The organism is Pseudomonas sp. PS01298 (assembly GCF_029959745.1).
GTDB classification, from domain to species: Bacteria; Pseudomonadota; Gammaproteobacteria; order Pseudomonadales; family Pseudomonadaceae; genus Aquipseudomonas; species Aquipseudomonas aylmerensis.
This window is the reverse complement of the sequence record NZ_JASCPP010000008.1, coordinates 1-107,758: the sequence shown is the minus strand read 5'-3', so window position 1 is coordinate 107,758 and position 107,758 is coordinate 1. Positions and strand designations below refer to the sequence as shown.

Below are 107,758 nucleotides of genomic sequence, written 5' to 3'. Positions count from 1 at the left end.
GCATTGGAACCACCTGATCCCATCCCGAACTCAGCAGTGAAACGATGCATCGCCGATGGTAGTGTGGGGTTTCCCCATGTGAGAGTAGGTCATCGTCAAGATTAAATTCCAGAACCCCTGTTTGCTAACGCAAACAGGGGTTTTGTTTTGGGCGGTCGAAAAGCACGTCCGGTAGAGGACACCGCGTTCCCCGGTCACGAATAGACGTCCTGCTCTGAAGGTCTTGCTGAGGCTTGATCCCACGCTTTCATGACAAAAATCGCTATCGGCATGCCGTTCGGGGAAATCGATGCAAAGTGTTTCTGCATTTTTGGTATGGTGCAGCACATTTTCACAAGGACTGATCTTTATCCGCAGGATGCGGCGTCGACCTTCTTCAACGAGATGCTGTAGAAATGCCTGAACCAATACCCATCAAGGATCACGAAAAAGAAAACCGCCTGGTCAACAAGCGCCTGCTCGCCTGCGCGCTGCTGGTGATCGGCATCACCTGTGCGCTGGTGGGCCGCATGTATTTCCTGCAGGTGGTGCAGTACGACTATCACTCGACGATTTCCGAGAATAATCGGGTCCACGTCCTGCCGATAACGCCGACTCGTGGGTTGATCTACGACCGGAATGGCGTGGTGCTCGCCGACAATCGTCCCAGCTACAACCTGACCATCACCCGGGAGCGCACCGCAGACCTCAAGGGTGAGCTGGACGCCATCGTCAACCTGCTGCACCTGCCTGCTGAAGACCGTGCGGTGTTCGACAAGGCCTTGAAGCAGGCACGCCATCCTTTCGTCCCGGTGACATTGTTTTACGAGCTGACCGAAGAGCAGATCGCGGTCCTGGCCGTGAACGAGTTTCGCTTGCCTGGCGTCGACGTAGAGCCGCAGTTTGTCCGGCACTACCCGCTGGGTGCGCACTTTGCGCACTCCATCGGCTATGTCGGGCGCATCAACGAGAAAGAGTCCAAGGCCCTCGACTCGGTGGAGTACCGCGGTACACAGTCCATCGGCAAGACCGGCATCGAGCGTTTCTACGAGTCCGAACTGCACGGCCACGTCGGTTACGAAGAGGTCGAGACCAACGCCCAGGGGCGTGTGCTGCGCGTGCTCAAGCACACCGACCCGATCCCTGGCAAAAATATTGTGCTCAGCCTCGACGTCCACCTTCAGGAAGCCGCCGAGGAAGCCTTGGGCGATCGCCGTGGCTCGGTGGTCGCACTCGACCCGCAAACCGGCGAAGTCCTGGCCATGGTCAGCAAGCCGAGTTTCGACCCGAACCTGTTTGTCACCGGCATCAGCTTCAAGGAATATGCCGCGCTGCACGATTCCATCGACCGGCCGCTGTTCAACCGCGTCCTGCGCGGGCTCTATGCGCCGGGTTCGACGATCAAGCCTGAGGTGGCCATTGCCGGGCTCGACAGCGGTGTGGTGACCGCCCAGACCCGCGTGTTCGACCCGGGTTACTACCAGCTCCCCGATTTTGATCACAAATACCGCAACTGGAACCACAGCGGTGACGGCTGGGTCGACATGGACGCCGCCATCATGCGTTCCAACGACACCTACTTTTACGACCTGGCCCACAAGCTCGGCATCGACCGCCTGCACGACTACCTGGCGGAGTTCGGCCTGGGCCAGAAAGTCTCCCTGGACATGTTCGAAGAGTCAGCCGGGCTGATGCCATCCCAGGCCTGGAAACGTGCGACCCGTCGCCAGCCATGGTTCCCAGGCGAAACCGTGATCCTCGGTATCGGCCAGGGCTATATGCAGGTCACGCCATTGCAATTGGCCCAGGCGACAGCGTTGATCGCCAACAAGGGCGTGTGGAATCGCCCGCACCTGGCCAAGACCATCAACGGCGTGCCGCCCGTAGACGAGAACCCGATGCCGAATGTGGTCCTCAAGGACCCGCGTGACTGGGAGCAGGTGAACCATGGCATGCAGTTGGTGATGCATGACCCGCGCGGCATCGCTCGGGCCGCCGCGCAAGGTGCGCAATACCGCATCGCCGGCAAGAGTGGTACTGCGCAAGTGGTCGCGATCAAACAGGGTGAGCGCTACAACCGCGACAAGACTCTGGAGCGGCATCGCGACAACGCCTTGTTCGTCGGCTTTGCCCCGGCCGAGCATCCGAAAATCGTGATCTCGGTCATGATCGAAAACGGCGAAGCCGGTGGCCGGGTGGCAGGCCCGGTGGTGCGGCAGATCATGGACGCCTGGCTGCTCGACCAGGAAGGTCACCTCAAGCCGCAGTATGCGACCCCGGCTAAAGCACCGGGTGACCCGCACGTCTGAGTCACACCTGCCACTCGTCCCACTGGTCTACGCCCGTGTAGGCCAGCCAGGGCACGTCATGCGCCGTCCAGATGTGCGCGGTGGGCCGCACGCCCGGATCATCATCCAGCGTCGCCACCCGCACAATCACATGCGGCTGGTGCCCACGCTCGGCCATCAGGTGTGAGCCGCAGCGCGAGCAGAAATGCCTGAGCTTGCCCGGCGAAGACTCGAATGACGACAACAGACCCTCGCCTTGCGTCCAGCGAAAATGCTCACGCATCACCCCGGCTGTCGCCACAAACGCGGCCGCGTGCACCTTGCGGCAGCTGTCGCAGTGGCAGTGGCTGATGGGCATGTCCAGGCGCTCCACCTGGTAGCGGACGGCCTTGCAGAAGCAACTTCCATTCAACGCGTCAGTCATAACGTAATGTCGGGTCAAGGATGGGGTCATCATCATCGCGCACAACCCAAGGTTGCGCATTGTTCGATGTCGCCTACTGTCAATGGAGGAGGTGACTTATGCACGTATTAGATCGCATAGAACGAAAAGTCCTGCTTAACGTTTCACGCAAACACGTCTGGGAAGCACTCACCGATGCCGAGCAATTCGGCAACTGGTTCGGAATTGCCCTGAAGGGCAAAACCTTTGCAGCGGGGGAAACCATCAAGGCGCCGATCACTTATCCGGGGTACGAGCATGTGATCTGGAATGCCAAAATCGAACGTATCCTGCCGCAGACACTGTTCTCTTTCTGGTGGCACCCCTTTGCGGTGGAGGAGGGTGTCGACTACGACCAGGAAACCCCGACACTGGTGGAGTTCACGATCGAGGATCGCGCGCCGGGCATTTTGCTGCGGGTCGTCGAATCCGGTTTCGATAAAGTGCCCGAAGCCCGTCGGCAGAAAGCCTTCAAGATGAACTCCCGGGGCTGGGACGAGCAGATGAACAACATCGAAAACTATTTGACCCAGGCCCGCCAGGCCTGACCCCAACGGGCATCATCACTGATGCCCGCGTTGATAACTGTCAGCCTTCGTGAGCGGTGGTGATTTCCAGTGTGTCGGTAAACGTCACCAGCACACTCTGACCGACCTTGAGGTCCTTGAGGCCCGCACGAATTTCCGGTTTCTCGACATTCAACACTTTGCTCGCACCGGCCGGGTTTTCCAGGGTGACCTGGTTTTTCTTCAAGTCGATGTGCGTGATCTTCAGTTGCACCTGTACCTGACGGAACGCTGCGCCACCTGGGTTGGGATTATCGGCGGTGGCGCGGATCACACCGGTTTTTTCGCTGGCATCCGGTGCACTTTTGTCCACGTCGGTGTCCAGCACGGCGGCGACCGAGTGCGTGGTCAGCACTTTGACCTGGTCGCCGACCTTGAGATTACCCAGGTCCTTGGCGGCGTCGGTAAGTTGCACATGCACCTCGCCACCGTCGGCGCCTTGCAGCACCACCTGATGCTTGGCGGCATCCACGGCCAGCACTTTGGTGGTGACTTCGTCGGCTTCCAGGGTCTTGGACAGCGGGATATCGGCAGCGAAGGCGGTGAGGTTGCCGGCGGCCAGCAGTGTGACCAGGGCGATGGCGTGGCGAAGAGGGCGCGTTACTTTCATTTAGGGCACTTCCATGTAAGAGGAACTCCTGAGTCTAGTGGAGGGGCGCAGATACACAAATGCGCTGCAGGTTGGGTGTTTTAACGATTGCAATGTGCCAGAGTCTGCGCAGATAATGAGATGAATTATCATTAACGTCTGGCAGTGTTGCGTGTCCACACCTACTGATCCCAAGGCCCTTTTAGCCGCGCTCTACGACGATAACCATCGCTGGTTGCGTGCGTGGTTGTATCGCCAGTTGAAGTGCCCCCAGGATGCCGCAGACCTGACCCAGGACACCTTCATCCGCGTGCTCGATGCGCGCCAGCTCACCCAACTTGAGGAGCCGCGGGCGTTTTTGAGCACGGTTGCACGCCGACTGTTGTTCAGTTTCTGGCGGCGCAAGCGCCTGGAACAAAGCTACCTCGACAGCCTGGCTTTACTGCCGGAGTGCTACAGCCCTTCCGAAGAAGACCTTGCATTGGTTCGCGAAGCGTTGGAAAGCATTGACCGGCTGCTCATCGGCCTGCCGGCGCGGGTACGCCAGATCTTTATCCTGAGTCGTCTCGAAGGCTTGACCCAACCTCTGATCGCGCAGCAACTGAATGTCTCCCTGGCGACTGTCGAGCGCGATTTGCGCAGGGCGTTCCTGCATTGCCTGGCGGAATCGGCGGAGCTGGCATGACGCAGCCCAAGGTGGATGCCTGTACCCGCGAGGCCGTCGATTGGCTGCTGCGCCTGGAGGCGGCCGGCGAGGACCGCGACCTGCGCCAGGCTTTCGACGCCTGGTTGCACGCCAGCCCCGAGCATGCGGCGGCCTGGCAGCGGGTGGGCAACCTGTTGCAGCAACCGATTGCCGCGCTGCACCGGGTCGAGGCGCACAGCCCTGGCCAATTGCGTGCGGCGTCCCAGGCGCTGATGACGCCCGACACCGTGTCGCGCCGCAAGGTGCTGCGTGGCGGCCTGGCGCTGGTGTTGTTTGGCGTCAGTGGCGCTGCGCTGCTCGACCGTGCCCAACCGCTCAACGGGTTGTGGGCCGACCGGCGTACCGCCACCGGCGAGCGCAGTACCTTCACGTTGGCCGACGGCAGCCGCTTGAGCCTCAACGCGCGCAGCTCGGTGGATATCCAGTTCACTGAGCAACGCCGCGTCGTGCATCTGCGTGAAGGTCAGGTGTTTGTCGATGTCGCCGCCGATGCCCGCCGGCCGTTTGTCATCACCACCGCACAGGGCGAAGTCCAGGCCCTCGGCACGCAGTTCATGGTCAGCCAGGAAGCCGCCGGCAGCCTGACCTCGGTGCAACTGCACAGTGTCAAAGTCACCACCCAGGGCGGTCACCAGCGGCGCGTGGAAGCGGGGCAGGCGGCGTGGTTCAGCGAGGAATGGGTGCGGCCGGTACCGTTGTCGGCAGCCGGGCGGGTGGATTGGCGCGACGGTCGGATCGACATTCGCGACGAGCCGCTGGGCTCGCTGATCGATGCCTTGCGCCCGTATCGCCGGGGCGTGCTGCGCATCAGCCCGCAAGCGGCGGCGCTGCGTGTGTACGGGGTGTACCCGCTGGATGACGCCGAGCAAACGCTGCAATCGCTTGCTCAGACATTCCCGTTGCGCATTCGCCGCTATGGGCCGTGGTTGACGCTGATTGACGTGCAATAAACGATTATTTTCACAGGCCGTGAGGGGATCGCACGTCTCGCGAGTCAGGGTTAGAGAACGCCAACCTGACAACGAGTATCCACCCCTATGGCACCCTTGATGATTCGTCCTTGCCTGCTGACGCTGGCCATTACGCTGGCCGTCATCGGCCAACCTGCGATGGCCCAGGACACCACCCATTATTTCGACCTGCCTGCGGCCGCGCTGGGTGACACCCTCAGCCGTTTGTCCCGCGAAAGCGGGCGCACGCTGTCGGTGACCCCGGCCTTGCTGCAAGGTCGCCGGGCTGCTGCCGTACAAGGCCAATTGACACCGGAGCAGGCCGTGCAACAGGCGCTGGCCGGCAGCGGGCTGGGCTTGATCATTACCGACAACGGCACCTGGAGCCTTTACCTGCTGCCCGAAGGCAATTCGCTGAACCTGAGCCCCACCACCGTGACCGGGTCGGCCACGGAAAATGCCTGGGGCCCGGTAGACGGTTACGTCGCCACGCGCAGTGGCACCGCGACCAAGACCGATACACCGATTCTGGAAATCCCGCAGACGGTCAACGTGGTCACGGCCGACCAGGTCGCGGTCCAGGGTGCACGCAACCTCACGCAGGCCCTGCGCTACACGCCGGGCATCGACACCAACGGCTACACCGACCGCAACACCATTGCCGATGAAGTCGCCAGCCGTGGCTTCGCGCCAACCCTGTTGTACCTCGACGGCGCCTACCTGCCGTACGCCGGCAGCCTGGGCGGCGCCCCGCAAATCGATCCGTACACCCTCGAACGTATCGAAGTGCTCAAGGGCCCGGCATCCGTGTTGTACGGGCAAAACCAGCCGGGCGGGATGATCAATATGGTTTCCAAGCGGCCGACCACCGAGGCGCGGCACCAGGTCAAGTTCGGCATCGGCAGTTATGACCGGGTCAACGGTGCGCTGGATTTCAGCGGGCCAATCGATCAGGCCAAGACCTTGAGCTATCGCCTGATTGCCCTGGCCCGTGACGGCAACGAGATGGTCGACCACGCCACCGACAGCCGCACCTTGCTCGCGCCCAGCCTCACCTGGGCGCCGACCGACGAGACGGCGCTGACGGTCTACGCGCAGCTGCAGCGCGACAAGTCCCTGGCCGACTACCAGGCGCTGCCCGCCATTGGCACGCTGTACCGCAGCGCCGAGGGCCGGCATATCGACCGCGACACCTTCCTGGGCGACTCGGACTGGAACGACTACATCCGCGACCAGTACGTGCTCGGCTTCGATTTCTCCCACGCCTTCAACGACAACCTCGAATACCACTCGACGGCGCGCTACACCGACGTCAACGACCGCTACAAAGGCTTCTACCTGAACCGGTTCGTCACGCTCCCGGATAACAGCATCGACGACACCCGCGCCACCCGCACCAAGCTCGACTGGCGCCAGCACAATTCTGCCTACACGATTGATAACAACCTGCAGTTCAAATTCGCCACCGGTGCGCTGGACCATACGCTGCTGACCGGCGTCGATTATCGCCAGTTCACCCGCAAGTACCAGGGCTACAACCTGTACGGCGCAGAAATCATCGAGCTGTATAAACCCAGCAACTACCACACCCTGGGCCAGCCGACCCTCACCACCAAGTGGGACAACACCATCAAGCAGACCGGCCTGTACGCCCAGGACCAGATCAAGCTTGACCGCTTTATCCTCACCGTCGGCCTGCGTGAAGACTGGGCCGAAGTCGAGAACCGCGACCTGCTGGCCGACAGCACGGTCAGCCAGAAAGACAAGAAACTCACCCGGCGAATCGGCTTGACCTACCTCACTGATTTCGGCCTGGCGCCCTATGTCAGTTACGCCGAGTCGTTCTTCCCCAGCATCGGCAGCCAGGCCCCACAGCGCGGGGCCTCGGCGTTCAAGCCGGTGGAGGGCGAGCAGTACGAGGCGGGGGTCAAATACCAGCCCAACGACAGCTCATTGCTGACGTTGTCGGTGTACCAGATCAAGCAGAAGAACGTGCTGACCGGCGACATTGAGTACCCGGAGTATCAGTTGCAGGAAGGCGAGGTGCGCTCGCGGGGTGTCGAGTTCGAAGGCAAGACGCGTGTTGGCCAGTTCGAGGTGATTGGCGCGGTGGCCTACCTGGACTCGTTCTACACCAAGAGCAATTATGGCGATAAAGGCAACCGCAACGAGTCCCAGGCACCGTGGACCGCCAGTACCTGGGTCGACTACCACTTCGCGAGCAATGCCCTGGCAGGCCTGACCGTCGGTGGGGGCGCTCGTTACACCGGCAAGAAATACGGTGATTCGGGCAACACCTTCAAAACCCCTTCGTTTGTGGTGTACGACACGACCATCCGCTACGACCTGGGCCGTGTCAGTCCCACGCTCAAAGGCGCGGAAGCCAGCCTGAACGTGCAGAACCTGTTTGATCGCGAGTACGTTTCGGCATGCAACTATGCCTTTGGCTGCTATTACGGGCAGGAGCGCACGGCATCGTTGGCCGTGTCCTACGACTGGTAGCCTGCAACGGATGGCAGCCGAGGCTGCCACCCGTTGACGTTTAGAAGTCCACCGTCGCCGACAACTTCGCCACGCGCGGATCGCCCTGGGTCAGGTAGCCGCCCAATGCCGACTCCCAGTACTTGGTATTGGCGACGTTCTCCACCGTGGCGCCCAGCGTCACATCCCGCTGATCGACCTTGAAGTTATAGCGCGCACCCACGTCGAACCGGTTCCAGGTCGGCAGGCTGAGGTTGTTGGCCGCGTCGGCGTACTGGCCGCCGGTGCGCAACATGCGGCCATTCACGCTCACGCCTTGCAGGCCCGGCACATCCCAATCCACCCCGGCATTGAGCTGGAACGACGGCACGCCGATAGCGCGGTTGCCGTCGTTGGTGCCGTTGGCCGTGCCGCTGACCTCGGTGTTTATCAGAGTGGCGCCGCCCAGCAGGCGCAGGCCTGGGACAGGTTCACCGAAGACATTCAGCTCCACGCCCTTGTTGACCTGGTCACCCTGGAACACATAGGTCGCGGTGCCGTCCGAATTCAGCTGGGAATAGCCCTGGGTCGGCTGCTCGATGCGATACACACCGAGTGTCGCACCGTAGGTGCCCATGTCGACTTTGACGCCGGCTTCGGTCTGTTTCGAACGCGCGGGGGCGAAGGTCTGGCCGTTGTTGGTGACCCTGGCGTTATTGGCCGCGGTCTCCGGGGCGGTCGGTCCGGATGCCAGTCCTTCAATGTGGTTGGCGTAGAACGACACGTGGTCCCACGGCTTGAACACCAGGCCATACACCGGCGTGGTGATGCCCTTGGCGTAGTTGGCGTTGCGTGAGCCGGTGCCGTATTCATAACCCTGGACCACCAGCTCCTGGCGACGCAGGCCGGCGGTGAACAGCAAGCGGTCATCCATGAAACCGAGGGTGTCCGACACCGCCGCGCTGCGCGCGAAGGTCTTGGCGGTGATGCCCGGGTCGTTCAGGTCGCTGCCGGAGGTGAAGCCACCCTTGGCTGGCGCTGTCACATCGACGGGGTTGTAGAGGTTGGTCGCTTGCGTGCCGGAGGCAAAGTCGAAGGCGTTGCGCGCCTGGGTCCAGGTGCCGGTCAGGCCGAGGTTCAGCTTGTGGCTGACGGCGCCGGTCTGGAACTTGCCATTCAGGCCGGCCATCAGGCTGGTGTTGTCTTCCTGGTGGGCGATATTGGAGCCGCTCACGGTGGCATTGCCCTGCGCGTCGATCACGGTGAGCGACGAGTAGCGGCCGATTTCGCGGGTGTGCTTGGCGCCGCCCGCGACATACGCGGTCCAGTTGTCATTGAGGTCGTACTCGCCGCGCAGCATGCCAAAGGTGTCTTCCAGGCTGGTGCTGTCCCACTTCGGCGCGTAGTTGGTGTCCGCCGAGGGCGCGTTGGGGATGCTGGTCAGGCCCGGGCCGAGAAACACCGAGTTACGCCCGCCGTTGACTTGCTGCTTCTGATACACAAAGTCTCCGGACAGGCGCAGGGCATCACCGCGATAATCCAGGCCGACCGAAAACAGCTTCGAACGCTGGCTCTCGTCGTCCACGCCGGTATCGCCTTCGCGCTGGGAAATATTCACCCGTGCGCCAAACCGATTGTCTTCGCCAAAACGCTGGCCGATGTCCAGGTGTTCGCCGATGCGGCCATCGTTGCTGATATCGGTGCTGAAGCGGCGCAGAGGCACGTCATCGGCACGCTTGGGTTGCAGGTTCACACCGCCGCCGATGCCCGAGCCACTCGGCGTCACGCCGTTGATAAAGGCGTTGGGGCCCTTGAATACTTCGACGCGTTCCAGGGCGTCGGTGGACATCAACTGGCGCGGCAGGATGCCGTACAAACCGTTGAAGGAAATATCGTCGCCGTTGAGCGGCAGGCCACGAATCACGAACGCCTGGGATTGGTTTGCAAAGCCTGACGCCTGGCGCACGGACGAGTCATTGAGCAGGACATCACCAACCGTCTCGGCCTGCTGGTCACGGATCAGTTTCTCGGTGTAGGAGGACATGCTGAACGGCACATCCATGATGTCCTGGTTGCCCAGCACACCCAACTGGCCGCCGCGTGCCACCTGGCCGCCGGCATATACCGGGGGCAGGGCGCCGGGTGATGGGGCGTCGGCGTTGATGTTGGTGGCGCCCAGTTCCAGCGTGTTGCCATCCTGACTGTGGTTCGCATCCTGCGGGGTGGCTGGGGTTGCGGCGTGAGCGGCAAGGCTCAGGGAGCAGCAAAGGGCGAGCAGGGTCGGGCGAAACGGCACGGCGAATGGGGTACGGGTGGGCATGGTCGATCCGGACGGCGAACCGTCAGTGGTGAGGAAAAGGGCAACAACGTTGCGCGTCCTCGCTGCGCGGATACGACTCCGGTGCGAATGATAGTGATTGTTATTAATGTTCTGCAACAAAATTGTGAAGCGCGTGAGCGTGCCTGCGCGGACGGCCGACCAGCGGCCCGCGCAGTGTCCTGCTGCGCGGGTTGACGGATAAATGCCATCGCCCATCGCGTTTGCCCGGATGCCGAGTAGAATCACGCCCTGAAAGCGATTCCTGAGGTGCGGTACGGTGGATTTACAGCAGGGTTTTGTCCTGACCCGGCATTGGCGCGATACCCCGGCGGGCACGGAGGTCAGTTTCTGGCTGGCCACCGACCACGGGCCACGGTGTATCCGCCTACCCGTGCAGACCTCGGTGATGTTTATCCCCGAGGCCCATCGCAAGCCGCTGGATTGGCTGCTCAAGGGCGAGCGCGATATCGAGTTGCGCCCGCTGCAGTTGTGCGACTTCCACCATCGCCCGGTGCTGGGCCTGTACACGCGCCAGCACCGCCAGGCGATGGACCTGGAAAAACGCCTGCGTGCCGCCGGGGTGGATGTCTACGAGGGCGACGTGCGCCCGCCCGAGCGCTACATGATGGAGCGCTTCATCACCGCCCCGGTGTGGTTCGGCGGCGTCGCCGATGCCGACGGCACGCTGCTTGACGCGCAGATGAAACCCGCGCCTGATTACCGCCCGCCGCTGAAGCTGGTGTCGCTGGACATCGAGACCACCGCCCAGGGCGATCTCTATTCCATCGCCCTCGAAGGCTGCGGCGAGCGCCAGGTGTACATGCTCGGCCCGCCGAATAAAACCGACGCGGTGGACTTCAAGCTCGACTACTGCGACACCCGCGCCCAACTGCTCGAGCGCCTCAACCAATGGCTCGCCCTCCATGACCCCGATGCAATCATCGGCTGGAACGTGGTGCAGTTCGACCTGCGCGTGCTCCACGAACATGCCCAGCGCCTGGGCGTGCCGCTGTTGCTCGGGCGCGGCGGCGAACCGATGGCCTGGCGCGAGCATGGCAGCCGTAACCACTACTTCGCCGCCGCGGCCGGGCGGCTGATCATCGACGGCATCGAGGCCCTGCGCTCGGCCACCTGGAGCTTCGAATCCTTCAGCCTGGAAAACGTCGCGCAGACCCTGGTGGGCGAGGGCAAGGACATCTCCACGCCGTACCAGCGCATGGACGAAATCAACCGCATGTTCGCCGAGGACAAGCCCGCCCTGGCGCGCTACAACCTCAAGGACTGTGAACTGGTCACGCGGATTTTCGCCAAGACCGAGCTGCTCACGTTCCTCCTCGAACGCGCCAGCGTCACCGGGTTGCCGGCCGACCGCAACGGCGGCTCCGTCGCCGCGTTCACCCACCTGTACATGCCGCTGATGCACCGCCAGGGCTTCGTTGCGCCGAACCTCGGCGACAAGCCGCCCGAGGCCAGCCCCGGCGGCTTTGTCATGGACTCGCGCCCCGGCCTCTACGAATCGGTGCTGGTGCTCGACTACAAAAGCCTCTACCCGTCGATCATCCGCAGTTTCCTGATCGACCCGGTGGGCCTGATCGAAGGCCTCAAGCACCCCGACGACAGCACCTCTGTGGAAGGCTTTCGTGGTGCGCGTTTCTCGCGTACCCGCCATTGCCTGCCGGCCATCGTTGCGCGGGTGTCCGAAGGCCGCGAAGAGGCCAAGCGCGAACATAACGCGCCGCTGTCCCAAGCGCTGAAGATCATCATGAACGCCTTTTACGGCGTGCTCGGCTCCAGTGGTTGCCGGTTTTTCGATACGCGGCTGGCGTCGTCCATCACGATGCGCGGCCACCAGATCATGCGCCAGACCCGCGAGCTGGTCGAAGCGCAGGGCTATGAAGTGATCTACGGCGACACCGACTCCACCTTCGTCTGGCTCGGCGGTGCGCATACCCAAGAGGACGCCAGCCGCATCGGCCACGCGCTGGTGCAGCACGTCAACGCCTGGTGGCGTGAGCACCTGCGCACGGCATACGGCCTGCAAAGCGCGCTGGAACTGCAGTACGAAACCCACTTCACCCGGTTTCTGATGCCGACCATTCGCGGCGCGGAGGAGGGCAGCAAGAAACGCTACGCCGGCCTGGTGGTGCGCAGCGACGGCAGCGAAGAGATGGTCTACAAAGGCCTGGAGACCGTGCGCAGCGACTGGTCGCCCCTGGCCCGGCAGTTCCAGCAGGAGTTGTACCAGCGCATTTTCCATCGCCAGCCCCATCAGGACTACATTCGCGACTACGTACGCCGTACCCTCAGCGGCGAATTCGATGAGCTGCTGATCTACCGCAAGCGCCTGCGCCGCCAGTTGGATGACTACGAGCGCAACGTGCCGCCGCATGTGCGTGCCGCGCGCCTGGCCGATGAATACAACGACCGCCTCGGGCGTCCGCGCCAGTACCAGCGCGGCGGCTGGATCAGCTACGTGATCAGCGTCAACGGCCCCGAACCGCTGGAGGTGCGCCAGGCGCCGATTGACTACGACCACTACGTCACCCGGCAATTGCAGCCGGTAGCCGATGCGATCCTGCCGTTCGTGAATGACGATTTCGGCACCCTGGTCGGCGGGCAAATGGGCCTGTTCTAAAACACTTGCCGAGGCACTGCGCGAGCCTGCACTCTTGGTCACTGACGACCACCCGACGGCGCAGCTCCCATGACTCACATTACCTTGACCGGCACTACAGTCGAACTCCAGCCCCTGCAACCCGAACACAAGGCCGCCTTGCTCGACGCCGCCGCCGATGGCGAGCTGTGGAACCTCAAGGTCACCAACGTGCCGGGCCCCGGCACCGTCGACCAATACATTGATACCGCGCTGGCCGGGCGTGCTGCGGGCAGCGTGATCCCGTTCACCATCGTGCGCCGCGACACCGGCCAGGTGGTCGGCAGCACGCGGTTCTGGAAGGTCGACCGGGTCAATCGCAAGCTGGAGATCGGCCACACCTGGCTGGCGCTGTCGACGCAAAAAAGCGCGATCAACACCGAAGCCAAGCTCCTGCTGCTGACCTACGCTTTCGAGGTGCTGGACTGCGTGCGGGTGCAGTTCACCACGGATGAACTCAACGAAAAATCCCGTGCTGCGATCCTGCGCCTGGGCGCCGTGCAGGAAGGCATCGTGCGCCATGAACGCATCATGCCCGACGGGCGCAAGCGCAACTCGGTGCGTTTCAGCATCATCGATTCGGAATGGCCGCAGGTGAAAGCCAACCTGCAGGCGAAGCTGCTGCGATAGGAGGAAAGGCCCATGTACACGCTCTACGGTACCGACGAGTCCGGCTCCTGCATGATCGAAATCGCCCTGGCGCGTTGCGAGGTCGAGTGGCACCGCGTGGATGCCAGTTCCTGGCAGGAAGGCCCGGGCACCGACGCCCTGGCCCGTATCAACCCGCTCAAGCAGATCCCCACGCTGGTCACCCCTGATGGCCAGGTGTTGACGGAGAGTGCGGCGATCCTGATCCACCTGGGCCTGGAATACCCCGACGCCAACCTGCTGGTGGGCAACCGTGGGCAGATCCTGCGCGGCCTGGTGTACATCGCCGCCAACTGTTATTCGGCCATTGGCATCATCGACTACCCGCAACGCTGGCTGGGCGAGGCCGAACCCGTGGTGCAGAACCAGTTGATCACCGGCACGCGGCGCTATCTGCACCAGGCCTGGGTGGTGTTTGCCGATCAGTTTGCCGACCAGTTGTTTGCGCCCGGCGGCGAGCCGAATGCGCTGGGCATCATGGCGGCGGCGGTGTCGCGCTGGGACGCGGCGCGCGAAGCGCTGGCCGCCCTGGCGCCGGGTTTTGCCCAGAGCCTTGCACAAGTGGATGCCGATCCCGTCGTGGCCCCCGTATTCGCGCGGCATTGGCCCGCGCAATGACCGCGCCGCGGCCTGTCGCCTGGCACGTCACGCGCTGGTGCGATGACCCCTTCAGCCAGGGCGCCTACAGCGCGTTGTTGCCAGGTGGCGAGCCGAGCCTGCGGCGCCTGTTGTCAACGCCGATTGATAATCGTCTGTTTCTTGCTGGCGAAGCCTTCAACCACGATCACTCGGCCATGACCCACAGCGCCTGGGACAGCGGGCTGCGCGCCGCCAATGCGGTGATCGCGACCTCGGCTCGAACGGTGATTGTCATCGGTGCCGGTTTTGCCGGCCTCGGCGCTGCCCGCGCCTTGCAGGCGCAGGGCGTGGCGGTGCGCGTACTCGAGGCGCGTAACCGCATCGGCGGGCGAGTGCACAGCGTAGCCCTCGGTGGGCAAATGGTGGATGTGGGCGCCGCCTGGTTGCAGCAGTATGCGATCAACCCGCTGGCGCGGCGTGCCGAGCAGTTGGGCCTGGAGCGGCGCCCGACGGACTTCTCGCAGCCATTGGCCGCCGCGTGGGACGGCCCGTTGCCGGACATCAACCGCGCCTATGCCCGACTCAAACAGGCCATCGACCGTCAGCAACCGTTGGCGCCGGGCGTCGACCGCTACCTGGCCACCTTGACCGCCAGCGAGCGCCGCGCGGCACGCTATGCCATCGACGCGAACTTGATCCTCGAAGCCGGTTTGCCCCTGGACCAGCTGTCGACCCAGACGCTTGACGAGGAGGGCGTCGGCCATGGCGACCAGTTTTTGCCGTACGGTTACGGGCAACTGCTGGCAGACGCTGCCAGCGGCCTGGATATCCACCTCAACCACCCTGTGCAGCACATCAGTTGGGACAAGCACGGTGTGCGCGTGGATGATCGGGATGCCGATGCCTGCATCTGCACGGTGCCGATACCGGTGCTCAAGCAATTGAGCTTTACCCCGGACTTGCCGGCGACGTATCGCCACGCCCTGGAGCTGTTCACCATGGGCCGGCTGGAAAAAGTCGTGCTGCAGTTCGATCGGCGTTGGTGGCCGGCGTCCGAGGACGGCTACCTGCGCTGGTACGACGCGCCCGCCAATTGGGGCGAGTGGCTGGATTTGACCGATGCGGTGGGCACGCCGCTGATTGCCGGGCTGATCGCCGCAGACGCCGTGGACCGCCACTATCCAGGCAAGACCGATGAGCAGATCGCGCTGGCGGCCTGCGAAAAACTCAGCGCCTGGGCTTCCGCAATCAGAAGAAACAATGACTCCTGAACCTATCCAAACCCTTGCGTAGCGGGCGTCCTGGCCTACGCTTTCTTAAAGTGGTGTAGGAATCATCCTTGAATTTGACTGTCGCAGACATGAAACTCAAGAACCCTGCATGGAATTCAAAGGAGGTGCGCATGCTCATCCGGTCGCTGACCCTGGCTACCTTGATGGCTTTTACGGGGCCGCTGTTGGCTGCTGATGATATCAACCCGCTCAAGCAGGACTTGGGCAAGTACCGGCCGCTGGTGGTGGTGGAGTTGGACTCCGGCAACGCCGCGCTGACGGACCTGAAGAAACAGCTGGAAGAGCCGGCCACCAAGCAAGCCTTTGAAGAGCGCAGCATGGTGTTCTACACCGTGAAGTTCGGCAGCATTGGGGCCGAGGGCGAGAAGTTCGCCAAGGACCCCAAGGACAACAAGAAACTCACGCCGCCTGAAACCAATGCGCTGATCCGTGCCCTCAAGCTGGGCGCCGGCAGCGGCACCAAGGTGATCCTGGTTGGCAAGGATGGCGAGAAGAAAGTCGAGAAGACCGTGCCACCGGATACCCTCGACCTGAAGGAATTCTTCAGCGCGATCGACCAGATGCCGATGGCCGAGAAAGAAATGGCCGCCCCGGCCGAGCCTGAACCCGCTGCCGCCCCGGCCGCGAAGCCAGGCGCCAAGGCGGGTAAGCCGGCCAAGCATGCCGCGCCGCAACAGCAACTGGATGATTGACCTGCGCCCAAGGCGCTGGCTGACCCAGCGCTGATCGAAGCGCTTAGGTAGGGAGGGAGCTTGCTCCCGCTCGACGGCGCAGCAGCCGCAAGCGTTTTGGCGGCGCTGCGTACCTCAGCCGGAGCAAGCTTTCTTGCCACACAGGCTTCAGGTGCGCGGTTCAGAAACTTTACGCTGCGGAAACGGAAAGTAGAAAAACCGCAAGAACGCCACGCGCTTGATCACTTCCCCGATCAACAACGGTACTCCAACCCCCACCACAAAACCGATGCAGGCCGCGACAAATGGCGGCAGGCCCAGGCGCTCCATCAGGTCAAACGTCTTGTGCTGGATCTCCCCATGGAAGATCAACAGGATCAGGGTCGACTGGCCGATATAGGTCATCACCCGCGTGATCAGCGCCGACACCATCAGCACCCGCGCCAGCGCCCAGCACACGTACACGCCAATCACCGCCAGCAGGCTGGTCCACAGCCAGTGGTCGTAGCGGCGCTGCGCCAGGTCCATGGTGTCGCCCCGATAGAGGAACACGGCGGCGAACAACACCACCGACACCAACAAGGTCAGCAGCGACCCCGCATGGGTGCGCAGCCAATTGCGCAGCAGGTAGCCGTAGATGAAACAGGCGCTGCTGATCAGGGTGATATCCAGGCTGAAGGGCAGGCCGGGCAGCACCCAGGTTTGCCCGCCCACGGTCACCGGCAGTTGCCAGAAAAACGGCAGCATCCAGATGCCCACCAGCAGCGGCACCAGGGTCAGCGCGCAACTCACCGCCAGCGGCAGGCGCTGGATCAGGCGCAACACCGCCCAACTGAACAGGATCGCCACCCAGAAATGCGGCAGGAACCACATTGCTTGCCACGGGATGGTGTCTACCGAGGCATACAGCACGCCACCGATGTCCGGTAGCAGCGGTTGGCCACGCAGCACATCGCGCACGATCACATACATCAGCATGGTGAAGAAAAACGGCTTGAGCAGGCCATCCGCCTTGCGCACGGCCATCTCCCCGAAGGGCTGCTCCGGCTTGAACAGCACCCCGGACAGAAAGAAGAACAACGGCAGCACGAACGACGCCAGGATCGGGTACATCAGGTCCGGGGACGTGGCGACAAACCAACTGTGGGCATACACGATCACCAGGATGCCGATGCCTTTGGCGATATCCATTTGAATCCAACGATGTTTCACCTGTTCATCCTCCCTCTGTGAACCGCACAGCCCCTGGCAGGAACTGGCACGCCGTCATGCCTTGCGCCACGGCTTGAGCCATAGTCCCATCCCCAGCAACACCAGGATGCCGGCCAAGGTGCTCAACCCCAGTTGCAGCCACACGCCTTCAATACGAAACAGCGCCAGCGCCGCCAACCCCATCACCAGTGCACTGAGCAGCCATTGGCGCACCCAGGGCAGGGCGTCGAGCAATGCCTGGCGCTGCATCAGCAGCAACGCGGTGCAGATCACCCCGGCCAGCGCGGCCAGCGGGATTCCGGCCAGGCCAAACACAAAGGGCAGGGCACCCAGCAGCAACACGTTGACCAGGCTCCCGAGCAACTCGCAGCGCAACGGCTGGCGCGTGTCGCCGGCGGCATAGGCGTAGCGGGCGAGCAAGGCGTTCCAGGCGCCGAATACCAACGGTACGGCGAACCAGGCCAGCAGCAGCGGCAATGGCGAATCCACCGATTGCTTGGGCAGCAGCAGCGCCACCAGGCTCGGCGCTGCCGCCACCAGGCCGACGCCGGCGGGCAGGGTCAGCACGCTGGCGGTTTCCAGGCCGCGCTTGAGCAGGGCCAGGCGCTCATCGCCCTGGCGCCGGCTCATCATGCCCAGCAGCACCTGATTGAGGCTCATCAGCGCAATCAGCGGCAGGTTCATCAGTTTGCGGGCCAGGTTGACCCAGGTCACCGCGCCTTCGCCCAACAGCGACGCCACCAGGCGCTCGATCAGGGCCAGGCCCTGGCTGGCGCCGTTGCTCAGCAACAGCGGGCCGATGCGCTGGCCCAGCTCCCGCAGCGGCGCGAAGGTCAGCTGCCAACGCCACGGCCGCCAGCCTTGGCGCCACACCGACGGCAACAACGCCAGCGGCATCAGCAAGCTGCCCGCCAGGCAGGCCAGGGCCAGCGAGTGCGGTTGAGTCGCGGTGCCGGCGAGGGCGAGGTAGGTCACGGGCGGCAGGTTGAACAGCAACGAGCCCAGCCCCGCCAGCACAAAACGCTCGCCCGCCTGCAACGGAATGCTGAACAGCGCATGCAGCATCAACCCCGGCACGCACCAGGCGACGATCTGCAAATTGCTCGCGGCGAGGGCGGTGGCGCTGGCCGCCAAGCCGGGGCCGAGCAGCTGCACCAGCCATGGCGCGAGCAGCGTCAGCAGCAGGCTGGTGACCAGCGCGATCAGCATCAACGCCGGGAACAACACGGCCAGCCAATCCAGGCGCTCACCGTCCTTGCGCTGCAGGTACAGCGGCAGCGCGGCGGCACTCAGCACGCCACCCGCCAGGGACATGCGCAGCGCTTCCGGTAAAAACAGCGCGATCAGAAACGCATCGCTGCGCTCACCCGCGCCCCACGCCGCCACCAGCAACCATTCACGCGCAAACCCCAGGCACAGGCCCAGCAGGGTCGCCAGGGTCAGCCAAACGGCCGAGCCCAGCATCAGGGACGCGCGCCATCAAGCAGCGGCTTGCGAAACACCACCGTCTTGACCTGCGGCAGGCGCGCCGGAAACAGGCGCCGCGCCTCCAGCACATTGATGCCGACCATCAACCAGAACAGCGCCACCATCACCACTGCGAAGCTGAAGTAGTGGTCAAACAAACCGCTGACCAGCGCCGACAGAATCCCACCGGTGGTGCCCAGCCACAGGGCGTTGTCCTTGGTCAGGCGAATCGGGCCTTTTTCCGGACGGGCCTCACGCCACCAGCGCACGGTCACCGCCACGAAGAACAGCATGCCGACGATGCCGATCTTGTAGATGTAGTTCAGCCACAGGTTGGAAATCCCCAGGAAATGCGTGCCCGGCACCGGCGGGTCGACCTTGAAGCCGATGCCGAACGGGTAGGCCGCCACCGCCTGCGGGAACATGCGGTATTCGTCGAAACGCACTTCGGTACTGGCGTTGTCCGAAGAGAAAATCGTTGCCAGGCGCTCCTGCAACGGCGGGTAGGCAATCACCAGCGCCACGGTCAGCGCCGCGCCGATCATCAACAGCCGCCCGGTGTACGGCACGCGCCGCGTGGCCATCCACATCAGCACCAACGCCAGGCTGACCATCGCGCCGCGGCTGCTCGCCAACAGCAAGGCGGCCGCCCCCAGGCACGCCACGCCCAGGCCGAGAGCGCGTTTCCAGCCTTGTTCGGTCATGCCGAAACAGAACGCCAACGGCAGCAGCAGCGCCATGATCCCGCCGATGGCATTCGGGTGCGTCCACGGCGAGCCCATGCGCGAGGACATCGCCTCCAGGCCGAATTTGAGCATGTCGAAGTTGGCGTAGTTGAACAGCGCCAGGATCGGCGCAATCCCGGCGCCGGAGCGGGTGCGCACAAACACCGCGATCGACAGCACCAGCATCGCCAGGGTACCCAGCAGCAGGGCGATCACCAGCGCTTCCCGGTGCTTGTGGTCCACCAGCAGTTTGGCCGCGATAAACACCCCGGACAGGTTCAGCAACCAGCGCAGCCAGTTGGCCACGCCGCTGGTGTCGGCATGGATGGTGACCTGGCCGACAATGAACGGGAACACGCTGAACAGCATCAGCCACAACAGCATCTGGTCGGTGGGGCGCCGCGCCAGGCCTGGTGTGTCGGGCAGGCGCGCGAGAAAACTGTGCCACAGGATGGCGCCCCAGGTCAGCGCCAGGATCGCTTCGCTGACGGTACTGCGGATACCGAGGTTGATCGTCGAAAACGGCATGAACGTCGCCACCAGGGCAAACAGCAACAGGCCCCAGAACGGAAAGCGCAGGATCGTCACCGCGCCCGCCAGGCCGACCACGGCGAGGAAGGCCTTGGCCGGTGAAAGCAGCAGGGCGAGGGCGCCGAACAGCAGGCCGAAGAGCACCGCGACGAGGCTTGCCAGGTTCACTCTCACTTCAGTTCCTCGATCAGTTCGGCCAGGCGTCGACGGTAGGCGTGATGGTTGAAACGCTCCGCCCATTGGCGCCGTTGCGCGGCGGATTCTTCAATAGGCTGCTGCGCCAGGCTGACCATCAACTGCACCAGCGCCGGGCCGTCGGTAGGCGAAAAACGTGGCGCCGACGGCGGGGTGATTTCATCCAGCGAGGTGCCGCTGGCCACGGCCACTGCCGTGCCAACGCTCAGGGCTTCGATCACCGGCAGGCCAAAGCCCTCGGCGTAAGAAGGTTGCCACAGGCGCGACGCCTGCCGGTACAGCGCATGCAACTCGGCATCCGACACGCCGCTCAGTGCACGAATCCCCGGCAGTGTGCGCTGGGACTCGGGCAGGTGTTCCAGGCTGCCCACCAGCACCAACTCCGGCACGCCAGGGGCCTGGCGTCGCGCCTGCTGCCAGGCATCGACCAGAAACGGCACGTTCTTGCGCAGCTCGCGCGTGCCCACCAGCAACCAGTAGCGCTCCGGCAGTTGGCGCGCCGACAGGTCCGCCGCCAGCTCGGCAAAGGCGTCGACCTGATTGGGCAGCACGCGAATCTTGCCCGCAGCCTTGGGAAACAGCCGCGCGGTTTCATCGGCGCTGTACTGCGACGGCGTCCACACGCGGTCGGCGCTGTGCACCGCGTAGGCAATCGACAGGCGATCGCTGGTCTTGTAGATCAGCGCCTTGAGGCGGTTGGCGTGGTAGTTGTCCAAGGTGATCTGGAACAGGTCATGCAACAGCACCACGCTGCGCAGGCCCTTGGGCTTGGGCGGCAACGGCAGGCCCATATTGAAGGTGCTGATGTACAGGTCGATGTGCTGCTCACGCAAGGCGCGTGGCAAAAAACCAGCCTCGAAACGCAGGCGATTCTGCGGTTGGTGCATGGCAGTCTTGGCACAGCCCCAGGCCGGGCAATGGGCCTTCAAGCGGGTTTCGTCGCCCAGCGGCGCCACGGTAAAGCGCTCAAGCTCGATGCCTGGGAAGGTGCGCAGGGCGCTTTCCAGCGCATACACCTGGCGGCTGATGCCCGATTGCGGCGACGTGCCGACGGTGCGGTAATCCAGGCCTACACGCATGCGGGCTCCTTGTGCGTGAGCGGTAAAAGGCTCGCGTACACCTGCTCCAACTGACTGGCGGCAACGCTCCAGTCATGGGCGCGGCGTACATAGGCGCGGCCGGCTTCACCCATCGGTTCGGCGGCATCGGGGAACTGCAACAGGCGCACCACCGCGTCCGCCAACGCGGTAGCGGTTTGCCCGCCGAGGTAGTCCAGGCCTTCCACCAGGTCCAGCCCCGACACGCCCTGTGCGGTACTCGCCAGCGGCAGGCCGGCGGCCAGGGCTTCCAGCACCTTGAGCTTGGAGCCGCCGCCATGGCGCAACGGTGCGAGGAACACCGAACAGCTCGATTGCAGCGCCAGCAGGTTGGGCACGAAGCCTTGCCATTCGATCCGCGGGTCCTGCCAGCGTTCACGCCAACTGGCCGGCATGCCGAAGCCGCAGACGCTCATGCGCGCCTGCGGGCAGCGCTCCCAGACCTTGGGCAGGATGTCATCCAGGGCCCACTCGATGGCGTCCACGTTCGGCGCGTATTCGTAGTTGCCAAGGAACAGCACGCGGCGTGTCGACGGGTCGGGCCGGGCGGCGGCGAAGTGGTCGCAGTCCACGCCATTGACCACCACCGGCACCGGCTTGCCGGCGATTTTTTCCAGCACCTGGGCATCGCTGTCGGTCACTGCGATTACCTGTGTGGCCTGGCGCATGACCCGGCGCTCCCAACGTGCATAGCGCCATTGATCGTAGCGAATGAACGGCAGCGCCCAACGCGGCAGACGGTCGTAGGTGGCGGCGCCGAGGGCCGATTCGACGTTGTGCTCGGTCAGCACGAACGGTTGGGATTTGCGTGCCAGCGCATCTTCGTAAGGTTGGAAAGTGTAGGTGTGCTCGATCTGCACCACATCCCAGTGCTCATCCAGCAACCTGTTGAAGGTGTCCTGCAAGGCGCCCGACAGGCCATTCACACTGGCGAGCAGCGGGTAGGGCGCAAACAGCCCGGCCAACAGGGTCGTGGCGCTGCGCAGCGGGCGGCGCGGCAGGACGATCAGTTGCTCGAGAAACGCCTCCAGCACCTGGCGGTCGGCGAGCGACACCGGGTGCTTGTCATGCAGCAGCAAGGTGATCCGGTGCCCCCGCGCGGCGAGGCTGCGCAGCAGATGGAACTGACGCGTCTTGCCGCCGCTGGTGGCGGGCCAGGGCGAGTAGGGCAGGATCCATAAAATGCGCATGGCAGGCCTCAGTCCCATAACAGGATTTGCAGGTTCGGCTTGACCGGTACGGTCAGGCCGTTGGTGCCGCTTACCGGGGTTTGCGTACCGCGCAACGGGTCGTACAGGGTGGCGCTGGCCAGGTTGGGCAAGTGCGCGTTACCGCCTTCGGCAGACCAGAAGAACCACACCTTGCGCCCATCGGCACGCGTCCAGCCAATGCTGAACAGGCCGTCGGGCAAGGCGTCGGCGACCGGCGGGTCACCCGGGGTGAGCGACGGCCCGCTGACGTCGAGGAAATACTTCAGCGCGGTGTAGACCGGCTTGGGGTTGGCGTCGATGTCCAGCAGCCCGTAGAACTGGTCGCGCACGCTGGCGCGCTGGTCGAGGTCGCTCAAGGTGAACAGGAAGATGCGGTCGTAATCCAGCGCGCTCATCAGCGCCAGGCGCCGCACCACGTAATCGGCCTGGCCCTGCTGGGTGATGATGTCCTGGGCGTCCTTGGGGCCGGGGTAGGTCGACCAGCCCCACTCGGTGCTCCACAAGGTTTGCACGCCGCCGTTGCGCAGGGCCTGGTTGAGCTGGGTGGTCTTGGCGATAAAGTCGAGGTTGGCCGGATCGTTGCCTTCGGGCAATTGGGTGTAGGGGTGATAGGACACGACGGTGTTCAGGCTGGCCACGCCCAGCGCGGCAAGGGCGTCGAACATGGTCTGGCCGTTGGGCATTTCGCTGAAGAACGCCATGCCGGCCGCCACCACCGGGGTGTTCGGGGCGACTGCGCGCAGTGCGGCGGCGCTGGCGGTGAGCAGCGTGGCGTAGCCGGCCGGGTCTGCCACCGGGCGCCAGAAGCCCAGCAGGTTCGGTTCGTTCCACACCTGCCAGGCGTTGACGCTGGGGTAACGCTGGGCCAGCAGCGCCATGCGGTTGGCGAACACGTTCGGGTCTTTGGGCGGGTACTGGTCCTGATAGGGCGCACCGGCCGGCGCGGTGGTGGCGAAGGGCGCCGAACCCACCAGGTAGAACACCGACTTGAGTTGATTGTCTTGCAGCTTGCCGACCAGTTGATCGAGGGTGGCCACCTGATACTGGTTCTGCGCCGGCTCCAACTGATCCCAATGCAGGTCCAGGCGCACCCACTCCAGGCCCAAGTCCTTGAGACGGTCGATCTGCATCTGGTATCGCTGGGGGCTGAACCACAGGAACTGTGCGTTCACGCCCAAAAAGTCCTTCCACACCACGGTCTTGTTGCCCTTGAGCACATGGTTTTCGGCATCCGCCTGGCGCCCCCACAAAACGGCGGTCAGGCCCAGCACGGCGACCACCGCAAGGCTGGCAAGGAACGTTTGTCTACGCGCCATGGCGGGCTCCTGCGATGGCTTCGGCAAACACTTCGGTGAACTTCTGCGCGGTCAGCGGCCACAGGCGTTCACGGCCGATCTCGCCGGCGCGTTCGGCCCAGTCCCTGGCCAGCGCCGGCGTGCGCGCCAGGCGCAGCAATTGTTCGGCCAGCGCCGCCACATCGCCTTCGGGGTAGATGGCGCCATTGCCACTGGCAACTTCCTCGGCAAACGCGCGTGCGTCGGAGGTGATTGCTCCGCGCCCGCAGGCGGCGGCCCAGGACAGCGCGCCACTGGTGCCGCGCTGGCGCCCGAGCAGGCCGAGTTTTTTCGATTCGCGGTAGGGCAGCACCATCACATGATGGGCCTGGATGGTCTGGGCAATTTCGTCGGCCGGCAGGTTCAGCCGCCAGTCGATGGCGTCGGTCAGGCCGAGTGCGGCGATCTGGCTGTTGAGTTGCTCCAGGTAGTTGCCGCCGGCGCCAAAGGCCATTTCCGCCGCCGTGCCGCCGGCCAGCGTCAGGCGCACATGGCCGCGCAGTTCAGGGGCCTGTGCGAAGACATCGGCCAGCGCCTGCACCAGGTCTTCGATGCCTTTGCCGCGGTAGATGAACCCGAAATACAGCAGGCGCAGGGTGTCGAGCGCGGGCAGCGGTGCCGGTGGCACGGCGAGGTTGGCGTGGTTGATCACGGCCACCTTGCCGGGCGGCAGTTGCATGCGCAGGCGCAGGCAATCGGCGCCCAGGCGAGTCAGCGTCACCAGGCGGGTTAGGCCCTTGGCGACCTGGCGTTCCTCACGCAGGGTCAATGGGTCGGCCAGTACCACGGCCGCCTGCGGCAAGGGGCTGGGCAAACGCTCCAGCAGGTTCAGCGGAAACGGCAGGCGCTCGCGGCGCCACACAATGCGCTCCGGGTCGTGCACGGTGGCGGTCAGCGGCAAGTGCGAGTAGGCCTTGCGCAACTCGCGCAGGGCCAGGAACTCACCCAGGCGCCCGCCGCCCAGCTCGGCGTGGACCAGGTCCACGGTCTGCCAGTTGAACGTCGCGACCGCGTGCTTGATCGCCTCGGAAGTGCCCGCCACCCCGGCCAACGGCGTCAGCACCGTCACCCCAAGCTGCTCCAGCGCCGTGCGAAAGTGGTTCGCGTAGTCGGCGATGCCGTTTTTTTCCGGCGGCAAGGGTGCAAGCAGGGCGATACGCATCAGAACGCTCCCCGGTACTTGGCGATGGTCTGCAGCACTTTGCTCGGCACTTCGAACTTGCGACGGTTGATGATGATGCCGTCGACCTTGCCAAACGCGGTATTGAGGATCGACAGCGCATGCTCGACCACCGGCACGGTACTTTTGCGTGCTTCCACCACCAGGCCGATCAGGTCGGCGCGGCGCAAGGTGATAAAGGCTTCGCGGTTGTCGAGCAAGGCCGAGGCGTCGAGCAGCACCACTTCGCCCGGTGCGGCGGCTTCAAGCCCGCCGACCCGTACATTGATGCCGTTCTCGCGCAACAACAGGCGCAGTTGTTCCACCACAAAGGTCACGCCTTCGCCATGCCGCGCCGACGTCAGCCCCAGGGTCAGGCCGCGTTCGGCAATGCGGTCGGGCTGCAACAGGCTGTACAGCCGGTAGATACTTGCGTTGAAGGCGTTGGCGCTTTGCGCGGTGGTGGTGTCCAGCTCCGGCAGGGTGGTCCACAGCGGCAAGCCGAACTTGCGTTCCACCAGGCCACCGTCGTGAATGCGCTGGTCGAGCAGGTAGCAGAGGTAGATCACCAGCAGGCCGACGACGATTGCAAACGGGATCGCCAACACCAGCATCAACAGGGTTTTCGGGAAGATCCGACCCGGGTTCAGGGTGGCCTCTTCGATCACCGCGATGTTGCTGATCTGGCTGTTGTCCAGCTCGCGGTCGATGCGCGATTTTTCCAGGTTGTCCACGTACAGCGCGTAGTTGCGCTCGGTGGCGCTGAGCTCACGGGACAGGCGCGCCAGCTCCGGTTCGATCTCCAGGGCCTGCTTGCGCTGGTCTTCGAGGTTGACCAGTTGCTTCTGCTGTTGAACCAGTTGGGTGCGCAGGGCCAGGTTGTTGCTCGATTCATCCAGCAGCACCCGCTGCAGGTGGATTTCCAGGGTGTTCGGCGCACGGTTCTCCGAGGCCTGCACGGTGTTGCTCTCGTTGGCGACCTGGGCCTGCATCGCTCGGATCGACGCATCCAGCGCTTTGACCGGCGGCGCGTTGTCGGTGTAGGTGCGCATCATGTCGGCGCGTTCCAGCAGCTTCTGGTTGAGCAGGCGACGCAAGTCCTGCTGCTGCGGGTTCAGTGCGATCTGGCGCACCGTGGTGACTTCCTTGGGCTGCCCCTTGAGCTGGTTGCGCGTGCTCTCGATGGCGCTGTCGGACGAGGCGATCAGGCGGGTGGTATTGAAGGTCTCGCCGCGCAGCACGTTGATGCGCTCGGACAAGTCTTCCAGGCGGTCGGTGATGCTCGCCGCGCCGATCTCGTTCAGGTGCTTGAGGATCTGCTCCTTGTAGCTCTTGATCTCGGTGGCGCTGGTATTCACCTGGCCTTCGTAGAAGGCATAGAGGCTCTTGCGCCCCAGGGCCTGGGTGCGTTCGTTGATGTAGGTCTCGACCCAGTCCTTGACCACCGCCTGGGCAATTTCCGGGTCGCCCCAGGTAAAGCTGATGTCCATCACCGTTGAGCCGGCGGCGTGGCTCACCTCAAAGCTCTTTTCCAGGCCGGCGGCAAGGCGTTCCACAGGGGTGGTTTTTTCCACCACGCCGAGGGTTTCCAGGACCACGCGCAGGCCATCGAAGACTGCGCCCACGCCTTCCTTGAGGTAATGCTTGGCGCTTTTGAAAAAGCCTTCGGGCGGCGGCGCATTGTTGATCACTTCCAGGTAGTGCTCGGCCACCGCACGCACGATCGGGCGCCCGGTGAGCAGGCGCTCCTCATCGACGATCGGGTCGCGCTGGGTGCTGGGCATCACCAGCGCCTGGCGGTTGCTGATCTCGATCGGCAGGGTCGAATCACGCCCCGGTTTGACCAGCAGGCGTGCGGTGGACTCGTACTTGGCCGGCAGCAGGAAAGCGCCGAGCAGGATAATCACCAGCGCTGCGATGGCCGCCAGCTTGAACTCGTGGCGGAAGATGAAAAACAGGCGCAGAAGATCACGAAAAGAACGGATCTCGATCATGGGATGTCGCTCCTTTAGTTATTGCCGCCGCTGGTTCTGGTGTAGTTGTAGCCAACCCCAATGGATTTGGTGAACGGGATCAGTTGGTTCAGGTAGGTATCCACGCCCTGGATGCGCTCGCCCACGTTGGATTTGGGCACGAACACCACGTCACCGCGTTGCAGCGGCACTTGTTTGCGCCCGTTGGGGCCGGTCTTGAGGTACTGGCTGAAATCCAGAAAGTAGGCGTGGTAGGCGCCTTGGGCATCTTCACGCAGCAAGGCGACCATGCTCGCGTTGCCCGAGGGGTTGACCCCGCCGGCGCCGACGATTGCCTGCTCGAGTGTGTTGGCCGTGGCGATCTGGACCGCCGTCGGGTTGTTCACCGCGCCACCGACAATCACCGAGTTGCCCGGTGCCTGGTTGATGTTCACCGTCACGCGTGGCTCGCGGTACACCGGCGCGAGGCTCTTGGTCAGGTCGGCGGCGACCTCGGCGGGGGTGCGATGCGCCACCTGGATTGGCCCCAGGAAGGGGTAGTTGATCTTGCCGTCGTTCTGCACCGTGTACAGCGTCAGCTCGTAGATGGTGCTGACGTTGAACGCCGACAGCGTCGGCATCTCGCCGGCATCGCGGACGATACGCAACTGGTCGCCGATGCGGATGCGTTCCACCGCCGGCGGCAGTTGGGCGAGTTGGTCGAGGGCGCGCTTGCCGTCCTCGACAGTCTGGTCGTCGGGCGGGACGATGCGTGCCGGTGTATTGCAGGCCGACAGGGCCAGCATGGCCAAGGCGAGCACGGCGGGTTTGATCAAGCGGGACTTCCTGTGGGTCATGCTGCTCACCTCCAATAACCGGGAAACATGCTGATGCGCCGCTTGAGGGCCAGCGGCAGGCGGCGCTCAAGATGGCCCAGGCGGTAGCCGAGCAACTTGAACGCGCTGCGCACCAGCACTTCGGGTACGCGGTGCAAGGCACCGGCTTTGCGCAAGGCCGCGAGTTCGGCCAGCACATAGCGTTTGCCTTCACCGCCGGCGTCGCCAAAGGCCTGTCTGATCCACGGTTCGCGACCGTAGAACACGCCAATGTCGAAGTAGCGATGAAACTCATCCATGAGTTTGTAATCGTGGGAGTGATGCACCAGCGCCGTGGCGGCGTAGCGCACCTTGTAGCCTTCGAGCAGCATGCGCGCCGCAACGTAGGCGTCTTCGCTGCCGATCACGTCGGCGGGAAAGCCGCCGACCGCCTGCAGCACGCTGCGCCGGTACACCGAAAACGAGTCGGAGCTGAAGCAGGTCTTGATCCCCAGCACGGGCGCATCGGCCAGGCTTTTGCTGCGGCTCTGCTCCGGGTAGTTGAAGTGCCGCGACTGCGCGCCCAGCACCCCGGCATCGGGGTGCGGCAGCTGGCGACCATAAGCCACGCCGTTGAGCGGGTCCTGCTGCAATTCCTCCAGCAGGTTGGCGAAGGTCTGCGGGGTCGCGGGGATGGCGTCCTGGGTCATGACGATCAGCGCGTCGCCACCCACCTGTTCGCTGGCCCAGCGGCGCGTGCCGCCGTGGTTGAAATCACGCGCGTCGATCACCTCGACCCGCGCACCGAACTCGCGAAAACGCGCCACGGTGTCATCGCTGGAGGCGCTGTCGACTACCAGCATCTCGTCCGGTTGCAGGGTTTGCATCTTCAGCGCCGGCAGCAAGCGCGCCAGGTGGCTGGAGGCGTTTCGGGTCGGGATGATCAGCGAAGTGCGCATGTCATTTCTTCGCCTCGAGAGGGGCGCGCCCGTAGATGTCGTCGAAGCGCACGATGTCGTCTTCGCCCAAATACTCGCCGCTCTGCACCTCGATCATCACCAGGTCGATGATGCCGGGGTTGGTCAGCCGGTGTTTGTGCCCGGCAGGGATGTATGTGGACTCGTTGGCGTTGATCAGGAATTCACGCTCGCCGTTGGTGATCTGCGCCGCGCCGCTGACCACCACCCAGTGTTCGCTGCGGTGGTGGTGCATCTGCAATGACAGCGAGGCCTGGGGCTTGACCACGATGCGCTTGATCTTGAAGCGGCTGCTTTCTTCGAGCACGGTGTAGGTGCCCCACGGCCGCGTGACGGTACGGTGCAGGCTGTACGCCGGGTGGTTCTGGCGCTTGAGTTCGGCGACGATGTAGCGCACGTCCTGGCTGCGGTTGGCGTCGGCGATCAGCAGCGCATCCGGGGTGTCGACGATGATCAGGTCACGCACGCCCACCGCGCCTAATACGCGCTTGGGCGAGTCGATGTAGCAGTTGTGCACGTCATGCAGGATCGCTTCGCCGTTGACCTGGTTGCCGTGCGCATCGCTGGGCGTGAGCTGGCGCAGCGCTTCCCAGGAACCGATGTCGCTCCAGCCGATATCGCAGGGCACCACGGCGACTTGCTGGGACTTTTCCATCAGGGCCACGTCGATGGAAATATCCGGCGCGCTGCCAAACGCATCGGCGTCCAGCTCACGCTGGCGCGAGGTTTTGTTCTGCAGGCTCTGGCTGTGTTCCAGCGCGGCGCGCGCGGCCTCCAGCACGTCGGGGGCATGGGTGGCCAGTTCCTCCACCAGGGTGCTGGCCTTGAAGCAGAACATGCCGGCGTTCCACAGGTGCTTGCCGCCGTCGAGGTAGGCCTGGGCAGTGGCCAGGTCGGGCTTCTCGACGAAGCGTTTGACCCGGTTGCCGGTGCTCAGCGGCTCACCTTGTTCGATATAGCCGAAGCCGGTTTCCGGGTGGTCGGGCTGGATGCCGAAGGTCACCAGATAGCCGGCCTCGGCCAGGTCGCGGGCCTGGGTCACCGCCGCGGCGAACGCGACTTCATTGAGGATCAAGTGGTCGGCAGGCATCACCAGCAATTGCGCATCGCCGCCGAAATGTTCCTGCACATGCAGCGCCGCCACGGCAATCGCCGCGGCCGTGTTGCGGCCGAACGGCTCCAGCAGCAAATCCAGCGGCAGGTGCGCCTTGTTGACCAGGCGGTAGTCATCCAGGGTGCGAAACAGCAGGTCGCGGTTGGTCACCGTCAACACGCTTTCCACGCCGGGCAGCTTGGCGGCGCGCTGGAAGGTCTTTTGCAGCAGGCTCTGGCCATCGCGCATGCGCATGAACGGCTTGGGCATGTTCTGCCGGGACACCGGCCACAGCCGCGTGCCCGAACCACCGGAAATGATGCAGGGAATTAATCCGTTGAGGGTATTCATCAATAGACTTCCTTGGTGGAAAGGACGGCCGGGACCGTCATGAAGACGATGTACAAGTCAAACCACACCGACCACTTGGAGATGTACTCCAGGTCGTACTCGACACGTTTCTGGATTTTGAACAGGGTGTCGGTCTCACCCCGGTAACCATTGATTTGCGCCCAGCCGGTGATGCCGGGCTTGACCCGGTGCCGCGAGCTGTACTCGCTCACCGCCACTTCGAAGGGAATGCCCGCGGCCTTGGTGGCGGTGGCGTGCGGGCGCGGGCCGACCATGGACATGTTGCCCAGCAGCACGTTGAACAGCTGCGGCAACTCGTCGATGCTGGTCTTGCGGATGATGCGACCCACGCGGGTGATGCGCGGGTCCTGGCGGGTGGTCTGGCGCTCGGCAGTGAAGTCGCTCTGGTCGGTGAACATCGAGCGGAACTTGAACACGCGGATTTCGTTGTCGTTATAGCCATAGCGGTTCTGGCGAAACAGCACCGGCCCCTTGGAGTCGAGTTTGATCGCAATCGCGGTCACCAGCATCACCGGTGACAACGCCACCAGGGCCAGGCTCGCCAGGAGGAAATCCTCACAGCGCTTGATCACCGGCGACCAGCCGCGCAAGGGCAATTGCGAGGTGTTGAACATCAGGATCCCGCCCACGTCGGTGATGCGGCTGTGGCCGTAGCGCAGGGCGGCCATGTCGGGCACCAGCATCACATTCACCGACATCTGCCGCAGGCGGTTGACCAGCCCGTGGATGCGTTGCTCGGCGGCCCACGGCAGGCAGATCATGACCTGGTTGACCTGCTCGGCGCGGATCAGTTTTTCCAGGTCGCGAGTGTTGCCGAGCAAGGGCAGGTTGCTCAGCTCCTTGGGGATCCGCTCGGTGCGGTCGTCGATAAAACCGATCAGGCCGGAACGGATATCACCGTTGCGCTGCAGGTGGTCGGCAACGTGCACGGCCGTGTCGGTAAAGCCCAGAATCACCGTGCGTTGCAGGTACTTGCCGGCGCTCATCAGCCGGCGGTACAGGCGCAGCATGACCAGGCGTTCGAGGCACAGCAGGCCCAGGCTGGCGACGTACCATACGGCCAGGTTGCGCGGGCTCAACTGCGGGAAAAACTGCAGGATCTGGTACATGAACAGCAGGATGCAAAACGCTGCGGTCCAGGCCTTTATCTTGGCTTTGAGACGCAGGCGGTTGCTGAACAGCTCCTCGGAATAGATGCCCAGGGCCTGGAACAGAATGATGGTCAGCACTGCGAAAAATACCAGCAGGCCGATGAAATGCGGGCGCAACTCAGGGGCCAACGGGTCCAGGAAAAGCACCAGGACCAGCGGCGGCAGAATGGCCGTGAGGCCATGGATCAATTTGACGAAAACGACAAAGAACTCAACAAAACCGGCGCGCGTTAAAAACAGGCTGTCGACGGACGACTTTTCTCGCATAAAACATCCCTCATTGCACTCCAGTTGCTGTTGTTCGTTGTCGCTTCAATAAAGCCGCGATGGCGTTAGAGGGCACTTCGAACTACGGCTACTCTGGGTAATACGCAACTACCAATCCAAATGCACATATCAGTGAAGCTATCCATTTGAAGGGATTTTGCGGCGATAGTGACTAAAGGAGTGTTCCCTTTTCGTGATTAGTCAACGAATTGACGATGGTGCGGAGGTGGCGTGCTAGACAGGTTAATCAGTCTTTTCAGTGGCATTTTATTGACGTTCCTTGTCCGAACACTCGGTGAATGGGTGTGTTTTTGAGTGTAGGAACAAATGTGAGATTTTTCCTCTTTAAAGGACAAACCTTTTTCCAGCGGCAGTAGGAAGGGGGGACAAAGAGGGCGTGGCAGGGCGCACTAAGTGCCCTGCCACTGGGGGTTTCGCGGGATCAGAAGTTGCCTTTCAAACTAACGGTGAAATTGCGCGGTTCACCGTAGAAGTTGCCCCATGATGCAGTTCCGACGGTGTTGTAATAGGTTTTGTCGAAGAGATTGTTGCCATTGACCGCCACGGTCCAGGTGTCGTCGAGACGGTAGGCCAGGCGCGCGCTCCAGGTCGCGTAGCCTGGCTGTTCCAGCTTGATGGTCTGTACGCGGTAATTGCTGCTCTGGGCATTGACCCCGGCACCCACGCTCCATTTCGACAGCGCGCCGTCGAGCTGGTAGTCGCCCCACATCCGCAGCATGTGGCGCGGTACGTAGCTGTTGGAAACACCGCCTTCTGCGGCGCTGTTGATGTTCTTCAGGGTCTTGGTCTGGGTGTACGTGTAGCCGCCGGACACCTGCAGGCGTTCGAGTAGTTCGCCGCTGACTTCGGCCTCCACGCCCTGGGCGCGGACCTTGCCGGTATCGGTGTAGCAATAGCCATCGGCGGAGGTCGGGCAGAAACTCAGGTAGTCGGTTTCGGCGCCGTTTTTCTCGATGGAGCGAAACAGCGCCAGGGAGCTGTTGAGGCGCCCCTCGAACCACTCGCCCTTGATGCCCAGCTCATAGTTGTCGCCGATTTTCGGCTTGAGCGCGGCGCCGTCGGCGGTGGCGTAGGCGCTTTGCGGCTGGAAGATATCCGCGTAGCTGGCGTATACCGATAGGTGCTCGTTGAGGTCATAGATCAGCGCGGCGAACGGTGTGACCTCGCCGGTTTCCTTCGTGCGAGCATCCTGCAGCGACCATTCGCCCCAACCGAGGCTGTAGGACTGGCGACGGTTTTCGTACCAGCTCACGCGGCTGCCCACGATGAACATCAAGGGCTCCGCCAGGCGCAGGCGCAAGGTCGCGTAAGTGCCGTACTGGGTCGCGGTCTCCTTGATGGTGCTGCCACGGTACATGTTGGGCCAGAAGGTGTTGTCGGCCGGTTCCGGGAAGTGATGGTTGGGTTGGTAAATGCTCTGGCGCGTGGGCAGGTTCTGGATCGCGTAGATGTCGTCCTGGGTGCCACGGCTGCCGTTGGCGCCGAGGATCAGTTCGTGCTGCAGGCCGAAGGCTTCGAATTTGCCGTCGAGGTAGGCGTCGAGGCCGAAGTCCTTGTGGTCGTAATCCATCAGCGCCGCGTAGGAGACGGCGGTGGGAGCTGGGTTGTCGTAGGCAATGGTGCCTTCGCTGGCGGCGTACTTGATGTCTTGCAGGTTGCGGCTGTGCACGGCCGCGACCTTGAGTTTCCAGTCGTCGTTGAGCTGCTGCGTGAGGTCGGCGAAGTACGTGGCGCGCCGGCTCTGCCAGTCGTTCCAGGATTGGCCCAGGCAGGTCGAGCGGCTGAGCTTGGCACTCTTGCCATCGGCGTAGCGCGGCAGGCCGCCCCAGCACGGGGTGGCATCGACATCTTCATAACTGGCGCCAAGGCCGAGGGTGGTGTCGGCGCTGAGGTCGATGTCGAGGGCGCCGTAGAAGGCCTGGTCCTGGCGCTTGGCGATGTCCATGTAGGAGCCACGATTCTGCTGGCTGACCGCCGCACGGCCGCGCACCGTGCCGCTGTCATTCAGCGGGCCGCCGGTGTCGACGTCGGCGCGGTAATTGTCCCAGGTGCCGGCGGACAGCGACAGGCTGGTGGTGGGGCTGGCCTGTGGCCGCTTGCGCACGAAGTTCACTGCGCCGCTGGCCGTGCCGGCGCCCTTGAGCATGCCGGCGGCCCCCTTGAGCACTTCCACACGGTCATAGATCGCCATGTTGGCGCTGAAACTGTCGGCCTGTGCGTAGTCCTTGCCCATGTCCAGCGGCACGCCGTCGTACTGGTACTGGCCGAGCATCTTGAAACCACGGGAATAGAAATACTTGCCGCCCATCGGCGATTCATAGGAGGTGATGCCGGGCGTGCGCTCCATCACGTCGTCGATGGTGGTGAGGTTCTGGTCATCCATCAATTGGCGGGTCATCACACTCACCGATTGCGGCGTTTCGCGCAGGCTGTGTTGACCTTTACCGATGGTGACTGCGCCGGTGGTGTAGGACCCGGTGCCATCGGTGGTTGCCCCCAGGCGGTCGCCGGTGACGGTGGTGGCGCCCAGGTTGAGTGCTCCGGTGTCGGCCACTTGCGGCAACAGCAGCCAGTTGCTGCTGCCCTGGCGCTGGGCTTGCAGGCCCTGGTCGCGAAGCAACTGGCCGAGGGCTTGCTCGCGGTCGAAGCGGCCACTCAGGCCCGGGCTGGCTTTGCCGGCCACGCTGGTGGCGTCGTACGACAGGCTGATCCCGGCCTGGCGGGCGAACTGGTCCAGCGCACTGGCCAGGGAGCCGGCGGCGATGTTCCAGTCGCGGGCCTGGGTGTCACTCGCCAAGGTGTCGGCCAGCACGGCCAGCGGCACGGCGCCGCCACTGAGGCAGGCACCGAGCAAGGCGGCCTGTACCGCGCGCTTGAGTGGAGAACGTTGTGAGGGGAACGCTTGCATGACCGCGGGATGCTCCTGAAGGAAGTGGACAGAACCGGCCTGTTGATCGGCCTTTCCTTACAGGTCGAGCGGCAATGAGAATTCACCTCATTTATTTTTTGAAGCGTTAAACCCGAGGGCTGACGGTCACCCAATAACGGCTGCGGTAGGTGACGTCGACCGGCAGCGATTGCGCCACCAGGCTCAGCACCTGATCGGTATCGTTCAACTGATAAGTCCCCGACACGCGCAACCCGGCCACCGCTTCACTGCAACGCAGCAGGCCATTGCGGTAGCGGCTCAACTCGCTGAGGAAGTCGTCCAGGCGCATATTGTGGGCACTGATCACGCCGTCACTCCAACCCCAGGGATCGAGGCCGTTGGCGATGGGCGCATGAACGCCGGTGTGGTCGAACAGCACCTGCTCGCCGGGCTTGAGCACGTGGCGCGCGTTGGCCTCCCGGCTGTTGGCAAATAACGCCACGGCGCCCTGTTGGACGGCGAGCAGCGTGCCCTGGGCTTCTTCACGCACCAGGAAGCGGCTGCCGAGGGCACGCAGGTAACCGTCGCGGGTCTGTACCCACAGTGGCCGGTCGTCGACGCCCGTGTTCACCAGCATTTCGCCCCGGTGCAGGTGCACCAGGCGGCGCTCGGCACTGAACGTGGCGTCGAAGGCGCTGGCGCTGTTGAGCTGGATCTTGCTGCCGTCGTCCAACGCCACCCAACGCCGCTCACCCGTGGCGGTGCGGTAGTCGGCCATCAAGCCGGGCAGCGGTGTGTAGTCGCGACCGAGCCAGGTCAATCCCGCTGCCCCGGCCACCAGCCCGAGCAGCTTCAAGCCTTCGCGGCGGCTGATGCGTTGACGCGCACCTTGCAGGGCGTGGCGGCCGACCTGGGCCGGCAGCTGGTTGAAATCATCGTTCATGGTCGCCACCCGCTGCCACACCTGCTGGTGCTCGGCGCTGGTGTGCAGCCAGCGATCGAACGCGGCGGTGCTGGCGTCGTCGGCCACGTTGAAACGCAGCTTGATCATCCACTGAATGGCCTGGTCCACCAGGCGCGGGTCAGAGTTCGGCATAGCGCAACCGATAACAGGCGTGCAGCGCCTTGGCCAGGTCGCGCTCCACGGTAGCCTTGGACACGCCCAGGCGCAGGGCGATCTGCGCGCAGGTCAGGCCATCCAGTTGCGCCAGCAGGAAGGCTTCGCGCACCCGTGGCTTGAGTTGGTCGAGCAGGCGGTCGATGCGTTCCAGGCTGTCGAGGATCAGCCACCGGGTTTCTTCCGACGGCACCTCGACCTCGGGGAAGTGGGCGAGGCTTTCGAGGTAGGCGCGTTCCAATTCGCGGCGCCGGTATTGGTCGATCATCAGGCTGCGCGCGATGCTGCTCAGGTAGGCGCGGGGCTGTTGCAAGGTCTGCTGCTTGCGCGCGTTGAGCAAGCGCACGAAGGTTTCCTGCGCCAGGTCGGCGGCATGTTCACGGCAACCGGTGCGGCGGTTCAGCCAGCCACGCAGCCAGGAATGATGGGCGTGGTACAGCTGGCCGATGGCGGCATGGTCCAGTGGGTGGTCGCTCGACATGGGCATCCTGGCGCAGCAGTCTTAATTGATAATGTTTCGCATTCTAGACGGTGGTCGTGGCCATTCGCAATTCCCGGCACGCAATGTATCCAGCACAATTTTTTGTTCGGCCGGGGTGAGCCGACTAATCTGCAGGCTTTTCCTCATGGACGGCGCGAGCATGATCGACCTTGCAACCCTGGCGGTGTTTTCCGGTGCGGTGCTGCTGTTGCTGTTATCGCCGGGGCCGAACATGGCATTTGTCATCACCCATGGCGTGACCCATGGCTGGCGCGGGGGAATGGCCTCGGCGCTGGGCATTGGCGTGGCAGACCTGCTGTTGACCGGGTTGACCGCCTCGGGGGTCACTGCGGTGGTCGCGAGTTGGCCGCCGTCGTTTGACTTGATCCGCTTTGCCGGGGTGATCTATCTGCTGTGGCTGGTGTTCAAGACGCTGCAGAAACGTCCGGGTGGGGCGCAGGCCCAAGTCGAGCGGGTGCCGCTGGGCCGAGTGTTTTTGCAGGCCATGCTCAACAGCCTGCTCAACCCCAAGGCGCTGCTGTTCTTTGTGGTATTCCTGCCGCAATTCGTGCGCCCTGAGACGGGGTCGATCGCGATACAACTGCTGGTGCTGGGCGGCGTACTGACGGTGATCGCCGCGGTGTTTCACCTGTTGCTGGGGATTTTCGGCGGCGCAGTCAGCCGGTTTTTTGCCGGCTGTCCAGCGGGTGCGGCGTTGCAGAAATGGGGCCTGGCGACGGTGTTGACCGTGCTGGCCGTGCGCCTGGCGCTGATGTCTCGTCCGGCCTGAGCCTGTTGTGGCGAGCAAGCTCGCCACAGGTACCGCCAGCTCGTCAGGCTCAACCTCAGCCCAACCGTGCTGCCGCCCGTGCGACGATTTCCCCCCGGGTCTTGCGCGACTCGGCGGTGCGTTTGTGGGCTTCTTCCAGCACGTGCTTCGGGGCGGTGTCGGGGCTGCCCGAATCAAACGGCGGCGCTGGCGCGTATTCGATCTGCAGTTGTACCAGCTGCGCCGCCGCTTCGCTGTACAGCTCGGCCGCCAGGGTCAGGGCGAAGTCGATACCGGCGGTGATCCCGCCACCGGTGAACAGGTTGCCGTCGCGCACGACACGCGCCTGGACCGGGATCGCGCCAAGCGGGGCGAGCAGGTCGTGGTAGGCCCAGTGAGTCGTGGCCTTGCGCCCGCGCAGCAAACCCGCTGCGCCGAGCACCAGCGAGCCGGTGCACACCGAAGTCACGTAGCGCGCGGTGTGCGCCTGGGCCTTGAGGAAGTCCAGGGTGGACGGGTCTTCCATCAATGCGCCCACGCCGGAACCGCCGGGCACGCAAATCACATCCAGGGCAGGGCAGTCGGCATAAGTCATGGTCGGGGTGAACACCAGGCCGGTGCTGGACGTGACCGGTGCGAGGTCTTTCCATATCAGGTGCAGCTTCACCTCCGGCAGCGAGCCCAGCACGTCATAAGGGCCGGTCAGGTCCAGTTGCTGGATGCCGGGGAACAACAGAAAGCCAATCTGCAAGGTCATGAATGAAGCTCCGCTAAAGGGGGTGGACGACTTCACTCTAGAGGCCTAGGCTTTGGCGAATACGCCATTGAACCCACCAATCACGCCAATCATGCCCAGAATCATCCACGTCCTCGCTTTCGATAACGCCCAGGTCCTCGACGTGACCGGGCCGTTGCAGGTGTTCGCCTCGGCCAATGACCTGGCGCGCCAACGCGGCTTGCCGTTGCCGTACGCCGTCAGCGTGATCGCCGACCAGGCAGAGCCGGTCATGACCTCGGCGGGCCTGGCGTTGGTGGCGCAGCCGCTGCCCCCTGTTGACGCACCTTGCGACACCTTGGTGATCGCCGGTGGCTGGGGTGTGTATGGCGTCGCCGAAGACGCCGCGCTGGTGCAGTGGGTGCGTGAAAAATCCCGTCATACCCGGCGCATGACGTCGGTGTGCACCGGGGCTTTCCTGCTGGCCGCCAGCGGCTTGCTCGACGGTTGCCGCGTCGCTACCCACTGGACCCGCTGCGAGGAACTGGCGCGCAAGTTTCCCGCGCTGACGGTGGAGTCCAACCCGATCTTTATCCAGCAAGGCTCAGTGTGGACGTCCGCCGGTGTCACGGCCGGCATCGACTTGTGCCTGGCCCTGGTCGAGGAAGACCTGGGCCGCGCCGTGGCCCTGGAAGTGGCGCGGCACCTGGTGGTGTTCCTCAAGCGCCCCGGCGGTCAATCGCAGTTCAGCGTGACCCTGTCGCTGCAAAAAGCCGGCAGCCGCTTTGCCGAGCTGCACGCCTGGATCGCCGACAACCTCACCCTCGACCTCAACATCGCGACGCTCGCCGCCCAGGCGGGCATGAGCGAGCGCAGTTTCGTGCGTCACTACCGCGCCGAAACTGGCCAGACGCCCGCGCGCGCCGTCGAGTTGATCCGGGTTGAAACCGCACGCCGGCAACTGGCCGACAGCACCGCATCGATCAAGCGCATCGCCGTGCACTGCGGTTTTGGCTGTGAAGAGACGCTGCGCCGCAGCTTTTTGCGCGCCCTGCAAGTCACGCCCCAGGCCTACCGCGAGCGGTTCTACGATCCGGCTTGAACGAAAACGTACACATCTGTACCAAGGTGCTATGTTGGCTGACTACCTTGCGCAGTGAGCACCCGCCGCTGCACCGCTGTTTCCTCCGCCCCCCGGCGTGACGCTGCTCATGAAGCCATTGCCTGTGATCGGCGCCGTCTCCCTGTCGGACGATTGCGCAAGCGAGCCTATTCACATTCCCGGCTCGATCCAGCCCCACGGGTTGCTGCTGACCCTCAGTGAGCCGACGCTGGTGGTGCTGCAGGCCAGCGCCAACGTCAATACCGTGTTGGGCCTTGGCGGCGAGTCGTTGTGCGGCCAGGCGCTGGGCAGCCTGATCGGCGCAGACGCGTTGGCCCAGGTGCGCCTGGCGCTGGTCGACCTGGATACGGATGAAGACGAGCTGCACCCCGTGACGCTCAACGGTGATGTTTTTGACGCCTTGCTGCATCGGCACCAGGGCTTGCTGTTTCTCGAACTGGAGCGCGCCGTGACACCCCGGCATGCCGCCGCGCTGCATGTCGCCCGTGCCCTGCGTCGCCTGCAGTCGGCGAAGAGCCTCGATGGGCTGTACCAGATCTGCGTCACCGAGATCCGCGCACTCACCGGCTATGACCGCGTCACCCTGTACCGCTTCGAGCAGGAGGGCCACGGCAAGGTGATCGGCGAGTCCCTCAGTGACGGCATGCCGCCGTACCTGGGCCTGTGTTTCCCGGCGTCGGATATCCCGCCCCAGGCGCGTGAACTGTACCGGCTGAACTGGATTCGCGTGATTCCCGATGCCGCCTACACGCCAGTGCCGATCCTGCCGGCCCTGCGCCCCGACACCGGCCAGGCGCTGGACCTCAGTTTCGCGGTGCTGCGCAGTGTCTCGCCGGTGCACTGCCATTACCTGAAAAACATGGGCGTGCGTTCGTCGATGAGCATTTCCCTGCTCAAGGACGACCAGCTCTGGGGCCTGATCACCTGCGGCCACCGCGAGCCCTTGCGCGTACCCCATGAGTTGCGCACCGCCTGCACCAGCATTGGCCAGTTGCTGTCGATGCAGATCACCTTGCTCCAGGAGCAGGAGGCCCGCCGCCAGCAGCAGGAAAAAACCAGCATGATCGATGCACTGGCGACTGCCATGGCGCTGCAGACCTGTGACGTGATGGAGAGCCTGCGCCCGCACGCGCAGACCTTGCTCAACCTGACGGCCGCCGATGGGCTGGCGATTCTGGTGGAGGCGCGGCTGCACCGGTTTGGCGTGTGCCCCACCGAGGAAGAGATCCGCGCCTTGTATCCGTGGATCCAGGCGCAGGGCAAGGGCGTGGTCTGCAGCCATCAATTGGGCGCGGAGTTCCCGCCGGCGGTGGCTTATCAAGCCATCGCCAGCGGCCTGTTGGCTTTTCGCCTGCCAAAGCCGGTGGATAACGCGGTGATGTGGTTCCGCCCCGAGGTCCAGACCACCGTGCACTGGAGCGGCGAGCCGATCAAATCGCGCGAAGCGGGCACGACTACATTGAGCCCGCGCCTGTCGTTTGAGCGATGGAAGCAGCAGGTCGACGGCAAGGCGCTGCAATGGTCGCCCTCGGAGTTGCTGGCGGTGGAAAGCCTGCGCCGCCACGCCCTGGAACATGACCTGGCGCGCCAGGTACAGCGCGAACACGCCGCCGTGCGTGCGCGGGATGAGTTGGTGGCGGTGGTCTCCCATGACCTGCGCAGCCCGCTGACCATTCTGCTGATGCAATGCGGCATGATGCGCAAGCTGGTGCCCGTCGACGACACCAAGGCCAGCCTGCGCTTGACCAGCGCGATTGAAACCATGCAGAACGCCACCTCGCGCATGAACACCTTGCTCGAAGACCTGATTGATATTTCGCGCATTGAGGCCGGGCGTTACCGGGTGGCCCCGCAACCGCTGGATGTGGTGACGACCCTGGAGCAACTGGGCCTGATGTGGCAGCCGCTGGCGGCGGCCAAGGGCGTCAACCTGACCTGGCAGGCCCAGCCAGGGCTGCGCGTCGAGGCCGACCCGGAGCGACTGTTCCAGGTGTTTTCCAATCTGCTCGGCAATGCCCTGAAATTCACCGGTCTGGGCGGCGCAATTGAGGTGCTCGCCCAGGCGGCGGATGATCACGTGCTGTTTCGCGTCTGCGACAACGGCGCGGGCATCGACGCGGCGCAACTGCCTTACATCTTCGAACGCTACTGGACGTCCCGCGAGGGCAACCCCACCGGCAGCGGCCTGGGCTTGTACATTTCCCACGGGATCATCCAGGCCCATGGCGGCACGCTGTGGGCGGAAAGCGTGGCGGGGCAGGGCAGCGTCTTCAGCTTCCGGCTTGCAGCTGCGCCCTAGCGTCGGTCGAGCAACTCAATGATCGCTGCCAGAGTCGCCTGCGGGGCTTCCTGGGGAATATTGTGGCCGACGCCGGGCAACACTTCGCGCCGGTAAAAGCCGCTGAAGTGCTCCACATCGTCGTCCTCTTCCGGCGCTGGTCCCACGCCATCATCGGCGCCACACAGCGAAATGCTCGGCACCGAAATCGGCGGTTGCAGGGCCAGGGCCACTTCGATGGGCTCCAACGCCGGGTCGCCGGGTGCGTACATGAAGCGATGGCGATAGGAGTGAATCACCACCTCGACAAAGTCCGGATTGTCGAACGACGGCGCCGTCTGGTCATACAGGCTCGGCCCCTCGGCCCAGGACGGCGACCACAGTGACCAGAGCAACTTGCACAACTGCGCGCGATTGGCGGTCAGCCCGTCCACGCCGCGCTGGGTATGAAAGTAGAACTGGTACCACAACCGATGCTCCGTCACGGGCGAGCGCGGCTTGAGCGACTTGGCGATGTCCTGGATGTTGTAGCCGTCCCCGGTCACCAACCCGCGCACCCGCTGCGGCCACAGCGCCGCGACAATACACGCGGCGCGGCCACCCCAGTCATATCCTGCAAGCGTGGCCTGCGGGATCGACAACGCATCCATGAACTCGAGCAAATCCTTGGCCAGCGCCGCCTGTTGCCCGGAGCGCACCACTTGCTCATTGATAAACCGCGTCGGGCCATAACCGCGCAGGTACGGCACCAGCACCCGACACCCGCGCGCGGCCAGCACCGGCGCGATCGCGTCGTAGCCGCGCGGGTCGTAGGGAAAGCCATGCAGCAGGATCACCGGGGTACCGTCGGCGGGGCCATGGGCTTCATAAGCCACGTCGAGCATGGAGGTACGTATATAGAGCAGTGCGGTCATGGGGGCTCCTGTCGGTTGGTCAGCGGTGTTGCAACTGTAGTCCACGGGCGTGACGGGATAGGGCGCGCTTGAAGGCAGTAGGGTTACTTGTCCAGGTCCAGCTCGGCGCTGCTGCGCACCTGTTTGAAGTGGTGCCGCCACAGATCCACGCCCAGCTTGCCCGAGCGATCCAGCGACGAGCCGACCGTCAAGTCGCTGATCAAGGTCGGCTGCAGCCCGGCATCGAACAACGCAAACCCCGCCGCCAATACGCAGGTGTCGGTCTGGATACCGCACACCAGCACGCGCTCGGGGGCGAGGCTTTTCAGGTAGGCGATGGTTTCGGGTGTCGGCGCATAGCCGTGCTTGATGAAGACGCGATCTGCCGCGATCAGGCTGGGGTCATCCGGGGCCGGTTGCCAGCCGAGCTGGCGGGTGAAGGGCGTGATGCTTTCGTCATGGCGCTCCACGGTGGCCACTGACGGCAATCGCCCGAGCAGGGCATTGATGCCGTCCACCAGCCACTCGGGAGGGTTGAAGGAAGGTTGCACATCGATGATCAGCAGTACCTGGCGCATGGGGCTCCCGTGACGGGTCGAGGGGCGCCCCATTGTGCACAGCCCACCTCACGGTTGCCAGGTGGTCTTCTCGCCGCTGAGCTTGCGGTCCAGGAAGGTGGCCGCGCTGATCAACGCCAGATGGCTCAAGGCCTGGGGGGTATTGCCGAGGTGGTGGGCCTGGCTGTCGAACTCTTCGGCGTACAACCCCAGCGGGTTGGCGTAGCGCAGCAGTTGCTCGAACTCCAGGTGGGCCTTCTCCACCTGCCCGGCGCGGGCCAGGCATTCGACGTACCAGAACGAGCAGGCGGCAAACGCGCCTTCGGTGCCTTGCAGGCCGTCGATCTGGCTGTCGTCGTTGCGGTAGCGGTAGACCATGCCATCGCGCACCAGGCTTTTCTGGATGGCTTCCAGGGTCGAGAGCCAGCGCGGGTCGGTGGCGGCGACGAAGCGCACCAGCGGCATCAGCAGCATCGAGCCGTCGAGCGCCGTGCTGCCGATGTGCTGCACGAAGTGTCCGCGTTCCTCGTTCCAGAAGTTGCTCCAGATGTCGGCGTAGATGGCCTGGCGCGTCTGGTCCCAGCGTGCAAACGGCGCCGGCAGCGAGCGCTTGGAGGCCAGGCGGATCGCTCGGTCCAAGGCCACCCAGCACATCAGCCGCGAATGCAGGAAATGATGCTGCTCGCCGCGCATCTCCCAGATGCCCACGTCTTTGCGGTTCCAGATCTCGCAGACCTGATCGGTGACTTCCACCGTGTGTTTCCAGCCCTCGTGGGAGATGGCCTCGCCGTACTTGTTGACCAGGTACACCGCGTCCATCAGTTCGCCATAGATATCCAGCTAGATCTGGTCGACCGCCTCATTGCCGATGCGCACCGGTTTGGCGCCACCGTGGCCGCTCAAATGCTCCAGCTGGGTTTCGGGCAGCTCCTGGCGCCCGTCGATGCCGTAGAGGATATTGATCTTGGTCGGCTGGCCGCAGCAGTCGCTGACCCGGCCCTTGAGCCAACGCATATAGGCGTTGGCTTCTTCGACGAAGCCCAGGCGCATGAAGGCGTAGACGGTGAACGAGGCGTCGCGGATCCAGGTGTAGCGGTAGTCCCAATTGCGCTCGCCGCCTGGGGTTTCCGGCAGTCCGAAGGTCGCGGCGGCAATGATTGCGCCGTGTTTGCGCGAGGTCAGCAGCTTGAGCGCCAGGGCCGAGCGGTTGACCATTTCGCGCCAGCGCCCGCGATAGTTCGACTGCGCGATCCAGCCGCGCCAGAACTTCAAGGTATGGGCCAGTGCAAGGTCGGTGCAGCCGCTGTCCACGCGCTCATCGTCCTGGCCGCCGAGCACGAACTCGGCGCCTTCTTCCTGGCCCAGCTCAAAGTGCGCCACGGCGGCGTCGTTTTCGATCTGCAGCGGGTGGCTGCCGGCCAGGCGCAGGCCTGGCTGGCCATCGGCGGTGAAACACACGGTGCCGTTATCGAGGGCGGCGTGGGTGGACGCGCGCGCGTAATCATGGCGCACGGCGCAACGCAGGTGGAGGGTGGCCTTGCCGCTGACCACACGCACGCGGCGGATCAGCAGGGGCAGGTCGTCGATTTCTTCGCTGATGGTCAGCAGGTCGGTGACTTCGACCACGGCTTCGTCGCTGAGCCAGCGGGTTTGCAGCACATTGGTATCAGGCAGGTAGATCTGCTCGCGTCGCGCGTTGGGCAGGTCGGGGGTGAGTTGGAAAATCCCGGCACCGGGGGTGTCCAGCAGCGAGCAGAAGATCGACGGGCTGTCGAATTCCGGCCAGCAGAAGAAATCGATGCTGCCTTTGTCATTCACCAGGGCGGCACTGCGCATGTCGCCAATGATGCCGTGGGCATCGATGGCGCTTTGTTGCTCGTCATTCAAATCAACCATTGCCACGAAACTCCGGATAAAGGCTCATGCCGCCGTCAATAAACAAGGTGCTGCCCACTACATAGTCGGAGGCATCACTGGCCAGCCACACCACCGCGTTGGCCACGTCCTCCACATCGCCGATGCGGCCGTAGGGAATCAGCTTCAGCAGCTCCTTCGCTGCCGCGCCTTCAGTGGCGGCGCGGTTGATCGCGGTGCGGATCGCGCCGGGCGCAATGCCGTTGATGCGGATGCGCTGTTCGCTGACTTCCTGGGCGAGGGTGCGCATCAACATTTCCACGCCGCCCTTGGACGCCGCGTAATTCACATGCCCGGCCCAGGGAATGAGCTGGTGCACCGAACTCATGTGGATGATCTTGCCGGCCGCCCTCGACACGCCTTCACGCAGGCCCTGGCGATTGAAGATACGCACGGCCGCGCGTGCACACAGGAACTGCCCGGTGAGGTTGACGCCGATCACGCTGTTCCAGTCGTCCAGGCTCATGTCGACCAGGTTGGCGTCCTTTTGCATACCGGAATTGGCCACCAGGATGTCGAGGTGACCGAAGGCCTCGAGGGTCTGGGCGAATAAACGTTCTACGTCGGCCTCTTTGGACACATCGGCGCCAATGGCAATCGCCCGGCCGCCTTCTGCATTGATCTCGGCCGCCAGGGCTTCGGCCGGTGCGGCCTGGGCGTTGTAATTGAGCACGACGGCGGCGCCGGCCTGGGCCAACGCCTTGGCCGCGCCGGCGCCGATTCCGGAACTGGCGCCTGTCACCAGTGCCACTTGTTGCTCCAACGAGATGTGCATTGCCCACCCGACCTTAAATTCGTGAGTTCAAGTAGCTGACTGACGCCGCGCAACGGAAGTTCATCCGTGTGATTTTAGCGACTACAACCATGGTGATAAATGGAATAAAAGAATAATAAGAAATAACCATAAGATACTAAAAAACCGCTCAAAAGCGTTTGACAGGATTTTTTGTCGCGTGTCTTATAGGCACACCTCAACCCGCTCCGTTGGTAGTTCGGATGTCATCGCGGGGCCACCTATAAGAGAAATGTATGTGCCTGTCGGCCGTTATAGGGGAACTACCAGAGCAGGAAAAACGGGCCGCGTTATTACGCGCTCCCAAGTTGATTATCTTCGATTGCGACGGTGTCTTAGTTCACAGTGAAGAAATCACCCTGTCTGTGTTGATTACCCTGCTGAATGCCCAAGTAACGGGCAGTTTCAAACTGGATGAAGAAACGTATATCGAGCGCTTCCGCGGTCGTCGCATCGCTGAGTGTTTGCGCGAGGCGCAAGGGTTATTAAATATCGAGTTGGACAGTCAGTTCGAAGCACACTTTCGACACCAGGCCCTGGCGGCACTGACACTCAACTTGAAAGCCACTGATGGAATGGTTGAAGTCCTGCAGTCCTTGACGGTGCCTTATTGCGTGGCGTCGAGTGCGCCGCGCAACAAGATAGAACATTGCCTGCGCATTACCGGGCTGTTGCCTTACTTCGAGGGGCGGATATTCAGTTGTTATGAGTTGGGACGTTGGAAACCCGATCCCCTGGTGTTTTTAACCGCTTGTGCAACTTACAACATTGACACCGCTGACGCCTGGGTAGTTGAAGACAGTGTCACCGGCGTCCAGGCGGCGATGGCAGCGCATATAAAAGTGCTGGGGTTTGGCCCGCCCAGTCGCCACGCGCAGTTGGCAGCGGCCGGGGCATTACCGTTTTCCGATATGCGTGAAGTGTTGTCCCTTATTAATCATTGACCTTACTCAGGGAGGAGGCGTTGTGAGCGTACACGGTTATAGAGAACGGCTTAAGGCCAATGACCCCGGTTCAGAAGTTTGGTGGGATTCATCGCCGGTGGTGTACGCGCCTTTTAAAAGTCACTTGCTGGACAAGTACCCGGCGGCGATTGCACATATCGAGCAGGTGATGCCCGATGAATTCTCGCAGGGCAGCGGCTTCAGCAGTGTGACCACCAACCCCCGGCTGGTGACCGCAGCGATTCTCGACAAGCGCGAGTATTGGTCGTCGCGCTTCAACCTGGCGAGCCTGTCGCCCGCCGAGTTGCGCAAGAAGCTCTACAACGAAGTGATCGCCGAGGGCGCCGCAGCGCTCCAGGCGCTCTGGGTGCAGTCGGGCCAGGTCGAAGGCTGGATGTGCGCGCAGGTCGACCCAGTCGATGTGCGTTGTATCGAACGCATGACGGCCCGTGGGCTGGAGCTGCAGCAGCTGGCGCCGAACGTGATGGTCAAGGTGCCCGGCAGCCTGGAGGGCATGGCCACCGTCGAATACCTGGTGGCCCGGGGCGGTTCGGTGAATATCACCTTCTGCTTCACGGTCTCGCAGTTCCAGGCCGGCCTGCAGGCCATCGAGCGGGGCATGGCGACCGCACGCAGTCACGGTATCGACACCCGTCACTGCCGGCACGTGATTACCTTCATGATCGGACGGTTTGCCTGTCAGCCGGAATTTGCGTTGCAGGCGGCAGAGCGCGGCCTGGCGTTGAGCCCGGAGGAACTGCGCTGGGCCGAACTGATGGTCTACGAGCAGATCCAGGCGCTGGTCGCGGCGTCGACGGTGCCGGTCAAGACCCTGTTGTCCAGCATCAAGATCGATGTCGACGAGCGCGGCAACAAGCATTGCTGGCACCTGGAAAAAACCGGGCTGAAGGCGACCTGCTACACGCTGACGCCGGACGTGGTGGAGTTCCTGATCGAGCGTGAGAGCCACGGCAAGCCGGTTGTCCCGGCGACGCAGCCGTTGACGCCGCCGGCGTCGATCTTCGCCAAGCTGATCCGGATTCCGTATTTCTGCGAAGCCTATTTCATCGACAGTATCGAGGCGTACGACTTCGGCAACCATGAGGCGTTTATCAACGCCTGCAACGAGGCCAACAGCGCGCACCGGCGGCTGGCCGATTACTGCGTGCGACTCTGCCCGGTGGCGAAGCCGTTCAAGCGGTCGCTCACCGCGCTGCTCGCTGCCGAATTCGGGGTGATCGCATGAACAAGATGATCGGGTTGTGGGCCCACCCGCGCTCGCGCTCCACCGTGCTGGAACGGGTGTTCATCGAGCGTGGAGATTTTGAAGTGTTCCACGAGCCTTTTGCGCACATGGCGTTTACCGAGGCATCGGCGATCCCATCGGATGAGTGGGACCACAGTTTGCCCACCACCTACGAGGGCATCAAAGAGCACCTGCTGGCGGCTAAAGAGCGCAGCAACGTGTTTCATAAAGACATGTGCTACCACTGCCTGGATGACTTGAAAGTTGATCTTGGGTTCCTCGCACAACAAGCCAACATCTTTCTTATTCGTGAACCGGCCAGCAGCATTATTTCCCATCATCGGGTCCATCCCGATATGCCTGTCCAGGCCATTGGGCATAAAGCCTTATATGACATCTTTTGTGTGGTCACCAAACTGACCGGAACAGTGCCCTATGTGATCAATGCCGATGATCTGGCGGCTGAGCCGGAACGGGTAATACGCAAACTATGTGATTACCTGGAGATTGAATTCCTGCCTCACGCCATGACGTGGAAACGTGAATGCCCGCCCCAGTGGAAAACCTGGAGAAGTTGGCACGTGGCGGCAGAAAACAGTGAGCGGATTATTTCGCCGGCTCAACAACAGATTGATATGACAGTACTCGATCAATTTCCGAAGTTGCGGGAATTGTACGAGTACCACCGCACGTTTTATGCGCGCATGAATGAATTTTGCCAATAAGGATTGTGGTATGAAGAAGTTGATTATTACCGGCGCGGCCAATGGCATCGGCCGGGCGACTGTCGAACAGGCGATTAAGGACGGTTACTTCGTTATTGCGGCCGACAAGGACCGAGAGGGCCTGGAACGGCTGCAGGGGCTTCATGGCCGCGAGGTCCTGGAGACCCACGTCGCCGACTTCTCCGACCCCGCCGTTATCAAGGGGTTTATCCCCGCGCTGTATGAGCGCCATACAACGATCTACGGGCTGGTCAATAACGCCGGGATCTACCACGGCAAAAGCGTCTACGCCTATTCCGATGAGCAGATCGATGAAATCCTCAATGTGAACCTCAAGGCGCTGGTGTATCTGTCCAAGGATTTTGCCGAGCGCGAGATGAAGCACGAGGCCCCGCGCGCCATCGTCAATATTTCCTCGGTAGCGGGCGAGGTCGGCAGCTGTGACGCACTCTACGGTGCGACCAAGGCCGCGGTCATCGGCCTGACCAAGGCCAATGCCTGGAATTTCGCGCCGTTTGTGCGGGTCAACGCGGTCTCGCCGGCGCTGATCCATGAGACCGCGATCTACGACACCATCCCCGAGTACCGCCGTGTGGAGTACGCACGCCAGGAGATCCTCAAGGATCCCATCCTGCCCAGCGGCGTGGCCGAGGTGATTTTGCTGCTGATCGGTGAGGGCTTCCGGCACATGACCGGCAAGGTCATCCCCGTGGACAACGGAGCCTACCCACGGTGAGCCAGTCCCTGCGCAAGAAAAAACTGCTGCTGGTGGGCGCCGGCAACCTGTGCCTGCAGATCCTGAAGATTCTCGGGCCAAAAAACGCCTTCGAATTTGTGGTGCTGGGGCGCAACGAAGAGTCGACTGTCCGGCTGTGCAACCTGGTGGCGCTGTCCTGCGCCCAGTTGGGCCAGTACATCGCAATCAAGCCGGTGATCGCCGACCTGACGGACATCCCCAAGGTGACGCGAGTGCTGCGTGAAGAAGCGCCGGACATGCTGGTGAACTGCGCGTCGTTGCAATCGTGGCGGGTGATTACCGGCTTGCCCAGGTTGTCGTTCGAGCAGCTCGACCAGGCGCAATTCGGTCCCTGGTTGCCTATGCACCTGACGTTGATGCATTGCCTGATGCAGGCGGTAAAAGCCTCCGGCATCTCGGCCAGGACCGTAAATGCGGCCTTCCCCGATGCCGTCAATCCGATTCTGGCCAGGGTCGGCCTGGCGCCGGATATCGGCGTAGGCAACGTGGCCAACCTGATCCCGGCCACGCAGCTTTCCATCGCGCGGTTGCTCGAGTGCGCGCCCGCGGACGTGCAGGTGCAGTTGTATACCCAGCACTACTTCAGCCACTACGTGCCGCGCGGTGGGTTGCCGCCGCGTGCCAGCTACCGCTTGTTATACGAGGTGCGCGACCGGCCACCAGTGACGCGCCTGTCAGACGCAGAGATCTTCTCCACGGTGAAATCCGAGTTCCGCCGCCTGGGCGGGATCGATGGGCAGTTCCTGACGGCCTGCTCTGCGGTCACCGTCATTGAGGGCCTGTTTTCCCCCACGCCGGTGTGGGTGCATGCACCGGGCCCGCTTGGGCTGCCGGGTGGCTATCCGGTGAAGCTGCACGAGGGGCGGATCGACGTGCAGTTCAGCGAGGCCTGCCCCCAGGACGAGGCGGTGCGCATCAATAGCATCTGCCAGGGCCAGGATGGCATCGACGAAATCCACTGTGACGGATCGGTCACCTACAACCCGCAATGCATGGCCGTCATGCAGGCGCTGCTGGGGTACTCCAAGCAAACCATGTCCATCGAGCAGTCCGCCGACTTTGCCCGGGAATTGGCGAGCAAGTACCTGGCCTTCAAAAATTCAACTTGGTAGGTGTGTGATGAATCAGATGTCAGGGCGCAAACACAGCGAAGTCGCCAGTTATGCCACGCAATACTCCGCAGACTTCGTGGAGCGTTGGGACGAGTTGATCGATTGGGAAAAACGAAAGGCCGGGGAGGGCGGCTTTTTTGAAGAGCTGTTGCGCCAGCACGGTGTGCGCTCGGTGATCGATGTGTCGACGGGCAGCGGCTTCCACGCGGTCCAGCTCAAGGAAGCAGGGTTTGAGGTAGTGGCCACGGACGGCAGCAGCACCATGCTGACCAAGGCGCGGGAAAACTTCCGGCAACGCGGCCTGGAGATCGAATCGCACTACATGGATTGGCTCGCGCTGGATCCCACCGTGCTGGGCAAGTTCGACGCGGTGGTGTGCCTGGGCAGTTCGCTGTGCCACGTCTTTGAAGCCCATGATCGATTGCGGGTGCTGGAGAAGTTCAGGGCACTGCTCAAGCCGGGCGGCCTGCTGATTGTGGATCAGCGCAATTTCTTCGCGATTCGCGCGGGTAACTTCAAGGCCAGCGGCAATTACTACTATTGCGGCACCAACGCCTGCGTGACCCTGGGGCACGTCGATCAACACCTGTGTGAGTTCATCTACACCTTCGATGAGACCGAACAGTATCGCTTGAAGGTGTATCCATTGTTGCCGGGCAAGTTGGCCACCGAGGTGCTTGCGTCCGGGTTTGGCGCGCATGAGAGCTACGGTGATTTCCAGCGTGACTACGACATGATGACCTGTGACTTTGTCATCCACACCGCGCGCGCCGTCTGAGGGTCAGAGCATGAGTACACTCGTACAGAGCAACCCCCGCACCCTCGACAGTGTGGTGCTGGCGGTGGTCTTGACCGGCTTCGTGGCCAGCACCTATGGGTTTGGCGTCTACCTGTTCGCCAACCTCGTGGTGGACATGCGCCGGGACATCGGCTTCGACTACACCACGGTCGGCGTGATCACCGGCGGCGCGCAGGTCGGCTTCCTGCTGTTTTCCTCGGTCACCAGCTATATCAGCCGGTTTTTCGAGGGCTGGAAAATCAGCCTGGTGTCCACCGTGATGACCTCCCTGGCGCTGCTGGGCTTGAGCATCAGCGACAACATCTGGCTGTCCGGCGCGCTGCTGATTCTGCTCGGTGGCTGTTCCGCCTCGGTGTATATCCCGTTGGCCGAGATCGTCACCAAGGGCTTCAGCCCGGGAAATCGCTCGCGGGTCATGGGGCTGATTTCCAGTGGCACCAGCTACGGGGTGTTTATCAATGGATTGCTGGTCTCGTTTCTCACCTTGAACGGCGGCTGGCGCTCGATCTGGCTCACCGCCGGCCTGATCTCCGTGGCGTTGTGCCTGGTGGCCTGGTTTCTGTTGCGTAACCTGGGGGCGAGCCAGGATGTCGGCTTTTCCGGGGAGCACCCGGCAGTGGCGGGCGGTGATCGGCCCTGGCTGAGTCGTTCGCTGTACCTGACCTGGGCCATCGCTTTTCTCAACGGCATGGCACTGTTGCCGTTCCAGACATACCTGGCGCCTTTTCTTCGCGATGAGCTGGGCGTGTCGGTGCAGGATGCCGGGTTTATCTGGACCACCATCGGTGCCGTGGGCATGGCGTCGGGGTTTCTGGTCGGGTGGATCGCCGACAAGGTCGGCGTGCGGGCATCCCTGGCGATGTGCTTTTTGAGCGCGGGGCTTGCCGCCACCCTGGTGTTCAGTTTCAACAGCCTTCCACTGTTCTACCTCGCGGCCTTTTTGTTCGCTTTGGCGTTCTACCCGATCTTCGGGCTTGTCCCCAGTTACATCGGGCAAATCGTCCCGGTCAGCCGCCTGACCCAGGCCTTTGGCATCGCCAATGTCCTGATCGGCCTGGGGGGCGTGTGCGGTAACTTCCTCGGCGGGTTTTCCAAGGACCTGACGGGGTCGTTCTCAAGCGTCTATTGGGTGGTTGCGCTCTTGTTGTTCGCGCAATGCGTGATGGTGTTCATGTTGGGTAAACAACCTGTTTCGATGACGGCGGGAGAGCAGCCATGAGCTATGTTGCGCAAGGTCCAGGCCAGAACCTGCATGCGTTTGCGTTCAGCCATCTACGCGCCGAACACCCGCGCATGAAGCAAAGGCCGTTGGTCATCTGGATGACCGGCATCTCTGCCTCCGGCAAGTCGACCATTGCCGATGCACTGGACATTGCCCTGCAGGCCCAGGGGCGATTTACCTGCATCGTGGACGGCGACTCCGTGCGAGGCGGGCTGTGCCGGGACCTGGGATTTACCGACAACGACCGCGAGGAGAATATCCGTCGCGTCGCCGAAGTGGCGCGGCTGATGCTGGAGGCGGGGCTGATCGTGATCGTCGCGCTGATCTCACCCTCGGCGGCGAGCCGGCACTACGCGCGCTCGATCATCGGCAATGAGTCGTTTGTGGAAGTGCATGTGGATGCGCCGTTGGAAACCGCCGAACAACGCGATCCCAAGGGCCTGTATAAAAAGGCCCGCGCCGGGCTGATCAAGAACTTCACCGGTATTGATTCGCGGTATGACCTGCCGATCTTTCCGGAAGTCCACTTGAATACCCAGGCGCTGTCGGTCGAGCAGTCCGTCGAGGCGATCCTCGATTGGGTCGCACGTAACGACGCGCGCACGTAGCCGTTGGTCTTTGCGTCGGTATCACACTGTCAGCCTTTTCAGAAAACAAGGTAATCTGCGGCATCGCCGCAAGACCGCGTTTTCTAAGGAGCAGACATGACGCATTTTACGGGCACTGCAAAATCGATCCGTCTGATTGGCGGGGCCCGGGTGTTGGACTTTATCAATACCACCAATGGCCGGCGTCCCGGCACCACCCTCAAGGTGATCGAAGAGCGGCTGACCAGTTTTCAGTTCTTCTTCGAATGGGCGCTCCATGCCTCGTTGATCTCGGCGCAAGAGTTCGATGACTACAAGCCCATGGTGTTTGAGTCGCCGATTTCCTATCAGCCCGACCTGGACGCGATCATCGCGTTCAGGGAGTGCCTGTACGCCGTGTTCTATCCGTTGTCATTGCAACAGGCCGCGCCCGATGCGCCATTGCAGCAGATCAACCTGGCATTCCAGCAGGGCGTTGCCTGGCGACTGCTGCGCTCGGTGGATGGCAAGCCTGCCTGGGAGTGGAAACCCTGCACCACCGCGCAGGAACTCACCACCATGGTGTTGGGCCGCCTTGCCATCGAGGCCACGCAAATGCTGGTGTCCGGTGATCTTCAGGCATTGAGGAGTTGCACGGCCACCGACTGCGATTGGGTGTTCCTGGACATCTCCAAGAATAAACTGCGCAAGTGGTGCCAGATGAGCGTCTGCGGCAGCCGGGAGAAGCTTAGCCGTCTCCGGCAGGTGGCCAGCCAGCCATAGCGAGTGCCACGGGCGACGGGTAGCAATTGCTCGACTTAATAGGAAGCATTACTATTCACACCCCGCCTCCCCAGTGCTCCCGCGATGATCCCTCAGCCGCCCCGCAGAACAGGCTTTTTCGAACACTACGAAGAGTTGGTCGGGACGTGGACGCGCCGCCTGAGAAACCGTCAGCAGGCCGAAGACCTGGCCCATGACACCTTTGTGCGGGTGCTTGAGTCAAAATCTTCCGAGGTCGAGCAACCGCGCGCCTACCTGCACCAGACCGCGCGCAATATTGCAGTGGACGCTTATCGGCGCGAAGACCGTCGCGAAGCCATGGCCCTGCAAACCTGTGATCAGAGCTCGCCCCACAGCGGCGACCCGGAGCATTTCATGCACGCGATCCAGTTGGCGGACTCCATAGAACGGGCCTTGGCCGAGCTACCCCTCAACTGCCGCAAGATTTTCATCTGGCAGAAAATCGAGGGCCTGACCCAGCAGGAAATCGCCGAACGCCTGGGGTTGTCTAAAAACATGGTGGAAAAGTATATGATCCGCACCCTGCGGCATTTGCGTGACCGCCTGGACGCGATGGCCCCATGACCCACGCCCGCTTTTTACAGGACCTTCCATGATGGATAACGTTGAACGTGCCTGCGGCAGTGAGGAGGCTCGCGATGCAGCTGCGCAATGGTTCGTACGTCTTCAAGACGCCGACCTGAGCCCTGAAGAGCGCCAACGGTTCGACGCCTGGCGCAATGAGCGCGCCGAGCATCAATACGAGTTCGATGTGCTTCAGGGATTGTGGAGCGCCACCGACTTGCTGCCCAGGGCGCGCCTGCAGGCATTGTGCGAAGCACCCGCCGAGCGCCCCAAGCGCCACGCGGTGTTGCGTTATGCGATGGCGGCCAGTGTGGTCGCCGTGGCCGTGGGGCTGGGGCTGTTCAGCGGCCTCGATCATCCAAAACCCTACACTGCCGAGTTCAGCACCCGCCTGGGTGAGCATCGCCAGGTGGCCTTGCCGGATGGTTCCGTGATGGACCTCAACAGCCGCAGCATCGTCGCCGTGCATTTTGAAAAAGGCCGGCGCGGCGTGGAGCTCAAGCAGGGCGAGGCGATGTTCAGCGTCGAGCACGACACCAGCCGGCCCTTTGTGGTGGCCGCCGGGGCAGGGCAGGTGACGGTCACCGGCACGCGGTTCGATGTGCGTCGCGATGACGACCAGACCCGCGTAGCGGTCGAGGCCGGCACCGTGAAGGTGCAAGGGCAGGCTGCAGACACCGTGGTGACACTGACGGCGGGCCTGGGTACGCATGTCGACCGCAAGGGACAGGTGGCAACGGCCTACGCGGTGAACGCCGAGGAGCTGACAGCCTGGCGTACGGGCAAGCTGGTGTTCAACAACGCGCCGCTGGGCGAAGTCGCACGCGAAGTCTCGCGTTATCGCGAGCAGCCACTGCGGGTCAGCACACCGGCAGTCGGCAACCTGCGCCTGACCAGTGTGTTCAAGGCCAACGACACCGACGCCTTGCTCAAGGCCTTGCCACATATCCTGCCGGTGGCCTTGCGCACCTTGCCGGACGGCAGCCAGGAAATTATTTCACGCTGACATTCAGGTTTTTTCCGAGTTCTTCGTCTTCTCCTGCAACTGCAACTGGTTTGCATTAACAGCCGCGTACTTTTGCGATCACAGGACTAGGTTCGACGTGAAAAAACTTGCCGTGAACAACAATAAAATCTCTCGCTGGGCGCCACTCGCGCTGGCGCTTGCTGTCAGCGCCGCGCTGCCGGCCGCCTACGCCGCCGAGGGCATCCACATCCAGGCCCAGCCCCTGGGCGCAGCGCTGAGCCAACTGGGCCAGCAGACGTCCCTGCAAGTGTTTTTCAGCCCGGACATGGTCGCTGGCAAGCAGGCACCGGCGGTCGACGGCAACCTTTCTCCTGAACAAGCCTTGCGCCAATTGCTGCAAGGCAGCGGCCTGGACTACCAGATCGACGCCGGTTCCGTGACCTTGCGCCCGTTGAACAGCGGCACTGGTGAAGCCGGCTCGCCGCTGGAACTGGGCGCCACCGACATCAAGGTGGTCGGTGACTGGCTCGGCGATGCCAACGCCGAAGTGGTGCAGAACCACCCCGGCGCGCGTACGGTGATCCGCCGCGAAGCCATGGTCGAGCAGGGCGCGATGAACGTTGGTGACGTGTTGCGCCGCGTGCCCGGCGTGCAGGTGCAGGAATCCAACGGCACCGGCGGCAGTGATATTTCCCTCAACGTCGGTGTACGTGGCCTGACGTCGCGCCTGTCGCCGCGCTCCACGGTGCTGATCGACGGCGTGCCGGCGGCGTTCGCGCCCTATGGCCAGCCGCAGCTGTCGATGGCGCCGATTTCCGCCGGCAACCTGGACAGCATCGACGTGGTGCGCGGCGCCGGTTCCGTACGTTATGGGCCGCAGAACGTCGGCGGCGTGATCAACTTCGTGACCCGCGCGATCCCCGAGAAATTCTCCGGAGAAGTCGGCAGCACCCTGCAAACGTCCGCCCATGGCGGCTGGAAACACATCGATAACGCTTTCATCGGCGGCACCGCCGACAATGGCATCGGCGTGGCATTGCTGTATTCCGGGGTGAATGGCAACGGCTATCGCAACAGCAACAACTCCAATGACATCGACGACGTGATCTTCAAGACCCACTGGGCGCCGACCGATCAAGACGACTTCTCGCTGAACTTCCACTACTACGACGCCAGCGCCGATATGCCCGGCGGCCTGACCCAGAAGCAGTTCGACGCCAACCCGTACCAATCGGTGCGTGACTGGGACAACTTCAGCGGCCGCCGCAAGGACGTGTCCTTCAAGTACATCCGCCAGATCGATGACCGTACCCAGGCCGAAGTCCTCACTTACTATTCCGACAGTTTCCGTGGCAGCAACATCGCCAACCGCGACCTGGGAAGCATCGGCTCGTACCCGCGCACCTACTACACCTTTGGCATCGAGCCGCGGGTGTCTCATGTGTTCGACGTGGGCCCGAGCACCCAGGAAGTCAGCCTGGGTTATCGCTACCTCAAGGAAGGCATGCACGAGCAGGCCACCAGCCTGAAACTGGTCGACAACGTACCGACGCCGGTCGGCTTCAACGATGGCCACGTCTATCAGGATCGCACCGGTGGCACCGAGGCCAATGCTTTCTATATCGACAACAAAATCGATATCGGCAAGTGGACCATCACCCCGGGCATTCGCTTTGAAGACATTCGTACCGAATGGCACGACCGGCCGGTGGTCGGGCTCAAGGGCGAGGCGGTGGCTGAAAAGCGCCGCGAGGTTAACAACAACGAGCCGTTGCCGGCCCTGAGCGTGATGTACCACGTGTCCGATGCCTGGAAACTGTTCGCCAACTACGAAACCTCGTTCGGCAGCCTGCAATACTTCCAGTTGGGCCAGGGGGGCACGGGCGACCAGACCGCCAACGGCCTGAACCCGGAAAAGGCCAAGACCTACGAAGTGGGGACGCGCTACAACGACAACGTGTGGGGCGGCGAGCTGACGTTCTTCTACATCGACTTCTCGGATGAGTTGCAATACGTCAGCAACGACGTGGGCTGGACCAACCTGGGTGCCACCAAGCACACCGGTATCGAAGCGTCGGCCCACTATGACCTGTCGAACCTCGACCCGCGCCTCGACGGCCTGACCGCCAACGCCGGCTTCACCTACACCAAAGCCACCTCGGAAGGTGACGTGCCGTTCAAGGGCCGCGACCTGCCGCTGTACTCCCGTGAAGTGGCGACCCTCGGCCTGCGCTACGACATCAACCACTGGACCCACAACCTGGATGTGTACGCCCAGTCCGGGCAGCGCGCACCGGGGACCACCAGCACCTATATCACCCAGGGCACGGCGGACGGCCAGTACGGTGATATCCCGGGTTATGTCTCGGTCAACGTGCGCAGTGGTTATGACTTCGGCGAGCAATTGTCGAACCTCAAACTGGGCGTCGGCGTGAAGAACGTTTTCGACCAGCAGCACTACACCCGTTCCAGTGATAACAACTCCGGGTTGTACCTGGGCGAGCCACGTACGTTCTTTGTGCAGGCCAGCGTCGGGTTCTGAATCGCATCGATTGGGAAAAATCGCAGCTCCCCGAGGCTGCGATTTTTTTTGCCTGTTTCCTACACCTGCACAGCACATGTTGCCGGTTGATCAGGAACCAATTCCGACATAGCGCCACACATGAGCTAGCTGATGGGCTTCGACATTGTGGTTGGAGCGACAGGCTGAAAATCGCGCCCACCGTAACGGAGAAACCTATGTCGGTATCGATGCTCGATAAACCCACACCTGCTTCATCAGGCCCTGAACTTTCGCAGGCCAAATCCAGCCCCCACGCCAAAGCCCGTGGCCCGGCGCCTGCCGCGCCAACCTTCATGGGGCAAAGCGCTGCAAGCGTCAGCTTCCAGTCTCGAGAAAGCCACGCCGGACCGGTATTCGGCGCGCCTCAGTCGGCCACGGCTACAACGACGTCTGCGGCTGACTCGAGTCGCCATGGCGGCGCAGTGGCGACGTCGAGCGCCTTGGGCCAGATCAAGCATTGGATGGGCCAATGGTTTGGCGGGCATCGTCCACCCCTGCATCCAGGCTGGGGTAACCCACCACCGAGGCCGCATCCTGGTTGGAGCAATCCACCGCCACGCCCGATGCCGGTCATCAGTAATCCGCCACCCAGGCCTTTCCCCACCGTACCCGGCGGGCCAGGCCTGGACTACTCGTTAATGAGTCGTAATGAGTTGGCTGCACAGTTGAGTGCCAAATACAGCGCCTTCAGGGACCCCAGGAACCCTGGGTATGTCAGCGTTGACAGTATTCGAGCGATGGCCAATAAGGGCTGGTCGCCTAACCCGGCCGTCAACGAGAACATTCGCCTGGCAAAAGCATTGCTACGGGACCCGGGGCTGATGAGTGCGCTTGATCGTCATGGTTCCACCGGTGCACTCGATGGGCTGATCGACCGGACCAGTCTCAACGCCGTCATCAATGGAACCAACTACTTCCAATTCAAGACTGACAAAGACCTGTTCGGTGAAATGCTCGAACACTACAACCAGCTCAAAGGCCGATTCGGGCGAGACCTGACCGTCAGCGATCTGCGAAAACTGGCTGGCCAGACCCCTACCGGCGATTCCCCCAAGGATCACCTCATCCAACTGGCCCAGGAAATGTTCAAGCGTACCAATGCGCTCAACCTGGCGAGCTCCGGTAACCGTATCACCCAGGCCATGCTGCGTTATCTATCCCGCTGACCCATGTCCAGGCGCCGCACGCCGGATGCGGTGCCTGGTTCAATTGTTTCAGGAACTGTTTGCGCCAATTTGCCACACAGGCTGTACCTACCGGTTTCAATCAGGCCGGTCGCTTTCAGATTCACAGTGAGGGCTCGCCAATGACATCAACCTCGTTTCGTTCTCCCCAGCCCGGCTGCCAAGAGCTTTTTCGTACCCCGCCTGCAGAGGCGCTGACGGGGGCAGAAACGGATGCCGCAGCGCGGGATCCCATCATTGCATCGAATGCACACGCGGTCGAAACCCAGCGGATGAAAGCTTTTGTCGACCAGCGCAAATTCCAGGCACCCGTCGCGGATGATTTTTCCAGGGGCATGCAGGTCGAGGAAAAGCGCGCCCATGCTGATGCCTCCTCGCTGAAAAACACCGGCCTGCTCAATAGCCTGGCCGCTTGGTGGCGCAAGCAGAAAACCAGTTGATCTGCCGGGTTGACTGACGCCCCTTCGACGGCTCCTTCCCGATCGTTACAAACAATCAAGTTTTACTCGGGTCGATTTGGTCTTTCTCCGGAACCACTGTCTTGCGACCACCACTTAATCGCTGGCTGTTGATTTCGCGGTGTTTTCACCGATCGAACAACCAGAAGCCGATCCGTGGAATCTAACTATGCTGGAGCTCATTTATGGACTTGACTACCAATAATCCAAGGGGCTTTTTCCCCGGGATGAATATACCGACGGGGAATGGCTATGCCCAAACTGTGGTAGACGCGCGGGCGCTGGGCAAATCTCACGATAGTAGGTTCGCGAACGGTTCCGAGCAGTTTTTCGACGGCCAAAACTTCTACGGGGGCATGTCGAGCGTGGGGAACCCTTATGTCGGCTCGGAGGACCACCTGTTGGCGACCAAGTTGAGTAACGTTTATTCGATGTTGGGAGATTTCAAAAAAGATGGTCGCCTGACCCTGAGTTCATTGACGGACATAGCTAATGAAGAACCCGGCAAAAGTAAGGTCTACGACCGGACAATCATGCTGGTCCGGGAGATACTCAATCGTCCGCGACTGGAGGAGGCCATTGTTGGCAAGGGCGGTGAGATCACTCTGGACAGCCTCGCAAAAGTCGGCAGCTTGATTATTGGCAATACCAACCCCAACACCCAGAGCCTCAACCCCTTCCATACGAAAACCAACGCACAGGTTGTAGAGGCATTCCTGGGCATGTTTGATGATCTGCGGGATACGTCGGAAGACCGCACCTTCTTTTTCGAGAAGCACCGGTATGTGCATAAAGATAAGATTATCGAGATGAGCAGGAACCCTGACGAAACAGATAAGAATGGTCAGGTCGTGTTGGATCCAACGACCTTGCTCCCCAAGAAGAAATACAGCGCGCACCAAGTAGCTGTGGGCATAAACCTGGTCGAACGACCAGGACTGTTGGCCTCGCTGGACAGCACCAAGGCTAACGGAACCAACATCTTCGGCAGCCATAACGCTGATGACTGGTTGAAGAACTACAGCATTGAACGCTGGTTGAAGAACGATAAGGACGAAAAGGGTAAATGAATCATGTATGGGCTTCCTGACAGACCCGGGAAGCTCATGTTTTCTTCCTTCATACCCGCAGTATTTTGCCGCTGACCGCCACCACGACCAGCAATCCTCCGATCAACAGGAACGCCGTTGCCAGGCTGCTGCCATGCGCAATGAACCCGATCACGGCAGGCCCGGTCAGAATACCGGCATACCCCAGGGTGGTAATGGCCGGTACGGCAATGTGCTCTGGCATGACGTTCTGCTTGCCGACGGCGGTGTAGAGCACCGGAACGATATTTGAACACCCGGCGCCGACAAGGGCGTAGCCCAGCAACGCCATTTCCCAGGCGGGGGACAGCGTGGCGATAAAGATACCGGCCGCCGCCAGCGCGCCACCGGCGACGATCACCCAGGTCGCGCCCAGGCGCCGCACGATGGCGTCACCGGTCAAGCGTCCGGCCGTCATCGTCAAGGCGAAAGCCGCGTAGCCCAGGCCGGCGTAGGCTTCATCCAGGTCGCGCTCGGCGCTGAGGAACACCGCGCTCCAGTCGAGCACCGCGCCCTCGGCCAGAAACACGATAAAACACAGGCAGCCGATAAACAGCACCACGCCATGGGGAACCGCAAAGGCCGGCCCTGAGCTTTCACTGCCATAGGGCAACAGGTGTGGGCCGGCCTTGAGCAGGGCCACCACCATCACCGCGATCACCACCCAGGTCGCCTGCAAGGGTGACAGGCCGAGCCCGAGCAACCCGGCGACACCGGCCGCACCGACGATCCCTCCCAGGCTGAACAACCCGTGAAACCCCGACATCATGGTTTTTCCGCTGGCTCGCTCGACAATCACCGCCTGCAGGTTGACCGTGGAATCTACCGTGCCCAGGCCGGCACCGAACAGGAACAAGCCAGCCATCAGCAACGGAATCGAAGTGACCGTGGCCAGCATCGGCAAGGCCAGGCAGATCATGATCGTGCCGGCCGTCAGCACCCGCCGACAGCCAAAGCGCGACGCCAATGCGCCCGCTGCCGGCATGGCGATGATCGAGCCCACCCCCAGGCACAACAGCAACAGCCCCAGCGTGCCTTCGCTCAGTTGCGCGCGCGCCTTGGCATACGGCACCAGGGGGGCCCAGGCGGCGATACCGAAACCGGCGATGAAGAAGGCGATACGGGTCGACATTTGCTCCAGTCGCCCGGGAACCACGGGCGCTGAGGTGGGGATGGCAGTCATGAAAAATCCTTGGTTTTGCGTTCAACGAACGATGTCCGGCGTGACATCGTTGCACATCAGGCCTTGAGGAGCGAGCCGGGTTCCCTTGGGATGGGCGGTTGTGAATTTTATTTTTACAGTCGCGGAACGCAATCAAGGTGGGCGACCACACAGGGATTATCGAGTGCGTAGGAGACGGTCTTGAAGGTGTGTAATCCCTGCGGGAACTGGTGAACCCCGGGCCTCTTGCGGTGGATTACCACCTTCCAGGCCGTCTCCCACAAACGTCAGGTTCTGTAATACGCTGCCGAGTGTGTAAGCAGGCAACCAGACGGATAAACCGATGAACATTCTCAGGCACGCAGCGCTATGACGCTGTTCTACGACGCACGCGGCAACATTTATGCAGTCGTCAGCCCGGCCTTTTTGCGCACTCGAGGCATGGATGTACCCGACAGTGCGGCCCAGGCAGCGGCTGCGCGCAAGGGGTGGACGGCGGCCGCTATCGCATCCGAGTGTGGCTGGGGGGCGAGTGCCAAACCTGCGCACGCCAAGGCCCACCGTTGCGATGGGCTGCTGGTCGGGCCGTTTCAGGCTGACCCGCCATTTGATCTGTTGATCGTCAACACCGATGGCTCGCTGGCCGAGCGCAGTGGCAACGGCTTGACGATCTTTGCCCAGGCGCTCACGGATCAGGGCTTGATGACGCAAGCCTGTGAGTTGCGCGTGCATCACGATAAATCGGATGTGCCGACGCCCACCGCGACCCGGATCGAACCTGCAGTCCATGAGCAGAAGGCCGGGTTCTGGCTGGCGTTGGGGCTGCCCGAGTTCGGGCCATCGGCCGTGGGCGCGCAGGGGGTTGAATCGACCTTGTTAAATGGCGCTGAAATGAGCCACGTGAGCGAGTTGTCGGCACTCAATGCGCAGTGGGCACGCAGTCAGTTTGTGCGGGTGGGCAATCCCCATTGTGTGACCCTGGTCGAGCAGGCGTCGGGCTTGCCGGACAATCTGCAGATGCAACAGCCAGGGTTGTTCCAGGCGCTGAAGGCGATTGCCTTCGCGCCCCCTGCGGGAGGCGGGCAGCCGTGTGCGGCCGGGGTCAACTTGCAATGGGTTGTACGCGAATCCGCCAATCGGCTTGTCGCACGGGTATTCGAGCGGGGCGAAGGACCTACCGCGTCCTCCGGGACCAGCGCGAGCGCGGTCGCATGTGCGGCGTGGCGTGCGGGGTGGGTCGGGAGTGGTGATGTCACGGTGGTGATGCCGGGTGGCACCGCGCCAGTGCGTTTGCAGGCTAAGGCTGAAACGTTGCTGAGCGTTAGCCTCTTCGGGACGGCCCGCGTGCAGACGTAAGGTTTTCAAACGCCCGACATATGCATGAGGTGTCGGGCGTTTCTTTATTGTTTAGTTATGCAGGTTAAGTTGTTGTAGGGCATTTCTTGATATTAAGAAGTGGCTATTTGGCTCATGTTTTTATCTTGTAAAAGATACTTCCAGATTCATTGTGCGAAACTTCTTTTTTGTTTTTGCATGGCCTGTCACTCCCCCGAAATCGCTAAGCTTCAAGGCGTTCAGGCACTTTTTCTCGGCGATCATTCGGCCTTTTGAAGAGAGAAAGTCTTTCAGCGCATGAGTGGATGGCGGGTAACAGCGGATGGTCGAGGCGTTTGTCGAATCACGTTTCAAATTGATTCTTTCAGGTATGAATACCGACTTCCAGGTGCTGGCGTTTAAAGGCACTGAAGTCCTGGATCAGCCGTTTTTCATCCATGTGGAGTTGATCAGTGAAAATCCTTCGGTCGACCTGGAGGGGCTGCTTCAGCAGCCTGCCTATCTGGATTTCGCACAGGAGAGCGCAGGCTTGCACGGGCAGGTCTATGCCATTGGCCGGGATGATCCGGGTCGACGGCTCACCCGCTATCACCTGACCCTCGCACCGCGCCTGGCCAATCTCGCCCATCGGTTCGACCAGCGAATTTTCCAGCACCGCAGCGTGCCGCAGATCATTGCAGCCGTTCTCGAACACCACGGCATCCTGGCGGACGCCTACCTGTTCGAGCTGGGCCCCGTGGTGTATCCGCCACGCACGTTCTGTGTGCAATACGCGGAAAGCGACCTGCACTTCATCCAGCGACTGTGTGAGGAGGAGGGCATTCACTATCATTTTCGCCACAGCGCCGGTGCTCACCTCCTGGTATTCGGCGATGACCAGACGGTATTTCGCCGCTTGCCCGCGCAGCGCTACAGCGCGGCCGGCGGGCCACAGGCCGAGGCGCAGGTTATCCAGCGTTTCGATAGGCGCCTGGCCACACGCAGTCAGAAAACCGTGCGCCGCGATCGCGACTTCGAACACCCTGCACTGCGCCTGCAGGAGTACGCGGGACCAGCCTCGGCGCATCCCCTCGAGGACTATCGCTACCCGGCGGGGTTTACCGGGTATGCCCACGGCCGACGATTGGCGCGTCGGGCGTTGGAGCGTCATCAACGCGACCGCCATCGGGTGCTCGGCAAGAGTGATCAACCGGCGTTGCGCAGTGGGCATTTCCTCGAGCTGCGCGATCATCCCGACCCCGCGTGCAATGATCTGTGGCTGATCACGTCGGTACGCCACGAGGGGCGTCAACCGCAGGTTCTGGAGGAGGCGACCTCAGAGGCTGAGCAATTTACGGGCTACCGCAATCGCTTCACCGCGACACCTTGGCGAGCGGTGCACCGGCCGCCCCTCAACCATTCCAAACCGCTCCTTAACGGCAGCCAGACGGCAACTGTCACCGGGCCTGCCGGTGAAGAGGTCCATTGCGACATGTATGGCCGGGTGAAAGTACGCTTTCATTGGGACCGGCTGGACAAGGACGATGACAAGAGCAGTTGCTGGGTCAGGGTAGCGTCCAGTTGGGCCGGTGACGGATTTGGCGCCATGATGATCCCGCGAGTCGGCATGGAAGTGCTGGTGACGTTTCTTGAAGGTGACCCGGACCAGCCCTTGATCAGCGGTTGCCTGCCGAATGCGGCGAACAGGCCGGCCTATCCATTGCCGCAGCACAAGACCCGCAGTGTGCTGCGCAGCCGCAGCGTCGTCGGCGATTCAGGCTCCAACGAGCTGTACCTCGAAGACCGGCGTGGCGAAGAACTTATCTACCTGCGGGCCCAGCGCGACCTGGAGCAGCAGGTTGGCCATGACAGCCGTCTGGAGGTGGTGGGGGAGCGACATGAAATCATCCGGGGCTTAAGCACCACTCACTTGGAAAACGAGGAGCATCGTCACGTTACCGGTGATCGCAAGGTTGTCCTCAAGGCGAGCGATCACCTGGAGGTGCAGGGCGATAGCCGCACTCACATTGGCCGGACCGTGGTGATCGAAGCTGGGCAACAACTGCAGCTGAAGGCGGGGGCAAGTCTGGTTATCCAGGCCGGCGCTCAGCTGAGCTTCCAGGCAGGTGGGGAACACCTGGTGATTCAGGCGGGCGGCATTTTCAGCAGTCGTCCGATCACCCTTGGCGGCTCGCCGTCCGCGATTCAGTTGGCGGCTTCTGGAGAGCACGTGGACGCGCCGAACGCCAGTGCGGAGCAGGGCGCGATCATGGCCCTGGCGCGCCAGTTGGGGGCCGATTTCTGCCCCGTCTGCGAATGTTGTCGTGAAAGCCTGGGTGATGTTCCGGGGAGGGCCGCTTGATGTCGAGCATGCCAGGCCAATGGATCGCCGAACAGCAGCAGGCCGGACGCCGGCTGTGCCTGATTCTCGAGGGCGACCACACGGCGCATCAACCCCTGCTGTCAGTGCGCAGCCTGTTGCAGTATCGCCGCGTCTACGCCGAGACCACCGTGGCGCAATTGGCGCAGACAGGTCCGGTGATCATGCTGCTGGAGCACATGGACGAGCCCGCCTTACTCAACCTTCTACAAACACCTGAAACGAACTGGGGTTGGCTGGGCAGCTTGCCGGACGAGGACTTGGTGTGCGTGACAGCCCATTGGCGCGAGCGCCTGTTGATCGGACCGAAGGGCGCCCAGGCGTTGTATCGCTTTCACGACAACCGCACGCTGGCACGCGCACTGGACCATTTGCCGGCGGAGGACTGGCCGGCATTCCTCGGCCCACTGATCAGCCTGTGCTACTGGCACGAAGGCGGCTGGCGCTGCCGCGACAATCCAGCCCCCGGTGACTACCCGGTACCCGATCCAGCCCCGTGGCTGAACACGCCAAATCCAAACATCAGGGCCATCCTCCACGCCAATATCCTGCGCTACCTGTTGGCTGAACACAGTGAAGACCTGGCGGCATTGGTGGAATTCCACCACCCGAAAGACTGGTTGAGCCAAGTGCTTGAGCAAGCACGCGCATGGCAGTGGGACAGGCCGCAACAGCTGGAATTTCTCGTCGTGAGGCGCTTGGCAGAAACCATTCGTAGCAGCGTCTTCCAATGGTCGCCAAGGGTGGGTGAAACGCCCGTCGAGCACTTTGACCGCATGGTGAATCAGTGGCGTTTGATGGAGCAGCAGGATGTTTAGGCAAATCTGCAGGGCAGGGCTGGCGCTCTGTGTGATGGGGCTTTGGGGGTGTACGGCGAGGCCGGTAGACAGTTTCACGCTGGAGGTGGACTTACCGGCGGAATTTGAACTTAAAACGGCCGCCAACTATAGGCCTGCCACGGGAGAGCTCTGCACCTTGCCACGGCGTCGAGGCAAGAGGCCGGAGAGAAAGGTGTTCTTTACCGAGTTCACGCCCGTGGCCAGTCGTGTGAGCTACCAGCTTCCCCTTACTGAAACGGTCGACGGTTGCCCACTGGTATTGCGCAATGTGGCGTTTGATTTCAATGCGAAGTGGGGGAAGCGCAGTACGGATGTCGGCGGGGCTTTTGGCGGCATTTCCATCCGCGATCACTCGGAGAGGGATAGGCCGGGGATGCCGGAATCGGGCGTCCAGGAGCTGTCCGGGCAATGCCAATGGTTGTTTCGAACGGCAGGGCCACAGCACGCGATTATCAAGGTTCTTAAATGCGACTCTTTGAGTGCAGTCGATCCACCGGATAAATCCCGCACGGGCGGTGGTTTGGTACGAGGTGAGCTGGCAGGGAAAAAGGTACGGGTAAAGATAGGCCTGGCCGCCGAGGAACTGCCTTACATGGGCGACAATTGGGTTCGCTTTCCTAATGGATGGAAACGCTGCCTGGGAGACAATTTTGAGGACCTGTACGCTTTCTGCAACGGCAATACCGTCGACTTCAAACCCATAAAAATGCCCGATGGGCGAATTTGCGAGCTATATCCAACTTGTACTGAATAAGGATATCCAGTCATGGTGATAGAACGATCGAAGCACTCTTTTTTCAATGAAAAAATGCCCGTTTGCGCACTGAGTGGCGCTTGGCTGAGCTTCTGTCTGGTGGATGAGTCAGGGGATGGAAAGCCCTACGGAGGACTCAGGTATGAGGTTTTTGACAGTGCCGGGGGATGTTACAAAGGGCGTTTGACCGAACGGGGTTTTGCTAAGTTAGAGGGGCTTTGTAAAGGACCCGTCGTGTTGGTTTTTGATGCGTCATCCGAAACGCGAGTTGGCTATTATTCGACATTGCAGCAGCGTAAAACCTACCCATTACCCATCACTGACTTGCAGATCCGCGCTGAACAAACACGCTTCTCAAGCACGAATGGCCGCCCAACCGAGCGTCACCCTGCCGGGAATAAAGCAGATCAATTTTATCAGGTAGAAGTCAGCGATCTGGTTCGGCATATCGCGCATCTTCCCCCGGTGACACCCACGCCCCACCGCCCCAAGCGTCACGCACTGAAAATGATGGCCGACCTGGGCTTCGGCCCACCCCAGCCGAGCTTCGCGGGAGTCGTGCTGTTCCCCGACAGGCACACTGTCCTCGAAGTGCGCCCGTTGCGAGCCTTGCGCCCGATCCTGTCCACGCAAGACGAATTCTGTGCCCTGAACCTGTATCAATTGGCCTTGTTCGCGGCGTTGAGTTATTGCGATTTCGGTCAGGCGCCGCCGAATCATCCCGTGGATGAGGTCCATTTTCCACTCGATCCCAGTGTCGGAAATCTATTCGCCGAGCAGTTGGCGGGCTACCAGGAAGCCTGGCGGATCGACCCGGACCACCCGCAGCGCTTTTATCCGCTCTATGAGGACGTACCTTACTCCCGGCGATTCGAGATCCTGCCTTTTGATCCTGAGTTGTACCCACAAAATCGTCCGTCGCTTGGGGACGAGCAGGAGCACCCCGCGCGCCTACACTTTTTCGATGATGAAAAATTCGGCACCGACACCCAGGCGTTCATCACTCACCACGAGGAGGTGATCCTGATTTCCGTGCGAGGCACCGTCAGCAATGCAGACGTGCTGCGGGATGCGAACGCCCATCAGGTGGCGTTCGCCGATGGTGTCGGCAAGGCCCATGAAGGTTTTTATCAGGCTTATCGGGCCATGCGTGATTTCGTGCTGCATTACCTCGGCCAATTTCACATCGGGCAACGCGTGATCATTTGCGGCCATAGCCTTGGAGGTGCAATAGCGCTGCTGCTGGCAGAAGGGCTGCGCCGTACTCCCGATCGTACCTACAACATCCTTCTCTACACTTACGGCGCCCCCCGTGCCGCGGATGCCGAGTTCACCCACGGCGCTTCGACCCTCGTCCACCACCGTATCGTCAACCACAACGACCCGGTGCCCAGCGTCCCGGCACCGTGGATGAACACCACCGCAAAACTCTGGGTTCCCGGCGCCATCACGCTATTCAGCCTGCCTACACCGGGCGGGCTGCTGTTTGCGGCTGGCCTGGTGCGTTTTGGCGGTAACCCCTACCAGCACCATGGTGAGCAGCAACACTTCATGCCGATCGTGCTGCCGGATGGCACGCACTCTTCCGTGTTGTGGAAGCCGGGTTGCGAGTCGATCCAGGAAGCCGGCTGCAATCGTGCGCTGCAACTTCATGGCGACATGCCTGATCGTGACAACCTGTTAAAACAGCTGTTCCAGGCCAGTCAGCACTTCATGACCGCAAGCTACATTCCTGCCGCCTGGGCGACGTTGCGCCGCTGGCAGCAAGCCGTGGACAGCAATAGCCCGCTGGTGACCGCGCGGGAGTTCGAATGGCTCGACCATGCGCTGGAGACCATGCGTCAGCAACTGCGCGATAAACGCCGCGAGCTCGCCCGTCGCCAGCCGATCAACGACCGTGCCTATGAGCACCACGAGCCGTTGAACGCCGAGATCGACCGTTTGCACACCAGCCGCGAGCGCCTCGAAACCCTGCGCTGGCGACGCCTGGAAGCGCGCGATGTCTACGGCAGTCAGGCCCAGGCCGCCCACTTGCAACCCAGCCTCAAGCGTTGGTTCAGCCACCGTGAAAACCACGCGCTGCCGCAAGTCGCGAGCATCCCTGCTCCCACGCAAACTGAGTGGGGCAGGGCGCAGCCGCTGGATATCGACGCCATCGTTTGAGCCGGGCCTTTACATAAACTCCACCTGGGCGGGCTGACGTTTCATCAACACTTGGCCATTGCGAATCGAGTACAGCGGCAGGCCCTGGCTGCGAATGACTTCGTAGTCGCTGTTGGCCGAGAGGATCAACAGGTTGGCCGGGCGCCCCGCTTCAAGGCCGTAACGGTCACCCAGGGCCATGGCTTTGGCGCTGTTGTCGGTCACCAGGTCGAGTGCGCTCTGCAGGTTGCGGTAGCCGAGCATATGGCAGATATGCAGCCCGGCTTCCAGCACGCGCAGGATATTGCCGTTGCCCAGCGGGTACCACGGATCGACGATGGAGTCCTGGCCGAAACACACGTTCATGCCGGCTTCCAGCAGCTCGTTGACCCGGGTCACGCCACGGCGTTTCGGGAAGGTGTCGAAGCGGCCTTGCAGATGGATGCTCTCGGTGGGGCAGGAGACGAAGCTGATGCCCGAGTGCCCCAGCAGGCGGAAAAGTTTGGCGCAGTAGGCGTTGTCGTAGGAGCCCATGGCCGTGGTGTGACTGGCGGTGACGCGGGCGCCCATGTCGCGGCTGCGGGCTTCTTCGGCCAGCACCTCGAGAAAGCGCGAGTGCGGGTCGTCGGTTTCGTCGCAGTGCACATCCACCAGGCAACCGGTGCGTTCGGCCAGGTCCATCAGGAACTTCACCGAGCTCACACCCTGGTCGCGGGTGTATTCAAAGTGCGGGATACCGCCGATCACGTCGGCGCCGAGGCGAATGGCTTCTTCCATCAGCTCGCGGCCATTGCGAAACGACTCGATGCCTTCCTGGGGAAAGGCGACGATCTGCAGGTCGATCAGGTGCGTGCTTTCTTCGCGCACTTCGAGCATGGCCTTGAGCGCGGTGAGATCCGGGTCGGTGACGTCGACGTGCGTACGCACGTGCTGGATACCGTGGGCGGCCAGGGCCTGAATGGTCTTTTTGGCGCGAGTCTTGGTGTCTTCCTGGGTGATGGTGGCTTTGCGCTCACCCCAGCATTCGATGCCCTCGAACAGGGTGCCGCTCATGTTCCAGCGCGGCTCGCCAGCGGTCAGGGTGGCATCGAGGTGAATGTGCGGTTCGACAAAGGGCGGGATCACCAGGTTGCCGCCGGCGTCGAGGTCGTCGACGCCCACTGCGGGCACGCTGGTTTGTGCGGTGATACTGGCGATCCGGCCGTGTTCCAGGTGCAGATCATGCAGGCCTTCACGGTTGCGCAGGCGGGCGTTGATGATGTGCATGGGCAAGTTCCTCTTGGATAACAACAATCAGGCAGACAGCCGCCAGATCATCAGGGCAATACCGATGTCCAGGCGGTCGTAGGCATTCTCCAGCGTCAGGCCACACAGGGCTTCGATTCGCTGGACGCGGTGTGTCAGGGTATTGCGGTGCACGGCCAGGCGCTGGGCCGCGGCCACAAGGTTACCATTCTCATGAAACCAGGCCTCCAGGGTCGGCATCAAGCTGGGGCCATGGTGCAGGTCGTGGCGCAGCAGCGGGCCCAGGCGTTCATTCAGGAACTGATCGAGCAGCGCGCGATCACGCACACCGCTGAGCAGCTTGAGCACCCCCAGTTCGTCATACACGCAGAGCCCGGCGCGTTCGCTGAACCGGCGTGCCGCCGTCAACGCCTGGCGCGCCTCATCGTGAGCCTGGGCCAGGCGAGCAGGTGGGTGCGCGGCAGCGCTCAAGCCGACAAACACTTTCAGCGGCGCCAGGCGCAGGTTCAGCGGGTTCAGCCAATTGACCAGTTGCTGGCGATTGGCCAAGGCGGCGACGGCATCCGCGGCCGGCAGCAGCAGCGTCCATTGTCCGGCGCGGCCGAGTACCGGTAACACCGGCGACAGCTGGCGCAAGCGTCGACTGATGGCGTCGTGCTGCCGGGCCAACTGGGCCTCCACCTGCGCCGCGTCGTCCTGGGCAAACAGCAACTCGCTGCCTTCGAGCTGCAGTTGGGCCACCTGCCAGTGCCCGGCCAGCGACATGCCCAATTGCACGGCGCGGTGCAGCAATAGATCCAGGGATTGGTAATCGCCGGTCAGCAAACGCTCGAGTACATCGTGGCGCGAGCGGCCCAATTGTTCGGATTGAATCAACGCCGAACCGATCGCCTGGGTGACCAGCACCATCTTCAGCGAGTAGGGCTGCTCGATCAGCGGCATACCGGCGGCCTCGGCGGCGTCGAGTAAGCGCTGGGGTATCGCCTGGATATACGCCGGCCCCGTCAGGATCACCAAGCCGGCCACCTGCCGCTGACAGGCTTCATCCAGCAGTTGCAGCAAGTTGGCTTCATCCCGAGGGTGATTGATACCGGTGACGAACACCAGCTCACCGCCCAGCACCCACTCGGCGATCCCGCTGTTTTCCGCCACATACGGCCAGCGTACGACGTTGTCCAGGCCTGCCTCTGCGGCGCGCAGACGCATGGACGCAAGACCCGGCAAGGCCAGTACATCGGCAATCGTCAGGCTCATGCCGGGGCATCAGCCAGCGGTGCGCGAGCGCGCAGCACGGAGGTCAGCAGCATGTAAGTCAGCGATGCGGCCACGATGCCCACCAACGGCGCGACCCACGGCGAATTGAACGCCAGCACGGTGCCCACCGCATACGCGGCCAGCCCCGGCCAATTGAAAGCCGGCAGGCGTGCATCCGCCAGGCGCGGGTAGTGGCCGCGCCAGCGGTAGAAGAAGTCCGCCATGATGACCCCGCCGATCGGTGGAATCACGGTGCCCAGCAGAATCAGGTAGGGCACCAGCATGTCGTACATGCCCAGCAGCGCCAGCAGGGTGCCGATCACTGCTCCCGCGAGGGTCACGGTCTTGCGGCGTTTGGTGCGCAACAGATTGCAGCCGGCCACGGCGAAGTTGTAGATGGTGTTGTCCTGGGTGCTCCAGATATTCAGCAACAGCATGGCCATTGCTGCCATGGCGAAGCCTTGCAGCAGCAACACTTCCACCACGTCGGGCTGTTGGTAGACGATCGCGCCATAGGCGCCGATCAGCACCATCAAGCCATTGCCGACGAAGAAGCCGATCAGGCTGGCCAGCACCGCGACCCGGGCCGAGCGCGAGAACCGCGTCCAATTGGTCGCCTGCGTCGCGCCGCTGACAAAAGTGCCGAATACCAGCGTGATCGCGGTGGACAGGTCCAGCTCAGCTGTCGGTACCACCGCCAGCAGTCCGTCCAACCCGCCGACTTTTACCGTGGCCACCCACATCGACAGAAACAGCAGGATGCCCATGGCCGGTACCGCGATGTAGGAAAGAATCTCCAACCCGCGATAACCCACGTAGGCGGTGGCACAAAACACCAGGCCGAACAGCACCATCAATGCCAGCACACTGCCCTGGCTCAGTTCGAAATACTTGCCAAGCACCACGGCGGCGGTGGCGGTGCCCCAGGCATACCAGCCAATCTGAGTGAAACCGAGGATCAAGTCGCTGAGTTTGCTGCCCACTTCGCCAAAGCAGAAGCGCCCCATCAACACGGAGTTCAACCCGCTCTTGAACGCGATGTAACCCAGGCCTGCGGCGTAAATACCCAGCAGCAGGTTACCCAGCGCCACCACGCCGAGCATATCGGTGAAGCTGAACGCGACCCCCAGCTTGCCGCCGGCGAACATGGTCGCGGTAAAAAAGGTGAAGCCCAGCAGCACCATGGCGGTAGACGCCAGGCCTTTGCGCGCATGCATGGGGACTTCGCTTAAGGGGTAGTCGTTGCCCGGTTCTTGCTGCGTCATGTCGGTACTCCCTGAATGAGTGACGCAGGCGTATTGCACCGCGCGTGCCAAATCACTCCCAGTGACAGGCGCACGGTCTGCACTGTGCAGCATGCACAGTATTTATAGCCAAACAGGCAGGAAACGCGGGCGAGGGTGTTCGCTGTGCCCAGTCAGGCACGAAAGCGGTGCAGCCGTGATACAAAGTGGATCAGTCGAACAGCGTGTGGGTGGTTTCGCCGCGATGAAAGGCAAATGCCGCCGCCAGATCACTCTCGATGGTGCGCCCCCGGGACAGCGGCGGCAGATCATCCAGGGCGAAAAAGCCCACGTCGGTGGTCTCGAACCCGGCCATTGGCGCCGCTTGGTCCACCCGCTCACACAGGAAATACAGCTTGTAGAAGTCGCGCACATCCGGCCGATACAAACCCTTGGCCTTGTGGGTGACGCTGTACAGTGCCCGCGCGGTAACGCTCAAGCCGGCTTCCTCGCGGATTTCCTTGATGATGTTTTCCGCTGCCGACAAGCCGATATCGGCATAACCGCCCGGCAGCGCCCAGCAGCCATCGGTCAGTTCGCGCACCAGCAGAATCCGGTCGCCCTCGATGACCGCGCCGCGTACGTCGATCATCGGCGTGGAATAGCGCTGGGCAAAATCCGAGACCAAGCCGGTGATGCGCTCCAGCGGCACGTTTCCGAGTTGCGCCAACATGCTGTGGGCAATCTCGGCGATTTCCTCCAGGCGCTCGCGTTCGAAATCATCGGTGCAAAAATGCAGGCCCGTGGAGGCCAGCGCCTGCAGGCGTTTGGCTTGGGCCAGCCAGGTGTTTTCCATGCCTGTCTCCTAAAGGGGCTTGGCCATGTACACCCGGCGCATGCCCTGTTCCTCGGCCCGGTGGGTTTCCACGTAACCCCGGCGGGTGTACAGCGCAAGGTTCTCGGTCATGGCTTCATTGGTGTAGAGGCGTATGGCGCTGTAACCCGCGTCGATGGCCTGGCGTTCGGCGAAGTCCATCAATACGCGGCCAAGACCAAGGCCCTGGGCCTGCGGGGCGACCGCCAGGTTATCCAGCAGCAGGGCGCTGTCGGTGTCTTGCAGGATGATAAAACCCTGGATCTGCCCGTCGTTGTCCAGCACATGCACACCGCCGCCCTCGACTCGCCGGCCGTAGTCTTCAAGCATCGGCCCGGGTTTGCGGCCGATACGCTCGATGTACGGTGAATAGGCCGCCTCGACGATGGCTTCAATGGCGGCAACATCATGGGGCGTGGCGGGGCGCAGCATTGCGGCGTGCTCCTGGTCGGCTGGAGCCACGACTGTAAGGGAGCAGGGCATAAAAAAACCACCGCCAGGGTGGTTTTTTCATCTCGCCGGCTTACTCGCCGCGATAGATGCAGCCGCTGGTGCAGGTTTCATGGATGCGGATCGCACTGAGTTCCGGCAGCAGGGGTTTGAGCTCATTCCAGATCCACTTTGCCAACACTTCGCTGGTCGGGTTTTCCAGGCCGGGGATGTCGTTGAGGTAGTTGTGGTCGAGGCGTTCGTAGAGCGGCTTGAAAATCGCCTTGATCTCCGAGAAGTCGCGAATCCAGCCGGTATGCGGATCCAGGTCGCCGCTCAGGTGGATCGCCACCTTGAACGAATGCCCGTGCAGGCGCCCGCATTTGTGGCCTTCGGGTACGTGGGGCAGGCGGTGGGCGGACTCGAAGGTAAACTCTTTGAAGATTTCCACAGTATTTTCAGCTCGGTCAGTATCTGGCAGGCGGCGAGTTTAACAGTTTGATTCGCCGCCGCGCATACCGCTGGGTCAAAGTGGCTGCAGGTGTTCGCCCAGCTCGCCGTTATCGGCCAAGCGCAGAAACTCATCGCCGAGCCGCCGGCTCTCGCTCATTGCGGTTTGCCAGTATTTGTTGCGGCTCGGGTCGTCGCCCATGAAACGCTTGAAGTCGCTGCGGTCCGGCAGTTTGCCGTGGGGCAGGCGTGCCAGGTAATCCCGGGACGGCGCCAGCAGCAACACATCCTGCAAGCCTTGTTGATTGCTGCGCCGCCACGGCAGGCCCTTGTCGAACCAGCCGGGGATGACCCGGTCGGTGAAGTGCGGGTACAGCACAATGTCGTCGCCGTGGTAGGGCAGGTCGAGGTGGTAGTCCAGCAGGCCGCCGTCGCGGAAAGTGCCGGCACCCGCGCCGGGCAGGTCGCGCACGCCTTGCATGACCATGGGGATCGAGCCCGACGCCAGCAGCGCCTGGCGCAGGTTGCCGAGTTCCAGGTTGACGAAGCGCGACGGGAAATCCTTCAACGCATGCACCGGCGGCGCCTGGCGTGGGTCGTGGATGATCAGCCGCTCGAAGTGCCGCGCCAGCCGCGCCCGCCCGCGCAGATTGTCGGCAATCACCGACGACAGGCCCAGGCCCAGCCGTCCGCGATGGTCATCGGCGAGCAGGCCATGGCTCTTGACCACCATGATGTTCAGGCGATAGTCGGGGTTGTCCAGCACCCGCGCGTCGCGGCCGGCCAGCAGGTCGTCGAGCATGCGCTGGCAACTGCGGCTGACCTCGGCCATGGTCACGCCCTTGGCAAAGCGCTGTTCGTTATAGAGGCGGCCAAGGTCCAGCAGGCCTTGCACCGGGTCGGGCAGGCAGGCACTGGCAAACCGCCAGGAACCAATCGACGCGCCGATCAGCGCGCGCTCGCGAGGCGCGCGTGGCAGCCAGTCGCCGAACAGCGCCAGGTCCAGGCCCTGGATTCCGAGTGCCTTGGGCCCGCCGGCCGCACCGGGGAGAATGCCCACATCCGCAGGCGCCAGGCCCCGTTCACGAATGCGCGAAAAGGCGCGGGTGCCGGCCTTGAGCGTCAGGGCGGGGAATTTGATGTGGATGGCTGTCATACCGGTCTCTGTTGAAGCAAGCAGGGCATTATAGGAAATCTCAGCCGATGTGGGAAAAACGCAGTCCGGCGAAATTGCCATGGTGGCAATTCAGTTTCAGTTAAGTTGCAGCAGGTACCGTTACCGGCGTAGGAAAAACATCGTGTAACGGAGACTCCTCATGAAGCGCCTCACAGCTCTGGCCGCCGCCGTTATCATCGCCATCACGGCGAGCCGGGCCGGAGCCGTGGACCCGGACAAATCACTGACCGTGCCCGCCACTGTTACAATTGTCGCTTTCGATCAACTCGACGCCACGGCCCTGGCCCTGCACCCCGGCTCGACGCTGCTGGACACCGATCTGGACGAGGCCTACGGCAAGTATGTCTACGAGGTCGAACTCAAAGATGCCGACGGCATTGAATGGGATATTGAATTGGACGCGCTCACCGGGCAGGTTCTCAAGAATCATCAGGATACGTAATGAAGGTAAATTTACCCGCCGGCAGTCGAGTGGCGTTGGTGCTCATGGTTTTCTGCTCGAGCCTGGCGGCCCGCGACCTCAATCAGGATGAAGCCCTGGCGCTGCGCCAGCAGGGCGTGATCCTGCCGCTGGAGCAACTGTTGCAGCAGGCCATGGCGCGCTACCCCGGCTCGCGGCTGCTGGAGGCTGAGCTGGAGAAAAAGCATGGCAAATATGCCTATGAAGTCGAACTGGTGACCACCGAAGGGGTGGTACGCGAGATCAAGCTGGACGCAAGTACCGGTGTGCTGATCAAAGACGAGGAAGACTGATGCGCCTGCTCCTGGTGGAAGACAACGTACCCCTGGCCGATGAACTGCTCGCCGGCCTGCAGCGCCAGGGCTATGCCGTCGATTGGCTGGCCGATGGCCGCGACGCCGCCTATCAGGGCCGCAGCGAACCCTATGACTTGATCATCCTCGACCTCGGCCTGCCGGGGCTGCCCGGGCTTGAAGTACTGGCGCAATGGCGTGCCGCCGCGCTGGCTACCCCGGTGTTGATTCTCACCGCCCGTGATTCCTGGGCCGAGCGTATCGAAGGGCTCAAGGCCGGCGCCGACGATTACCTGAGCAAACCTTTTCACCCCGAAGAGTTGCACCTGCGCATCCAGGCACTGTTGCGCCGTTCCCATGGGCAGGCTAACCAACCGACCTTGCAAGCTGCCGGCCTGCATCTGGATGAAGGCCGTCAATGCGTGCTGCGCGATGGCGACGAGATCCAGCTGACCGCCGCCGAATTCCGCTTGTTGCGCTACTTCATGCTGCACCCCGAACAGATCCTCTCGAAAAGCCACCTGGCCGAGCACTTGTATGACGGCGAAACCGAGCGCGACTCCAACGTGCTGGAAGTGCACGTCAACCACCTGCGCCGCAAATTGGGGCGCAGCGTAATTGAAACCCGGCGTGGCCAGGGTTATCGATTTGGCGCCAGCCCTGCATGAAGTCTATCCAGCGACGCCTGAGCCTGGGCTTGATCAGCGTGATGGTGATCGTCGGCGTAGTGCTGGCGCAGACCAGCCTGTGGTTGTTCGAAGCCGGCTTGCAGCGCTACCTGGAAGCGGGCCTGCGCAACGACGCCGAGAACCTGCTGGTGGCGCTGGTGCGTGGGCCCAACGGCGTGCAGCTGGATGAACAGCGCCTGTCGCCGGCTTACCAACGGCCGTTTTCCGGGCATTACTTTCGGATCGACTTTGCCGATGTCCACTGGCGCTCGCGTTCGTTGTGGGACCAGGAACTGCCTCAACTGCCCGAGGCCGGACTCAAGGGCAATCTGCAACTGGGGCCGGAAGGCCAGCAACTGCTGGTGCTGCGTTCGGACTACAAGCGCTTTGGCCAGCCGATTTCCATCAGCGTGGCCCAGGACTACACGCCGGTGCGCGAAAGCTTTCGCCTGATGCGTCAGATCGGCCTGGTACTCGGGCTGGCGGCGTTGCTGCTGGTGTTGATCCTGCAACGTGTCACCGTACGCCGCGCCTTGCGCCCGCTGGAAACCGCGCGCAACCAGATCGCGCAATTGCAGCAGGGCCAGCGTTCGCAGCTCGACACCCAGGTGCCGCTGGAGCTGGAGCCCCTGGTGGCACAGATCAACCACCTGCTGGCGCATACCGAAGACAGCCTCAAGCGTTCGCGCAACGCCCTTGGCAACCTTGGGCACGCCCTGAAAACCCCGTTGGCGGTGCTGTTGAGTGCCGCTTCAAGCGAGGCGCTCAAGGATCATCCCGAACTGGGCAAGCTGCTGCGTGACCAGTTGGAGCAGGTGCAGCAACGTCTGAATCGTGAACTCAATCGCGCGCGCCTGGCCGGTGAAACCCTGCCCGGTGCGTTGTTCGACTGTGAAAAAGAACTGCCCGGCCTGCTCGCCACCCTCAACATGATCCACGGCGAGCACCTGGACCTCAGCTACCAGGTGGCCCCAGGCCTGCATTTGCCCTGGGACCGTGAGGACCTGCTCGAACTGCTCGGCAATTTGCTGGACAACGCCTGCAAATGGGCGGATGCCGAAGTGCGGCTGAGCATCAGTGAGACTCCGCAGGGTTACCTGCTGGCGGTCGAGGATGACGGCCCCGGCATTCCGGAAACCCAGCGTGACCAGGTGTTCAGTCGTGGCGCGCGCCTGGATGAGCAGATTGACGGCCACGGCCTGGGGCTGGGGATCGTGCGCGATATCGTCGAGGTGTGGGGTGGGGTGTTGCAACTGCAGGAGTCCGAGCTTGGCGGGCTCAAGGCGCTGATCGAACTGCCCAGACGCCAGGGCTGAGGCATACCCGGATCCTCCTGTGGGAGCGGGCTTGCTCGCGAAGGCGGTGTGTCAGTGGATGTATTCGGTGGCTGATCCACCGCTTTCGCAGGCAAGCCAGCTCCCACATTTGATCTCCATACACCCGGATCCCCGAGCCATACCACGATCCCCTGTGGGAGCGGGCTTGCCCGCGAAGGCGGTGTGTCAGTTGATGCATTCGGTGGCTGACCCACCGCTTTCGCAGGCAAGCCAGCTCCCACATTTGATCTGCGTACACCCGGGAGCCCAAGCCATACCCGGATCCCCCTGTGGGAGCGGGCTTGCCCGCGAAGGCGGTGTGTCAGTTGATGCATTCGGTGGCTGACCCACCGCTTTCGCAGGCAAGCCAGCTCCCACATTTGATCTGCGTACACCCGCATACCCGAGCCATATCAGGATCCCCTGTGGGAGCGGGCTTGCTCGCGAAGGCGGTGTGTCAGTGGATGGATTCGGTGGCTGACCCACCGCTTTCGCAGGCAAGCCAGCTCCTACCTTTGATCTTCATTCACCCGGGACCCCGAGTCATACCCCACAGCGGATCTACCTCAACCTTCAGACCCGGAATTGATCCATCAACCCCTGCTGCTGGTTCGCCAGGCTGTTCAGTGCCTGGCTGACGCGCGCGGATTCATTGGCCTGCTCGGACAGCGACTCGGTCACATCGCGGATCGTCGCCACGTTGCTGTTGATCTCCTCGGCCACCGCGCTTTGCTCTTCGGCGGCGCTGGCGATCTGCAGGTTCATGTCGCTGATCACCGTGACCGCCTCGCCAATCTGGCGCAGGGCGGTGACGGCCTCGCCGACTTGTTCGACGCTGCCCTGGGCCTGGCGATAGCTGTTGCCCATGGCCCCGACCACATCGGTGGTGCCGCTCTGCAATTGCTCGATGACCAGGCGGGTTTCTTCCACCGATTCCTGGGTGCGGCGTGCGAGGTTGCGCACTTCATCGGCGACCACGGCAAACCCGCGGCCGGCCTCACCGGCGCGGGCGGCTTCGATGGCGGCGTTGAGCGCCAGCAGGTTGGTCTGCTCGGCAATGCCGCGAATCACTTCCAGCACCGAGCCGATTTTCTCGCTGTTGGCGGCCAGGCCTTCGACCTGGGTCATGGCGGTGCTCATGTCTGCCGCCAGGTGCCCGATATTGGTGGTGGTGCGGTCGATCACCGTCAGGCCTTCGCGGGTCGCCTGGTCGGCATCGCGTGCGGCCTGGGCCGCCTGGGCAGCGCTGCGGGCGACGTCCTGGGCGGTGGCGCTCATCTCATGGGAGGCAGTGGCCACCTGGTCGACCTGGCGGTATTGCTGCTCCATGCCGGCGCTGGTTTCGGTGGCGATTGCGGCGGACTGGTCGGCCGTGCCACGCGCATCCTGCACCGAGCGTTTGACCTCGGCGATGATCGGCTGCAGCTTGTCGAGAAAGCGGTTGAACCAGCCCGCCAGTTGGCCCAGTTCATCTTTCTTGTCGTAGGCCAGGCGCCGGGTCAGGTCGCCTTCGCCACTGGCGATGTCTTCGAGCATGTGCGCTACGCCGAGGATCGGGCGGGTCACGCTGCGGGCCATCAGCCACACCAGGATCAGGCCGAGCACGGCGGCGAGCAGTCCCAGGCTCAGTTCCAGCAAGGTGCCCCGGGTGTTGTCGGCGTCCATCTGGGCTTTCAGCGCTTCGGCAGGGCCGACCAGGACTTTTTCCGGCACATCCAGCAACACACCCCACGGCTTGCCATTGGGAATCGGCGCGAACGGTGCCAGCACCTTGAGTTGGTGATCGGTACGCAGGCTGCGAATCTGCGTGCTGCTGGCCAGGGCGCTGATCAGTTGCGCACCGCTGGCGCTGTCGACCTGGTCCAGGCGCTGGCTGAGTTTGCTGGCGTCCGCGCTGTAGCCGGCGAGCAGGCCGGTCGGGCTGAGGATGCTGACTTGGGTCTGGCCGTCGTAGAGCTTCTGGCTGGCGCGTTGGCTGATGGCCTGCAGGCTATTGAGGTTGATGTCCACCGACAACGAGGCGATGACTTTGCCGTTGACCATCAAGGGGAACACGATGCTGGTCATCAGCACGTTCTGCCCGTCGATCACATAGAAGTAGGGCTCGATCACGCACGGCTTGAGCGTGGTGCGCGGGCAGGTGAACCAGGCATTGGCCTTTTCACCGCTGGGGCCGACGGAGGTGTCGGACATGTCGCTTTCCGGCAGCGGCATCGAGGTCAGCTTGCCGGGCGTCGGTTGCGACCAATACAGGGCAAAGCGGCCCTTGTCGTTGCTGCCCAGTTCAGCCTGGTTGGCGAACAGCTCGTCCTTGCCGTCCAGCGCATTGGCTTCAAACACCAGTGACAGGCCGAGCAGGTCCGGGTTGGCCTGCAGCGCGGCCTTGACCTGTCGGGTCAGGTCTTCGCGGGTGTCGAAGGCGTCGAGGAAGCGCTTTTCGGCCTGTTCGCGCAAAAACAGTACCTGACGGGAAAAACCATGGCCGTATTGATAGGCGTCCATGAATTGCTGGCGGATGCCCAGCGCCTGCACTTCACCCTGAGCCTCGATGCGCGCCTGGGCGGCCTCATCGAGCATTTGCATGCTGGAGGCTTTGACCTGCTCGGAGCTCTGCGCCATGCGATACAGCGACAGACCCACCAGCAGGGTCACGATCCCCAACAGGCAAAGGCCGGCGAGCAGGGTGATTTTCCATTGAATGGACAGCTGTCTGAGGGACATCGAGGAGCATCCTTAACCTGAAAACACAGAGAGCCTTTGTATCGGCCGCCGTGGAACTTTCTTTATTCAAACGTTCAATTTAAACCTTAAGCCGGCGTCGTTTTTTGACATGCAGCCCTGCCTGCTGCAAAGTGCGCGCCCTCTAATAAGACCTCCTTCAAGCCTGCACGCTGGCAGCCATCCCTTGGCCGCCCGGGCGCGGGCATGCCTGTTTTTTATGTTTCTGCTTGAGGTAACCATGATTAACGCAGTCATCGCCGCGGTCGGCACCATGCTGGTGCTCAGCTTGTCCCGCGTGCATGTAGTCATCGCCATCATCGTCGGCGCCCTGGTTGGCGGGCTTACCGGTGGCCTGGGTATCGAGGCCACGCTCAAGGCCTTCAATGGCGGCTTGGGCGGCGGCGCGACTGTGGCGTTGTCCTACGCCTTGCTCGGCGCTTTCGCGGTGGCGATTGCCAAATCCGGCCTGGCCCACGCCTTGGCAGACAAGGCCCTGCTGCTGGTCGACCGCCAGGAAGCCACCGGCGGCAGTCACGTCAAATGGCTGTTGATCGGCCTGCTGTGGGTGGTGGCGATTGCCTCGCAGAATATTCTGCCGATCCACATCGCGTTTATCCCGCTGCTGGTGCCGCCGCTGCTCTACGTGTTGACCAAGCTGCAACTGGACCGCCGCCTGATCGCCTGCGTGATGACTTTCGGCCTGATCACCCCGTATATGTTCCTGCCGGTGGGCTTCGGCAATATCTTCCTCAACCAGATCCTGCTGGCCAATGTGGCCAAGAGCGGCGTGGACATCAGCCAGGTCAACGTCACCCACGCCATGGGCTTGCCCGCGCTGGGCATGGTCGTTGGCCTGCTGGTGGCGGTGTTTGTCAGCTACCGCAAGAAGCGCGTGTATGACCTGGAGAAAATCGAGCGGGTCGAGCAGGTCGCGGTGCAGTACAACCCGCTGACCCTGCTGGTGGCTGGCCTGGCGATTGCCGCGGCGTTCATCATTCAGCTGTGGCTGGACTCGATGATCATCGGCGCCCTGGCCGGGTTCCTGATTTTCTCGGTGTCGGGCATCGTGCGCTGGCGCGACACCGACGACCTGTTCACCGAAGGCATGAAGATGATGGCCATGATCGGCTTCATCATGATCGCCTCGTCGGGGTTTGCCGAAGTGCTCAAGGCCACCGGCGACGTGCGTTCGCTGGTGGAAGCCTCGGCGGCGTTCATCGGCCATAGTCGTGGCGTCGGCGCGTTGTTGATGTTGCTGGTGGGGCTGCTGGTGACCATGGGCATCGGCTCGTCGTTTTCCACGGTGCCGATCCTGGCCGCGATTTTCGTGCCACTGTGTGTGCAACTGGGCTTCAGCCCGCTGGCCATCGTGTGCATCGTCGGCACCGCCGGGGCCCTGGGCGATGCCGGTTCGCCTGCCTCGGATTCAACCCTCGGCCCGACCTCCGGCCTGAACATCGACGGCCAGCACCACCATATCTGGGACACCGTGGTGCCGACGTTCCTGCACTACAACATCCCGCTGCTGGCGTTCGGCTGGCTGGCCGCGATGACCCTCTGACACACCGCCGTTCCGTAGGAGCTGGCTCCTACAGATCCCAGGCGCATGGCCGATAACCTCTCAAGTCGCCACTAATAAGAGAGAAAAGCCATGCGTCTGAGTTTGAAGGCCAAAGTCCTGTCCCTCGCCGTTGTGCCGGTGTTGCTGTTTGCCGTGGTGATCAGCCTGACCACCGTGTGGATCCTGCAAGGCCAGGCACGCAACGAAGTGGATGAAACCCGCCAGCGCCTGCTCAACGACGCCAAGGCGACCCTGCAGAGCTACGTCGAAGTGGCCATGACCACCATCAAGCCGCTCTACGACGCGGCGGCTCCCGGCGACACGGCCGCGCGGGCCCAGGTGGTCAAGCTGCTGTCCAACACCAGCTACGGCAAGGACGGCTACTTCTTCGGCTACGACTCCGAGACCATTCGCCTGTTCAAGGGCAACAGCCCCGACGGCGTGGGCAAGAGCTTCAAGGACAACCGCGACCCCAACGGTGTCTACGTCAACCGCGACCTGGTCAAGGTCGGCAAGGACGGCACGCACTACCTGCAATACAGCTCGACCCAGCCCGGCCAGACCGAACTGGTGCCCAAGCTCGGCTACACCGAATACCTGCCGAAGTGGGACATGGTCATCGGTACGTCGGTGAACCTGGACGGCATCGAAGCCCAGGTGGCGGTGGTCGAGGCCAAGGTGAAAACGCGCATGGAAGGCGTATTGCTGAGCATCCTCGGCGTGGCCGTGGTGGTGCTGCTGGTGATCGCTGCCGTCGGCATGTTGCTGGCCAACGCTATCCTGCGCCCGTTGCACTTGATGAAAGCCAACCTCGACGACATCGCCGCCGGTGAGGGCGACCTGACCCGCCGCCTGGCCATCACCAGCCAGGATGAACTGGGCGACCTGGCCGGCGCGTTCAACCGCTTTGTCGACAAGATCCACGGCCTGGTGCGCCAGATCACCGAGATGACCAGCCAACTCACCGGCCTGGTCAGCCAGGTCTCCGACCAGGCCCAACGCTCGGAACAGGCCATGGAGCGCCAGCGTCACGAGACCGACCAGGTCGCCACCGCGATCAATCAGATGTCATCCGCCGCCCAGGAAGTCGCGCGCAGTGCCCAGGGCGCCTCGGTGGCCGCGCAGCAGACCGATGTCGAAGGCCAGGCCGCCAAGCGCGTGGTGGATGGCAGCATTGCGCAGATCCATGCGCTGGTGAGCGACATTCGCAGCAGCGGCGTGTCCCTCGACAGCCTGCAGCAGGACGTGTCGTCGATTGTCAGCGTGCTCGGCGTAATCCGCTCGATCGCCGAACAGACCAACCTGTTGGCGCTCAACGCAGCGATTGAAGCCGCGCGAGCAGGCGAGGCCGGGCGCGGGTTTGCGGTGGTCGCCGACGAAGTGCGTGCACTCGCCAGTCGCACCCAGACCAGCACCCAGGAAATCCAGGGCATGATCGACCGCCTGCAAAAAGGCACCGTGGCTGCCGTCGACGCCATGCGCCGCTCCAGCGATGCGGGCGACGGCACCTCGGCCCAGGCCAATGAAGCCGGGGCGTCGCTGGACACCATGGCCCAGTTGATCGGCACCATCAATTCGATGAACGCGCAGATCGCCAGCGCCGCCGAAGAACAGACTGCCGTGGCCGAGGAGATCAACCGCAGCGTGCATCAGATTGCCGTGGCAGTCGACAGCGTGGCCGATGAAACCCAGCGGGGCGCCCAGACCTCGCGCAGCCTGGCGGATTTGGGCCAGCGCCTGGGGCAACTGGTGGGGCAGTTCCGCATCTGAGCAACCATAGCTTGGGCGTATGTCTGCCTAACGTTAATACGAATATACCCATCACAGCGCCTCAGTGAGACTTGAGCCCCAACCACAACAGGGGCTCATCTCATGTCACCTCCCGACCCGCTTCAGCGCCTGGCTGAACTCGACACCAACACCGTCTCCGACGCCCTCGACTTCCTGCAACTGCCAGGCGCCGTGGTGGGCATCCGCCCGTTGTGGGACTGCCCCAAGGTGGTCGGCCGCGCGAGCACGGTCAAACTGGCACCCAAGACCGACGCCGCGCCCGGCGTGCACCTGATCTCGCCGGTGATCGACGCAATCACTACGGATGACCGCGTGCTGGTGATCGCCGGGGGCCTCGATGGCATCTCGTGCTGGGGTGACATCATCGCCAATGCCGCCGTGACCAAGGGCATTCGCGGCTCGGTGATCGACGGTTTCAGCCGCGATATCGACGGCAGCGCGTCCATCGGCTACCCGGTCTACGGACGTGGGGTGACCATGATCAGCGCGCGCAATCGCGTGGTGCAGGTCGATTCCGGCGTGACCATCCGCGTCGGCGGCGTGGACGTTGCGCAGGATGACTACGTGATCGCCGACCGCTGCGGCAGCGTGTTTATCCCGGCTGCGGTGATCGAGCAGGTGCTGGCGTTGAGCGAGCGCCTTGCCGCCCGTGAGGCGGGGATGATCGATGCCGTGCGCAGCGGTCGGTCGGTCGCCGACGTGATGCATGACCGCCAATTTGAAGCCATCCGCGTGGAGCCTGCCCGATGAACGATCATCAGCTTGTCGCCCTGTTCGAAGGGCTCGACACCCCGGGCGTCTCGGATGCCATGGACAAACTGGGCATCGCCGGCCAATGCCTGGGAATCGCACCGCTGGATAATTACCCCGGCACCGTGGTGGGCCCGGCGTTCACCGTGCAATACGTACCGGCCAGCATGCCGCCGGGTTCGGTGGGCGACTTTATCGAGGACGTGCTGCCGGGGGATGTGGTGGTGATCGCCAACGCCGGTCGCACTGACTGCACTGTGTGGGGCGACATCATGACCCAGTACGCCGGCAGCCGTGGCATCGCGGCGACGGTGATCGATGGCGTGTGCCGCGACGTCAGCAAGGCCTTGGGCGATAGTTACCCGCTGTTTACCCGAGGCCGCTACATGCGCACCGGCAAGGACCGTGTGCAAGTCCTGGCGGTGAACCAGCCGGTGGCTATCAGCGGCGCCCGTGTGTGTGCGCGAGACATCGTGGTGGCCGATGCCAATGGCGTGCTGGTGGTGCCCCGGGCGCGTGCCGAGGAAGTCGCGCGTACCGCCCGCCAGATCGAGGCCGTCGAATCGCAGATCCGGGCGCAGATCGAAGCCGGCAAGACCCTCAGGCAGGCCCGTGAATCCCTGGGCTATCACACCTTGCAGAGGAAGGACGCGTGAATACTCTGAACAAACGCCTGGCCCAGGCCAAGCCTTCCGCCACGTACCGCATCATCGACCGCGTGGCCGCCCGCCGTGCCGAAGGTGCGAAGATCATCTCGCTGTGCGCCGGTGAGCCGGATTTCGACACGCCGGAGCACATTCGCCAAGCCGGTATCGACGCGATCCGCAACGGCCAGACGCGCTACACCCAGGTCGCCGGCGTACGCGCCTTGCGTGAAGCCGTGGCGGATAAATTCCGCCGTGAAAATGGCCTGGACGTAAGCTGGCAGGACACCCTGGTGAGCAACGGCGGCAAGCATGTGATCTACAACGCGCTGGCGGCCACGCTGAACGAAGGCGACGAGGTGATCGTGCCCGCGCCGTATTGGGTCAGTTACCCGGAAATGGTCGAGTTGTGCGGCGGCACGGCGAAGATCGTGGCGTGCAGTGCCGAAGACGCTTTCAAGTTGACGCCCGCCGCGCTGGACCAGGCGATCACCCCCAGCACGCGCTGGCTGATCCTCAATTCGCCGTCCAATCCGACCGGCACGGTGTACAGCCGCGAGGAGCTGCAGGCCCTGGCGCAGGTGGTGTTGCAGCATCCCCATGTGCTGGTGCTGGCGGACGATATCTACGAGCACTTGCTGTTCGACGGGCAAACCTTCCACACCCTGGCGCAAGTGGAACCTCGGTTGGCACCGCGCGTGCTGACCATGAACGGGGTGTCCAAGGCCTACGCCATGACCGGCTGGCGCATCGGTTTCGCCACCGGGCCGCGCTGGTTGCTGGAGGCCATGGAAAAACTCCAGGGCCAGCAGACGTCGGGAGCCAGTGCAATTTCCCAGCAGGCCGCCATCGCGGCATTGAACGGCCCGCAGGCTTTTATCCAGCAGTCGCGGGCCGTGTTCGAGGCGCGTCGGGACTGGGTGGTGGCTTTTCTGAATGCCACACCGGGTTTGGAGTGCCTGAAACCTTCGGGTGCGTTCTACGCCTTCGCGTCCTGCGCCGGCCTGCTCGGTCGTACCACACCTGCCGGCACGCTGCTGCGCACCGATGAAGACGTGGCGCACGCGCTGCTCGACGAAGCCAATGTGGCGGTGGTGCACGGCAGTGCGTTCGGCCTGGCGCCGTACCTGCGCATTGCCTATGCGCTGGATGAGGATTCCTTGCGCCAGGCGTGCGAAGCGATCCGCCGGTTTTGCCTGGCGACCCGCTAGAGGTCGCGCATCAGCAGGCCAAACTGCAGGTCCATGTCAGCGGGCAGGGGCACATACACCGTGTGCCCATCCCCCGGCGCTACTTCGATGGCTTCGCCCTTGGCGGTGTGCAGGGTGGCCAGGTCAAAGTGAAAGTTGCCGGTGGGCGTCATCAATTCCAGGTGGTTGCCCACGGCAAAGCGATTCTTGACCTTGACCTCGGCCAGTTCGCCGCGCCGCTCGCCGGTCAACTCGCCGACAAACTGCTGGCGCTCCGAGACTGAGCTGCCGTTCTGGTAGTTCTGGTATTCGTCGTGCACATGGCGGCGCAGGAAACCTTCGGTGTAGCCGCGCTGGGCCAGCGACTCCAGGTCGGTCATCAGGCTGCGGTCGAATTCACGGCCGGCCACCGCATCATCAATGGCGCGGCGATACACCTGGGTGGTGCGTGCGCAGTAGAAGTGGGATTTGGTCCGGCCTTCGATCTTCAGCGAATGCACGCCCATCCGGGTCAGGCGCGCCACATGCTGCACCGCGCGCAAATCCTTGGCGTTCATGATGTAGGTGCCGTGTTCGTCTTCGAAAGCGGGCATCTGCTCATCCGGACGGTTAGCTTCCTGCAGCAGGAAGACCTGGTCGGTCGGGGTGCCGATCCCCAGCGTCGGTTCGAATGCCTGGACGATATCGCCGGTGGTATTTTCCACGGCCGGCGTGGCCTGGTACTTCCAGCGGCAGGCATTGGTGCAGGTGCCCTGGTTGGCGTCGCGTTTGTTCATGTAGCCCGAGAGCAGGCAGCGCCCGGAATAGGCCATGCACAGGGCACCGTGGACGAACACTTCCAGCTCCATGGCTGGCACCTGCTGGCGGATTTCGTCAATTTCCTCCAGGGAAAGCTCACGCGACAAAATGATCCGGCTGATGCCTTGCTGCTGCCAGAACTCCACGCTGGCCCAATTCACCGTGTTCGCCTGCACCGACAGGTGGATCGGCATCCACGGGTAGTTGCGGCGCACCAGCATGATCAGCCCCGGGTCGGACATGATCAGCGCATCCGGGCGCATGGCGATCACGGGCGCAAGGTCCTTGAGGAAGGTCTTCAGCTTGGCGTTGTGCGGCGCGATATTCACCACCACGTAGAAGCGCTTGCCCAGCGCGTGGGCTTCCTCGATACCCAGGGCCAGGTTGGGGTGATCGAACTCGTTGTTGCGCACCCGCAGGCTGTAGCGCGGCTGGCCGGCATAGACCGCATTGGCGCCGTAGGCGAAGGCGTAGCGCATGTTTTTCAGGCTGCCCGCGGGGGCGAGCAGTTCAGGGGCTGGCAGTGGGGAGGCAATCGCAGGGAGCATGGGCGTGGGTCGCAAAAGGGCGCGAGGGTAGTGCAGGTGGGCCGGCGGTTTATTGATCCAGGTCGTCCTTTGGCGATTTTGTATCGCCGTGTATCGCCAGCTGGGTGTGGACACAGACGTGATACCTCCGGGGCGTTCAATGGCGCTCCCCGTCTCCACAAGGTCATCCCCATGCGACTTATAACGGCCGTGTTTGCCGGCCTGCTGCTGGCTTTCGCGCTGATTTCCAGCCAGGTGACAGGCAATGAGAGCAACGAGCCCCAGGGCGCCATGCCGTCGCTGGCGGGGGCGGTCGAATGGCTCAACTCACCGCCGCTGACACCCGAGATGCTCAAGGGCAAAGTGGTGCTGGTGGATTTCTGGACCTACGACTGTGTCAACTGCCGCCGGGCGCTGCCGCACGTCAAGGCCTGGGCCCAGCGGTATGCACGGGACGGCCTGGTGGTCATTGGCGTGCACACCCCGGAATATGCCCACGAGCACATCATCACGAATGTCAGGGAGCAGGTGCGCAAGCTGGGCATCACCTACCCGGTCGCGATCGACAATAACTATGCGATCTGGCGCAATTTCGATAATCAGTACTGGCCCGCGCATTACCTCATCGATGCCCAGGGCCAGGTGCGCTACAGCCACTTCGGCGAGGGCCGGTATGACGCGCAGGAGGCCATGATCCAGGCGCTGTTGCGTGAGGCGGCGGGTCATTGAAGATTGCGGTCTATGCTGGTGGGATAAAGGATGGCACTCCCAGGTTTCGCAGTGGACTAAGCAACAGGGCCTACACAGGCCCTCTGCTTTTCTGACATGGACCGGACATGAATCAATCCAACCTGCAATTCAAAACCCTGCTGTTACTGCTGGTCCTGGTGACCATCGCCTTTATCTGGATATTGCTGCCGTTCTACGGCGCAGTGTTCTGGGCGATCATCCTCGGCATCATCTTCGCCCCGATGCAGCGCCGCCTGCAGCAGCGCTTCGGCTGGAACCGCAACCTGACGTCCCTGACCACCTTGGCGGTGTGCCTGGTGATCGCGATTTTGCCGGTGATCATCACCAGCGCCTTGCTGGTGCAAGAGGGCGCCACGCTGTACAAAAACGTCGAGAGCGGCAAGCTCGACGTGGCCGGCTATATCGAGCAGTTCAAGAACTTTTTGCCGCCGTACTTCCAGCACCTGCTCGATCGCTTCGGCATGGGCAACCTTGAAGGGCTGCGGGAGAAGATCGTCAAGAGTGCGATGCAGGGCAGCCAGTTCTTCGCGTCCCAGGCATTCAGCTTTGGCCAGGGCACGTTTGATTTCCTGGTGAGCTTTTTCATCATGCTGTACTTGCTGTTTTTCCTGCTGCGCGACGGCCCTGATCTGGTGCGCAAGGTGCGCACGGCAGTGCCGTTGGCCGAACCGCAGAAGCGCCGCCTGCAGCTCAAGTTCAATCGGGTGGTGCGCGCGACGGTCAAGGGCAACGTGTTGGTGGCCGTGACCCAGGGCGCGCTGGGTGGCCTGATCTTCTGGTTCCTGGACATTCCCAGCGCGTTGCTCTGGGCGGTGCTGATGGCGTTTCTGTCACTGCTGCCGGCAGTCGGTGCCGGGATTGTCTGGGGGCCGGTCGCCGTGTACTTCCTGCTGAGTGGTTCGATCTGGCAGGGCGTGGTGCTGGGCTTGTTTGGCGTGTTTGTGATCGGCTTGGTGGACAACGTGCTGCGCCCGATCCTGGTGGGCAAGGACACGCGGATGCCGGACTACCTGATCTTGATCTCGACCCTTGGCGGCCTGTCGGTATTTGGCCTGAACGGCTTTGTGATCGGCCCGCTGGTGGCGGCGCTGTTCATGTCGACCTGGGCGCTGTTTGTCGAAAGCAAGCCGCGGGTCAAGCTGCCCTTGCCTTGAGTTTCAGGCGTGGAGCCTGAAGCTCGACGCCTGTCGCAGTTGCTGCTCGGCGGCGGACAACGAGGTGAGCGGGCCGCTGATGGCCTCGCCATCGCGTACCAGGTACCAGCAGGCGAGCAACCCCAGTTCCCGCAGAGGGGCGGGGACGGCGCTGCCGATAACGGACATGATTTGAACAGTGGGCATAAGAACCTCCAATCGCTATGGAGGTCACCTTACGGTGCCGGGAGCCGTAGGAAAAATCACCTGGCTCGATAGTCGACATCGACGTGAGGCGTCAGTCCACTACCTGATCGAGCATGTTCACCACTTCCTGCTCACTGAGCAGACCCTTGTGCACCAGGTTTTCAGCCAGCAGCGCGAGGAACTTGGCGCTGCGATGGCCCTCCAGGTGCTTGAGCTCGGTGAGGGCGCTATAGACCTTGCTGGACGTGCACAGGCCAGCGGTGCGATGTGGGTTTTGCGTGGGCATGGTCAGCCGTCCTTGTTGTTATTGAGTGGACAGGATCGATAGTGAGAGTGTGTCGTGACACAAACATGACAGCGCGAGGCCCCATCAAGCAAGTAGACATTGGCCTCAATCATGTGCGATTTCACCCACGTCATTGTCCTCAGAGCGACCTTGGCCGCATAAATTCGGACGTTGCACGCAAAAAAAAGGCCCCGCGTATAAGCGAGGCCTGTTTCAGACAGGACGATTGGGCGTTACCAGCCGCGGCCGTAATAGCCGTGGGGAGGGCCGTAGTAACCACGCGGTGGACCGTAGTAGACCGGTGCCGGGCGGTAGTAGACCTGCTGTTGCACATACACCGGTGGTGGCGGTGCGTAGTAGACGGGTGGTGGGGCGGCATACACCGGCTGAGGTTGCACATATACCGGTTGCTGCACATAGACTTCGCGGGGTTGGCTGGCAACCACGGAGCCTACGACGGCTGCGCCGACTAACGCACCCAAGACAGCCGGGCCACCCCATCCACCACCGTGGGCGGAGGCTTGGCCGGCCATAGCGAGTGCACCGATAAGCAAGGCGATCTTGGGGATTTTACGAATCATGGTCATTCCTCGGTTAGCCCCTGCGCTTGTGGTCTGCAATCAATAGACTCAAGTAATGTCGCGGGGATACTTTTAAGACAACGTATTTCTGAAAAACAGCACGGCCGGTAGGTAAAGGTTGTGTAAGGTCTGTACCGATTTGCTTACTCAAAGGAGTTTTCCATGCAGATGCACCCCAACAAGGACACCCAACTGTGCATGTCACTGTCGGCGCGTCCCGGGAACTTTGGCCTGCGATTCCATAACCATCTGTACGAACAGCTGGGTCTGAACTTCTACTATAAAGCTTTCAGCAGCCAGGATTTGCCCGGCGCGATAGGTGGTATTCGCGCGTTGGGCATACGTGGTTGCGGGGTTTCCATGCCGTTCAAGGAAGCCGCCATTGCCTTGGTGGACGAACTCGACGATTCGGTTCAAGCCATCGACTCTCTGAACACCATCGTCAACACCGACGGCCATCTCAAGGCCTACAACACTGACTACATCGCCATTGAACAACTGCTGAAAAAGCATGCGGTGCCGAAAGCATCGACCTTCGCCCTGCGCGGCAGCGGCGGTATGGCCAAGGCCGTTGCCAGTGCCTTGCGCGACGGCGGTTATGCCAATGGCGTGATCGTCGCGCGCAACGCTGCAGCCGGCCAGGCATTGGCCCGCAACCTTGGGTACGAATGGCAAGCCGACCTGGGTGACCTGCGCCCCCAGATGCTGATCAACGTGACGCCGATCGGCATGACCGGCGGGGCCGAGGCGGATGCGTTGGCGTTCACGGCGCAAGCGGTGGATGCCGCGCAAACGCTGTTCGATGTCGTGGCGATCCCCGCCGAAACGCCGCTGATCGTGCGCGGTCGGGCGCAAGGCAAGCAAGTGATCACGGGCTTGGAAGTCATCGCCATTCAGGCGTTGGAGCAGTTTGTGCTCTACACCGGCGTGCGGCCTACGCAGGAGCAGTTTGAGGCGGCCGTAGCCTTCGCCCGAAGCTGAGGGCTGGCGCCGAGCCAAGTGTGGGATCGGGATTGCTCGCGAATGCGGAGTATCCGTTAAGCATTCATTGACCGACACACCGCCTTCGCGGGCAAGCCCGCTCCCACAGGGGGATCGTGGTATGGCTCGGGTATGGCGGGCGTACGCAGATCAAATGTGGGAGCTGGCTTGCCTGCGAAAGCGGTGGATCAGCCACCGAATGCATCAACTGATACACCGCCTTCGCGAGCAAGCCCGCTCCCACAGGGGAGTCCGGGTATGACTCGGGTTCCCGGGTGTATGGAGATCAAATGTGGGAGCTGGCTTGCCTGCGAAAGCGGTGCATCAGTCACCGAATGCATCAACTGACAGCCCACCTTCGCGAGCAAGCCCGCTCCCACAGGGGGATCCTGGTATGGATCGGGTATGCGGGTGTATGGGGATCAAGTGTGGGAGCTGGCTTGCCTGCGAAAGCGGTGCATCAGCCACCAAATGCATTAACTGACACACCACCTTCGCGAGCAAGCCCGCTCCCACAGGGGGATCCGGGGATGACTCGGGCATGCGGGTGTATGGAGATCAAATGTGGGAGCTGGCTTGCCTGCGAAAGCGGTGGATCGGCCATCAAATGCGTCAACTGACACACCGCCTTCGCGGGCAAGCCCGCTCCCACAAGGGGATCCTGGTATGACTCGGGATCCCGAGTGTATGGAGATCAAATGTGGGAGCTGGCTTGCCTGCGAAAGCGGTGCATCAGCCACCAAATGCATCAACTGACACACCGCCTTCGCGAGCAAGCCCGCTCCCACAGGGGGATCCTGGTATGACTCGGGTATGGCGGGTGTATGGAGAACAAATGTGGGAGCTGGCTTGCCTGCGAAAGCGGTGGATCAGCCACCAAATGCATCAACTGACACACCACCGCCTTCGCGAGCAATCCCGGGTATTCACATTCTAGATGGGTTCAGCCCTGTTCGAGCTGGGCCAGACGCTCTTCCAGTGCTGCAATTCGTGCTTCCAGCTCTTCTATTCGCTCTGCAGAAACCCCCGTACTGCGCTCCACCGGATTCCCGCGCGCCGCGATGATCGCTTCAATATCCGCAGGATCTCCCAGCGCATGGGTATAGCGGTCTTCCCGCTGCCCCGCCTGACGCGGCACCAATACCGCCAGCCCGCGCGCAATCAGGCGTTCGAGCTGATGCACGACCTGCTCGGCATCTTCAAAGTCATGCATGCGCCCGCTGCGCGTCAGCAGTTCGTTGACCGTCTGCGGCCCGCGCAAAAACAACAGCCCGGTGAGGATCACCTGGGCCGGCACCAGTTCCAGCGCCTTGTCCACGCGATGCTCCCAGCGATCGGCGCGGCTGCCCATCACCAGGCGGGTGAAGCCCTGACCTTCGAGCACCCGCAGGCTCTGGCCGACCTGGCCCTGGCTGAGGTTCATCACCGGCTCGCGGCTGGTCTTCTGGTTGCAGGCCAGCACCAGGGCATTGAGGGTCAGGGGGTAGGTTTCCGGGTTGGTCGCCTGTTTTTCGATCAGGCAGCCCAGGACGCGGATTTCCGTGCTGTTCAGGCGCGGCTCAGGGGTGTCGGTGTCGTGCTCGGCGGTCATCGCGCTTTCCCTATGCAGTGAGCGCTCTAGCCTAATCCTGAAAAAATAAAAGACAAGCCGCGCGCGCGGCTGGCGTGTCTATAATCGCCGCTGGTTCAAACCGTGCCATTACCCCATGAGACTGCCATGACTATTTCCCTGTACGCCGCTTCCGTCCCGGTCTTCAAGCAAATGCTCACCGCCCTGAGCGATGTGCTGAACAAAGCCGAAGCCCATGCCACCGCCAAGAACATCGAGCCCAACGCCTTGCTGCAGGCACGTCTGTTCCCGGACATGTTCCAGCTGGTGCGCCAGGTGCAGATCGCCGTCGACTTCGCCAAGGGCGTTTCCGCGCGCCTGGCCGAGATCGAAGTGCCTAAATACGAAGACTCCGAAGTGACCTTCGCCGACCTGCAGGCGCTGATCGCCAAGGTCCTGGCTTTTGTCGACAGCATCAAGCCCGAGCAAATCGACGGCAAGGAAGGCATCGAAATCATCACCCGTCCAGGCACGCCGAAAGAGAAGCGCTTCAGCGGCCAGTCCTACCTGCTGACCTACGGCCTGCCGCAGTTCTTCTTCCACGTCACCACGGCCTACGCCTTGCTGCGTCACAACGGTGTGGAAGTGGGCAAGCGCGACTACATGGGCGCGTTCTAAGTCGTAACGCCGCAAAGCCCGGTCGATGCCTGCAGGCATCGCCGGGCTTTTTCATGGGCTACACCGACACACTCTGTTAAGATTCAGCATCCTTTTTTCATCCTATCTGCCAGCGAACCTTCGGGTTGTCGTTGGTGTTGCTGTTTCTGGAGTTTTTGATGCTGTTTCCCATCCTGCTGCTGTCGGCCGCCGGCTTTACCGTGCTGACCACAGAATTCGTCATCGTCGGCCTGCTGCCGTCCATCGCCCGGGACCTGAATGTCAGCGTGTCCCAGGCCGGGCTGCTGGTGACCCTGTTCGCGTTTACCGTGGCGGCATTCGGCCCGTTCCTGACCGCCTACTTCGCGCGTTTCCCACGCAAGCGCCTGTTTATCAGCATCCTGATCCTGTTCGGCGTCGCCAACACCGTGGCCGCGCTGGCGCCGAACATCTGGGTGATGGCATTGGCGCGCTTGATCCCGGCCTTGGGCCTGCCGGTGTTCTGGGCGCTGGCCAGTGAAACGGCAGTGGATATCGTCGGCCCCGAATACGCCGGGCGCGCCATCGAGAAAATCGGCTTTGGCATCGTCTGCGCCACGGTGTTCGGCATTCCGGTGGGTACGCTGATTTCGGATATGTTCGGCTGGCGCACCGCCTTTGCCATTCTTGCCGTGGTCGCGCTGGCCAAGGCCGTGCTGCTGTTCATCTACCTGCCGGTGACGCAGCCGAAGAACGACCAGGTGACGTTGCGCTCGCAGTTCAAGATCCTGCGCAACCCGCTGATGCAGGGCCACATCCTGCTGTCGATCCTGGTGTTCAGTGGCATGTTCACCGCCTACACCTACCTGGCCGACATCCTTGAGCGCCTGGCCGGCTTCGACGGCACCCTGGTGGGTTGGTGCCTGATGGGCTTTGGCGCGGTCGGGTTGCTCGGCAACTCACTGGGCGGGCGTGCGGTGGATCGGCACCCGCTGATTGCCTCCATGGTGTTCTGCGGCTTCATGATCGCGGGCATGGTTGCGCTGGTGCCGGCGATTCATTCCACCGTTGGCCTGGCCGCGGCGATGGCCGTGTGGGGTGTGACCCAGGCGGCGATGTTCCTGGTCAGCCACGTGCGGCTGATGAAGGCCGCGCCCCATGCGCCGGCGTTTGCGGCGTCGCTGAATATCGCCGGGGCCAATCTCGGGATCGGCCTGGGGGCGATGGTCGGCGGGCACGTGATCGACACCCTCGGCCTGGGCAGCCTGGGCTTCGCGGCTTCCGGCTTTATCCTGGTGTCGATCCTGCTGGCGTTGTGGCTGATGACCGCCAAGCCTACAGCGACCTGCAGCTGACTCAGATGGGCGCGGGCAGGGCGGTAAACAGCTCGCGCCGTGCCCCTTCGGTGATTGCCACGATGCCGGGGTGCTTGACCTTGCGCTCCACCGAGATCGCATAGAAGGACTCGGTGACCGCGTCGGTCTGGCCCATCAACACCACGCCGTACTGGCGCACCACCTCATCGGCGATCACGCTGGGCGCGATGAAGATCCCGCTGCCGGATTGGCCAAAGGCCTGCATCAAGGCGCTGTCATCGAACTCGCCGATGATCTTCGGCTGAATCTGCTGTTCGGCAAACCAGCGTTGCAAACGGCTGCGCACCACGGTTTCCGCACCCGGAATCAACAGCGGCGCACCGTGCAGGCACTGTGGGAAATCTCCCGCATACCGGTCAGCCAACGCCCGGGTGGCGAAAAAGCTGATGCCACATTCCCCCAGTCTCTGGCTGTAGCCTTTAATGTCCAGGTGCGTAGGCATAGGGCTGTCGGAGATCACCAGGTCCAAGCGCTGGATCGCCAGATCGGCCAATAACCGTTCGAGTTTGTCTTCACGGCAGGTGATGCGGATCGGCTCGCTCAATTCCATGGTCGGCGCAATCAAGCGATAGACGATGGACTTGGGCACCACATCCGCCACCCCGACCCGGAACAGGATCTGCTGCTCATTCGGTTGCGCGCGCAGCATCGCCTCCAATTCATTGCCGGTCTGGAACATCTGCTCGGCATAGGGCAGGGCGCGGCGCCCGGCTTCGGTCAGCTCCAGCTGGCGGCCGACCCGCTGAAACAGCGCGATGCCGAAGGTCTGTTCGAGCAGGCTGATCTGCCCGCTGATGGTCTGGGGTGTGAGGTTCAGTTGCTCGCAAGCGCGCACGATGCTGCCGGTCTTGGCCACGACCCAGAAATAATGCAATTGACGATAATTGAGCATGCTGTGCATCACTTCGTAAAAACCGAAGTATACGCGAGAAAAATACGAATTTTCCTGAACTGTTCGCCTGCATAGAATGCCTCGCTATCGAGGGGCCAGTATTTGGACCCAATGGTTCTAACGAGGAATACATCATGAAACTCAATTCCCTGGGCGCGGCGTCGGTGCTTGCGCTTTCATTGGTGATGATCAGTGGTTGCGATCAAGTCGAAAAAAGCGCGCAGCAAGTGATCGGCAAAGCCACCGAGTCGGCCAAGCAGGCCATCGATGACACGCACAAGGCCGCCGAGCAGGCATTGAGTGAAGCAACCCAAGGCTTGATCAGTCCTGAAAAGCAGGAAGACGAGCAAGAAGAATCGAACAGTAACAAAGAAGCCTAATTTCCCAGCACAACGTCAGGACTGACCTATGGACTACCTTTTACAACTGGCCGCCAGCCCCACCGCCTGGGTCGCCCTGGCGACCTTGATCGTGATGGAAATCGTGCTGGGTATCGATAACCTGATCTTCATCTCGATCCTCACCAACAAATTGCCGGAAAAGCATCGTGCCAAGGCGCGTCGCATCGGCATCAGCATGGCGTTGGTGTTGCGCCTGGGCCTGTTGAGTACCATCGCATTTATCGTGCAGTTGACCACGCCGGTGTTCGAAGTCCTCGGCCAGGCATTTTCGTGGAAGGACATGATCCTGATCGCCGGTGGTCTGTTCCTGGTGTGGAAGGCCACCACCGAGATCCACCACAGCATGGACCCTGAGCCGGAAGAAAAGGAAACCACCGGTAATGTCGTGTCCATCGGTTTTGCCGCGGCGATCGGCCAGATCCTGATGCTCGACCTGGTGTTCTCCATCGACAGCATCATTACGGCCGTGGGCATGACCGAGCACCTGCCGATCATGATCATTGCCGTGGTGACCTCGGTGATCGTGATGCTGGTGGCGGCCGAGCCGCTGGCCAAGTTCATCAACGACAACCCGACCGTGGTGATGCTGGCCCTGGGCTTCCTGATCATGATCGGCATGACCCTGATCGCCGAAGGCTTCGGTGCCCATGTGCCTAAAGGCTATGTGTATGCAGCCATGGCGTTCTCGGCCGTGATCGAGTGCCTGAACATCGCCCGACGCAACCGCCACAAGCGTTTGCTCGCTGCCCGCCAGTAATCGCTGAAACAAACCGGCCGGCTGTGCTCACCAGAGCCCAGCCGGCCTTTTGCTGTCTGCTAGAATCCGCCCACTTGATAGATTGAGGTCCACCATGAACGAGCCGATTCGCCTTACCCAGTACAGCCACGGCGCCGGGTGTGGCTGCAAGATTTCGCCGCAGGTGCTGGAAGTGATCCTCGCCGGCAGCGGCGCGCAGAACCTCGACCCCAACCTGTGGGTGGGCAACGCCTCCCGCGACGACGCGGCGGTGTATGCCATCGACGACGAGCGTGGCGTAGTGTCCACCACCGACTTTTTCATGCCGATTGTCGATGACCCCTTCGACTTCGGCCGGATCGCCGCGACCAACGCGATCAGCGACATCTACGCCATGGGCGGCGATCCGTTGATGGCTATCGCGATTCTTGGCTGGCCAGTGAATGTGCTGGCGCCGGAGATCGCCCGCGAAGTGATCCGTGGCGGTCGCTCGGTGTGCGACGAAGCCGGGATTCCGCTGGCGGGTGGACACTCCATCGACGCACCTGAGCCGATCTTCGGCCTGGCCGTGACCGGCCTCGTGCAAAAACGCCACATGAAGCGCAACGACACCGCCACCGTCGGCTGCCGCCTGTACCTGACCAAGCCGCTGGGCATCGGCATCCTCACCACTGCCGAAAAGAAGGGCAAGTTGCGCGAGGCGGATATCGGCCTGGCCCGTGACTGGATGTGCACGCTGAACAAGCCGGGCAGCCGCTTCGGCAAGTTGGCGGGAGTGACCGCCATGACCGATGTCACTGGTTTCGGCCTGTTGGGCCACTTGGTGGAAATGGCTGACGGCAGCGGCGTAACGGCGCGCATCGAATACGCCAAAGTCCCACGCCTGCCGGGGATCGAGGACTATCTGGACCAGGGCTGCATGCCCGGCGGCACCTTGCGTAACTTCGACAGCTACTCAAGCAAGATCGGACGCTTGCAGGAGTTGCACAAGCGCGTGCTGTGCGACCCGCAGACCAGCGGCGGCCTGCTGATCGCGGTAACCCCGGAAGGTGACGCGCAATTCCACACCGTGGCCGCCGAACTGGGCCTGAGCCTTGAGCCGATCGGTACACTGGTTGAGCGACAGACCCACGCGGTAGAGGTGTTTTGATGGCGACTGACATCACCGACTACCGCGACATCTTCCTCAACGACCGGCCGATGATGGACACCCGCGCGCCGGTTGAATTCGTCAAGGGTGCCTTTCCCGGCGTGATCAACCTGCCGCTGATGACCGATGACGAGCGCCAGCGCGTCGGCACCTGCTACAAGCAGCAGGGCCAGCAAGCCGCCATCGTGCTGGGGCATGAGTTGGTATCAGGCGCGATCAAGGCCGAGCGTATCGAGCACTGGGCGCGGTTTGCCCAGGCCAATCCTGACGGCTACCTGTATTGCTTTCGTGGCGGGCTGCGCTCGCAGATCGTGCAGCAATGGCTGAAAACCGACGCTGGCATCGATTACCCGCGCGTCGGCGGTGGCTACAAGGCCATGCGCACCTTTCTGCTGGAGACCCTTGACCAGGCGGCGGCCCAGTGTGATTTCGTGTTGCTCGGCGGCATGACCGGCACCGGCAAGACCGAAGTCCTCGGCCAATTGCGCAATGCACTGGACCTGGAAGGCCACGCCAACCACCGGGGTTCGAGCTTCGGCAAGCGGGCCACGGCGCAACCGTCCAACATCGACTTCGAAAACCGCCTGGCAGTGGACCTGTTGAAAAAACGCGCGGCGGGCATCGAGCAATTTGTCGTCGAGGACGAAAGCCGCATGATCGGCAGTTGCGCGCTGCCATTACCGTTGCACAAGGGCATGCAGACCTTTGCGATGGTGTGGTTGGAGGACAGCGTCGAAGGCCGCGTCGAGCGGATCCTGCGCGATTATGTCGTCGACCTGTGCGCGGAATTTATCGCGGTGTTTGGCGAGCAGGGCCAGGCATTGTTTGCCGAGCGCCTGACGCAGAGCCTGGCCAATATCCACAAGCGCCTGGGCGGTGAGCGTTCCCAGCGTTTGCAGGTGATCATGCAAGAGGCGCTGGCGGAACAGGCGCGCAGTGGCGCCGTGGAGTTGCACAGGGTGTGGATCGAGTGTTTGCTGCGCGAGTATTACGACCCGATGTACGCCTTCCAGCGCGAAAGCAAAGGCGCGCGGATCGAGTTTGCGGGGGAGCAGGGCGCGGTGCTGGAGTATCTGCGCGAACGGGTTGCCAGACGCGCATAAAGGGCGGGCGAGAAGCCTCTTAGCCAGCAAGCCTGCACCCGCATTTGACCGGGTTCCTCCAGGGTAACCACCGTCGAATGTAGGCGCGGGCCTGCTCACGCTTCATTCAGACGCTAAAGAATCACCGCTCCAATCAAGCCGCATACCACCCCGACGAGCATGGTCAGCCCGGCCACCGTCACCAGCACTCGCGCGTCGAAATCCTTGCGCAGCATCAACAGCGACGGCAGGCTCACGCTCGGCAAGGTCATCAGCAGGGCCACGGCCGGGCCGGTGCCCATGCCCAGGGTCATCATGGTTTGGACGATGGGAATCTCGGCAGCGGTGGGAATCACGAACAGCGTGCCGACAATCGCCAGCGGCACCAGCCACACCAGGCTGTTGGCCATGGCGCCGTCCACATGCGGGAACAGCCACACTCGCGCAGCGCCCAGCACCAGCACGGCGAGGATATACACCGGGATGGTGCTCCAGAACAGCTGCCACAGGGTGCGCAGCCAGCGCCCGAGGAAAGGCTGCGCATCCGCCTGGCTGACGTCGGCGACTGCCTCCAGTGCCGCTTCCGGCACCTGGTCCGGCCGTGCGATGCGCTGTGCTACCAGCGACACACCGACCACCAGCACAATGCCCGCCACCAGCCGCAAGGCGGTAAAGCCCCAGCCGAGTACAAAGCCCATGAACACCAGCGTCGCCGGGTTGAGTACCGGGTTGGCGATCCAGAACGCCAGCGCCGCGCCCACCGACACCTGCTGGCGGCGCATGCCCGCCGCGACCGGTGCCGCGCAGCAACTGCACATCATCCCCGGCAAGGCGAACAGCCCGCCGCGCAGGGTCGATCCCAGCCCGGCGCGGCCAAACAGGCGCAGCAACCAGTCGCGGGGGATCAGCACCTGCAGCAGCGAGCCGAGGATCACCGCCAATACGGCGGCTTTCCAGATCGCCAGGAAATACACTTGGGCATACGCCAGCGCTGCCGCCAGCGGCGAGCTTTGCTGGTCATTGAGGATCGAGGCACCGATGTTGTGGTTATCCGCGGCCACAAACGCCTTGAGGTAGTAGGGCGACCACTTCACGTAGTAGAGGCCGACACAGGCGACCAGCAGGAACAGCGCTGGTTTCCACCAGAAAGACCAACCCCGGGAGGGCTGGGGGGAGGTGAGGTTGGGCATGGGGATGATCCGCAGATGAGTCAATAGCGGCGCATCATACGCTCTCAGCTATCGGCGCTCACCTGCGTGGGGAGCGGGCAGGTCTCTTCGCCGTTGTCCAGGCCCTGTTTATAGTTGCGGCTCAGCAGCGAGGCCTTGCCGTTGTGCCAGGTCAATGTCAGCACGTACAGCGAGTCGTAGTCGCTGCCCGACCAGTCGTCGGTGATGGTGTGTTTCTCGCCCGAGGCCTCGCTGGCCACTTTGTTGATCAACTCCGGCAGGTAGCCGTGGGACCAGGCGGTATAGATGATCGAGTTGTGGTACTTGTCCTCGACCAGCTCATCGGCAAGGGCGCTGGTGTCATTCGCCGAAAACTTGATGTTGACCGGCAGACCCAGCTTGATGGCGCTGGGGCTGATGGTCATCAGCGGCCGAATGTAGCTGTAGGAGTTGTCCAGCTCGCCTTCCTCGACATTGCGCGTCGGGTTGGCCGCGAACACGAAATTGGCCTTGCCGAATTTTTCCGGCAATACCGTGGCCAGGTTCATCGCCCGGTTGAGGCCCTGGCAATTGAGTTGCCCGAGGCCACCGGCGGGTTTCTCTCCGTGGCGCAGGAATACCAGGGTTTGCACGCCGTCGACCTGTTCGGCGCTGCTGATGCGCGATTCCAGGGTCAGGCCGATGGCGCCGCCGACCAGCAGCAGCGGCAACATGATGTAGGAGTAGCGTTTGAGGCGCAGCGCAAGGCACAGAGGCTTGATGGTCATGAGTGTCGAGTCTTCGGTGCTTCGGATTAAGGCGGACAAGCCCGGCCCCAGTGACGCATCCGGCGTCCTGCGGTGTTCCTTGTCGATAAAGCGAGGTGCCTCCATTCACCGTAAGAGCGCACTTAAGAGTGTGCCTGGGCCTATTGGTTCGCCCATGCGGGATATTAGCCAGCGGATGTTGCGCATTGATGACCCATGCAGGACAGGTGACAGCTGGCTATCATGGAGGCTTTGCGCACAGGGACTTCCCGATGAACTCAATCGCCGCCTTCCCGATCAACAGTAAATGGCCTGCACAGCATCCGGACCGCCTGCAACTGTACTCGCTGCCCACGCCCAACGGGGTAAAAGTCTCGATCATGCTCGAAGAGCTGGGGCTGCCTTATGAGGCACACAAAGTCAGCTTCGAGACCCAGGACCAACTGTCGGCGGAATTTCTCTCGCTGAACCCCAACAACAAGATCCCCGCGATCATTGACCCGAACGGCCCCAGCGGGCAGCCGCTGGCCCTGTTCGAATCCGGCGCGATCCTGATTTACCTGGCGGAAAAAACCAGCCAGTTGCTGTCTGAAGACCCGGCGACACGTTACGAAACCATTCAGTGGCTGATGTTTCAGATGGCCGGTATCGGCCCGATGTTCGGTCAGGTGGGCTTTTTCAATAAGTTCGCCGGCAAGGCCTACGAAGACAAGCGTCCCCGTGACCGCTACGCCGCCGAATCCCGGCGTTTGCTCGATGTCCTGGAAAAGCGCCTGTTGGGCCGCACCTGGATCATGGGCGATGAGTACAGCATTGCCGACATCGCAACCTTTCCGTGGATCCGCAACCTGATCGGCTTCTACGAATCCGGCGACCTGGTGGGCATTGCCGACTTCCCTAACGTACTGCGCGCGCTGGACGGCTTTGTTGCCCGGCCGGCGGTCATCCGTGGCCTGAACATACCGAGCTGACCCATGCCGACTTTCGATTTCAAGCAGCTGGATGTGTTCAGCAACGTCGCGCTCAAGGGCAACCCGCTGGCCGTGGTGCTCGGCGCCGACAGCCTCAGCGATGCGCAAATGGCGGATTTCGCCCGTTGGACCAATCTCAGTGAAACCACGTTTTTGCTGACGCCCCGCGATCCACGGGCGGACTACCGGGTGCGCATTTTCACCACCTTGCAGGAACTGCCTTTCGCCGGCCATCCGACCTTGGGCAGTTGCCATGCGTGGCTGCAGGCCGGGGGCGTACCCCACGGCGAGGAGATCATCCAGGAATGCGAGATCGGCCTGGTACGCATCCGGCGCCAGGGCGATGAGCTGGCGTTCATCGCGCCGCCGCTGTTGCGTTCAGGTCCAGTCGACGCGCCATTGCTGGAGCGTGTGCGCCTGGGGTTGGGCCTGGCACCGGGGGCCATCGTGCGCAGCCAGTGGGTTGATAACGGCGCGGGGTGGCTCGCGGTGATGTTGGCTGACCGCCAGCAAGTCCTGGCAGTGCAGCCGGACTTTTCGCAACTGCTGGGGCTGGCCGTGGGTGTGATCGCTCCCTGCAACCCCGCGCATGATGACGTCGACGCGCAGTTTGAGGTGCGTGCCTTTGTCGCAGGCGACGGCGCCCAGGAAGATCCGGCCACCGGCAGCCTGAACGCCGGCGTTGCCCAATGGCTGCTCGGCGAGGGGTTGGCGCCTGAGCGGTATGTGGTCAGCCAGGGCACGGCCATTGGGCGTGCGGGGCGCATTCACGTCGAGCGCCAGGGCGATGAAATCTGGATCGGTGGCGCCGTCGCGGTGTGCATCGCGGGGCGTCTACAGCTCTAGATCAATAAATTATTACGCCCCACGCAATACACTGTTGGGCCCTTGGCATTTGTGTTGCCGGGGCCTGCGGGCATAAGCTTTCGCCCCATTGTTTTCTGCCTCTACTGTTTTACACCCAGTCAGGACCGCCATGACCAGCCAGTTCCCCCAAGCCCGCCCACGCCGCCTGCGCCGCTCCCCGGAGCTGCGTGGCTTGTTCCAGGAAACCGAGTTCACCCTCAACGACCTGGTGTTGCCGATTTTCGTCGAAGAAGAAATCGACGACTTCGTGCCGATCACCAGCATGCCGGGTGTACAGCGTATCCCTGAGAAGAAACTGGCCAGCGAGATCGAGCGTTACGCCCGTGCCGGCATCAAGTCGGTGATGACCTTTGGCGTGTCCCACCACCTCGACGCCAGCGGCAGCGACACCTGGAAGGAACGCGGCCTGGTCTCGCGCATGTCCTCGATCATCAAGGACGCCGTGCCGGAAATGGTGGTGATGTCCGACACCTGCTTCTGCGAATACACCGACCACGGCCACTGCGGCGTGATGCACGGCGCGCATGTCGACAACGACGCGACCCTGGTCAACCTCGGCAAACAAGCCGTGGCGGCCGCCCGCGCGGGCGCTGATGTGATCGCCCCGTCGGCAGCGATGGACGGCCAGGTCCAGGCCATCCGCCGCGCCTTGGACGACGCCGGCTTCACGCATATCCCGATCATGGCCTACTCGACCAAATTCGCCTCGGCCCTCTACGGCCCCTTCCGCGAAGCCGGCGGCAGCGCACTCAAGGGCGACCGCAAAAGCTACCAGATGAACCCGATGAACCGCCGCGAAGCCGTGCGCGAATCACTGCTGGATGAACAGGAAGGCGCAGACGCCCTGATGGTCAAGCCGGCCGGAGCCTACCTCGACATCATCCGCGACATCCGCGAGGCGTCGCGCCTGCCGGTTGCGGCCTATCAAGTGAGCGGCGAGTACGCGATGATCAAGTTCGGCGCTCAGGCGGGCGCGATCGATGAGGATCGGGTCGTACGTGAGACGTTGGGGTCGATCAAGCGTGCGGGGGCGGACTTGATTTTCACTTATTTCGCTATGGACTTGGCGTTGGCTGGTATCTGAAGAAACCGCACAGCCCTGTGGTGAGGGAGCTTTCTTTCCACAGGGTGGATGATTGGTGAGTGGTCATCTGGTCGAACTCATAGGCGCCGATAATTCAGTTCAATCGGCGTCTATAGACACTATCCATGCTTCGTAAAATCGGCGCTGTTCCTCTGGGTCGTTGGTGAGATTCTGGTCTTCATAGTCAAATATGTGGACCAAATTTTCTCGGGTTGCGCGTTTTCCTAGCGTCAACTCATAGGCAACCAGCCCTCCGCTCATCTGCGAGGCCATGCTTGAGGGCGTGACGTTTATCTTGGCACCTTTGCAAAGAAATTGTATTGAAGGGAAGTCGGCCCTGACTTTTGCCAGGCACCTATACATGTCTTCGGCGCTATAAATTTTTTTGAAGTTGTCCGCTTCGGAAAACATCAATTTTATTTCAGTGGCGTCATACTTGAAGGTGACGTCTTTTTCTATGTTGTTAATTATTGCTTTGATTTTTTTTGTTTTCATTTTGTTTTCCTGTTCGGGTTTGGAATTGAATAGCCCGTATAGCTGCCGTCAGGGTTTACAGGTGTCATTCCTAAAACATCCTCTGGGTCTATTTTCTCATGGATGGCAAACTCCTTTTCATTTGCGAAAGGTGTCCTTTTACCAAGTTCTAAATTGACGTCATGCCCTGCGATACTTTTTATGACATACAAGTAACCTTCTCGCGTTCCGTAACCCGTTGCAAAGTCTATAGCAGTCATCCTGGAGGGCGAAGTACTTATAAAATTACTTAGCGGATCGTTGCTGTTCACGGCGTGGAGATAAAGGTCGTTGCTATCCCCTTTGCTCTTGAAGCCTTGTTTGAAAACTTTCTCTGGTGGATTTCTGTCTCCACGAAACAAATAGTCCTCTTCATCAGTTGAGTTTGGTGGTTCAGGTTCATCTTTGTGAACTTTTGCTTTTGCCGAAGGCTCGTCCGCTATGGATTCGGGTTTGCACCCGTCGCCACCTGGGCACGTATTCAAACCTAGTGGATCCACCCACCCTGTAGGGTTGGGTACGTACTGATAGCTGTTAAGTCCACCGGCCAGCTTCACCGGGTCCGGCGTCAGGTAGCGACCAGTATCCGGATTGTAGTAGCGATGGCGGTTGTAGTGCAGCCCGCTTTCCTGATCAAAGTACTGGCCTTGGAAGCGCAGCGGGTTGTCGACTTTTCCGACGTCTAGGCGGCTGATTTCTCCGTAGGCACGGTAATGCGCGGACCAGACGATTTCGCCATCCGGGGCGGTGAGTTCCTGTGGGGTGCCCAGGTGGTCGAGTTGGTAGTGGTAGGGCTTGGTGTCCTTCGGGCCGAAGCCTTCCAACAGGGCGAGCGGGCGGAAGCTATTCGGTTCGTAGAGATAGCTGCGATGCCGATCCGCGTGATGTTCGGCAATCAGCTTGTCGCCTTGCCAGAAAAACTCCGTGGTTATGTCATCAACGGTTTTGCTGATTCGCCGCCCAAACGGGTCGTAGCGGTAGCGGGCCGTCTGCCCGTTGGGCTGAGTGATACCGATCAACCGATGCTGGCAGTCGTAGCGGTATTCGGTGATCAGCGCGTGCCCACGGCCACGTCGTTCGCGAATCAAGTTGCCGAAGGCGTCATACTCGTAATGGCGGTCGCCCTGGATCATCAGCCGGTTACCAGCAACGATGTCCGGCCCTGGGCGGTCTTGCATCAGCAGGTTGCTGGCTGGGTCGTGGCCGAAGCGTTCTTGCACATCCTGCGAGTGGTCGGCGCGGGTCAGGCGGGCGAGGGGGTCGTAGTGGTAGTGGTGTTCGCCTTTGCGGGTGTCGAGCAGGCGGGTGAGGTTGCCGGATTTGTCGTAGTCGTACTGGCGTTGGTAAATCGCGCCTTCGACGTCGCTTATACCGTGAGCGGACAGACGTCCTTGAGCGTTGTATTGGTAACTGCTGAGTAGCTTGCCTTGGCCTCGTTGGTGTTCGCGGCCTGCATCGAAAAGGTGAGTGGTGAGCGTCTGGTCATTTAACTCGACCTTCGCCAGTTGCCCTCCCTTATCGTGTTTGAACACCACGCGATTGTTATCGGGCAGACGCAGGTGTTGCAGCTGCCCGCAAGGATCGTAGCCGTAGCGCAAGGTGCCCCAGCCCTGGTGTTCGGCGGTGAGGCGGTTTTGCGCATCGTATTCGTAGGCGAGCGCCCAGTGGCCATCGTCGACGCTAAGGAGGTTGCCTTGGCGGTCGTAGGCATAATCGACGACGCTGGCATCGGGAAGTACTTTTCTTACGAGACGGCCAGCGTGATCTCGCTCATAACGGGTAACCAGCTGACTGCCATCGTCGCCGTACTCAGTTTTTTCCTGCAGTTTGCCGTTGAGGTCGTAGGCATAAGCCGTCCGTTGGCCGTCGAAGCCGACTTCCTGCTGGATCAGGCCATTGAGGTGATAGTCGAGTGTGTAGGTCTCGCCAACCTCGTTCTCGATCTCAGTGAGCAACAGCCGCACGTTGTCGTAACGGTATTTGACCTGGCTGCCATCGGCATTGATGCGCCGACTGATCAGGTGCAAGCCATCGGCGTATTCGTAGCGGGTGACATGCCCTAGCTCATCACGCTCGGAGGTGATCTTTCCGTAGGGGTTGTAGCTGTATTCCCGCGCCGCACCACCTGGCAACACGACACGAGTCAATCGACCGACGCTGTCCCACTGATACTCGGTCAGCGCCCCATGCTCATCCTCACGCGCCACCTGCCGCCCGAGATCGTCATAGCGGTAGCGCTTGACGCCGCCATTTGGCAGTTGTTCTTCCAGCAACTGACCACGCTCATTCCACACCAGCCGATGGCAGCTGTTGTCGGGAAACCAGACCCCGGCCAGTTGCCCCTGCTTGTCGTAGCTGTAGTCCGTAGCATTGCCGTCGGGATCAGTCTTACGAACGATATCGCCCTGATCATTACGCTCGTATTTCCAGGCAGCTTCACCACGCCTTACCACCCG

95 protein-coding genes, 1 rRNA gene and 1 pseudogene are annotated in these 107,758 nt (G+C 62.4%); 55 read left to right on the top strand and 42 right to left on the bottom strand.

The genetic code is table 11. The features are described 5' to 3' along the window. Both rrf and mrdA read left to right on the top strand, forming a co-directional pair. Window positions 1–101: ribosomal RNA gene (gene rrf / locus QMX97_RS05955) — 5S ribosomal RNA — on the top strand; the annotation flags it as partial. Window positions 102–395: 294 nt separating this feature from the next. Next, window positions 396–2,288: a penicillin-binding protein 2 gene (mrdA, locus tag QMX97_RS05950; RefSeq protein ID WP_282396422.1), complete on the top strand. Its 1,893-nt coding sequence runs from the start codon at window positions 396–398 to the stop codon at window positions 2,286–2,288. A 1-nt stretch (window position 2,289) separates the two neighbouring features. On the opposite strand, the gene QMX97_RS05945 is transcribed toward mrdA, so the two are convergent. Continuing rightward, entirely contained in the window at window positions 2,290–2,691 is a 402-nt protein-coding gene (locus QMX97_RS05945) for a GFA family protein (RefSeq protein ID WP_065907298.1), read from the bottom strand. A 98-nt stretch (window positions 2,692–2,789) separates the two neighbouring features. On the opposite strand from QMX97_RS05945, the gene QMX97_RS05940 reads away from it, so the two are divergent. Then, window positions 2,790–3,257, top strand: coding sequence for an SRPBCC family protein (locus tag QMX97_RS05940; RefSeq protein ID WP_213553598.1), 468 nt, complete (start codon window positions 2,790–2,792; stop codon window positions 3,255–3,257). Window positions 3,258–3,297: 40 nt separating this feature from the next. Here the strand turns inward: QMX97_RS05940 and QMX97_RS05935 are convergent, their stop codons facing one another. Beyond that, complete coding sequence (locus QMX97_RS05935; protein WP_065907292.1) at window positions 3,298–3,885, bottom strand: hypothetical protein; 588 nt, start codon at window positions 3,883–3,885, stop codon at window positions 3,298–3,300. 151 nt (window positions 3,886–4,036) lie between these two features. Here QMX97_RS05935 and QMX97_RS05930 point away from each other — a divergent pair, with 151 nt between their 5' ends. The 3 genes from QMX97_RS05930 to QMX97_RS05920 all read left to right on the top strand — a co-directional run bounded on the left by QMX97_RS05930 (window position 4,037) and on the right by QMX97_RS05920 (window position 8,022). Beyond that, window positions 4,037–4,549 carry a sigma-70 family RNA polymerase sigma factor gene (locus QMX97_RS05930; RefSeq protein ID WP_282396419.1) on the top strand — a complete coding sequence of 171 codons (513 nt, stop codon included), beginning with the start codon at window positions 4,037–4,039 and terminating at the stop codon, window positions 4,547–4,549. Beyond that, complete coding sequence (locus QMX97_RS05925; RefSeq protein ID WP_213553594.1) at window positions 4,546–5,520, top strand: FecR family protein; 975 nt, start codon at window positions 4,546–4,548, stop codon at window positions 5,518–5,520. The genes QMX97_RS05930 and QMX97_RS05925 overlap by 4 nt, the downstream gene beginning before the upstream one ends. An 87-nt stretch (window positions 5,521–5,607) precedes the next feature. Continuing rightward, window positions 5,608–8,022 carry a TonB-dependent siderophore receptor gene (locus QMX97_RS05920; RefSeq protein ID WP_106804625.1) on the top strand — a complete coding sequence of 805 codons (2,415 nt, stop codon included), beginning with the start codon at window positions 5,608–5,610 and terminating at the stop codon, window positions 8,020–8,022. A 40-nt stretch (window positions 8,023–8,062) separates the two neighbouring features. On the opposite strand, the gene QMX97_RS05915 is transcribed toward QMX97_RS05920, so the two are convergent. Next, on the bottom strand, window positions 8,063–10,300 hold the full coding sequence (locus QMX97_RS05915) for a TonB-dependent siderophore receptor (protein ID WP_201143883.1): 2,238 nt from the start codon (window positions 10,298–10,300) through the stop codon (window positions 8,063–8,065). 277 nt (window positions 10,301–10,577) lie between these two features. Here QMX97_RS05915 and QMX97_RS05910 point away from each other — a divergent pair, with 277 nt between their 5' ends. From QMX97_RS05910 to QMX97_RS05890, 5 genes are all read left to right on the top strand, one after another. After that, window positions 10,578–12,935, top strand: coding sequence for a DNA polymerase II (locus tag QMX97_RS05910; protein ID WP_282396418.1), 2,358 nt, complete (start codon window positions 10,578–10,580; stop codon window positions 12,933–12,935). Between the two features lie 69 nt (window positions 12,936–13,004). Beyond that, window positions 13,005–13,583, top strand: a complete 579-nt coding sequence (locus QMX97_RS05905) for a GNAT family protein (protein WP_065907274.1) — start codon at window positions 13,005–13,007, stop codon at window positions 13,581–13,583. A gap of 12 nt (window positions 13,584–13,595) precedes the next feature. Then, complete coding sequence (locus QMX97_RS05900) at window positions 13,596–14,219, top strand: glutathione S-transferase (RefSeq protein ID WP_282396417.1); 624 nt, start codon at window positions 13,596–13,598, stop codon at window positions 14,217–14,219. Then, window positions 14,216–15,451 carry an FAD-dependent oxidoreductase gene (locus QMX97_RS05895; RefSeq protein WP_282396415.1) on the top strand — a complete coding sequence of 412 codons (1,236 nt, stop codon included), beginning with the start codon at window positions 14,216–14,218 and terminating at the stop codon, window positions 15,449–15,451. Before QMX97_RS05900 ends, QMX97_RS05895 begins: the two co-directional genes overlap by 4 nt. 131 nt (window positions 15,452–15,582) lie before the next feature. Continuing rightward, entirely contained in the window at window positions 15,583–16,164 is a 582-nt protein-coding gene (locus tag QMX97_RS05890) for a DUF4174 domain-containing protein (RefSeq protein ID WP_282396413.1), read from the top strand. A 147-nt stretch (window positions 16,165–16,311) separates the two neighbouring features. Here the strand turns inward: QMX97_RS05890 and QMX97_RS05885 are convergent, their stop codons facing one another. From QMX97_RS05885 to QMX97_RS05815, 15 genes are all read right to left on the bottom strand, one after another. Continuing rightward, on the bottom strand, window positions 16,312–17,334 hold the full coding sequence (locus tag QMX97_RS05885; RefSeq protein ID WP_282396412.1) for an acyltransferase family protein: 1,023 nt from the start codon (window positions 17,332–17,334) through the stop codon (window positions 16,312–16,314). 75 nt (window positions 17,335–17,409) lie between these two features. Further along, complete coding sequence (gene murJ / locus QMX97_RS05880) at window positions 17,410–18,819, bottom strand: murein biosynthesis integral membrane protein MurJ (RefSeq protein ID WP_282396411.1); 1,410 nt, start codon at window positions 18,817–18,819, stop codon at window positions 17,410–17,412. Then, complete coding sequence (locus QMX97_RS05875) at window positions 18,819–20,246, bottom strand: O-antigen ligase family protein (RefSeq protein ID WP_065907258.1); 1,428 nt, start codon at window positions 20,244–20,246, stop codon at window positions 18,819–18,821. The genes murJ and QMX97_RS05875 overlap by 1 nt, the downstream gene beginning before the upstream one ends. 2 nt (window positions 20,247–20,248) lie before the next feature. Next, window positions 20,249–21,352, bottom strand: coding sequence for a glycosyltransferase family 1 protein (locus tag QMX97_RS05870; protein ID WP_106804616.1), 1,104 nt, complete (start codon window positions 21,350–21,352; stop codon window positions 20,249–20,251). Beyond that, on the bottom strand, window positions 21,343–22,560 hold the full coding sequence (locus tag QMX97_RS05865) for a glycosyltransferase family 4 protein (RefSeq protein ID WP_120448046.1): 1,218 nt from the start codon (window positions 22,558–22,560) through the stop codon (window positions 21,343–21,345). Before QMX97_RS05865 ends, QMX97_RS05870 begins: the two co-directional genes overlap by 10 nt. Before the next feature lie 8 nt (window positions 22,561–22,568). Continuing rightward, window positions 22,569–23,897, bottom strand: a complete 1,329-nt coding sequence (locus tag QMX97_RS05860) for a cellulase family glycosylhydrolase (RefSeq protein ID WP_282396410.1) — start codon at window positions 23,895–23,897, stop codon at window positions 22,569–22,571. Beyond that, window positions 23,887–25,077, bottom strand: a complete 1,191-nt coding sequence (locus QMX97_RS05855; RefSeq protein ID WP_106804613.1) for a glycosyltransferase — start codon at window positions 25,075–25,077, stop codon at window positions 23,887–23,889. Before QMX97_RS05855 ends, QMX97_RS05860 begins: the two co-directional genes overlap by 11 nt. Further along, window positions 25,077–27,068 (bottom strand): exopolysaccharide transport family protein, encoded by a 1,992-nt coding sequence (locus tag QMX97_RS05850; RefSeq protein ID WP_282396407.1) that lies wholly within the window; start codon window positions 27,066–27,068, stop codon window positions 25,077–25,079. Before QMX97_RS05850 ends, QMX97_RS05855 begins: the two co-directional genes overlap by 1 nt. 14 nt (window positions 27,069–27,082) lie before the next feature. Continuing rightward, entirely contained in the window at window positions 27,083–27,859 is a 777-nt protein-coding gene (locus QMX97_RS05845; RefSeq protein WP_065907309.1) for a polysaccharide biosynthesis/export family protein, read from the bottom strand. 29 nt (window positions 27,860–27,888) lie between these two features. Continuing rightward, complete coding sequence (locus QMX97_RS05840; protein ID WP_106804611.1) at window positions 27,889–28,800, bottom strand: glycosyltransferase; 912 nt, start codon at window positions 28,798–28,800, stop codon at window positions 27,889–27,891. A 1-nt stretch (window position 28,801) separates the two neighbouring features. After that, the gene (locus QMX97_RS05835) at window positions 28,802–30,262 is read right to left on the bottom strand and encodes a mannose-1-phosphate guanylyltransferase/mannose-6-phosphate isomerase (protein WP_106804610.1); all 1,461 of its coding nucleotides are present in this window, start codon (window positions 30,260–30,262) and stop codon (window positions 28,802–28,804) included. Beyond that, on the bottom strand, window positions 30,262–31,701 hold the full coding sequence (locus QMX97_RS05830; RefSeq protein WP_282396405.1) for an undecaprenyl-phosphate glucose phosphotransferase: 1,440 nt from the start codon (window positions 31,699–31,701) through the stop codon (window positions 30,262–30,264). Before QMX97_RS05830 ends, QMX97_RS05835 begins: the two co-directional genes overlap by 1 nt. A 442-nt stretch (window positions 31,702–32,143) precedes the next feature. Next, window positions 32,144–34,630: a TonB-dependent siderophore receptor gene (locus QMX97_RS05825; RefSeq protein ID WP_282396404.1), complete on the bottom strand. Its 2,487-nt coding sequence runs from the start codon at window positions 34,628–34,630 to the stop codon at window positions 32,144–32,146. Window positions 34,631–34,736: 106 nt separating this feature from the next. Next, window positions 34,737–35,687 carry a FecR domain-containing protein gene (locus tag QMX97_RS05820; protein ID WP_120448051.1) on the bottom strand — a complete coding sequence of 317 codons (951 nt, stop codon included), beginning with the start codon at window positions 35,685–35,687 and terminating at the stop codon, window positions 34,737–34,739. Next, a complete protein-coding gene (locus QMX97_RS05815) occupies window positions 35,674–36,189 on the bottom strand; it encodes a sigma-70 family RNA polymerase sigma factor (protein WP_106804607.1) in 516 nt (171 codons plus the stop codon). Before QMX97_RS05815 ends, QMX97_RS05820 begins: the two co-directional genes overlap by 14 nt. 160 nt (window positions 36,190–36,349) lie before the next feature. Between QMX97_RS05815 and QMX97_RS05810 the strand changes: the two genes are divergently transcribed. Then, window positions 36,350–36,979 carry a LysE family translocator gene (locus tag QMX97_RS05810; RefSeq protein WP_282396401.1) on the top strand — a complete coding sequence of 210 codons (630 nt, stop codon included), beginning with the start codon at window positions 36,350–36,352 and terminating at the stop codon, window positions 36,977–36,979. A gap of 55 nt (window positions 36,980–37,034) precedes the next feature. On the opposite strand, the gene inhA is transcribed toward QMX97_RS05810, so the two are convergent. After that, window positions 37,035–37,715, bottom strand: coding sequence for an isonitrile hydratase (gene inhA / locus QMX97_RS05805; RefSeq protein WP_065907219.1), 681 nt, complete (start codon window positions 37,713–37,715; stop codon window positions 37,035–37,037). 91 nt (window positions 37,716–37,806) lie between these two features. On the opposite strand from inhA, the gene QMX97_RS05800 reads away from it, so the two are divergent. Continuing rightward, the gene (locus QMX97_RS05800) at window positions 37,807–38,775 is read left to right on the top strand and encodes a GlxA family transcriptional regulator (RefSeq protein ID WP_201143894.1); all 969 of its coding nucleotides are present in this window, start codon (window positions 37,807–37,809) and stop codon (window positions 38,773–38,775) included. 109 nt (window positions 38,776–38,884) lie between these two features. Next, a complete protein-coding gene (locus QMX97_RS05795; protein WP_282396400.1) occupies window positions 38,885–41,095 on the top strand; it encodes an ATP-binding protein in 2,211 nt (736 codons plus the stop codon). On the opposite strand, the gene QMX97_RS05790 is transcribed toward QMX97_RS05795, so the two are convergent. From QMX97_RS05790 to QMX97_RS05775, 4 genes and pseudogenes are all read right to left on the bottom strand, one after another. After that, entirely contained in the window at window positions 41,092–41,988 is an 897-nt protein-coding gene (locus tag QMX97_RS05790) for an alpha/beta hydrolase (RefSeq protein WP_282396399.1), read from the bottom strand. The two genes, QMX97_RS05795 and QMX97_RS05790, sit on opposite strands and share 4 nt — an antisense overlap. 83 nt (window positions 41,989–42,071) lie before the next feature. Further along, on the bottom strand, window positions 42,072–42,545 hold the full coding sequence (locus tag QMX97_RS05785; protein WP_065907210.1) for a cysteine hydrolase family protein: 474 nt from the start codon (window positions 42,543–42,545) through the stop codon (window positions 42,072–42,074). 48 nt (window positions 42,546–42,593) lie between these two features. Further along, window positions 42,594–44,420: pseudogene (locus tag QMX97_RS05780) on the bottom strand (glycoside hydrolase family 15 protein). Continuing rightward, window positions 44,413–45,213, bottom strand: coding sequence for a glucose 1-dehydrogenase (locus QMX97_RS05775; RefSeq protein ID WP_106804602.1), 801 nt, complete (start codon window positions 45,211–45,213; stop codon window positions 44,413–44,415). The pseudogene QMX97_RS05780 and the gene QMX97_RS05775 overlap by 8 nt, the downstream one beginning before the upstream one ends. Before the next feature lie 254 nt (window positions 45,214–45,467). Here QMX97_RS05775 and QMX97_RS05770 point away from each other — a divergent pair, with 254 nt between their 5' ends. The 15 genes from QMX97_RS05770 to QMX97_RS05700 all read left to right on the top strand — a co-directional run bounded on the left by QMX97_RS05770 (window position 45,468) and on the right by QMX97_RS05700 (window position 60,212). Continuing rightward, window positions 45,468–46,175, top strand: coding sequence for an HAD-IA family hydrolase (locus QMX97_RS05770; protein WP_065907202.1), 708 nt, complete (start codon window positions 45,468–45,470; stop codon window positions 46,173–46,175). A 22-nt stretch (window positions 46,176–46,197) separates the two neighbouring features. Then, window positions 46,198–47,421: a transaldolase family protein gene (locus QMX97_RS05765; protein ID WP_065907200.1), complete on the top strand. Its 1,224-nt coding sequence runs from the start codon at window positions 46,198–46,200 to the stop codon at window positions 47,419–47,421. Then, window positions 47,418–48,146, top strand: a complete 729-nt coding sequence (locus QMX97_RS05760; RefSeq protein ID WP_282396394.1) for a sulfotransferase family protein — start codon at window positions 47,418–47,420, stop codon at window positions 48,144–48,146. Before QMX97_RS05765 ends, QMX97_RS05760 begins: the two co-directional genes overlap by 4 nt. Before the next feature lie 10 nt (window positions 48,147–48,156). Further along, entirely contained in the window at window positions 48,157–48,882 is a 726-nt protein-coding gene (locus QMX97_RS05755) for an SDR family oxidoreductase (RefSeq protein WP_282396393.1), read from the top strand. Continuing rightward, complete coding sequence (locus QMX97_RS05750; RefSeq protein ID WP_282396392.1) at window positions 48,879–50,015, top strand: hypothetical protein; 1,137 nt, start codon at window positions 48,879–48,881, stop codon at window positions 50,013–50,015. The genes QMX97_RS05755 and QMX97_RS05750 overlap by 4 nt, the downstream gene beginning before the upstream one ends. A gap of 7 nt (window positions 50,016–50,022) precedes the next feature. Beyond that, window positions 50,023–50,793 (top strand): class I SAM-dependent methyltransferase, encoded by a 771-nt coding sequence (locus tag QMX97_RS05745; protein WP_213553559.1) that lies wholly within the window; start codon window positions 50,023–50,025, stop codon window positions 50,791–50,793. A gap of 10 nt (window positions 50,794–50,803) precedes the next feature. Beyond that, window positions 50,804–52,033, top strand: coding sequence for an MFS transporter (locus tag QMX97_RS05740; RefSeq protein ID WP_282396391.1), 1,230 nt, complete (start codon window positions 50,804–50,806; stop codon window positions 52,031–52,033). Next, complete coding sequence (gene cysC, locus QMX97_RS05735) at window positions 52,030–52,644, top strand: adenylyl-sulfate kinase (RefSeq protein WP_065907185.1); 615 nt, start codon at window positions 52,030–52,032, stop codon at window positions 52,642–52,644. Before QMX97_RS05740 ends, cysC begins: the two co-directional genes overlap by 4 nt. A 96-nt stretch (window positions 52,645–52,740) precedes the next feature. Then, on the top strand, window positions 52,741–53,385 hold the full coding sequence (locus tag QMX97_RS05730) for a CGNR zinc finger domain-containing protein (protein WP_065907183.1): 645 nt from the start codon (window positions 52,741–52,743) through the stop codon (window positions 53,383–53,385). Window positions 53,386–53,469: 84 nt separating this feature from the next. Continuing rightward, window positions 53,470–53,970, top strand: coding sequence for a sigma-70 family RNA polymerase sigma factor (locus tag QMX97_RS05725; RefSeq protein ID WP_065907182.1), 501 nt, complete (start codon window positions 53,470–53,472; stop codon window positions 53,968–53,970). 31 nt (window positions 53,971–54,001) lie between these two features. After that, window positions 54,002–54,976 carry a FecR family protein gene (locus QMX97_RS05720; protein WP_282396426.1) on the top strand — a complete coding sequence of 325 codons (975 nt, stop codon included), beginning with the start codon at window positions 54,002–54,004 and terminating at the stop codon, window positions 54,974–54,976. A 97-nt stretch (window positions 54,977–55,073) separates the two neighbouring features. Further along, on the top strand, window positions 55,074–57,479 hold the full coding sequence (locus tag QMX97_RS05715; RefSeq protein WP_120448062.1) for a TonB-dependent receptor: 2,406 nt from the start codon (window positions 55,074–55,076) through the stop codon (window positions 57,477–57,479). Between the two features lie 659 nt (window positions 57,480–58,138). Beyond that, window positions 58,139–58,666: a hypothetical protein gene (locus QMX97_RS05710; protein ID WP_256595131.1), complete on the top strand. Its 528-nt coding sequence runs from the start codon at window positions 58,139–58,141 to the stop codon at window positions 58,664–58,666. Window positions 58,667–58,725: 59 nt separating this feature from the next. After that, window positions 58,726–59,124: a type III secretion protein gene (locus QMX97_RS05705; protein ID WP_256595130.1), complete on the top strand. Its 399-nt coding sequence runs from the start codon at window positions 58,726–58,728 to the stop codon at window positions 59,122–59,124. Between the two features lie 203 nt (window positions 59,125–59,327). Next, window positions 59,328–60,212, top strand: coding sequence for a hypothetical protein (locus QMX97_RS05700; RefSeq protein WP_256595129.1), 885 nt, complete (start codon window positions 59,328–59,330; stop codon window positions 60,210–60,212). A gap of 49 nt (window positions 60,213–60,261) precedes the next feature. On the opposite strand, the gene QMX97_RS05695 is transcribed toward QMX97_RS05700, so the two are convergent. Next, window positions 60,262–61,413 (bottom strand): MFS transporter, encoded by a 1,152-nt coding sequence (locus QMX97_RS05695; protein ID WP_065907177.1) that lies wholly within the window; start codon window positions 61,411–61,413, stop codon window positions 60,262–60,264. Window positions 61,414–61,761: 348 nt separating this feature from the next. On the opposite strand from QMX97_RS05695, the gene QMX97_RS05690 reads away from it, so the two are divergent. From QMX97_RS05690 to QMX97_RS05670, 5 genes are all read left to right on the top strand, one after another. Beyond that, window positions 61,762–62,748, top strand: coding sequence for a diaminopimelate epimerase (locus QMX97_RS05690; RefSeq protein ID WP_282396380.1), 987 nt, complete (start codon window positions 61,762–61,764; stop codon window positions 62,746–62,748). A gap of 301 nt (window positions 62,749–63,049) precedes the next feature. Then, the gene (gene tssI / locus QMX97_RS05685; RefSeq protein WP_282396378.1) at window positions 63,050–65,068 is read left to right on the top strand and encodes a type VI secretion system tip protein TssI/VgrG; all 2,019 of its coding nucleotides are present in this window, start codon (window positions 63,050–63,052) and stop codon (window positions 65,066–65,068) included. Beyond that, entirely contained in the window at window positions 65,068–65,904 is an 837-nt protein-coding gene (locus QMX97_RS05680) for a DUF4123 domain-containing protein (protein WP_282396376.1), read from the top strand. Before tssI ends, QMX97_RS05680 begins: the two co-directional genes overlap by 1 nt. Continuing rightward, the gene (locus tag QMX97_RS05675; protein ID WP_213553551.1) at window positions 65,897–66,679 is read left to right on the top strand and encodes a hypothetical protein; all 783 of its coding nucleotides are present in this window, start codon (window positions 65,897–65,899) and stop codon (window positions 66,677–66,679) included. The genes QMX97_RS05680 and QMX97_RS05675 overlap by 8 nt, the downstream gene beginning before the upstream one ends. 12 nt (window positions 66,680–66,691) lie before the next feature. After that, window positions 66,692–68,842 (top strand): lipase family protein, encoded by a 2,151-nt coding sequence (locus QMX97_RS05670; protein ID WP_282396375.1) that lies wholly within the window; start codon window positions 66,692–66,694, stop codon window positions 68,840–68,842. A 9-nt stretch (window positions 68,843–68,851) separates the two neighbouring features. Here QMX97_RS05670 and codA read toward each other — a convergent pair whose 3' ends face one another. The 7 genes from codA to QMX97_RS05635 all read right to left on the bottom strand — a co-directional run bounded on the left by codA (window position 68,852) and on the right by QMX97_RS05635 (window position 75,452). After that, entirely contained in the window at window positions 68,852–70,087 is a 1,236-nt protein-coding gene (codA, locus tag QMX97_RS05665) for a cytosine deaminase (protein ID WP_106804590.1), read from the bottom strand. 27 nt (window positions 70,088–70,114) lie between these two features. After that, window positions 70,115–71,320, bottom strand: coding sequence for a PucR family transcriptional regulator (locus tag QMX97_RS05660; protein WP_282396373.1), 1,206 nt, complete (start codon window positions 71,318–71,320; stop codon window positions 70,115–70,117). Then, on the bottom strand, window positions 71,317–72,585 hold the full coding sequence (gene codB / locus QMX97_RS05655; protein WP_120448070.1) for a cytosine permease: 1,269 nt from the start codon (window positions 72,583–72,585) through the stop codon (window positions 71,317–71,319). Before codB ends, QMX97_RS05660 begins: the two co-directional genes overlap by 4 nt. 190 nt (window positions 72,586–72,775) lie before the next feature. Further along, on the bottom strand, window positions 72,776–73,399 hold the full coding sequence (locus QMX97_RS05650; protein WP_065907157.1) for an NUDIX hydrolase: 624 nt from the start codon (window positions 73,397–73,399) through the stop codon (window positions 72,776–72,778). A gap of 9 nt (window positions 73,400–73,408) precedes the next feature. Next, the gene (locus tag QMX97_RS05645) at window positions 73,409–73,849 is read right to left on the bottom strand and encodes a GNAT family N-acetyltransferase (protein WP_282396371.1); all 441 of its coding nucleotides are present in this window, start codon (window positions 73,847–73,849) and stop codon (window positions 73,409–73,411) included. Between the two features lie 91 nt (window positions 73,850–73,940). Further along, window positions 73,941–74,297: a 6-carboxytetrahydropterin synthase QueD gene (gene queD, locus QMX97_RS05640; protein WP_003190259.1), complete on the bottom strand. Its 357-nt coding sequence runs from the start codon at window positions 74,295–74,297 to the stop codon at window positions 73,941–73,943. Between the two features lie 75 nt (window positions 74,298–74,372). Next, window positions 74,373–75,452 carry a patatin-like phospholipase family protein gene (locus QMX97_RS05635; protein ID WP_213553547.1) on the bottom strand — a complete coding sequence of 360 codons (1,080 nt, stop codon included), beginning with the start codon at window positions 75,450–75,452 and terminating at the stop codon, window positions 74,373–74,375. Between the two features lie 160 nt (window positions 75,453–75,612). Here QMX97_RS05635 and QMX97_RS05630 point away from each other — a divergent pair, with 160 nt between their 5' ends. From QMX97_RS05630 to QMX97_RS05615, 4 genes are read left to right on the top strand one after another with little or no spacing between them, the layout of a single operon-like run. Continuing rightward, window positions 75,613–75,915, top strand: coding sequence for a PepSY domain-containing protein (locus QMX97_RS05630; RefSeq protein ID WP_262135147.1), 303 nt, complete (start codon window positions 75,613–75,615; stop codon window positions 75,913–75,915). Further along, on the top strand, window positions 75,915–76,226 hold the full coding sequence (locus QMX97_RS05625; protein ID WP_065907150.1) for a PepSY domain-containing protein: 312 nt from the start codon (window positions 75,915–75,917) through the stop codon (window positions 76,224–76,226). Before QMX97_RS05630 ends, QMX97_RS05625 begins: the two co-directional genes overlap by 1 nt. Next, on the top strand, window positions 76,226–76,894 hold the full coding sequence (locus tag QMX97_RS05620) for a response regulator transcription factor (protein WP_027603141.1): 669 nt from the start codon (window positions 76,226–76,228) through the stop codon (window positions 76,892–76,894). Before QMX97_RS05625 ends, QMX97_RS05620 begins: the two co-directional genes overlap by 1 nt. Continuing rightward, window positions 76,891–78,210 (top strand): sensor histidine kinase, encoded by a 1,320-nt coding sequence (locus QMX97_RS05615; RefSeq protein ID WP_120448074.1) that lies wholly within the window; start codon window positions 76,891–76,893, stop codon window positions 78,208–78,210. The genes QMX97_RS05620 and QMX97_RS05615 overlap by 4 nt, the downstream gene beginning before the upstream one ends. A gap of 573 nt (window positions 78,211–78,783) precedes the next feature. On the opposite strand, the gene QMX97_RS05610 is transcribed toward QMX97_RS05615, so the two are convergent. Then, a complete protein-coding gene (locus QMX97_RS05610) occupies window positions 78,784–80,931 on the bottom strand; it encodes a methyl-accepting chemotaxis protein (RefSeq protein WP_120448077.1) in 2,148 nt (715 codons plus the stop codon). Window positions 80,932–81,172: 241 nt separating this feature from the next. Here QMX97_RS05610 and QMX97_RS05605 point away from each other — a divergent pair, with 241 nt between their 5' ends. From QMX97_RS05605 to QMX97_RS05585, 5 genes are all read left to right on the top strand, one after another. Then, entirely contained in the window at window positions 81,173–82,492 is a 1,320-nt protein-coding gene (locus tag QMX97_RS05605) for a Na+/H+ antiporter NhaC family protein (protein WP_162946149.1), read from the top strand. Between the two features lie 90 nt (window positions 82,493–82,582). Beyond that, entirely contained in the window at window positions 82,583–84,262 is a 1,680-nt protein-coding gene (locus tag QMX97_RS05600; RefSeq protein ID WP_106804514.1) for a methyl-accepting chemotaxis protein, read from the top strand. A 102-nt stretch (window positions 84,263–84,364) separates the two neighbouring features. Further along, window positions 84,365–85,033, top strand: a complete 669-nt coding sequence (locus tag QMX97_RS05595; RefSeq protein WP_282396368.1) for an RraA family protein — start codon at window positions 84,365–84,367, stop codon at window positions 85,031–85,033. Continuing rightward, window positions 85,030–85,689, top strand: coding sequence for an RraA family protein (locus tag QMX97_RS05590; protein ID WP_282396366.1), 660 nt, complete (start codon window positions 85,030–85,032; stop codon window positions 85,687–85,689). The genes QMX97_RS05595 and QMX97_RS05590 overlap by 4 nt, the downstream gene beginning before the upstream one ends. Continuing rightward, window positions 85,686–86,888: a pyridoxal phosphate-dependent aminotransferase gene (locus tag QMX97_RS05585; protein ID WP_282396364.1), complete on the top strand. Its 1,203-nt coding sequence runs from the start codon at window positions 85,686–85,688 to the stop codon at window positions 86,886–86,888. The genes QMX97_RS05590 and QMX97_RS05585 overlap by 4 nt, the downstream gene beginning before the upstream one ends. Here the strand turns inward: QMX97_RS05585 and yegQ are convergent. Next, window positions 86,885–88,213 (bottom strand): tRNA 5-hydroxyuridine modification protein YegQ, encoded by a 1,329-nt coding sequence (gene yegQ / locus QMX97_RS05580; protein WP_282396362.1) that lies wholly within the window; start codon window positions 88,211–88,213, stop codon window positions 86,885–86,887. The two genes, QMX97_RS05585 and yegQ, sit on opposite strands and share 4 nt — an antisense overlap. Window positions 88,214–88,384: 171 nt before the next feature. Between yegQ and QMX97_RS05575 the strand changes: the two genes are divergently transcribed. Both QMX97_RS05575 and QMX97_RS05570 read left to right on the top strand, forming a co-directional pair. Continuing rightward, window positions 88,385–88,921, top strand: a complete 537-nt coding sequence (locus QMX97_RS05575; RefSeq protein ID WP_120448081.1) for a thioredoxin family protein — start codon at window positions 88,385–88,387, stop codon at window positions 88,919–88,921. A gap of 107 nt (window positions 88,922–89,028) precedes the next feature. Further along, a complete protein-coding gene (locus QMX97_RS05570) occupies window positions 89,029–90,096 on the top strand; it encodes an AI-2E family transporter (protein ID WP_065907130.1) in 1,068 nt (355 codons plus the stop codon). A gap of 3 nt (window positions 90,097–90,099) precedes the next feature. Here QMX97_RS05570 and QMX97_RS05565 read toward each other — a convergent pair whose 3' ends face one another. The 3 genes from QMX97_RS05565 to QMX97_RS05555 all read right to left on the bottom strand — a co-directional run bounded on the left by QMX97_RS05565 (window position 90,100) and on the right by QMX97_RS05555 (window position 91,155). After that, window positions 90,100–90,282: a hypothetical protein gene (locus QMX97_RS05565; protein WP_065907128.1), complete on the bottom strand. Its 183-nt coding sequence runs from the start codon at window positions 90,280–90,282 to the stop codon at window positions 90,100–90,102. 91 nt (window positions 90,283–90,373) lie between these two features. Next, entirely contained in the window at window positions 90,374–90,568 is a 195-nt protein-coding gene (locus tag QMX97_RS05560) for a hypothetical protein (RefSeq protein ID WP_065907127.1), read from the bottom strand. Window positions 90,569–90,801: 233 nt separating this feature from the next. Next, a complete protein-coding gene (locus tag QMX97_RS05555) occupies window positions 90,802–91,155 on the bottom strand; it encodes a hypothetical protein (RefSeq protein WP_065907126.1) in 354 nt (117 codons plus the stop codon). Between the two features lie 156 nt (window positions 91,156–91,311). Between QMX97_RS05555 and QMX97_RS05550 the strand changes: the two genes are divergently transcribed. After that, on the top strand, window positions 91,312–92,130 hold the full coding sequence (locus QMX97_RS05550) for a shikimate 5-dehydrogenase (protein ID WP_282396358.1): 819 nt from the start codon (window positions 91,312–91,314) through the stop codon (window positions 92,128–92,130). A 943-nt stretch (window positions 92,131–93,073) separates the two neighbouring features. Here QMX97_RS05550 and QMX97_RS05545 read toward each other — a convergent pair. Continuing rightward, window positions 93,074–93,721 carry a DUF480 domain-containing protein gene (locus QMX97_RS05545; RefSeq protein WP_065907123.1) on the bottom strand — a complete coding sequence of 216 codons (648 nt, stop codon included), beginning with the start codon at window positions 93,719–93,721 and terminating at the stop codon, window positions 93,074–93,076. A 126-nt stretch (window positions 93,722–93,847) separates the two neighbouring features. Here QMX97_RS05545 and QMX97_RS05540 point away from each other — a divergent pair, with 126 nt between their 5' ends. Both QMX97_RS05540 and QMX97_RS05535 read left to right on the top strand, forming a co-directional pair. After that, complete coding sequence (locus tag QMX97_RS05540) at window positions 93,848–94,357, top strand: DUF1993 domain-containing protein (RefSeq protein WP_065907120.1); 510 nt, start codon at window positions 93,848–93,850, stop codon at window positions 94,355–94,357. A 158-nt stretch (window positions 94,358–94,515) separates the two neighbouring features. Next, window positions 94,516–95,670 carry an MFS transporter gene (locus tag QMX97_RS05535; RefSeq protein ID WP_201143918.1) on the top strand — a complete coding sequence of 385 codons (1,155 nt, stop codon included), beginning with the start codon at window positions 94,516–94,518 and terminating at the stop codon, window positions 95,668–95,670. A 1-nt stretch (window position 95,671) separates the two neighbouring features. On the opposite strand, the gene nhaR is transcribed toward QMX97_RS05535, so the two are convergent. Continuing rightward, window positions 95,672–96,583, bottom strand: a complete 912-nt coding sequence (gene nhaR, locus QMX97_RS05530) for a transcriptional activator NhaR (RefSeq protein ID WP_282396356.1) — start codon at window positions 96,581–96,583, stop codon at window positions 95,672–95,674. A 134-nt stretch (window positions 96,584–96,717) separates the two neighbouring features. Between nhaR and QMX97_RS05525 the strand changes: the two genes are divergently transcribed. The 4 genes from QMX97_RS05525 to mnmH all read left to right on the top strand — a co-directional run bounded on the left by QMX97_RS05525 (window position 96,718) and on the right by mnmH (window position 99,973). Further along, window positions 96,718–96,963 carry a hypothetical protein gene (locus QMX97_RS05525; RefSeq protein WP_065907113.1) on the top strand — a complete coding sequence of 82 codons (246 nt, stop codon included), beginning with the start codon at window positions 96,718–96,720 and terminating at the stop codon, window positions 96,961–96,963. Between the two features lie 28 nt (window positions 96,964–96,991). Next, the gene (locus QMX97_RS05520) at window positions 96,992–97,741 is read left to right on the top strand and encodes a TerC family protein (RefSeq protein ID WP_065907112.1); all 750 of its coding nucleotides are present in this window, start codon (window positions 96,992–96,994) and stop codon (window positions 97,739–97,741) included. 94 nt (window positions 97,742–97,835) lie between these two features. Further along, on the top strand, window positions 97,836–98,870 hold the full coding sequence (gene selD, locus QMX97_RS05515; protein WP_106804504.1) for a selenide, water dikinase SelD: 1,035 nt from the start codon (window positions 97,836–97,838) through the stop codon (window positions 98,868–98,870). After that, on the top strand, window positions 98,870–99,973 hold the full coding sequence (mnmH, locus tag QMX97_RS05510; protein ID WP_065907109.1) for a tRNA 2-selenouridine(34) synthase MnmH: 1,104 nt from the start codon (window positions 98,870–98,872) through the stop codon (window positions 99,971–99,973). The genes selD and mnmH overlap by 1 nt, the downstream gene beginning before the upstream one ends. Window positions 99,974–100,086: 113 nt before the next feature. Here the strand turns inward: mnmH and QMX97_RS05505 are convergent, their stop codons facing one another. Both QMX97_RS05505 and QMX97_RS05500 read right to left on the bottom strand, forming a co-directional pair. Beyond that, entirely contained in the window at window positions 100,087–101,142 is a 1,056-nt protein-coding gene (locus QMX97_RS05505) for a permease (protein WP_065907107.1), read from the bottom strand. Between the two features lie 44 nt (window positions 101,143–101,186). Beyond that, window positions 101,187–101,888 carry a histidine phosphatase family protein gene (locus tag QMX97_RS05500; RefSeq protein WP_120448085.1) on the bottom strand — a complete coding sequence of 234 codons (702 nt, stop codon included), beginning with the start codon at window positions 101,886–101,888 and terminating at the stop codon, window positions 101,187–101,189. 251 nt (window positions 101,889–102,139) lie between these two features. Here QMX97_RS05500 and QMX97_RS05495 point away from each other — a divergent pair, with 251 nt between their 5' ends. From QMX97_RS05495 to hemB, 3 genes are all read left to right on the top strand, one after another. Continuing rightward, complete coding sequence (locus tag QMX97_RS05495; protein ID WP_065907103.1) at window positions 102,140–102,838, top strand: glutathione S-transferase N-terminal domain-containing protein; 699 nt, start codon at window positions 102,140–102,142, stop codon at window positions 102,836–102,838. A gap of 3 nt (window positions 102,839–102,841) precedes the next feature. Then, the gene (locus QMX97_RS05490) at window positions 102,842–103,684 is read left to right on the top strand and encodes a PhzF family phenazine biosynthesis protein (RefSeq protein ID WP_120448087.1); all 843 of its coding nucleotides are present in this window, start codon (window positions 102,842–102,844) and stop codon (window positions 103,682–103,684) included. Window positions 103,685–103,814: 130 nt separating this feature from the next. Continuing rightward, complete coding sequence (hemB, locus tag QMX97_RS05485; protein WP_282396348.1) at window positions 103,815–104,789, top strand: porphobilinogen synthase; 975 nt, start codon at window positions 103,815–103,817, stop codon at window positions 104,787–104,789. Window positions 104,790–104,888: 99 nt separating this feature from the next. Here the strand turns inward: hemB and QMX97_RS05480 are convergent, their stop codons facing one another. Both QMX97_RS05480 and QMX97_RS05475 read right to left on the bottom strand, forming a co-directional pair. After that, a complete protein-coding gene (locus tag QMX97_RS05480; protein ID WP_282396347.1) occupies window positions 104,889–105,284 on the bottom strand; it encodes a hypothetical protein in 396 nt (131 codons plus the stop codon). Beyond that, the coding region (locus QMX97_RS05475; protein WP_282396346.1) for an RHS repeat-associated core domain-containing protein at window positions 105,281–107,758 on the bottom strand (2,478 nt) is incomplete at its 5' end. The genes QMX97_RS05475 and QMX97_RS05480, both read right to left, overlap by 4 nt.

Bases quoted from the DNA above. Each gene is read 5' to 3' on its own strand.
- mrdA (WP_282396422.1), top strand. From the start codon at position 396: ATGCCTGAACCAATACCCATCAAGGATCACGAAAAAGAAAACCGCCTG.
- QMX97_RS05945 (WP_065907298.1), bottom strand. From the start codon at position 2,691: ATGACTGACGCGTTGAATGGAAGTTGCTTCTGCAAGGCCGTCCGCTAC.
- QMX97_RS05940 (WP_213553598.1), top strand. From the start codon at position 2,790: ATGCACGTATTAGATCGCATAGAACGAAAAGTCCTGCTTAACGTTTCA.
- QMX97_RS05935 (WP_065907292.1), bottom strand. From the start codon at position 3,885: ATGAAAGTAACGCGCCCTCTTCGCCACGCCATCGCCCTGGTCACACTG.
- QMX97_RS05925 (WP_213553594.1), top strand. From the start codon at position 4,546: ATGACGCAGCCCAAGGTGGATGCCTGTACCCGCGAGGCCGTCGATTGG.
- QMX97_RS05920 (WP_106804625.1), top strand. From the start codon at position 5,608: ATGGCACCCTTGATGATTCGTCCTTGCCTGCTGACGCTGGCCATTACG.
- QMX97_RS05915 (WP_201143883.1), bottom strand. From the start codon at position 10,300: ATGCCCACCCGTACCCCATTCGCCGTGCCGTTTCGCCCGACCCTGCTC.
- QMX97_RS05905 (WP_065907274.1), top strand. From the start codon at position 13,005: ATGACTCACATTACCTTGACCGGCACTACAGTCGAACTCCAGCCCCTG.
- QMX97_RS05900 (WP_282396417.1), top strand. From the start codon at position 13,596: ATGTACACGCTCTACGGTACCGACGAGTCCGGCTCCTGCATGATCGAA.
- QMX97_RS05895 (WP_282396415.1), top strand. From the start codon at position 14,216: ATGACCGCGCCGCGGCCTGTCGCCTGGCACGTCACGCGCTGGTGCGAT.
- QMX97_RS05890 (WP_282396413.1), top strand. From the start codon at position 15,583: ATGCTCATCCGGTCGCTGACCCTGGCTACCTTGATGGCTTTTACGGGG.
- QMX97_RS05885 (WP_282396412.1), bottom strand. From the start codon at position 17,334: ATGGATATCGCCAAAGGCATCGGCATCCTGGTGATCGTGTATGCCCAC.
- murJ (WP_282396411.1), bottom strand. From the start codon at position 18,819: ATGCTGGGCTCGGCCGTTTGGCTGACCCTGGCGACCCTGCTGGGCCTG.
- QMX97_RS05870 (WP_106804616.1), bottom strand. From the start codon at position 21,352: ATGCGTGTAGGCCTGGATTACCGCACCGTCGGCACGTCGCCGCAATCG.
- QMX97_RS05865 (WP_120448046.1), bottom strand. From the start codon at position 22,560: ATGCGCATTTTATGGATCCTGCCCTACTCGCCCTGGCCCGCCACCAGC.
- QMX97_RS05860 (WP_282396410.1), bottom strand. From the start codon at position 23,897: ATGGCGCGTAGACAAACGTTCCTTGCCAGCCTTGCGGTGGTCGCCGTG.
- QMX97_RS05855 (WP_106804613.1), bottom strand. From the start codon at position 25,077: ATGCGTATCGCCCTGCTTGCACCCTTGCCGCCGGAAAAAAACGGCATC.
- QMX97_RS05850 (WP_282396407.1), bottom strand. From the start codon at position 27,068: ATGATCGAGATCCGTTCTTTTCGTGATCTTCTGCGCCTGTTTTTCATC.
- QMX97_RS05840 (WP_106804611.1), bottom strand. From the start codon at position 28,800: ATGCGCACTTCGCTGATCATCCCGACCCGAAACGCCTCCAGCCACCTG.
- QMX97_RS05835 (WP_106804610.1), bottom strand. From the start codon at position 30,262: ATGAATACCCTCAACGGATTAATTCCCTGCATCATTTCCGGTGGTTCG.
- QMX97_RS05830 (WP_282396405.1), bottom strand. From the start codon at position 31,701: ATGCGAGAAAAGTCGTCCGTCGACAGCCTGTTTTTAACGCGCGCCGGT.
- QMX97_RS05825 (WP_282396404.1), bottom strand. From the start codon at position 34,630: ATGCAAGCGTTCCCCTCACAACGTTCTCCACTCAAGCGCGCGGTACAG.
- QMX97_RS05820 (WP_120448051.1), bottom strand. From the start codon at position 35,687: ATGCCGAACTCTGACCCGCGCCTGGTGGACCAGGCCATTCAGTGGATG.
- QMX97_RS05815 (WP_106804607.1), bottom strand. From the start codon at position 36,189: ATGTCGAGCGACCACCCACTGGACCATGCCGCCATCGGCCAGCTGTAC.
- QMX97_RS05810 (WP_282396401.1), top strand. From the start codon at position 36,350: ATGATCGACCTTGCAACCCTGGCGGTGTTTTCCGGTGCGGTGCTGCTG.
- inhA (WP_065907219.1), bottom strand. From the start codon at position 37,715: ATGACCTTGCAGATTGGCTTTCTGTTGTTCCCCGGCATCCAGCAACTG.
- QMX97_RS05800 (WP_201143894.1), top strand. From the start codon at position 37,807: ATGCCCAGAATCATCCACGTCCTCGCTTTCGATAACGCCCAGGTCCTC.
- QMX97_RS05795 (WP_282396400.1), top strand. From the start codon at position 38,885: ATGAAGCCATTGCCTGTGATCGGCGCCGTCTCCCTGTCGGACGATTGC.
- QMX97_RS05790 (WP_282396399.1), bottom strand. From the start codon at position 41,988: ATGACCGCACTGCTCTATATACGTACCTCCATGCTCGACGTGGCTTAT.
- QMX97_RS05785 (WP_065907210.1), bottom strand. From the start codon at position 42,545: ATGCGCCAGGTACTGCTGATCATCGATGTGCAACCTTCCTTCAACCCT.
- QMX97_RS05775 (WP_106804602.1), bottom strand. From the start codon at position 45,213: ATGCACATCTCGTTGGAGCAACAAGTGGCACTGGTGACAGGCGCCAGT.
- QMX97_RS05770 (WP_065907202.1), top strand. From the start codon at position 45,468: ATGTGCCTGTCGGCCGTTATAGGGGAACTACCAGAGCAGGAAAAACGG.
- QMX97_RS05760 (WP_282396394.1), top strand. From the start codon at position 47,418: ATGAACAAGATGATCGGGTTGTGGGCCCACCCGCGCTCGCGCTCCACC.
- QMX97_RS05755 (WP_282396393.1), top strand. From the start codon at position 48,157: ATGAAGAAGTTGATTATTACCGGCGCGGCCAATGGCATCGGCCGGGCG.
- QMX97_RS05745 (WP_213553559.1), top strand. From the start codon at position 50,023: ATGAATCAGATGTCAGGGCGCAAACACAGCGAAGTCGCCAGTTATGCC.
- QMX97_RS05740 (WP_282396391.1), top strand. From the start codon at position 50,804: ATGAGTACACTCGTACAGAGCAACCCCCGCACCCTCGACAGTGTGGTG.
- cysC (WP_065907185.1), top strand. From the start codon at position 52,030: ATGAGCTATGTTGCGCAAGGTCCAGGCCAGAACCTGCATGCGTTTGCG.
- QMX97_RS05730 (WP_065907183.1), top strand. From the start codon at position 52,741: ATGACGCATTTTACGGGCACTGCAAAATCGATCCGTCTGATTGGCGGG.
- QMX97_RS05725 (WP_065907182.1), top strand. From the start codon at position 53,470: ATGATCCCTCAGCCGCCCCGCAGAACAGGCTTTTTCGAACACTACGAA.
- QMX97_RS05720 (WP_282396426.1), top strand. From the start codon at position 54,002: ATGGATAACGTTGAACGTGCCTGCGGCAGTGAGGAGGCTCGCGATGCA.
- QMX97_RS05710 (WP_256595131.1), top strand. From the start codon at position 58,139: ATGAGTCGTAATGAGTTGGCTGCACAGTTGAGTGCCAAATACAGCGCC.
- QMX97_RS05700 (WP_256595129.1), top strand. From the start codon at position 59,328: ATGGACTTGACTACCAATAATCCAAGGGGCTTTTTCCCCGGGATGAAT.
- QMX97_RS05695 (WP_065907177.1), bottom strand. From the start codon at position 61,413: ATGACTGCCATCCCCACCTCAGCGCCCGTGGTTCCCGGGCGACTGGAG.
- QMX97_RS05690 (WP_282396380.1), top strand. From the start codon at position 61,762: ATGACGCTGTTCTACGACGCACGCGGCAACATTTATGCAGTCGTCAGC.
- tssI (WP_282396378.1), top strand. From the start codon at position 63,050: ATGGTCGAGGCGTTTGTCGAATCACGTTTCAAATTGATTCTTTCAGGT.
- QMX97_RS05680 (WP_282396376.1), top strand. From the start codon at position 65,068: ATGTCGAGCATGCCAGGCCAATGGATCGCCGAACAGCAGCAGGCCGGA.
- QMX97_RS05675 (WP_213553551.1), top strand. From the start codon at position 65,897: ATGTTTAGGCAAATCTGCAGGGCAGGGCTGGCGCTCTGTGTGATGGGG.
- QMX97_RS05670 (WP_282396375.1), top strand. From the start codon at position 66,692: ATGGTGATAGAACGATCGAAGCACTCTTTTTTCAATGAAAAAATGCCC.
- codA (WP_106804590.1), bottom strand. From the start codon at position 70,087: ATGCACATCATCAACGCCCGCCTGCGCAACCGTGAAGGCCTGCATGAT.
- QMX97_RS05660 (WP_282396373.1), bottom strand. From the start codon at position 71,320: ATGAGCCTGACGATTGCCGATGTACTGGCCTTGCCGGGTCTTGCGTCC.
- codB (WP_120448070.1), bottom strand. From the start codon at position 72,585: ATGACGCAGCAAGAACCGGGCAACGACTACCCCTTAAGCGAAGTCCCC.
- QMX97_RS05650 (WP_065907157.1), bottom strand. From the start codon at position 73,399: ATGGAAAACACCTGGCTGGCCCAAGCCAAACGCCTGCAGGCGCTGGCC.
- QMX97_RS05645 (WP_282396371.1), bottom strand. From the start codon at position 73,849: ATGCTGCGCCCCGCCACGCCCCATGATGTTGCCGCCATTGAAGCCATC.
- QMX97_RS05635 (WP_213553547.1), bottom strand. From the start codon at position 75,452: ATGACAGCCATCCACATCAAATTCCCCGCCCTGACGCTCAAGGCCGGC.
- QMX97_RS05630 (WP_262135147.1), top strand. From the start codon at position 75,613: ATGAAGCGCCTCACAGCTCTGGCCGCCGCCGTTATCATCGCCATCACG.
- QMX97_RS05625 (WP_065907150.1), top strand. From the start codon at position 75,915: ATGAAGGTAAATTTACCCGCCGGCAGTCGAGTGGCGTTGGTGCTCATG.
- QMX97_RS05620 (WP_027603141.1), top strand. From the start codon at position 76,226: ATGCGCCTGCTCCTGGTGGAAGACAACGTACCCCTGGCCGATGAACTG.
- QMX97_RS05615 (WP_120448074.1), top strand. From the start codon at position 76,891: ATGAAGTCTATCCAGCGACGCCTGAGCCTGGGCTTGATCAGCGTGATG.
- QMX97_RS05610 (WP_120448077.1), bottom strand. From the start codon at position 80,931: ATGTCCCTCAGACAGCTGTCCATTCAATGGAAAATCACCCTGCTCGCC.
- QMX97_RS05600 (WP_106804514.1), top strand. From the start codon at position 82,583: ATGCGTCTGAGTTTGAAGGCCAAAGTCCTGTCCCTCGCCGTTGTGCCG.
- QMX97_RS05595 (WP_282396368.1), top strand. From the start codon at position 84,365: ATGTCACCTCCCGACCCGCTTCAGCGCCTGGCTGAACTCGACACCAAC.
- QMX97_RS05590 (WP_282396366.1), top strand. From the start codon at position 85,030: ATGAACGATCATCAGCTTGTCGCCCTGTTCGAAGGGCTCGACACCCCG.
- yegQ (WP_282396362.1), bottom strand. From the start codon at position 88,213: ATGCTCCCTGCGATTGCCTCCCCACTGCCAGCCCCTGAACTGCTCGCC.
- QMX97_RS05575 (WP_120448081.1), top strand. From the start codon at position 88,385: ATGCGACTTATAACGGCCGTGTTTGCCGGCCTGCTGCTGGCTTTCGCG.
- QMX97_RS05570 (WP_065907130.1), top strand. From the start codon at position 89,029: ATGAATCAATCCAACCTGCAATTCAAAACCCTGCTGTTACTGCTGGTC.
- QMX97_RS05565 (WP_065907128.1), bottom strand. From the start codon at position 90,282: ATGCCCACTGTTCAAATCATGTCCGTTATCGGCAGCGCCGTCCCCGCC.
- QMX97_RS05560 (WP_065907127.1), bottom strand. From the start codon at position 90,568: ATGCCCACGCAAAACCCACATCGCACCGCTGGCCTGTGCACGTCCAGC.
- QMX97_RS05555 (WP_065907126.1), bottom strand. From the start codon at position 91,155: ATGACCATGATTCGTAAAATCCCCAAGATCGCCTTGCTTATCGGTGCA.
- QMX97_RS05550 (WP_282396358.1), top strand. From the start codon at position 91,312: ATGCAGATGCACCCCAACAAGGACACCCAACTGTGCATGTCACTGTCG.
- QMX97_RS05545 (WP_065907123.1), bottom strand. From the start codon at position 93,721: ATGACCGCCGAGCACGACACCGACACCCCTGAGCCGCGCCTGAACAGC.
- QMX97_RS05540 (WP_065907120.1), top strand. From the start codon at position 93,848: ATGACTATTTCCCTGTACGCCGCTTCCGTCCCGGTCTTCAAGCAAATG.
- QMX97_RS05535 (WP_201143918.1), top strand. From the start codon at position 94,516: ATGCTGTTTCCCATCCTGCTGCTGTCGGCCGCCGGCTTTACCGTGCTG.
- nhaR (WP_282396356.1), bottom strand. From the start codon at position 96,583: ATGCTCAATTATCGTCAATTGCATTATTTCTGGGTCGTGGCCAAGACC.
- QMX97_RS05525 (WP_065907113.1), top strand. From the start codon at position 96,718: ATGAAACTCAATTCCCTGGGCGCGGCGTCGGTGCTTGCGCTTTCATTG.
- QMX97_RS05520 (WP_065907112.1), top strand. From the start codon at position 96,992: ATGGACTACCTTTTACAACTGGCCGCCAGCCCCACCGCCTGGGTCGCC.
- selD (WP_106804504.1), top strand. From the start codon at position 97,836: ATGAACGAGCCGATTCGCCTTACCCAGTACAGCCACGGCGCCGGGTGT.
- mnmH (WP_065907109.1), top strand. From the start codon at position 98,870: ATGGCGACTGACATCACCGACTACCGCGACATCTTCCTCAACGACCGG.
- QMX97_RS05505 (WP_065907107.1), bottom strand. From the start codon at position 101,142: ATGCCCAACCTCACCTCCCCCCAGCCCTCCCGGGGTTGGTCTTTCTGG.
- QMX97_RS05500 (WP_120448085.1), bottom strand. From the start codon at position 101,888: ATGACCATCAAGCCTCTGTGCCTTGCGCTGCGCCTCAAACGCTACTCC.
- QMX97_RS05495 (WP_065907103.1), top strand. From the start codon at position 102,140: ATGAACTCAATCGCCGCCTTCCCGATCAACAGTAAATGGCCTGCACAG.
- QMX97_RS05490 (WP_120448087.1), top strand. From the start codon at position 102,842: ATGCCGACTTTCGATTTCAAGCAGCTGGATGTGTTCAGCAACGTCGCG.
- hemB (WP_282396348.1), top strand. From the start codon at position 103,815: ATGACCAGCCAGTTCCCCCAAGCCCGCCCACGCCGCCTGCGCCGCTCC.
- QMX97_RS05480 (WP_282396347.1), bottom strand. From the start codon at position 105,284: ATGAAAACAAAAAAAATCAAAGCAATAATTAACAACATAGAAAAAGAC.